Below are 115343 nucleotides of genomic sequence, written 5' to 3'. Positions count from 1 at the left end.
GTCTTGGACAGCACGCACAGAACGTTGGGGCTGATGCGCATCGCCTGGCGCAGGAACCGCATCTCCGGCTCAGTAAATTCCTGTGAAGCATCGGAGACGAACACCATGGCGTGCGCCGACGGCAAGGCGGTCAACGTAGTCAAGGTATGTGTGGACCCCAGGCCACCAACGCCTGGAGAGTCCACGATCGTCAGCCCGCTGCTCAGCAGTTTCCGGGGGAGGGAAACTTCGGCCGCGACGATGTTCTTCCTGTTGCCCGGATTGCCCTTTTCGGAGACGTATTCCGCGAGTTCATCCAGCCGCACCGGCTGCCGTTCCAGCCCGCTTTCGGGCCCGCCTGCGTCTCCTTCCGGTTCGATCCCGCGCTGACCGGGAACCAGGACAACGGCCGACGCCGGATCTCCCTGCCGTACGACGGTAGGGACGGAGGTGGCAATGTCATCATCAACCGGGCAGACGGGTGCGTTCACCAAGGCGTTGATCAGCTGGCTCTTGCCCTGTTTGAATTCGCCCACTACGATGACGCGGACGCTTGGATCGTGCAAACGGTTGAGGGTATTTTCCAGTCGGCGCCGGAGGTCGTTCCGGTCCCCAACCAGCGCCATGCCCTGCTCAACCAACGTGGTCATGTGTCCTGTGTCCGCCACCATTTGTCCTTTGCTCTGCCTGCCTCGCCGTTGAGGCCACGAAGTGCCCGGCAGACGTTTTTGCGTCTGCCGGGCACTGCTGGGGTGTTCGTAAACGTCGTGTCTTGGATCGTTACGACGTCTGGATTTTTTTGGTGCTAGTCGATTTCCACATCGTTCTTGGCCACGACGATCGAGTCGTCGATGTCGTTGTATTCGACGTCCACATCGAGCTCGTTGTCGGCGATGACCGTGTTGTCCTCCACGTTGGTGTATTCGACATCCACCTCGTTGTCCTGGATAACCGTGGAATCGTAATTGACCTGGACATCTTCGACGTCGATCTCCTTGGAGTTGTCGATCTCCAGCTCGTTGTCCTGGATAACCGTGGAATCGTAGTTGACCTGGACATCTTCCAGTTCCACGTTGGTGGAGTGGTCGTTGGTGTACTCCAGATCCACCTCGTTGTCCTTGATGATGGTGGAGTTCTCGATATTCGTGTACTCCACGTCCACGTCGCCGACTTCCAGTTCGGTCTCATTGTTGTAGGAGTCCTTGTTGAAGGAATCCGTGTTGTGGATGTTGGTGTGGGAATTGTCCACGGAGTTGTCCTCGTTGAAGGAATCCTCAAATTCCACGTCCACGTCTACATCGGTGTTGTAGGAGTCCTTGGTTACGGAGTGATCGTCGTTGAAGGAATCCTTGACCTCGATGTTCGTGTTGCCGATCTCAACGTCTCCTGGGCCCGATTCACTGATACTCACCGAGTTATCCGTCGAATGGTCGTCAGTGTTGGTGGTGTTTCCGGAGTCCTTCACGTCGTCGCCGGCAGCAATTGCTCCGTCACCCGAGGCAACCACAGCGTCCTGGTTGAAGAGCTGCGTGACATCGCCGTCCGCCCAGATGTTCTGGTTTACCGACTGGTCGGTAATCGTGTCGCGGTCGTCGATGGTGGTGGTGTAGGAGTAGTTGTTCACTACGTGGACCAGCTGCTGGACGGCATGTGCATGGTCGTCCCAGTCACCGCCGCCACCACCATGACCGCCACCACCATGACCATGATCGTCATCGTCGTGACCACCCCAGCCACCGCCGCCACCACCATGACCGCCACCACCATGACCATGATCGTCATCGTCGTGACCACCCCAGCCACCGCCGCCACCGCCATGACCGCCACCGCCATGTCCATGGTCGTCGTCGTCCCTGTCCGGGCGTCCGCCGCCACCGCCGCCACCGTGCGGGCGATCATCGTCGTCGCGGCCGCCCCAGCCGCCGCCCCCACCAGTGGAAGCGTTGTTGCCACCCGTGTTGTATTCGCGGTCGAACGACGAACGGGCGTTGATGGGTGCGTAGTCGAGGACCACCGGGCGGACAGCGTCGACGTCGGCCGACGAGACGTCGCGCAGGCCTGCTGCGGCGAGCGCTGCTTCGGGATCCCGTACGAATTCTTCAGCGGCATCAGGATCGTTGAACAGGCTCATCAGGAACTGCACGAGCTGTTGTGCGAGTGTAGGCATTGGAGTGCTCCCTCAAATTCTGTGATGGATAATGATTCGCCCGGCGCCTTTGCCGGGCTTGCATTCAACGTATTGCCCGGGCTGGTAACCGGGCATCGGGGGTGGTCCCCCTACCGGTTCCCCCATCGTTAGGGGATTGCCCGGTTTTCCGTTAGGGGGTGGAGGGTATTGCCGCTTACGGAGGTGGGTACCCCTCCCCCAGTGCCAACCGAAGCCGTACAAGGAGTTCAGAGCGGCTTTCGGCCCCCAAGCGTCGTCGCATGCGTGCCACGTGGTGCTCCGCCGTTCGGGGGGAGATGTAAATGGCTTCGCCGATTTCCCGGTAGGTCTTGCCTTCCAGGATGAGCCGAGCCACCTCACGTTCCCTGGCGCTGAGTCCGGAGGAGTCAGGAGCTCCAGGGCCGCCCCCGTTGTCCATGACAGGCTGAGCGGGAACAGCGGTGCGAGCATCTTCCTGCCGCTCCGACGGCGCGGCAGACGGGGCCGAACCTTGGGGGTGCAGGTCCCTGGCACATGCGAGCAGCTTCACCATGTCGCGGCGTTCTTCCGCATGCGCCGCCGCATGGCCCGCCAAGCGCGCACCCTCCCAAGGCATGCCGACGGCGGCCAGGCCGCGGGCCGCTGTTTCGACGTCGGACGCTTCAAAACGACCGGCTAGGACCGAGACCCAGGTCTTACCACCAGCCGCGAGCACGGACGCCAGATGACTGTGCTCCGATGCCCGCACCAGCGCTGCCGCATGCGGTGCCAGCCCGGCAGGGTCTTCGCTCAGCAACGCCGCCTGCACGGCCGCCCAATGCAAGGGCACCGCCCACAAGGGCGGGTTGCCCAGCCGCCCCAGCAAGTCCCAAGCGCCCTCGAGGTAATGCGCAACCCTCCTTGATTCCCGCAACCGCGCAGCAGTAATCATCAACTCGCCCCATGGCAACAGGCTGTAGAGGTCTACGGAAACGTGCATCATCGACTCGCGGGCCCTGTCCCAAGCCAGCACCAGCTCGTGCACGTCACTGCCCCGCCGCGCAAGGCCTACTTCCAAGGCCGCCAGCAGGAACTCATCCCGAGGCGCCAGGGCCCAGTGATTGGCTTTGACGGCCTCATTGATGGCCAAACGTGCGTCGTCGGCGTTGTCCTGTTGCATGGAGGACCACGCGCGCAACAAGAACAGTCGGGGACGGGCTGCGTTGCCACCCTGGCCTGCAGCCAACGCTGCCTTGAGCACGGTGTCCGCTACCGTCGGTTCCCCGCTGTGGAGGGCGCACAATGCAGCCAGAGCACCGGGGGTTTCCGGCAGGGGGATGGACGTTCCTGCCGCGTTCATCATGTCCGAGGCCCTGATGAGCTCGGGCAGCGCCAGTTCCGGTGCCGGCTCCAAGGTTTTCCGGAGCCCCTGCTGAGTCAGGGACATCGCAACCGCCAGGAGCGTAGGCGAACCGCTCTGAGGAACAGCTGACAGAAGCTCCTCCGCACCCAGCGGGTTTCCTGAACCGATCATGGCCACCGCAGCGAGAGGGGCCGAACCATCTATCGTGTCCGAACCCAGCCAGCTGTATGTATCGGCACTTCGGACGAGCATTCCACGCTGCGCCCAGACGGCGGCGGCCACGTCCACTCCGAGCCGAAGCTCGGGGGCCCCGGGCACCGCCAAGAGCCGGTCCACCATCCTGCCCGCGGAGTCCAAATCACCGGTAGCCGCTGTAGCCTGCGCATGTCTTGCCGCCTTGGCAACCTCGTCGCCTCCGGCCAGGAGGGCTTCGGCGTAGAGTTCGGCGGCCAATTGCGGGTCTGATTCCAAAGCGTCGTCAGCAGCCCGTTCCAGCTCAGCGACGACACGAGGATCATGAAACCCGTTCCTCGCCAGGTCACGGGCCAGATCCCCTAGTGCCTGGCCCTCCTGGAAAGTCTTATCCACCAATTCCCTTTGCAGCGCCCGGATACGGGAGGCAGGGGTTCCCTTCAGCAGGGCGTACCGTGCAGTGCCCACCACAGTCCCATCCGGCGAAAGCAACCCGGTTTCTTTGGCAGCGGCAATGATCGAGTCCAAGCCGTCAGGGTCGCCCAGGCCTTCAGCGTCACGCAGGCTGTCGGGAAGGGGCGACGGGATGGAGAATCCTACGGACAGGGCCAGAAGCAGCTCGCGGATAGCGGCAGTCGCATCCCCCAACACGGGACCCATGTTTGAGCCCGGGGTGTCTATTGCGTGGTTGAGGGGGTGATCGTCTGCCCCGGCCCGAAGGTGCCCGGGCTTATGGTCGTTTCCCGTCATGGGTTAGACCGCCGAGAGCAGCGCGGGATCCGGAGAAGGGCTGGTTTCTGTCGGTGAAGGCGCTGGATCAGGGACGGCCGGCGGGGTGGTCTCCTGCGAAACTATCGGTTCCGGCGACGCCGGCGGGTCCTGAACGGCCGTTGGCTCGGGCTGCGGGGCGGTTGGCTCCGGCTCCGGCGATGGCGACGGCGGTGGCGTCACCGGATCCACGGGAGTGGTGGGTGGTGTTGTTGGTTCGTTTGCCGGTGGGGTTGTTGGGTCCGTGGTTACCGGTGGTGGTGTTGTGGTTGTCGGCGGAGGCGTCGGTCCGCTTGCGGCACCTCCTGTCGGATCGGGCGCGGGGGTTGTTGGCGGCGTAGTAGCCGGAGGCGGCGTCTGAGTACCCGGAGTGGAAGTTCCCGTTCCGGGGGCAGTGGGTGTGGTGGTACCTCCCGTCCCGCCGGCTGCTGTATCAGAGGACGTGCCGCCGGAACCCGTCCCTGCCGTGCTGCCGGAACCATTGGCCGCGCTGCCTGTCCCCGCGTTAGTAGCCCCCGCGTTCGCACCCTGTTTGGCCGGCGCCGTTCCTTTGGATCCAGCCCTCGTCACCCCGGTCTTGACGCTCGCCTCAAGTCCCGCTGCCGGTCCTCCGACAACAGGGGCGGAAGCGGTGGCGCCTCCTGCCCCCGAAGCTTTGGCGCCGGAAGCTTGCGCACCGGTGTCGCGCATGACGTCGGCCGCCTGGTTTCCAAACACGGTAGTCAGCAGACCGGTGCCTTCAGGGCTTTGCGCTGCCGTGGCGGTCGCGATGGTCAGCGCGGTTGCTGCTACCGCGGCTGCCGCTGCCATCCTGACACGGGGCCGCGGGGCGTGGCGGCCTGACTTGTCCGAAGCAGCTTTGAGGCGCCCGAGTGCCGGAGCCCGGTTCGGGAGGTGCGGCCTCCCCAACGCAATGGCCACAGGTTCCTCAGACCCGGAAGCCGTAACTGACGCTGATGACGCGGCCGTAGCCGCATCCACTGCACCTGCCCCACTGGAGCGCAGGCCAGCCACGGCAGCGCCGAGGCAGATGGACGACTTGGGATCGGCGTCGACGGCGATCGGACGGTCCAGTTCCACGGAAATGAGCTCCGCCACGAGTGGAATCCGGGACGATCCTCCGATGAGCAGCACTGCGCTCAGGTCCTGCGCTTCAAGGTTGATACTCCGCAGGCTGCGTTCAAGGGCGTCCACAGTGTCCCTGACAGGGGCCTCGATCATCGCCTCGAATTCGGAACGGACCAACCGCACGGACAACTGAGATCCAGGCAGAGACACGGCGACGCTGGCTTCGCTGTCCAGCGAAAGTGCCTCCTTGGCTTCCCGGCACTCCCGCCTCAACCGTGAGAGAGCCGCCAAAGTCTCCGGAGAGCTCACATCCAAAGCCGCGCCCTCGCCAAGGTGACCCATCACGTGACGCAGGACGGCGGCGTCGAAATCGGCGCCGCCAAGGGTCTCAATGCCATCCGGACGGCCCAATAGCTCAAAGTTTCCCGCGCTCGCTTTGCGGAGGATAGCGGTGTCGAAAGTGCCGCCGCCGAGGTCGTACACCGCGACGACGCTGCCGTCTTCCACACGGGTCTGGGAGGCATAGTGCAGGGCTGCGGCTTCCGGCTCACTGATCAGGGTGATGTCCTCCAATCCGGCCACTTGGAGCGCTGCGAGGACAAGCGAGGTGCGGTGCTGGCCCCATGCCGCGGGGTGCGTCATAATGATCGACGACGGCGAGCTGCCTTCGCGCTCCTCAGCCCTGTCCACCACCCACCGTGCCATAGTGGCATATACGTCTTCGGGGGCCAGCCAGCTCTCTCCGACAGCGAGCGGAACCGAGTCACCTATCCTGCGCTTGAATTCCCGCACCATGCGCTGGGGGTCGTCCAGTCCGCGACGTTCGGCCGCTTCTCCTACCAAAACCCGGCCGTCTTCTGCATAGAACAACACCGACGGCACGGCGCTGCCATGCAGGCCCAACGGAAGGATCCCGGGTGCTGGAGTTGGGCCCTGGTCAGGTCTTACCAGGGCTGCGGCGGTAAAACTGGTCCCGACGTCAATGGCGAGAACATAGCTCATGGTTACCTCGAAAAGAACACGGCGCGTCGCTAGCGGACTGCATCACAAGCGGGTTCTGAACAAGCTAGCACCTGCCCCCAGCGGGTAAAAGCCTCAGGTGCTACACCAAATTGTCATTATTGCTACACCAAATTGTCATATTCCAAGACCACCATACGCACAGAGGAACGAAGCCCCTGCTCAGGCGGCCAAGGAGGCATTCCGAAGGCTAGAGTCCGGAGTAGGAATGCAGGCCGTTGAAAACCGTGTTCACGAGTGTGAAGTTGATGATGACGCAGGCGTAGCCAACGATCGATAACCACGCTGCACGGGTTCCGGTCCAACCACGGGTGGCCCGGGCGTGCAGGTAGCCCGCGTAGACCACCCAGATCACGAAGGTCCAGACCTCCTTGGGGTCCCAGCCCCAGAAGCGGCCCCAGGCCTTTTCAGCCCAGATCGCACCAAACATGAGGGTGAACGTCCAGCCGATGAAGGCGATGGCGTTGATGCGGTAGGAGAGGTTCTCCAAGCTCAGTGCATTCGGAACCAGGCGCATGAAGCCCAGGTTGTCTTTGCGGCCGGCAGCAAGGTTCTTCTGGCGGTACGACTGCAGCAACTGCAGCACAGACATGGCAAACGTCAGGGTGAACAATGCAGAGGAGAGCACCGCGATGGAAACGTGGATGATCAGCCAGTAGCTCTGCAGGGCCGGAACCAGGTGCCCCACCGGGGTCCAGAAGGCAGCCGAAGCTGCCACCAGCATGATGATGGCCAGCCCGATCACAAAGGTGCCCAGGAAGCGCAGGTCCCTGCGGATGAGAACTATCAGGAAAACAGCTACGGCCACGAAGGCACCCGTGGTGAGGAACTCGTACATGTTTCCCCACGGCACCCGGCCCGCGCCAAATGCACGGGTAATCACGCCGGCGCCGTGGATGAGCACACCCAGCACCGTCAACGCAACAGCCACGCGGGCAGGCGCACGGCGTTCGCCCGCGTACTTCATGTCGCCGGCGGCGGTGCCGCCCTCAACGGTGAGGCCCGACGTCGGACGCTCGGCGCGGCCCGCCGGCCCACCGGCGTCGGGCCCCCCCAAGCCTCCCGCGACGCGGCCTGCGGAAACCGTGACCTTCTTCTCGCCGACGGCGCTTGCCGCGGCCTTCAGGTCAACGGCGCGGAGCATCTTGCTGCTCTTCGCCAAGTCCCAGGCAAAGGCGATGAACGCCACGGTGTACGTTCCGGCGGCCAACAGCATGAACAGCTCGCTGTACTGGCCCAGGGTTTCGTTGATGACGGGCATTACTGGTCCTTCGAGGTTGAGGAAGATCCTGCTGTTGTTGTTGCGGTGTCCAGTGACTCCGGGACGTTCCATTCCCGGGCAAAGAGTTCACGGAGGGCTGCGGCTTCGCCGGCCAGGCGATGGTCTTCACCGCGTGCCAGCAGGCCGTACTCCACCATGGTGCGGCCGTCCTCGTGGGTTCCGGTGCGGACCCAGACACGGCGGCGGTTGATGTACAGCGACATGACCAGACCGGCGACCGCGAGGAAACCGAAGATCAACGCGTAGAGCTGGCCGGGGTTGTGGTGGATGTCCACTCCGATGTACTTCTTGACGCCATCGAACGTGATGCTGCCCTTGCCTTCGGGCAGGTCGACTGTGGCTCCCGGACCCAGGGTGATACCGCCGGCAGGGAGGTCACGGCCGTTGAGCTGTTGAAGGTCCTTGACGTCCAGCTCGAACACGTTCTGGGGCACGCCCTTGTCCAAGCCTAGGTCACCGTAGAACGAATTCAGGCTCAACTGCGGGTTGATAAGTTCCGGGGCGCCGCTGAAGGAAATTCCGTCCTCCGTGACGAACGCCGTGGGCAGGAAGAAGCCAACAAAGCCCAACTGTTCCGGCTTGGCGTCCGGGACCTTGATGACCACGGAGGAGTAGTAGTTGTCGCCCTGGACCTTGGCCGTTACCGGGCCTTGGAAAGCGACGTTGCCCTCCCCGTCCCGGACGGTGACCATGGGCGCGTAGCCGTTTCCAGTGAGGTAGAGGCTTGTATTCCCGAGGGAAACGGGGTCGTTGACCTTGAGGGTTTCCTTCTTGCCCGGCGCATCCGGGGTTTCCTTCGTTGTGACCTCAGCGGTGTAGTCGATGGGCTGGCCGGCCTTGCCGGGCGATTCGCGGTCGAACCTGGCCTCGAACTTGTCCAGCTGCATCGAGTAGGGCTGGAGCGAACTGCTCTGGAAGTTGGTGCCCGGCGTGAATTGGTCGTAGCCCACCAAGGTGTTGACGAATGTGTCGCCTTCCACCAAGATCCGCTGGCCGCTGTACCCGTAAAGCCCACCAATGGCCACGGACACCAGCACCCCGATCAAGGAAGTGTGGAACACCAGGTTGCCCACTTCCTTCAGGAAGCCGCGCTCGGCACCCAAGGACGGCAGGGCGCCGTCGACGTCCCTGACCTCGACGCGGTAGCCGCGCTTCTTCAGCAGCCCGGCGGCATCGTTGATGGCTTTCGACGCCGGGATCCCGGCGTCGGCGGCCACAGCCAAGGTACCGTACTCCGGCAGGCGCGACAGGCGCTTGGGGGTGCGCGGCGGCTGCGACTTCATGGCCTTGTAGTGGGCGATCGCGCGCGGAGTGACGCAGCCGATCAAGGAGATGAACAACAGGATGTAAATGGCCGAGAACCAAGCCGACGAGTAGACGTCGTACATCTGGAGGGCGTCGAGAAGCTCGCCGTAGGAAGGGTTGTCCTTGATGTACTGCGTGACCACTGACGGATTGGCGGGCCGCTGCGGGAACAGGGAACCCGGCACAGCGCCAACGGCAAGCAGGAGCAGCAGGAAGAGCGCCGTGCGCATGCTTGTCAGCTGCGTCCAGGACCACCGGAGCATGCCCTTGAAACCAAGCGCGGGCAGGGCTGCCTCGGACTTGGCCTGCTGGAGTTTTCCTTCGCCTGTTGTGCCTTCTGCGGAGGTGCTTTCAGCGGTAGGTGACTTCTTCTTGGCTTTCACGGACTCGCTCATCAGATTGGCAACTTCACGTCGTTTTGGAACCAGTACTGCAACTCGGTCACCCAGGTTCCCCATACGCCGGTGGCCATGAGGATTCCGAGCAAAATCAGGATGCCTCCGCCGATCCGCTGGATGGCCAGCCGATGCTCGCGGAAGAAGGACATCACTCCCATGCCCCGGCGAACGGCCAGCGCGATCAGAAGAAACGGAATGCCAAGGCCAAGGCTGTAAACGAACGCCAGGAGGGCTCCCTTGGCCGCCGACGAACCGCCGGACAAGCTCAGCAACTGTACCGCGGAGTACGTCGGACCAATACAGGGCGCCCAGCCCAGCCCGAACGTGAGTCCCAGCAGCGGTGCGCCCCACAGGCCGGCCGGGGGTTTGGCATGGATCTTCGCGTCACGCTGCAGCCAGCCGAAGCCGCCCATGAACACCACGCCCATGATGATCACCAGGAGGCCCAACAGTTGGGTGATCCAGGCGTTTTGGGGGCCGGTCAGCAAAGTCCCCAGCTGCCCGAACGCACCGCCCAGGAGAACGAAAATCACCGAAAAGCCCAGCACAAACAGGCCGATACCGGCCAGCATGCGGCCGCGCCTTTGCTTCTGGAGGTCGACGCCGGTCAGTCCCGTGACGTAGCCAAGGTAACCGGGGACCAGCGGCAGCACGCAGGGAGAAAGGAAGGAGACCAGCCCGGCCAGCAGTGCCACCGGCACAGCCAGCAGCAGTGATCCGTTGAGGATCGTCTCGGCAAAAGGACTGTTCATGGTTGCTACTCAGCCGCTGCGGAGGTGATGAGGGCCTTCAGGGTGCTCTTCTCGATCTCGCCGAGGACGCGTGAGGCAACCTTGCCTTCCTTGTCCAGGACCAAAGTGGTGGGAACTGCACCGGGAGGCACAATTCCTGACACGGACAGCAGAACTGCCCCATCCTTGTCATTGAAGCTCGGGTAGGTGATGTTGAAGGTCTTGTCGAAGGCCTCGGCGGTGGCTTGCTCGTCGCGCAGGTTAACGCCGAAGAACTGGACGCCTTGGTCCTTGAAGTCCAAGTGCAGTGCTTCAAGCTGGGGAGCTTCGATGCGGCACGGAGCGCACGCGGCAAACCAAAAGTTCAGGACGGTGACTTTGCCCAGAAGGTCCTCCGGCTTTACCGTCTGCCCGTTGAACAGGGTGCCTTTGAGCGCAACGGGTGCGGAGCGATCCGCCTTTGCGAACTCCGTCACCGAACCATCGCCTGCCACGTAGTTCTTGTTGTCGCCTGCCTTGGCCTGCTTGGCAAGGGAGTCTTCCTGGGCACACGCGGACAGGCCCATGGTCAGACCTGCGAGGAGGACACCACCGGCGGTCAGCACGCCGCGGCGCGAAAGATTGTTGTCCATGCTTCTACGCTCCCGGGGTGCTCGCCGCACCGGGAAGCAGGACGGCAGCAGGCTCGGTGTACTCAACGCGCACGATCTTGCCGTCGTCGTCGAGCGTTAGGGACGTCAGCGACGTGAGGGTGCACTCGCGTTTACGGGGATCGTGCGCAAGGCGGCGGCCCTCAGCAGTCAATCGGGTGGACCAAATGGGAAGTTGGTGGCTGACCAGAATGGCTTCGGCGCCGTCGCCGCCCAGTTCGATGGCCTTCACACGCGCGTCTTCAACCGCGGCCAGTACGCGGGCCGCTTGTTCCTTGTAGGGCTCGCCCCATGAGGGGCGCAACGGATTCCGAAAGTAGATCCAGTGCTTGGGCTTCAGGAACTCGCTCCTGGTGGGGTGGAGTCCCTCGAAGTGGTTCTCTGCTTCGATGATGCGCGGCTCGGTGGTGATCTCCAGCTTCAACGCCTCGGCCGTGGGCATGGCCGTTTCCTGGGCACGCGTGAGCGGCGAGGCTACCAGATGCACGATCTTGGCGCCCTCGTTGACGCGGGCCGTGAAGTGGTCCGCCAGCATCCGGGCCATCTCCCGGCCACGTTCGGAGAGGTGGAATTCCGGCAGCCGGCCGTAGAGGACGGCGTCGGGATTGTGGACCTCGCCATGGCGAAGCAGATGGACAGTTGCTTGGGGCATGTTTACCAGTTTCTCAAAGAAGCGGGGCGATCCGAAATCTTCTACCGCTAGTAGAACTCAAAGTTTTCCCGAAATGTTCCTCGGAGTTGGAATAAAAGATGCATATGCATGTTTATACTGGGTATGAAACTCGGTTGACGCTTCAAGCAATGAGCTCGACCAGGCAAGCAAGCAGTACCTACCACTCGATATAGGAGCAACACCATGATGACTCTCCCCGCTTCCGTCACCACCGGCACCTGGACCCTCGACGCATCCCACAGCGAGATCGGCTTCACCGTCCGGCACGCAGGCATCAGCAAGGTCCGCGGCCAGTTCAAGGATGCTGCTGCCACCCTGGAAGTTGGCGAAACGCTGACCGATTCCAAGGTCACCGCCACCATCCAGACCGCCAGCTTCGACTCCGGAGACGTCAACCGCGACGGCCACGTCAAGGGCGAAGACTTCTTCGATGTGGAGAAGTTCCCGGAAATCACCTTCGTATCCCGTCACGTCAAGGCCAACGGCAACAGCTTCGACCTCGTGGGCGATCTCACAATCAAGGGTGTGACCAAGGAAGTTTCCATCGAGACCGAATTCAACGGTGTGGCCGTGGATCCGTTCGGCAACACCCGAGCAGGCGTTTCCGGCGAAACCACCATCAGCCGCAAGGACTTCGGCCTCACGTGGAACGCAGTCCTCGAAGCCGGTGGCGTCCTGGTCAGCGACAAGGTGGTCATCAACCTTGAGCTCGCCTTCATCGCGCCGGCCGCCGCGTAGCCAGCACGCAACACCGAACGGCCCCGCACAGTTCACACTGTGCGGGGCCGTTTTCGGATATAGGGAAGTCACCCCGCAATAATTCGGCAAACAGCCTGCATTTAGCTGCGAGTTGGCTCCGAATTTCCTATGCATCCCTCAACCTGCGGTCTAAAGTGATGCCATGAGTACCCCAGACGAAACACCACAGCCACAGCAGCCCGGCTCCCAGCCTCCGCAGCCCGGCAATGTTCCTCCTGCGGGTCACCAGCCTCCGCAGGGCTACCAGCCGCCGCAGGGTTACCAACCGCCGCAGGGTTACCAACCGCCGTCGCAACCGGGCCAGTACTCACAGCCCGGACCGGCTCAGCCCGGATTCCACTTCGAAATGCCCACTGACGGACCGCGTAGTTTCAACGACGTCATGCCGCAAGGCGGCTTCTCGGGGATGTTCAAAACCCAAGGCCTGCCAACGGAGTTAAAGGTTTCCTACTTCATCTGGGTGATCTCCGGACTCCTGGGCCTGCTGTTTGGCCTCATCGCTTTCTTTGCCGTCATCGCTGCCTTCGCATTCGCTCCGGGATTCGCCGCCATCGCGCTGATCCTTCTCCTGATCACCTTGGCGGTAGCCGCCGCACAAGTGGTCCTGGCCATGAAGATGAAGGAAGGCAAAGAGTGGGCCCGGCTCGCGTTGACCATCCTGGCCGGTGTTTCCTTACTGCTGGCCATCTTCGGAGCGGCAAGTGGTGGCGGTTCCGGCATGGGCTTGGGCGGCAACTGGTTCGGCTTCCTGGTGAGCGCAGTTGCTGTTGTACTGATGTGGCTGCCCAATTCGCAGCTCTGGTTCAAGGCCGTGAAGGGCCACGCTTAGCAGTGACCCAACTGCCGCCGTCGTGCGTTACCGGCGGTAGAGCGAGACTGAAGGCCGCGGTCAGATCCTCTCGGATCTCGCGGCCTTCATCATGAAGGCGTAAGCCGAGATGATGATTTTTCCCGTGAGCTTGAAATACCTGCGTGTGATCATCTGCAGTGTCGGACGCTGGGGGTACGGTGGTACCAGAACCACGCTGGGGGCAGGGTCATTTTGCTGATCCCGGCGGCCGCACCAGCAGTCGAACAAGCAAAGGAATGCCATGAGCAACCCTCCGTACCCGCCCTCGAACCCGGGCGACGACAACAAGCCCGAGCAGCACGGCTCCCAGCCTTCCGCGCCGCAGCCTCCGGCACCCCAATATGGTCAGCAGTCCCCCGCCGCGCCGCAGTACGGACAGCAGTCCCCCGCCGCACCGCAGTACGGACAGCAGTCCCCCGCCGCACCGCAGTACGGACAGCAGCCTTCCCCGTATGGCCAAGCTCCCGGAGCTCCGCAGTATGGCCAGGGCAACAACTGGCCGAGCCAGCAGCCCGGCCCCACCACTATCCCTCCAATGGTTAATTACGCGTTCTGGATGATCATTGCCGCAGGTATCCTGTCTGCCATCAGCTCGCTGCTCTTGGCCACCACCGGAGCCGATGCCTTCATTAACGTGATGAACCAGCAGGCCGCACAGCAGGGCACTGAGTTCCCTGCGGAATCCATTGAGGGGATGCGCGGTGCCATCGCAGTGGGCGCCATAGTCGGTGCCATCTTCTCATTGGGCCTTTACGCGCTGGTCGCCTTCCCCGTCCGGAAGGGCAAGAACTGGGCCAGGATCCTGGGCACCGTGTTCGCTGCTATCTCTGTTCTGGGCCTCACCGGCTTGTTCCAGTTCGGCGCAACCTACGGCATGATGCAGCTCGTCGTGATCCTGCTGGGCGTTGCAGCGATAGTCATGCTGTACCTGCCGGCGTCGGCTCCGTATTTCCGTAAGGCCCAGCCTTTCGGGAACCCGTACCAGAACCCCTACGGCCGCTAAACCGTCACGCTTCCAAGTACTAAACGCGGGCGCGGACCCGGTAAAGGCTAAACAGCCTGGCCCGGTGTCTGCGCCCGTTGTGCGTGGTAGGCCAGGATCTGGAGCTCGGTTGCCATATCCACCTTGCGGAGGTTGACGTGAGGGGGGACCTGCAGCAGCACCGGTGCGAAGCTCAGGATGCTCCGGATTCCGGCGGCAATGACGCGGTCGCACACAGCTTGAGCCACGGTCGCAGGTAGCGCCAGCACCACCATGTTGGTATGGGTGCGTTCCAGGACGCGCTCCAGCTCGGCCGAATCACTCACCCGCAACCAGCCCACCTCGTTGCCGATCACCATGGGGTCCGCGTCAAAGATAGCCACAACGTCGAAGCCCCGGGACTCGAAGCCGCCGTACCGTGCGAGGGCTTTGCCGAGGTTACCGGCACCCACAATCGCGACCTTCCAGTCGTGCGTTAGGCCGAGTGCGGCGGCGATGTGCCGGCTCAGGTACTGGACTTCATAGCCAACGCCCCGGGTCCCGTAGGAACCGACGTAGGAGAGGTCTTTGCGTAGCGTGGAAGAACTGACGCCCGATGCCTCCGCCAAGGCTTCCGAGGAAACGCGTTCCACGCCTTCGGCCAAAAGTGAGTTGAGCGCGCGTAAATAGAGAGTCATCCGGGCCACAGCCGCGGGCGGGATCTGCTTGGTGGCAGGTTCGTTGTCCCCGGTTGTTGCGTCCGGGGACGGTTCCAGCGCAGTCACGGTATTCTCCATTGCGTCGCTTTGTTGTTCCACTCTATGACCCCCGGCCGGACTCAACAAAAGCCATTACTTACGGGTAACCCCACCTTCAGCCCTCCAGGACTTTCTTCAGAGTGCGGGTGAGCCGTTCCTCGTCGATCTTCCAGAAATCCCGCTGAATGCCGTCTACCAGCACCACAGGGATCTCCTCTCCAAAGCGCTCCTGCAGTTGTAAGTCGCCGTCGATCTTCTGCTCAGTCCACTGCATGCCAAGGCTTTTCGTGACGCGCTCGACGGCGGCACGCGCTTCCGTGCAGAGGTGGCAGTCAGCTTTGGTAAGGAGTACGACGTCGGGAATAGCCATGTCTCAAAGGTAACCGCCCCGACGCTCTCTCACATCCCGCGCCCTTCCCACCAACGCTCGCTCACATCCCGCGCCCTTCGGTGACACCGCCGTGCGTCCTCAACGCAGGCCCCGGCGATTGACTAGACTCAAGGCATGCCCGAGGAGAAGAACGCCGCCGTGGTCGCAGATGCCTTGGTGCAAAACACCGCGCAGAAAGACGCGGCGAAACAGGATCTCGTGCGCAAGCACGCTGGCGAAGCCGCCTTCTTCGACGTCGACAATACGTTGATGAAGGGTGCAAGCCTCTTCCACGTGGCGCGCAAAATGTACGAACGCAAAGCGTTCACACTTTCCCAGGCTGCCGGATTCGCTTGGAAGCAGTTCAAGTTCGTCATGCGCGGCGAAAACATGGAAGACGTCCACTCCGTTCGCGACTCCGCACTGACCCTTGCTGCCGGCATCACCGTGGATGACATCAGGGCCTTGGGCGAAGAGGTCTATGACGAGATGATCGAGTCGAGGATCTGGCCGGGAACCAAAGCGCTGGCAGAACAGCACCTTCGGGTCGGCCGGAAGGTGTGGCTCGTGACTGCTACGCCCATTGAGGTGGCCACCGTCATTTCCACCCGGCTCGGCCTGACCGGGGCTTTGGGCACCGTGGGCGAGGTGGACGAAGGCGTCTACACAGGGAAGTTGGTTGGCGACATCCTCCACGGACCTGCAAAGGCGATCGCGGTCCAACTCGTGGCCGACCGCGAGGGACTGGATCTGGACCACTGCTGGGCGTACAGCGACTCCGCCAACGACATCCCCTTGCTCACCATGGTGGGGCATCCCGTGGTCATCAACCCGGACGCGAAGCTGAGGCGGCACGCTCGTGAGAACAATTGGCCCGTGTACGACTTCCGCTCCGGACGCCGCGCGGCCACGCTCGGCCTCAAAGCCGCGACAGTCGGCGGAGCTGTGTACGGATTGTGGCGTGGCTTCTCAAAATTCCGCGGCCCCCGCGGCTAACGCTCTCGCACATCCCTCGGGCATAAACCTAACGCTCTCGCACATCCCTCGGGCATAAACCCAACGCTCTCGCACATCCCTCGGGCATAAACCCAACGCTCTCGCACATCCCTCGGGCACCTCGACTAGCCTGTGGATAACTTCCGACGACTCAAGGCTTTCTGGGCAAGAATGCCGGTATGCAGAATGCCACCCCGCTTCCTCCCCGACTCACCACTGCACCCTTCACTCGCGATGAAGCCGAAGCAGCAGGCCTTAAGCAGTGGCACCTATGGAATCGCGTCAAGATCGAAGGGGTTAGCCGTGGTCTTTACCGGCCTTCCGACTGGGATTTCGAGCTGTCGGCGGCTGCAAGATCGCTGTCGGCGGCAACTCCCGGTGCTTGGATCTCCCATGTAACCGCCGCCAGGTTACAGGGGACATGCCTCCCACCCTGGTTGTCAGATTCCAACGAATTGCACCTTAGCAAGCCCCGGCATCTCCCGTCAGTGCGGCGCAAAGGAGTGATCGGACACACGGTAGTAGCCGCTGAGGACGAGATTGAGCATGTCCAGGGCATCTGGATGAGCACTCGGGCGCGCACCTGGCTGGATCTCGCACGACGCCTGCCGGTCCGCGACCTCGTCTGCATGGGTGACGAGCTCATTCGCATACCCCGGCCGGACTTCGAAGGACGCGAGACACCGTTCACTACACTCGAAGCTCTCCGCAAATTGGTGGAGAGACACAAGAATCTGCAGGGGGTTGTTCGGGCAAGAGAAGCACTCGGCCTCATGCGCGTGGGCGCCGATTCCGCACCCGAGTCGCTGCTCCGCTTGGCGATGCTGGACGCAGGAATTCCCGAACCGGAACTGCAGGTGCAGCTCCGGCCGAACGATCCTTTTTCCCCGTCCGCGGACCTGGGCTTTCGTGTTCGGCGAGTAGCGCTACAGTACGACGGCGGCCATCACTTCGATCAGGAACAGATCTTTAGCGATCGGCGACGCGATAAGGCATTCGAAGCAGCGGGTTGGACGGTCCTCAAATTCGGCAAGAATGACTTGGCGGACAACTTCTCGTCAGCCACGCAGAAGATTAAAAGGGCTCTGCGATCAGCATGGCAGGACCCCGCGGTCAGTGCGGGCTTTTCCCGAGGGACGTGAGAGAGCATCCCCACCAAACCCGCGTGACGTGAGAGAGCGTGGGATGCAAAAATGCCCGCCGCCTCGAGAGGCAACGGGCATTCACGCTTGATGAAGTATCTCTACTTCTTATTGCGGCGCTGGTGGCGAGTCTTGCGAAGCAGCTTGCGGTGCTTCTTCTTGGCCATACGCTTGCGGCGCTTCTTAATAACTGAACCCACGAAAGTTCCTTACAAACTAGAAGTTCCTGTCTGTTGGAACAGATCCGCGGAAGCAGACAAGTACAACTGACAGATTCTTACATTGACGTAAAACGTTCCTTAACAGAGTACCGCTTCAAAGGGGCACCCCATGACCACGGTCCGCGGGACGGACCCCGGCAAGCCTCAGGCGGTCTCGGATTGACCGTCCACCACGGCACCTTTTAGGTACTGGGCAACAGCCTCTTCAGGAACCCGGAAGGAACGGCCGAACCTTACGGCGGGCATTTCCCCTGAGTGGACCAGACGATACACAGTCATTTTGGAAACACGCAGGACGTCGGCCACCTCGGCCACCGTCATGAAACGCGCATTCGAGAAGTTAGTCTCCGCGGACATTTCCCATATTCCTTTGCTCTCAGACAGTAGGACACCCCCAGTGGAACGGTGTGCCGATGCTGAGCCATCAAACAACCATGTGCTAGATACTCTAGAGGCTGATGGTGCCAATGTGAAAGAGCCCACGGCCCTGATTCGCCCATTTAGTGGGTTCCCTGCTGGCGATGCCGGGCGCACGGCATGTTTGGCAGGGAACCCACGAATCGGGCAACTGCCCCCTACGCCCCAACCACCGCGCGACGCTTCCGTGCCGACGCTGCGAGCTGTTCCAACACTGAGGCCGTAACATCCCATTCCATGCAGGCATCCGTGACGCTCTGCCCGTAAACAAGCTCCTGCTCCCCTGCAAGCTGCTTGGCCACATCCAGGTTCTGCACCCCTCCAACGAGGAAGCTTTCCAGCATGACGCCAGCGATCGGTGAGGTCTCCCCCGCTTCGAGCTGAGCACCGATTTCCAAGGCAACTTCCGCCTGACGGTGATGGCTCTTGCCGCTGTTGGCATGGCTGGCATCCACGATTAGGCGCGGATTAAGCCCCTTCGATGCGAGCTTGGATGACGCAGCTGCCACATCGGCAGCGGAGTAGTTGGGGCCTTTGCGTCCACCGCGAAGGATGACGTGGGTGTCCGGGTTTCCTGACGTCGCCACGAGAGCTGCCCGGCCGTCGTCGTCGATTCCCAGGAAGGCCTGCTCAGCGGCAGAGGCCCCGCAAGCGTCAATGGCTACCTGAAGATCGCCGTCGGTGCCGTTCTTGAAACCGATGGGCATGGACAGCCCAGAGGCGAGCTGGCGATGGATCTGGCTCTCGGTGGTGCGGGCGCCGATCGCGCCCCAGGACACGAGGTCCGCCATGTATTGCGGGCTGATGGGCTCCAGGAATTCGGTGGCAGTGGGCAGACCCAATGCGGTGACCTGCTTCAGGAATCCGCGGGCGGCCCGCAGTCCGGCAGCGATGTCGTGGCTGCCGTCCAGGTGGGGATCGTTGATGAGGCCCTTCCAACCAACAGTGGTGCGCGGCTTTTCGAAGTAGGTCCGCATGACGATCAGCAGGTCCTCTTTGTGCTTTTCGGCCTGGCTGACCAACCGGCGGGCGTATTCGAGACCGGCTTTGGGATCGTGGATGGAGCACGGGCCAACGATCACCAAGAGGCGATCGTCCACGCCGTCCATGATGGCCCGGACCTGATCGCGTCCACGGTCGACGACGGCGGCTGAGCGGCCGTCCAGCGGCAACTCGGCGATGAGGTCCTGCGGGGCCGGAAGCGGCTCGAATCGGGCAACCCGCAGGTTGGAGGTAGCGGGTTGAGCGGCGGCTCCGGATTCAGCGGAGTCGAGCGATTCGGTGGGTTCTGCGGCAATGCTGGTCATTTCTGGGTCCTGTTCCGGGATGCGGAGCGGGCCCCTTTTCAGAACCCGCCGGATATGGCGAAGGGCAGAGAATAATCTCTGCCCTGTTGGCTCTGAAGGAAAGTTGGATGCGTGTCAGTTAGACGCGGGCCCCTCCAGAGCCAACGAAAAATACGCATACCAACGCTTAGTCATAGCCACACCATAACCGCGGTTCTTCACAGCACGCAAATCGCGTCCATCAAGATGACAGCAGTTTGCGCAGGAACTGTAACTGCTTGATCCAGTGGTGCTCTTGGCCGCCTTCGTGGTTGTTGAAGCGGTACACCTCAATGTCCTTTTCAGGGGCACCGCCGTGGCCGCGAGAGCCGGTGCCGTAGTTGTTGAAGCTCGCGAACACAGTTGATGGCGGGCAGATATCGTCCATTTGCGCAGCTGAGAACAGCGCGGGGACCGTGGCCGCGCGGCCCAGGTGGACGCCGTCGAAGTAGTTCAGCACCGCCAGCATGGGCTCATACTTTTCGCGGTGCCGACCCAAAAATCCCGCGATCTCGGGGTACGGGCCTCGGGGCGTTATGTCGATCGCCCGGGGGAAGTCCTGCAGGAACGGGACGTCGGGTAGCGCGGCGATAACGCCGTCGAGCCTTCCAGCCGTCAGCCCTGCAGCAGCAACAGTGATGCCGCCACCCTGGCTAACGCCGGTCAGCACCACCTTGGAAGGGTCGACGGCGGGATGGCTTTGTGCCGCTTCTACCGCCCGGAAGGCGTCCACGTAGACCCTGCGGAAATAATAGTTGTCCTGGTGGTCAGCGCCTCGCGTCATGAGTCCCGCATAGTTCACCCCACCCGCAGACGCGTGCGGATCCGGGGTGTCGCCGGAAACGCCCCCGTAGCCCTGCCCGCGGGTGTCCATGATGAAGTGCGCGTAGCCTGCCTGCGCCCAGCGGGTGTTCTGATTGACCAGGCCCCTGCCACCGGAGTAGCCGATGTACTCCACAACCACGGGAAGCTGCTCCCCCGGCTCGAGCTGCGCGGGTACGTGTAGCCAGCCCTTGATGCGGTCTCCCCCGAAGCCGGAGAAAGTGACGTCGAAGGTGTTGATCACACTGAGGTAGTTGTCCACTGGCTCAAACACCGCATCAAGCGGGAGTGCGCGGGCATCTGCGATGGTGCGGTCCCAGAACTCCTCGAAGTCGGCTGGCGCCTCTGCTGTGGAGGAGTAGTCGCGGAGCTGGTCAAGGGGAAGGTCAAAGAGGGGCATGGTCCATTCCGGTTCAGGTGGGTCTGACTGGGCAAATTCAGGCTGGGGGCTGTTGCGTCCACCGAGGACATCCTACGTCACTCCGTGACTCCCGAATCAGCCCTCTTTGAATCGTTACATTTCTGCAGTGATCAAGTTAGACTGAACATAGCCCATCGTGGGAAAGCGCTTGCTGAGGTGTAGCCTAATCCCGCCCGAACACTTTTGTGAAGACCCAGACGACGGCGTCACGCGCCATCGTTGTCGCGCCAGCCTAGGAGAGTCATGGACACCCAGTCCGCCAGTAGTCCAGCACCCTTCGGGACTGCCGCTGCCACCGGGACCACCCCTGCCAGGATCGCCCTCGTGGGAGTTCACGGCTTCGGTACGCACCACCTGCGCAACCTCGAACGGCTCAGCAGCCAAGGCAAGGTGGACCTCGTTGCCGTGGCCGACCCGAATCCCCCGGCACCCGGAGACCTGCCCGCGACCACCGCCGTCCACGCGAACCTGGATGAGCTGCTGGCCGGCGAACATCGTCCGGATGTCATCATTGTGGCAACCCCCATTCAGACCCATGCTCCATTAGCCCTGTCCGTACTGGCTTCCGAGGCGGATCTGTATTTGGAGAAGCCCCCGGTTGCCTCTATGAGCGACTTCCTCCATCTCCAGGAAGCGGCGGAGGAAGCCGGTCGCCGGGTCCAAATCGGTTTCCAAAGCCTCGGATCCCATGCCCTGGCGGCCTTGGAACAGCTTGCGGGCGGGGAATCCTCGGAAGAGCTGCCAAGCATCGGCAACTTGAAGGGGATTTCTGCTACGGGCCGTTGGGTCCGGGATCGTGCCTACTACAAGCGCTCCCGCTGGGCAGGCAAACGCAGCCTCGACGGCGTGGATGTGGTTGATGGTGTTGCCACCAACCCGTTGGCCCATGCAATCGCCACGGCGCTCCGGATCGCCGGAGCGCGAGCAGCGGGAGACCTCGCGTCCGTGGAGACGGATCTTTACCGCGCGAACGATATCGAAGCGGACGACACGTCCGTGATCCGCTTGCGCACCATCAACGGTTTGCCCATCACGTGTGCCCTCACCCTCTGCGCCACTGAATCCGTGGAACCCTACGTCACACTCCACGGAACGGAAGGTACGGCGGTATTCCACTACACAGAAGACCGCGTAACTGTCCGCACTGAAGCAGGCGAAACCTCTCACACCTTCGGACGGGACGACCTCACGGAGAACCTTCTCCAGCACCTGTCCGAGGGCACGCCGCTGCTGAGCCCCCTCGATCACAGCGGCGCGTTCATGCGCGTTTTGGAAGCTATCCGCACAGCCGAGGCTCCCGCGCTAATTCCCGGGGAATGCGTCAGTTGGGTAGGAACGGGCGAGCAAGCCCACGCGGTGATCCCGAACATCGAGGACATTCTGGAACGCTCCACCCAAGCCCACGCCACTTTCTCCGAACTGGGACTTCCTTGGGCCCGGCCGGTCACGGCAGGCACCGAAGCACTCTTCTCCCCCGACGCCGACGCCGGCCCGCCCAACGCCCACTCAACGCCCACCGCGGTCCTCCGCTCTGGCAGCAACCTTGAGCCGGACCTCTCCCCGCGCCCCTACTTGCACCCGGTGTCCACACCATCCGGCATCTCGGTCACTGACCACCTGCCTTCAGACCACGCCTGGCACCTTGGCGCGGGCTTCGCACTGCAGGACGTCAACGGGAGCAACTTCTGGGGCGGTCGCAGCTACCGCAGGACGGCCGGAAAGTACGTGGATTTGAAGGACCACGGCAGGATCGAGACGGCGAATGTCGCCCGGGAAGAAGATGCCACCACGCTTGACCTCAACTGGCTCGCATCCGACGGCAGCCTCGTCCTCAACGAACGGCGCTCCCTGAGCCGCACGCTCCTGGATGAGCGCACATGGCGACTCGAGATCCAGACCCGGCTCACCGCCGTCGTGGACGTTTCCCTGGGCAGCCCCGGCTCCCACGGCGCTGCCGGCAGCGGCTACGGCGGCTTCTTCTGGCGCCTTCCTGTCAATGCTTCCTCGCGCGTCTTCTCCTCCACAGCCGAGGGCGAGCCGTCAGTTCACGGTTCCGTGGCGCCGTGGCTGGCTTGGACCGGAGAGTTCGACGGCGGCCCTGCCACTCTGGTGTTTGGCGCACCTTCAGAGTCGGCGGACCCTTGGTTCGTGCGGTGCAGCGACTACCCCGCAGTCGGTTCAGCATTGGCGTGGGATGCCGCGGTGGAACTTGCGGCAGGGGATTCCCTCACCCGTACCAACACTGTGTGGATCAGCGACGGAATCTTGGATGTAGCGGAGATCGAGGGCTTGGTTTCAGGCAGATGAGTGCTCGCTGACGCGTTGTGAGGCCCGCCCTGCATGGTATTTGCCATGAATAGCCTGTAGAACGGGCCCCGCAACGCGAAGGCACGGTGTTTGGCAATTACCGGCGGCCCGCTAGGCGCGGCGACGGGCCGAACAGCGCCAGAGCAGGAAGCCAATCACCGCCGCGGACATCATTCCCAGCGCTCCCGTGACCACAAGCCCTGTCCGGACGCCGAAGTCCTCCGTGAGCCACCCGGCCAGCAAGCCACCCAAGGCATGACCGCCCAGCAGAAGCGGGAAGTACAGCGCCAAGACCCTGCCGCGTACGCTCGCCCCGGCTTCAAGCTGCACTGCGGTGGCTGCGCTCGTGAGGAACACCAAGGTCATGAAACCCACCACAATGAGCATCGCCACGAACCACTCTTGTGTGGGCATCAAGGCAGCGAGCGCTTGCGTCAGACCGAAGAGTCCTGCACTGGCCACGATCCCCTTCCGTCCAAAACGCTTGATCCGTGTTGCCACCAACGCGCCAGCAAGAGCTCCCAAAGCGCTGACGGTGTTGAAGAGCCCAAAACCGGCTGGTCCACTATGCCACACTCCGTCCGCGAACGCTGCGAGAACTACGGGCCCGTTCATGCCGAAGGCACCTAACAAGCCCGCCAGCAGCATCGTTAAAAGCAGGGGTGGGCGTGCTCGGACGAAGCGGAAACCCGCGAGGATCTGGCCCCTCCGGGCAGTGGGATCCGGCACTTCCAGGGAATGATGCAGCTCACCTGGCCTAATGGAGGCAATCATCACCAGGACTGATACACCAATCAAGGCATTGGCAGCGAAGGCCGCCGCAGGACCAGCCTGGGCGATGATCACCCCGGCCAAGGCCGGGCCGGCCATGGCTCCCAACTGCCCTATTGCGCTGTTGAGGCCGATAGCGGCGGGCAATCCGGCGTCGCCCACTACCTCGTTGACGAACACCTGCCGCGCCGGTCCATCGATGGCACTGGTGATGCCCAGGGCAATACAGGATGCATAGACCACCCAGACATCGCTGCCACCCATGGCGTTCCAGACAGCCAAAACGGCGGCCAACAATGCGGCGACGGACTGGCAGACCAGAAGGATGCGTCGCTTGGGAAACAGGTCAACCAGTACCCCGCTGATGGGTCCTACTACCAGCATGGGCAGGAACTGGAGCGCAACTGCCAGGCCCACGGCGGCCGGACTGCCGGTGAGCTGAAGCACCAACCAATCCTGGGCCAGCCGTTGCATCCAGACACCGCCGCTCCCTACAAGGGAAAGGGTGATGAAGATCCGGTAGTTGTGGTGCCTCAGCGGGTAGTGCCAGCTTTCCGTGGAACGGGCACGCGGTGTGGTGGATTTGGGGCGCAGTGGGAACGGGCGCGGCGACACGGAGTGTTCTGCTCGATTCAGCGGGTTGGGTCGGATCTCAACGATGGGAACGGATTTTTATGGCAGCCGCGGCCAGGACCAGGGTCCCGGGAACGATGACGAACAATGCCTGCAGCATCCAAACGAAGACCACTGTCATGAAAACTGCAGCAAGCAACAGCAGCGAACCGGTCCAGTCGCGCAGTGCATCAGCTTTGGCCTGCGAGTAGGCGAACGCCCACCGCTGCGGACCGGGAACTTCGGCGGGTTGCTGGTCAGCATCGCCACTCCAGTTGACGCCACCGCTCCAGTTGGCGGCGACCCGCAGGAAGAGCACTGCGCCTGCTACAGCCAAAATCAGCGTAGCGGGCAGGATCACCGCCCGGCCGGGCAGTTGACCCACCATGGCGAGCAACAGGTTTAGGACAATCACGACGGCGGCTACCGCCGTCGTGATTCCCATCTTCCAGCTGCCGGGAAGCGCTTGGCGGAAATTCCCCCACAGGCTCCGGAGGGAATCGTCCCTCCCGCTGAGGTGCCTTTCCAGGTGCGCGACGCCGGCCGCATAGGCAGCCGGCGCCGTCACAAAGGGGACGGAGAGGAGGAGCACGATAACTCCCGCCAGGATGGTCTCGGCGAAGAGGGCAAAGCGGTTGACCGGGATCCCGGAAGACTTGCCTGTGGTGTTCATCGTGCTCATTCTCTGTTGTCCTTAGCCCTTGAGTCCCTGTGTCGAAACGCCTTCGACGATGTAGCGCTGGAAGACCAGGAAGAAGACCAGCACGGGCAGGAGTGCCAGGACGGACATGGCGATCATGGCGCCGTAGTCCGAGCTCTGGGTCTGGTCGACGAAGAGCCGCAACGCCAACGGGAGCGGGTATTTTTCGGGGGTGTTGAGGTAGAGCAGCGGACCCAGGAAATCGTTCCAGCTCCAGATGAAGGAGAAAATGGAGGTGGAGATCAGGGCCGGTTTCATGAGCGGGAGCATGATGGATCCGAAGATCCGGACGTGTCCTGCGCCGTCGATTCGGGCTGCTTCGTCGAGTTCGGCCGGGAGGCCGCGCATGAACTGGACCATGAGGAACACGAAGAACGCGTCCGCGGCGAGGAACTTGCCGATCAGCAGCGGCACGTAGGTATCCACCAGGCCAAGCTGCTGGAAGACGATGTACTGCGGGATGATCACCACGTGGAAGGGCAGGAGCAGGGTGGCGATCATCATGCCGAAGAACAGTCCGCGGCCGGGGAAGTTGATCCGGGCGAAGGCGTAGGCGGAGATGGACGCCGAGAGGACGGTTCCCACCACGGCGCCGACGGCCAGGATCAGGGAGTTGGTAAAGAACGTCAACGTGGAGACGCCGCCGATTCCTTCCATGGCCGTGATGAAGTTGTCGAAGCTGAAGTTGTTCGACCAGAGGGCGTTGTTGGCGCCGCCGATCTCGGAGTTCGGCTTGAAGGAGGCCGAAATCATCCAGATGGCCGGGTAGAGGACCATAGCCACCAGTGCCAAGGCAACAATGTGGAAGATGGTGCTCTTGACCCGTTTGGCCGTGGTGGATTCGGACTTCGGGTTGTAGGCAGGTGCCGTTGGGTTCTTCGTGGGTGCGGGCTGGGTGGGTGTTGCCATGGTTGTCATTTCGAATCACCGCTGTAGTGGACCCAGGACTTGGAGGTTTTGAAGAAGATCAGCGTGATGACGCCGACCACGATCACCAGGAGCCAGGCCATCGCCGAGGCGTAACCCATCCGGAAGTCGGAGAAGCCGCGCAAGTACAGGTAGAGGGTGTAGAAGAGGGTGGAACCTGCCGGGCCGCCTTCACCGTTGGAGATGATGTAGGCCGAGGCGAAGATCTGGAATGCGTGGATGGTTTCCATCAGGAGGTTGAAGAAGATCACCGGGGACAGCATGGGCCAGGTGATGTTCATGAACTTCCGCACCGGACCGGCGCCGTCCATCGAGGCTGCTTCATAGAGGTCCGCGGGGATCTGCTTGAGGCCGGCCAGGAAGATCACCATGGGGGCACCGAACTGCCACACGGTCAGCAGGATCATCATGCCCATGGTCATGTTCGGGTTGCCCACCCAGCCGCCCAGGTTGATCCCGAAGAACGACAAGCCCTGGTCCACCGGACCGGAATCGCCGAACATCGCCTTCCAGACGATCGCGATGGACACCGACGCGCCGATCAGGGAGGGTGCGTAGAACGCGGACCGGTAGAAACCCTGGCCCTTGCGCTTGCTGTTGAGCAGCATCGCGATCGCCAGCGCCGCAGCGAGTTTCAGCGGGGTACCGAAGATCACATACTGCATGGTCACGCCCACCGACTGCAGGAAACGCTCGTCCTGGAAGAGGGTGACGTAGTTATCCAGGCCAATCCACTTGGGAGCTTCGAAGAGGTTGTAGTTGGTGAAGGAGAGGTACAGCGAGGAAATCATCGGGCCTACAGTCAGAGCGATGAATCCGAGCAGCCAGGGCAGCAGGAAGGTGTAGCCGGCGCGGGCATCCGCGCCCCGCCGCCGCGACTTACGCGGCTGCGGGGAGGCGGACGACGATGAGCGCCTGCTCAGGGTTGGGCTTTGAGTCACGAGATCAGTCCGTCAGTTGGGAAGGCATGGATCAGACGCAGGGTCTGGTCAGGCGTTCTGCTTGATGAGGTCTTCGGCTTCCTTGAACCAGGAATCGGCTGCGCCGTCCAAGGTCAACTTGCCGTAGTTCAGTTCGGAGCTGACCCGCTTGAAGGAGGCTTCAAGCGTGCCGAAACCGACGATGGGAGGCTCGGGGGCGTCCTTGAGGTACTTCTCGATGGACTTCTCGTAATCCACAACCAACTTGTCCGTACCTTCGAACGTGGTGCCATCACGCTGGGTCTTCGACGCCGGGACGCCGCGGGAGGTCTTGAAGATCTGGCCAACCTCGGGATCGTTAACCATGAAATCGATGAAGCGGGCAGCAGCATCCTTGTACTTGGTCTTGGCGCTGGCCACCATGAGCATGGAGGGCTTGAGGAACAGGCCCAGGTTGTCCGGGTCATCCGAGGGCACCGGCACCAGCTTGAGTTCCTTGGCGCCGCTGTCGCCCAAGTAGCCGGCCATGAAGTTGTCCCACGTGACTTCACTGGCAGTGACGTTGGAGCCCATGGCGGACTTGGGGGCGAGCTGGGTGACCCGCTCTTCAGGAACCAGGGCGGGGGTCCCGCGAAGCTCGGCGGTGGTGTTCCACCACTTCTTGAGGTCGTCCTTGGTGAAGCCCAGCTTGCCGTCGTCTGTGAAGGCCTGGATGTTGTTCTGGCGCAGCCAGATGTTGAACATCCACCACACACCGGTGTAGTCGGTGCCGCCATATAACGCTCCGTTGCCCTTCTGTCCTACTTCGAGCATGAACTCGTTGAACTCTTTGTAGGTCCACTGTCCGTCCGGTTCGGCAACGCCCAGGCTCTGGAGCTTGGCGGGATCGTAGTACACCGCGAAGGCGTTGGTACTGGTAGGAATACCGTAGGTCTTGCCGCGGATCTGACCCGAGGGAAGGAGGGACTTGTCGAAGGCGTCCGTGTTGATTTTTACGGTGCCCAGGTCAAGGAGCTGGTTCCGCTGCCCGTAGTCCCGCAGGTAGGACAGATCCCACTGCATCACGTCCGGCAAGCCACCGCCGGCAGCTTCGGTGGCGCGCTTCTGCCAGTACCCGGCGAAGTCGGTGAAGTTGCCGTTCACCTTGATGTCCGGGTTCTTGGACTCGAACAGGGCAATCGCCTTGCGGGTACGCTCCGCCCGGTCATCGTTGCCCCACCAGGTGTAGTTGATGGTGACGGGATTCTCCGCGGAACCTGTCTGCCCGGCGGTTGAGGACTGGCCACAAGCGGAGAGGAACGCGGCAGATGCAGTGCCGAGAGCCACCGTGGTGAGGAATTTCCTTCTATCGATCATGAGAGCCTCCTTGCTCAGTTGGTGCAAGCTTCCGAGTTCTCTACAACGTGGCAGTGATCTCGCTTACACTCGTTCTGAATCGATACAATATCCCTAATTAAGAACCTGGGCAAGCGTTTTCCAAAGAACACGCTTTTACCGAAACGCTGCACCCATAACTCCGTACCATGAGTACCAGCACGGCCAACCTGACGAAGGAGTCCCCTTGACCTCCCCCGAAATCCCCCGCAGCCCATCCCTCTGGAAGAGCATCGACGGCCTCGCTTACGGCGGCGACTACAACCCTGAGCAGTGGCCGGAAGACATCCGTCTCGAAGACATCGAACTCATGAAGGAGGCCGGCGTTAACTTTCTCAGCGTCGGCATTTTCTCGTGGGGCCTCTTGGAGCCCACTGAAGGAAACTACGATTTCAGCTGGCTGGACGATGTCATGGACAACCTTCACCGAGCCGGGATCAAGGTGGCGCTGGCAACAGCCACGGCTTCTCCCCCTGCTTGGCTGGCACGCAAATACCCCGAGATTCTTCCCATCACAGCGGAAGGAATCAGGCTCGACCGGGGCTCACGACGCCACTACACGCCGTCGTCGTCCGTGTACCGCAGGTACGCCACCGCCATGACCCGCGTGCTCGCCGAACGATACAAAAACCACCCGGCCCTGGCGCTCTGGCACGTGGACAATGAGCTTGGCTGCCACGTTGGTGAGTTCCACGGCGAGGAGGATGCCGCCGCTTTCCGAGGATGGCTGGAGCGGCGATACGGCTCCATCGAAGCCCTCAACGAGTCATGGGGAACGGCGTTTTGGTCGCAGCACTACGCTTCCTTCGACGAGATCATCCCACCGGGGGCCGCGCCCACCACCCTCAATCCCGGGCAGCAATTGGACTTCGCGCGCTTCAACTCCTGGGCCTTCATCGACTACTACCGCGAATTGCTGGCCGTCATCCGCGAAGTCACCCCCAACATCCCGGCGACCACCAACTTCATGGTCTCCAGCGCCACCAAGGCCTTGGATTACTTCGATTGGTCCAAGGACATGGACGTGATCGCCAATGACCACTACCTCGTGGCCGCGGACCCGGAGCGGGAAATCGAACTCGCGTTCAGCGCCGACCTCACCCGAGGGGTGGCAGGCGGCGAGCCGTGGATCCTTATGGAACATTCAACGTCGGCGGTCAACTGGCAGCCGCACAACCAGCCCAAGATGCCCGGTGAAATGCTCCGCAACTCGCTAACTCACGTAGCGCGCGGCGCCGATGCCGCCATGTTCTTCCAGTGGCGGCAAAGCAAGGCTGGCTCTGAGAAGTTCCACTCGGCCATGGTTCCCCACGGCGGACGGGACACCCAGGTGTGGCGGAACGTGGTGGATCTCGGTGATGCTTTGTCCAAACTGGAACCCGTCAAGGGCTCCCGCGTGGAATCCCGCGTTGGGGTCGTGTTCGATTACGAAGCCTGGTGGGCTTCGGAGTTGGATTCGCACCCGAGCAATTCGCTGAGATACCTCGACACCATGCGCGCCTTCCACCGCTCCTTGTACCTGCGCGGTATCACTGCGGACTTCGTGCACCCGTCCTCGGAACTGTCCGGCTATGACCTCATTCTGGTGTGCACCTTGTACGCCGTAACGGACGCCACGGCTGCCTCGATTGCTGCCGCAGCTGAGGCCGGTGCCACGGTGCTCATCAGCTACTTCAGCGGCATTGTTGACGAACGGGACCATGTCCGACTCGGCGGCTACCCGGGTGGGTTCCGCGAACTGTTGGGGGTACGGAGCGAGGAATTCCACCCACTCTTCCCTGGCACATCGGTCACGTTGAGCGACGGAACAGTATTTGAACCCGGAACTGCGGGATCTGTGTGGAGCGAGCACGTACACGCTGGCCAGGACACTGAGGTGCTGGCAACCTTCACTGACTACCCGCTCGACTCCGTCCCTGCACTGACGCGGCGCACTGTCGGATCCGGTTCAGCCTGGTACCTGGCCACACTTCCCGACGCCAATGGCATCGACTCGCTCACCGCTCGACTCGTGCAGGAAGCAGGCGTGACGTCCGTGACCGAGGCGTCTTCCGGCGTCGAACTTGTCCGGCGGCGGGGCGCCAACGGCCGCAGCTTCCTTTTCGCCATCAACCACAGCCGGGAGGACGTTACCGTGAAGGCCGACGGCGGCGAACTGCTGAGCGGCTCCCGTTTCACTGGCGTCGTACCAGCCGGAGCCGTGGCCGTCATCGCGGAAGACCAACCCAAGTAAGTAGCAGATCAGGTCGTTCTCAGCGCTCATAACGACCTGATCTGCTACCCAGTTGGGTGGGAACACGAAGAACCGCGCCCGGGCAGATCACTAATGACCAACCCTGGGCGCGGTTCCCCTTCGAAAAAGCTAGGCTCCGATCGCGGACTTCATTTCATCCACGGCCTTCTTGCCTGCTTCTTCCTCCGAGAGCCTGTTGAACATGACCTCGGAGGTGTAGCGCTTGATGATTTCCTGGATGGCGCCGGCGCCCTTCGGCGGGGCTGCCGGAGCCTCCCCGAGTTCTTCCTTGATGGCGCCGATGAAGTCGACCACCTTCACGTCTGCCTTGGCCAGCTTGGGAGCAATTGCCTCGCGGACGTCAGAGTTCGGGTACACACCACGGTCAGCAAGCAGGATCTCGCCGGCCTTGACGTTGTTGGTGAGGAAGTCAATGAACTTGGCCGTCTCTTCAGGGTGCTTGGTCCGGGAGGAAGCGGACCAGAACTGCGATGCCTTGTACCAGAGCCCGGCATCTTCAGCCTTGCCGGTCTTTGAGGGGAAGCGGAGGATCTGCAACTCGCCACCAGCAGCCTTTTCGAGAGCCGGAAGTTGGTTGGACCACCAGAACGCCATGCCGTTCTTACCCGTGGCCAGTCCGCTCTGATCCAGCGGTGCAGCTTCAGCTTCAACGATCTCCGAGGCGGTGGGTACCGCCTTGTTTTCGCTCATCTGCTTAAGAAGTTCCCAGTAGCCCTTGATGTCCGCGGGCTCAAAACCAAGCTTGCCGTCCGCGGTGTAAAGCGACTTGCCGTTCTGTCGCAGCCACACACCAAGGGAAGCTTCGTCCGTGCCGTAGGCAGCCGCGCCATACGTTCCCTTCGGGGACTTGGCGGTTACCTCGGCCGCAATCCGTTCAAAGTCTTCCCAGGTCCATGTCTTGTCGTCAGGAAGCGGGACGCCAGCAGCTTGGAAGACCGCCGGGTTCGCGAGGATGGTGGCGGCATTGATGCCGGCGGCTATGCCGGTCAGTCCGTCTTCGCCCTTGCCTGCGTTCAACGCGGCCTCATCCAGCTTGGACGTATCGACGTCGTACTTGGAGAGGTCCAGCAGTGCGCCGCGGCTGGAGTATTCGGTGATGTACTTTTCATCCATCTGAATGATGTCCGGAGCATCGTTGGCCGCAACCTGGGTGGCCAACTTATCCCAGTAACCACTCCAGTCGCCGTATTCCGGCTTGATCTTGATGTTGGGATTCTCGGCCTCGAAGGCAGCTATTGCTTCCTGCGTCAGCTGGGCGCGTTTGTCTCCGCCCCACCATGAAAAGCGAAGCTCCACCTTGCCATCGGCACTCTTCGCTTCCGGTCCTCCGCCCCCACCGCAAGCCGTGAGCGCGAGGACTGCGGCAGCTGTTGCCGCAACGAGAGCTGAGGCACGAAGCCTGCGCTTGCCCTTCTGCGCTGAAGCACGGACTTTTGAGGCAGTTGCGGGGGCGACTGCTTCACCCTTTGGATTTACCGGCACTGTTGTCTCCGATCTTCTTTGATCTCGATGCAAACTGAGAAAGCGTTTTCTCGTTGCAATTATGATACAAGTCACAATCTTGTATTACAAGATACCGAACTTGTCGTACTTGCTCTATTTGATGCCGGTGGTTGCGATGCCCTTGATGAGGAACCGCTGGCCGAAGAGGAAGACCAGGAACACCGGTAGCAGGGACACAATAGACATCGCGAAGAGCGATCCCCAGCTGGTTGCCGACTGTGAGTCAACGAACGCCCGAAGGGCAACTGGAACCGTGAACATGTCCGGGTCCGTGAGATAGATCAGGGCGCCGAAGAAGTCGTTCCAGGTCCAGATGAACGTGAAGATGGTGGTGGTGGCCAGGGCCGGAACCATCAGGGGCAGTATGACGCGGAGGAAGATCCTGGGGTGGCCGGCACCGTCAATACGGGCTGCCTCATCAAGGTCTTTCGGAATGCCCCGAATGAACTGGACCATCAGGAACACGAAGAACGCGTCCGTCGCAAGGAGTTTGGGCACAATCAGCGGCCAGAACGTGTTCACCCAGCCGATCTGCGAGAACAGGATGTACTGCGGCACGATCACCACGTGGAACGGAAGCATGATGGTCAGCAGCATGATGCCAAAGAAGATCTTCTTACCGCTGAACTGCAGGCGGGCGAAGGCGTAGGCGGCCATGGAGCAGGAGATCAGGTTGCCAAGGATCGAGCCGAGAACCACCACTGCGGAGTTGATCATGTAGTGCCCGAACGGGTGTGTCAGGGCAGACCAACCATCGGTGTAGTTGCTCATCTCCAGGCTCTCCAGCCACAGGCCGGGTTCGCGGAAGATGAGGTCGTTGGGGCGCAGGGAGGAAACCACCATCCACAGCAGCGGGTAGATCATCACCCCGCCCACAATGATCAGGATGGCGTGCTTGACCAAGCCCTTGATGCGGGCGCTGCGGCTGAAGGCCAGGCTGCCCGGAGATTCACGGCGTCGCGGGCTTTTTCCGTCCTTCCCGGAGGAGGAATCGGAGGCGGCGGGGAGGGTCTGGAGCTTAGTCATCGTAGAACACCCAATACTTTGAAGCGATGAAGTTGATGGCGGTGAAGACGCCGATGATGACCAACAGGAACCAGGCCATCGCTGAGGCGTAGCCCATATCAAATTGACCGAAGCCCTTTTGGTACAGGTACAGGGTGAAGAACATGGTGGAGTCGGACGGGCCGCCGTTGCCGCCGGAGACGATGAACGCCTGCGTGAACGACTGGAACGAGCCGATGATCTGAAGCACCAGGTTGAAGAAGATGATGGGGCTCAGCATCGGGAGGGTGATCCGCCAGAACTGCTGCAGCGTGGTGGCGCCGTCAACTTTGGCGGCCTCGTAGTACATCACCGGGATTTGGCGAAGGCCGGCGAGGAAGATGATCATGGGGCTGCCGAACGTCCAGACATGCAGCAGGATGATGGAACCCAAGGCGGTATTAGGGTCCGAGATCCAACCCGGCCCCTCAATGCCTACCATCGCCAGGACCTGGTTGACCAGACCTGTGGTGCCGAAGATCTGCTTCCACAGGATGGCAACTGCAACCGATCCTCCCAGCAGGGACGGCAAGTAGAAAATGGAGCGGTAGAAAGGCAGTCCGCGCAAGCCCTTATCCAGGACCAGGGCAATCAGCAAGGCAACACCCAACTGGAGAGGCACACCCACCAACACGTACGTGAACGTGACGCGGAGCGAGTTGTGGAGGCGGGCATCGCCGAACATGCGGACGAAGTTATCCAGCCCCACCCATTCCGGCGGCTGCAGAAGGTTGTAGTCCGTGAAGGACAAATACAACGACATCAGCATGGGCCCCACGGTGATGGCGACCAGGCCAACCAGCCAAGGAAGGAGGAAAACGTAGGCGGCTTTGTTGTCGCGGCCGTTCGCCTTCTTCTCTTCTTTGGACATGGGACCCTTGCGCCGGGTCATCGTGGAGAGTTCGCCTATGGCACTCATTGCTTCCCCCTCACCGGAGCGCGAACGCCTTGCGGCGTCCCCGTGCGTAGTACAGCGGCCATGTGGTCTCCTTTGGTCATCGTGGCCATCCACGGAGTACAAGTGTGGTTGGTTCTTGCCGTCCAGGACGCGGCCAGTGCTATGGCGCAACCCCTCTAAAGCGCCAGGCTCAGGTCCCGGTGTTCAGCGGCTCCGTACCAAAGTAAACGTTTTCTTGACCCATGTACAGCCTTTTGCTAATTTTTGAGAAAGCGTTTTCTTACGGAACCGCTTCAGCTTGTTTTTCCACGCTGACCAAGTCCGGCGTGCGCTGCAGCACACCCTTCGCATCGATAAGGCAGGACACTAATGTTTCCCACTGACTCCGCCTGCCATGACCGCCGTTGACATGGCAGCATCCCCCACCCGCCCCAGCGCATTGCCTGGCTATGAGGATTGGCCCGCCTACGTCGCCCGGAACCCGCTCACCGCTGACTCCAATGAAGCCGCGCAGCTCGCTGGCGCGCTCGGTGTACCCGCTGTAACACCGGACCTCGCGTACGCGGTGCACTCCGAATCAGAGCACGACGGCGTCATCACCTCGCGTCTGCAGTGGCAGTTGGGTTTCGGGCCAAGGACGTCCGCTTGGTTCGTGCGGCCGGCCGGCGCCGCCGAGTCCCTGCCTGGATTGCTCGCTCTGCACTGCCACGGCGGGATCAAGGCGTACGGTGCTGCGCGACTCGTGTCCCTCCCGGCTGGTCTGAACGATTCCCACGGCATGAATAATCCCGACGGCGGCGCGCCCTCAGGCGGAAAGCCCGGCAGTGCCCCCGGTTCTGCGTCGCTTGCATTGCCGCCCCTCGATATCAGGGCAAAGCTCTATGGCGGCCGGGCACTCGCCACATGGTTGGCTCAACAGGGCTTCGCCGTCCTTGCCCACGACACTTTCATGTGGGGCAGTCGCCACTTCGAATTCGATCCCCTTCCTTGGCGGACTGCCAATGCTGTCAGCGGCCAGAACGCACTCTGGCGGGAGGCCGGCGTCGTACCTTCCGCAACGGAACAATACAACGCAGCTGCTGCCGCCCACGAGGAAACGGTGGCGAAAGCCGCAACACTGATCGGTACCAGTGTTGCCGGGACCGTTGCGCACGACGACCTCGCGGCATTGGGTATCCTCGCGTCACTGCCGGGCGTAGACATGGATCGGCTTGGCTGCCTGGGCTTCTCCGGCGGTGGCGGGCGGGCGATGGTGCTCGGTGCGCTGAGCCCGCTGATCCGCAGTTACGTGGTGACGTGCATGATGACCACGTTCGGCTCACTGCTGCCTTCCCACCTGGACGCACACTCATGGTTGCTGCACACTCCTGGGCTAGTAAAGCTCGGGGACTGGCCGGATCTGGCAGCGCGCTCCAATGCCACGATCCTGGTCCAGTACGGGCTGGCTGACCAGCTTTTCCCCGAACAGGGAATGCGCGATGCCCATCACCATCTCCTGGAGAACTTGCCGGCCCGGTACACGGGCAGCTTTTGGCAGGAACCCCATGTTTTCACCCCGGCCATGCAGGACGAGGCTGCGTCCTTCCTAGCCGCAGCCCTGCAGCCCGGCCAAACCACCAGTAAGCCCACACCTGATTCCACTAGGACAGACCAATGACACAACCCCTCACCGCCACCACAGCGGAGGGCGAAGCCCGCCTCCCTCGCATTGCACTCGTGGGCGTGCACGGCTTCGGCGAACGGCACCTCGAAAACCTTGCTCGCCTAAGTGCTGACCGTGCCCTCGAACTGGTGGCAGTCGCCGATCCGCAACCCCCGGAAGACGAAACGCTTGACCCCGACGTCGCGGTCTTCGCTTCCCTTGACGAGCTCCTGGCTGCGGGAACTGCCCCTGACGTCGTCATCGTCTCCACACCTATCCAGACTCACGCGCCGCTTGCTCTCGCTGCTCTCCGAGCCGGGGCCAACGTCTACTTGGAGAAGCCACCGGTGGCGTCCATGGCGCAATACGAAGTGCTCATGGCAGCGGCCGCGAGCGCGGGCAGCTTGGTACAGGTGGGTTTCCAGAGCCTGGGTTCAGAGGCCCTGCCTGCGATCGAAACTCTGGTGGAATCCGGTGAAATCGGGGAGGTCCGCGGCATCAGCGCCACGGGGCAGTGGCTGCGGAGCAAGGCGTACTTCAAGCGGTCCCGGTGGGCAGGAAAACGCAGCCTCAACGGGATCGATGTGGTGGACGGAGTGGCGACCAACGCCTTGGCCCACGCGGTGGCTACGGGGTTACGCCTGGCTGGCGCCCGGACTGTGGCGGACGTTGAATCCGTGGATACCGACCTCTACCGGGCAAACGACACCGAAAGCGACGACACCTCCGTGGTGAGGGTCCGAACGGCAGATGGGCCGGCAACCACGGGCGGTACTGTCCTGACCTGCGCCTTGACGCTCTGCGCTCCCGTGCAGTCCGCGCCGTCGGTCACCATTTACGGGACGCTGGGGCAGCTCACGCTCTTCTATACGGAGGACCGCCTGGAGGTCTCCTCTCCACAGGGTGTCAGGACCGAGACGTTCGGAAGGACCGACCTGCTGGAGAACCTGCTGGCTGCCCGCACAGACCAGGATCTCCTCAGCCCGCTGTCCGCATCCGGCGCTTATGTGTCAGTCCTGGAGGCCATCCGAACGGCCGATGAACCCCAGGAGATACCTTCGGACTTCATCACTTGGGAAGGCACCGGCGACGCCCACGCCGTAGTGCATGGCATCGAGTCGCTAATCCGCCGGGCAGCCTTAGGACAGGCCACGTTCGCTGAACTCGGCGCGCCTTGGACTATGTCCGGCCGACCAACCCTCGACGTTGACGGCACACCCGTCGCCACTTTGCAGGACGGCACCAACGTCCGGCCTACTTCGTCGCCGCGGCCCTACCTACATCCGGTGCGCACGCTCGCCGGGACTGTGGTCACCGATCACCTCCCCGAGGACCACGTGTGGCACCTCGGAGCAGGCGTCGCCCTCCAGGACGTTGACGGCATCAACTTCTGGGGCGGCCGCACTTACACCCGCGACGCCGGGGCCTACGTCTGGCGGAAAGACCACGGGCGGATCGTGGTTGAAGCCGCGGAGAACGCTGACGGAGAGCGGCGCGAACAGTTGAGCTGGCTCGGACCCGACGGATCGCCGGTACTCCGCGAACAGCGGGAGTGGCGGTGGGCCGCCGTCGGGAATTCAGCGTGGAAACTGACGTTGGACTTCGCGCTGGAGTCCGCCACGGGGCGTCCGGTGCTGCTGGGCAGCCCCGGCTCCAACGGGCGGCCGCAAGGCGGTTACGGCGGTTTCTTCTGGCGGCTGCCGAAGGTTGGCGACGCCACCATCTGGACTCCCGATTCGAGGGGGGAGGACGCCGTACACGGCAGCGTCGCACCGTGGCTGGCTTGGTCTGGGACGTTCGACGCCGGACACGCCGGGGCCTCCCACTACGTCGGCGATCCCGGGCTAGGCCACCCCGCCACGCTTGTGTTTCTCGCAGCACCCCAAGCCCCTGACCCTTGGTTCGTGCGGCACTCAGGCTATCCCGGTGTCGGGCTGTCCGTAGCGTGGGATGCGCCCGTATCCACAGAGCCAGGCCATCCGGTCCATCGAACAGTCACCGTGCTCATCGCGGACGGCTTTTTGGCAACACAAGACATCGAACAACTCATCACTACCTTGGGGGAATCGGCATGACCACGCCTACTCAAATAACGCCGGCCCAGACTGCCGTCACTGCGCCCGGCAACGTTGCCGACCGCGCAGTAAAGCGCCAGCGGGTGCTCGACATCCTGGACGCTGCGGGCTGCGACTCGCTATTACTCACGACCAACACGGCCCTTACTTGGTACCTGGACGGCAGCCGGGTCCATATCAGCCTGGCCGGCGACCCCATCGCGGCCCTTTTGGTGGACCGTTCCGGCGACCATTTGGTCACGTTCAACAATGAGGCCGGACGGATTGCTGCGGAGGAATTGCCGGGCGGCGTCAGCCTGGACACGGTTCCGTGGCACGGCCAGTTGCAGGCGGCCGCGGCAGACTTGGCTGTTGATGGCAACCCGCTGACGGAAGCGGCCGTCACGGCCGAACTTCGCGCAGCCCGGCAGCAGCTCCTGCCCGCGGAGACCGTCCGTTATGCCCGACTCTCCGCAGACGCCGCAGCCGCCATGACGGATGTCCTCACTGCTGTGACACCGGAAACCACGGAATTCCAGCTCGTCTCGGAGCTGGCAGCGCGGATTGTGGCGGTGGGTGCCGAGCCGCTTGTCCTACTTTGCAATGGTGCGTCCCGGAGCGACTTCCGGCACCCGCTTGCCACGCACTCCCCCATCGGACGCCGCGCCATGGCCGTGGTGTGCGCGCGCCGGAACGGCTTGGTTGCCAACGTCACCCGTTGGGTAGCGTTCGACGCCGGCACTCCCCGGGAGCTCGACGCCGAGGCACGCATCGCCGCTGTTGAGGCCGACATCTTCCGGGCCACAGTTCCGGGGGCCAAGCTCAACGAGATCTTCGCCGAGATCAAGCTGGCCTATGCGCGGCACGGCTTTGGCGAGGACCAGTGGACGCTTCACCACCAGGGCGGGCCCGCGGGCTATGCGGGCCGCGACCCCAGGGTCACCGCTGACGTCACGGACACGGTGGTGCTCAACCAGCCCTTCACGTGGAACCCGTCAGGGCCTGGCGTGAAGATCGAGGACACGGTGCTGCTCACGGATTCCGGCCTGCGTGTCCTGACCACTGACCAGCGTTGGCCGACCACCGAAGTGGACGGCCGCCGTCGTCCTCTGACGCTGCGCCCGTAACACCCGCACCCACCACGAAAGGGGCGGGGTCACCGCGATGGTGACCCCGCCCCTTTTCGCCTGCCCCAACCCAACTAGGTCGCAGTTCAGGCCGTTCTGAGAGTTCAGAACGGCCTGAACTGCGACCTACCTGGGTGATTGCGGGTACGTTAGCTGAGCGTTAGCACGCCGTCCACGCGCCTGGGGATGCCCAGCGGGTTGGCGTCGTGCAGCGCCGGGTGCAGGACAGTCTCCGGAGCATCCTGGTAAGCCACCGGACGCTGAAACCGGCGTACAGCAGTGGCGCCCACGGAAGTGAACAAGGACGTCGTGGCCGGGTAGGGGCCACCGTGCTGCTGAGCCCAATTCACGGCAACACCCGTGGGCCAGCCGTCGAAGAGGACCCTACCGGCGAGACAGCTGAGCTGCTCTACAAGAGCGGAAACGTCCTCACCCGGCTGTGCATGCACCGTGCCCGTCAGGCTGCCCGGGACCTTCGCCAGCGTCGCGGACAGTTCCTCCTGGTTGGCGTACTCGATGAGCAGCGTGGTGGGGCCGAAGCACTCTTCCAACAACTCCTCGGGCCGTTCCAGGACGTTCGCGGCGCTCGTGGAGAACACCACTGGCGCGGCGCCGTCGGCCAGGCTGTCTTGCTGCACCGTTCCACTGACGACGGCGACGCCAGGCTGGTCGGCTACGTTCCGCAGCCCGTCCGGGTAGGCCTCGGCGATGCGTTCGGTGAGCATGGCAGCGGTGGGCTTGTCTTTGCTGGCCTCCGCCAGGTGCGAGGCGAAGTCCGTGCCGGCCGGGATGAATACGAGCCCCGGCTTGGTGCAGAACTGTCCGGCGCCCATGGTGAATGAGCCCGCCAATCCGGCAGCGAGCTGCTGTCCACGTTCCGCGAGCGCGTCCGCCGTGATGACCACGGGGTTCAGGCTGCCGAGCTCCCCGTAAAACGGGATCGGTTCAGGACGGGAGGAAGCGAGATCGAACAACGCGCGTCCGCCGGGAATGGAGCCAGTGAACCCAACGGCTTTGATGGCGGAGTCTTGAACCAGGGCTGTGCCTGCTTCGCGCCCGCTGACGAGGGCGAAGATTCCTTCCGGCGCGCCAGACTTGAGCAAGGCTTCGCTGACGATCTCAGCTGTCCGCTCGGACAATCGGAGGTGTCCCGAGTGGGCTTTGACGATCACCGGGCAGCCCACTGCCAGCGCGGAGGCGGTGTCGCCACCTGCCACGGAGAAAGCGAACGGAAAGTTCGACGCCGAGAACACGGCTACCGGCCCGATCGGACGCAGGATGCGGCGCAAGTCAGGCTTGGGCGGGGTGGTGGTCGGGTCAGCGTGGTCAATGACCGCTTCCAGGTACGAGCCCTCGGTGATGACGTTGGCGAACAACCGGAGCTGACCGCTGGTCCGCGCTACCTCGCCCGTGAGCCGGACAGTGCCCAGGCTCGTCTCGGAATCGGCGATCGCCACCAGTTCAGTGACGTTGGCGTCCAGGGCGTCGGCGACGGCGTTCAGCCAGGCGGCGCGTTCGGCGTCGGAAGCTGCTGCGGTCACTTTTGCAGCCTCGGTGGCTGCGGCCGTAATGGCGGTCAGGTCAAGAGTTGCTGTACTCAATGCGGTTTCCTTTACTCTCAGGGGCGGCGGTCTCAGGGGTGGCGCCCTCAGTTGCGGGCAGCGGTGCGGGCTTTCCGTTGAATTCGAAGCCGAGCCCCGGACGGCCTGTGCTGCTGAGCCTGCTTCGGCCGTTGCTGTTGCTGATCCTTACCGGCGAGGGCCCGGCCAGGATGCCCAGCTGTTCGAAGGAGGCGTCTTCCACGTCCTCCACGCTCACGGCGTCGGCCAGAGTGAGCGCCAGCTGCCCGGAGAGCTCCGGGAGCAGGTGCGGCGCCACCCTGATGCTGTTGGCGCGGGCCAACTCAACGATCCTGCGGAAAGGGGTAATGCCCCCCACTCGGACAATGTTGGGCTGGATAATGTCCACCGCCTCGGCTTCAATGAAGTCGCGGAAACGGTAGATGGTGTGGACGTTCTCACCCAAGGCAATGGGCACCGGTGACTGCTTGCGCAAACGCCGGTAGGCCCAAAGGTCGTCAGCGCGGAGGGGCTCTTCCAACCATTCCAGTCCGTACTCCCCCAAAACATCCAAAGCACGGAAGGTGTGGGCGAGGTCCCATCGCTGGTTGGCGTCGATCATGAGAAGCCGGTCCGGTCCGATGACCTGCCTGACAGCGCCAACGCGCTCGGCGTCTTCCCGGAGCTCGGGCTTGCCTACCTTGATCTTCACGGCATTATGCCCGGCGGCCACCCATCGCTGTGCCTGCTCGATGAGCTGATCCAGTGTGTAGTGGAGATTCACTCCAGAGCCGTACACCTCCACGGACTCCTGGCGTTGGCCGAGAAGGCCCGTGACGGATGAGCCGGCCTGCCGTGCTTTCAAGTCCCAAAGTGCCAGGTCAACGCCAGCCATGGCAATGGTGGTGAGGCCGCCCCCACCGGCTTCGTGCAGCCGCTTCCAAACTTGGTCCCACACGATTTCCGGGTTGGCTTCCAAGCCCGGAATGAACGGGGCGATGTCGTGATCCAGGAGGGCCTTGACTGCCTGGGGACCAATGGTGGGTGTCCACGAGAATCCGTGGCCGGTGCCGCCGTCGTCGGTAGTTAGTTCGGTGACAATGATGTGGTTCTCTGGCGCCTCAGCACCCCAGCTGCGCAGCAGCGGGACCGTGATCAGCCGGGTTGTGAGGCCCGTAATGCGGGCCGGCATCAGCTGGCCAGCTCATGGCCCTTGGCCAGAATGGATTTGAGTTCCAGTAGTTGTTCCTCGGAGGGGTCCACCAAGGGCGGACGAACCGAGCCAACGGGAAGCCCGGCCAAGCGCAGCCCTGCCTTAATGAGCGAAACCCCGAAGCCGGGAGTCTGGTCGCGGAGCCGGACCAGCGGAGCATAGAAACCTTCCAGCAAGGCGTGGCGGCGATACTCGTCTCCGGACACGTACGCGTCGTAGTAGGCCTTGGCGATTTCCGGGGCCATGGCGAATGCGGCCGAGGAGTACAGGGGAATGCCGAGGCCGCGGTAAGCGCCTTGGGTCAGTTCGGCCGTCAGCAGGCCATTGAACAGGGCAAAGTCAGTGCGGCCGCTGGCGTTGATCGCAGAGACGATTTCCTGGGCAAGGCCGACGTCGCCGATTCCGTCCTTGAAACCAACCACCTTCGGGTTGGCCGTAAGTCGGGTGATGGCCTCTGCGGTGAACTTGGCCGTGCCGCGGTGGTACACAATGACGGGAAGGCTGCTAGCGGCGGCAATGGCTTCGACGTAGGCCACAACGCCGTCGGTGGGACCGGTGACCAGGTACGGCGGGAGCACCAGGAGGGCATCTGCGCCGGCTTCCTCGGCCACCTTCGCAGCAGCAATGGCGTGACCCAAAGGTCCGCCAGCACCGGAGACTACGGGGACGGCTCCCGCAACGGCCTCGACGGCGGCAGTCACCACGGTGCGGATCTCCTCAAGTGAGAGCGCATGGAATTCGCCCGTGCCGCACGCGGGAAACACACCGCCCGGGCCGAACGGAAGCCTGGAGGTGATGTGCTCCTTGAGCAGCACCACATCTACCGTGCCGTCTTCAGCGAAGGGAGTGACGGGGAAGAACAGTACGCCGTCGAAGTTCATGGTGTCTCCTTGGTTGCTCCCGCCGGAACCAGGCCGGCGGGGGTCTCGTCATCGAGTGCTGCTTGGTTGAGTGCTGCTGTGTCTTCGCCCTCGAACGGCGGCGAAAGTTCGGTGCGCCAGGTTCTCTTCGGCTCCCAGCCCAGGAGTTCCCGGGCCTTATCGATACAGAACGCCGGGCTGGTACCCCTCAAGTTTTCAGTCAGGGGTCCGCTACCAGGTAGGAATCGCGGGAACAGTCCAGCCAAAGGCGCTGTGGCCAAAGCGTCTTTCGCGCCAACGAAGAACACTTCGCCGTTAGGGATGGCGTCCATCTTGTCCAGCAGCACGTCCAGGAAGTCGGCCACGTCCCGTGCGTCTACATAGTTGAACAACGCGGGTGCGGACAGTGCCGGATCCTGAAGCCGCTCACGGACTGTGTGCCCTTGTTGGGTCAGCGCCCCTTCCCACTCCTCCGGGGAAATGACGTAGCACGGGCGGAATGCCGCATACCTGATCTTGTTGCCCTGGGCGGCAGCGAACATCTGCACGGTCTGCTCGGCAATCAGCTTGGACAGCGCGTACGCGTTCCACGGCTTGGGCGGCGTCTGCTCATTCAAAGGGAACGACGGCGGCAGCCACCCCGCCGGTGAGCCATAGCCCAGGGCAGTGGGGCTGCTTGCCGTCACGATCTTGGGGACACCGGCGTTTGTGGCCGCGCTGACTACTGCATAGGCGAGCCGGGTGTTCGTGCTGAAAATAACGTCCTCAGGCGCACTGAAAGGCACGGCAATAGCAGCGAGGTGAATGACGGCGTCGGGCGCTGTTTCGCGGATCAGCCGCTCCGCCTCCCCAGGCGCCAAGAGATCTGCCGTGTACTGCTCGGCCCCGGCCGGCAACTGCTCAGCCGGGATAGCGTCCTGGTCCACGGAAATCACCTTGTGTCCCGCGTCGGCGAGTCCGGCCACAACGCTGCGGCCCAGCCTGCCGGAACCGCCGGTGACGAAAATCCTGCTCATTGTCTTTTCCTTGCTTGGGTAGTGAACGGTCAGGCCTGGCCGCGGCTGAGATCGACGCCGAGGCCAAGTTCACTGATGCGGACGGGAAGATCGGAATCCAAGGACTTGTTACCGGCAATACCCACCGACACGGAGCGGAGGCCATCGATGTAGCCGGAAGGACGGCCCAGAGGATCGACGCCCGGTCCGTTGAAGAGGTCCGAGAGCAACAGATTGTCGCCGCCGCCATGGCCGCCTTCGCCGTTGACGATCGGAACTTCGTACGCCGCTTCCCAATGGCGTTGAACCACCAGGCGCTCGCCGTTCCGGCGCACTGCGTCATCTTCCTCGATGGGCGTGGCGCTCGGGTCCACTACGGTCTTCTTATCGGTGCTGGACTCGACGGCGGCGCGTTCCACCACTTCGAGTTCGGCCCGGCCCTCGGTGCCGTTGACGGTGACGCGGTAGCCTTCCCACGGGCTGTGGGCGTTCAGGGAGTAGCAAAGCGTGGGGCCTCCCTGATAGTCCACCACGAGGGCGAGGTTGTCCTCGATGGTGATGCCCTCGGTGAACACGTCCTGGTCGCGGATGTAGCCGTCAAACTTTTCATTGTCGTAGTACAGGGCCTTCAGGCGCTCATCCTCGCGCATGTCCAGGCGGAAGGGATCGTGGCCCAGGCCATCAACGGTTCCGCGCTCGGGGCGCTCTCCCAAACCTCGCTCGGCAGCATTCTTTTCACCGTAAAAGCGCAGGCCACCGGAAGCGAAAACTCGCTCCGGGACGTCGTTGATCCACCAGTTGACGAGGTCGAAGTGGTGGGACGCCTTGTGGATGAGCAGGCCACCGGAGTTCTTCTTTTCGCGGTGCCAGCGGCGGAAGTAGTCTGCTCCGTGCACGGTATCCAGCACCCAGCTGAAGTCGACGGACGTGACCTTGCCGATCACGCCGTTCTGGATGACTTCCTTCAAAGCCGTGTTGCGCGGCGAGTACCGGTAGTTGAAGGTCACCACCACGTTTTTGCCTGTCTTCGCCACGGCCTCGGTGATGCGGCGGCAGCCTTCCACATCGATGGTCAAAGGTTTTTCAACCACGACGTCGGCGCCAGCCTCGAGCGCTTCCACGATGTAGTCCGCGTGGGTGTAGTCGGGCGTCGTGACGATGACGCGCTCGATGCCGTTGGACTGGATGAAGTTGGCGAGCTCGCCAGGGGCAAAGGAAGCCACGGGCTCAGTTCCGCCGAGTTCCATGATCAGGTCCTGGTAGAAGTCCACGCGGCCCTGGTTGACGTCGGAGAGGGCAATGAGTTCGGCGACGTCCGCGTGCTGGCCGAAGATAGCCCGGATGTACATTTCCGAGCGCCCGCCGGTGCCGATGAGGGCGATGCGGGTCCGCTTGGGGGCTTGGGTAGTCGTTTCGGCAGATTGGGCCTGGGTTTCGGCTGAGTCGACGTTGACCATGTGGGGTGCCCCTTTCAGAAAGGCAGGAGTGAACCGCTTGACGGCCCGGCTTCGTGTGGGAAGAATCATGAGAAAGCGTTTTCTCAGAGCGTTATAAGCTTTGTATCAAGACTCTGGTGGTCACGTCAACCACTGCTCCAACGACGGAGCATGCGGGAGGCGAGCAATGGGAAGGGGCCACATGGCACGCAGGAACACCAACAGGCGCGTCGGCATCGCCGATGTCGCAGAGAAGGCGGGCGTCTCGCACGCCACCGTTTCACGCGTCATGAACGGTAATGCCGCCGTGGACCCCGGTATTGCCGCCCGGGTTCGCGCCGCCGCAGTTGAATTGAAATATCAACCCAACCCCGTGGGGCGCAGCCTGGCACTCGGTAAGACAGACACCATTGGAATCGTGGTTCCGGACCTGGCCAACCCCACCTTTCAGGCAATCCTCCGCGGGCTCAGCATCGCGGCCGCCCAGGACGGGTACCGCGTCCTCATAGCCGACTCCTCGGAAGTTACCAGCGAGGAAGCCATCCTTGCCGGCGAGGCACGCCGTCGCTGCGATGGCGTGGTGCTCTGCGCCCCCCGCATGAGCGATGCCGAGCTCGAGGAGTTGGCCCCCACCCTGCATCCGCTGGTGCTGATCAACCGCACCACCATCGCCACCAATACTCCAAGCCTGAGCGTGGACTACGGGCAGGGCATCCAGGAACTGGCGCAGCACCTGGTGACTTTGGGCCACCGCCGCTTGGTGTTCCTCTCCGGCCCGGAGCATAGTTCATCCAATCGCCAACGCTTGGTGGGCCTGGACCAATTCCGCAAGGAGCACCCGGAGATTGAATTGCAGATGCTCTATGGCGGCTCCAACTTCGACTCCGGCCATGACTCCACCGAGGCCATCGTTGCCAGTGGTGCCACCGGAATCCTGGCATTCAACGACCTCGTAGCCATGGGACTGCTCAGCGGCCTGCACGAGCGCGGAGTGCGCGTCCCGGAAGACATCTCAGTAACCGGATTCGATGACATCCCGTTCGCCAAATACACCACACCCCCGCTAACCACCGCGGCTGTGCCCATCAATGAGCTCGGAAGCCTGGCCTGGCGGAGGATGCGGGAACAGATCCAACAGGCCGGCGAAGCCACCACCCAGGCTCAGGACGAATTCTCCCCCAGGGTGGAGATCCGCAAGAGCACCGCGGCGCCGGCCCTCAAGCCCGCGAGTTGACAATTAATGCCAACGTTCGCCCGCCGAATAGTGGCATTAAGTGTCACTTCGGCGAAGGGTTTGAGCCCACGCCGGCCTCCTTGTAAAAGCCCTGGATGTGCGCGGCAACAAGCTCAGCTGCTTTGCCGCCGTCGTTATTGTTCACAGCGGCGAGGATGGCACGGTGCTCGGCCCGAAGCCTGCTGCACGTCGCGTTCCAATCGGGCAGATTTCCGGTCAGCTCACCTGCATAGTTCTCGATCGCACCCCGGAGCGATGCCATCATGGCGCTGACCACCGAGTTGCCCGCTGCCTGAGCGAGGGCCACATGAAAACGCGCGTCCAGAGCCAGGAAGGAGTCGATATCCGGGGCGGCATCCATTTGATCCAGCAGCTCCGCGGCCTCCGCCAGTGCCGGAACCCCCACGTGGGCCCGTTCCGCAGCCCACGATTCCAGCAGCACACGGGTCTCCACAATGTCCGCCACAGGGAGGTGGCGCGTGGCTACATGCAAGCGGAGCGTGGAGCCAAGGGCAGAACCAGGCTCGGCGATCACCACGGTCCCGGCATCTTTGCCCGAACCCACGCCGGCCCGGACCACACCCATCGCCTCGAGGATCCTGACAGCCTCGCGCACCGAGGTCCGGGAAACCTGTAATTGCTCAGCCATGGCGCGCTCCCCAGGGAGCCTGCCGCCCAAAGTGAGGTCTCCGTCAGACAGCTGCTTCTCGATCCATTGCAGGACCAACTCATGGGTACGCATAACGGAATACTAGTTGATGTGGTCCAACCACATGGATTACAGTGTGGTTAGACCACAGTGGTAGGACCACAGAATTCAAGGGAGAACCGCATGACCGAGACCCTCGACCCCAAAATCACCGCCGCCCCAGCCAATGCCGGCAGCGATCAAAACGTGGCCCGCACCACGCAGCCGCAATCCGCCGTCGTGCAATCATCTGCGCCTCAGCCACCTGCCCTGAAGCGCCGCGTGCCCAAGGTTTCCGACCTGGCGCCGCTAATGCAGTTCAAGAAGCCCGAGTTCAGCAAGACTGCCCGGCTCAAGCGCGCCAGCACCATCTGGGAACTGCGCGACATGGCCAAGCGCCGCACGCCGCAGGCACCCTTCGACTACACGGACGGCGCTGCCGAAGAAGAGATCACCCTCCGCCGCGCACGCCAGGCATTCCAGGACATAGAATTCCGTCCGGGCATCCTGCGAGACGTTTCGAGGATCGATCTCCGGACTGACATCCTGGGCAAGGAATCGCGGCTCCCGTTCGGTATTGCACCCACGGGTTTCACACGCATGATGCAGTCGGAGGGCGAATACGCCGGCTCACAAGCTGCAGAAGCTGCAGGCATTCCCTACACCCTGTCCACTATGGGCACAGCATCCATCGAAGACGTTGCCACCGCCGCCCCAAACGGCCGCAACTGGTTCCAGCTGTACCTGTGGACGGACCGCGACCGCTCGCTGGAGCTGATCGAGCGCGCCGCGAAGGCCGGCAATGACACCCTCATGGTCACCGTGGACACCGCAGTTGCGGGCGCCCGGCTCCGAGATGTCCGCAACGGCATGACCATTCCGCCGGCACTGACCATCAAGACCGTCCTGGACGCCTCATACCGCCCGGCCTGGTGGTTCAATTTCCTCACCCACGAGCCCCTGACGTTCGCCTCGCTCTCGCGCTACACCGGCACCGTGGCTGACCTCATCAACTCGATGTTCGACCCCACCCTGACCTACGAAGACCTCGATTGGCTCCGCGAAACCTGGAAGGGCAAGCTGGTGGTCAAGGGCATCCAGACCGTGGAAGATGCACGCAAGGTAGTGGACCACGGCGCCGACGGCATCATCCTGTCCAACCACGGCGGACGCCAGTTGGACCGAGCACCCATCCCGTTCCACCTGCTGCCGGAGGTCACAACGGCACTGAAGGCGGACAACAGCAAGGCTGCCGTCATGCTGGACACGGGCATCATGAGTGGCGCGGACATCGTGGCAGCCCTTGCTTTGGGCGCGGACTTTGCGTTGATCGGCCGCGCCTACCTCTACGGCCTGATGGCCGGCGGACGCGAAGGCGTGGACCGCACCATCCAGATCCTGGAGAAGGACATGACCCGCACCATGGCACTCCTGGGCGTCAGCAAGGTCGCCGACCTGAACCCGGACCACGTGCGGCTGCTCCAGCGCTAAAGCCACCCAAGTAAGTAGCAGTAGAGGCCGTTTTGAACGCTCAAAACGGCCTCTACTGCTACCCAGTTGGGCTAAGGGGTGTTAGATCAGGCCCTGGGCCAGCATTGCGTCGGCCACCTTGACGAAGCCGCCGATGTTGGCGCCCACTACGTAGTTTCCGGGCGCACCGTATTCGTCGGCAGTTTCGGCGCAGCGATCGTGGATTCCCACCATGATCTCGGTGAGGCGCTGTTCCGTGTGCTCGAAAGACCAGGAGTCACGGCTGGCGTTCTGCTGCATTTCCAGGGCGGAGGTAGCAACACCGCCGGCGTTCGCGGCCTTGCCCGGTCCGAACAGGATCCCGGCTTCCTGGAAGACCGACACAGCTGAACGGGTGGAGGGCATATTGGCACCTTCAGCCACTGCGACCAGGCCGTTGCTGACCAGCTTGGCCGCGGCCTCTCCGTTGAGCTCGTTCTGCGTTGCGCAAGGCAATGCCACGGTGCCATTGACGTCCCACACGGAACCGCCCGAAACGTGGTTTGCTCCCGGCCGACGTGCGGCGTACTCCGTCAGGCGCCCGCGCTCCACTTCCTTGATCCGCCGCAAGAGTTCGACGTCGACCCCGGCCTCATCCACGATGTAGCCTGCCGAATCCGAACAAGCCACAACGGTTGCGCCCAAGGCCTGGGCTTTGGCGATCGCGTGGATGGCGACGTTGCCTGAACCGGAGACCACAACACGCTGTCCATCGAAGGACTGCCCACGGGTCTTGAGCATCTCCTGGGCGAAGATGACCGTGCCGTAGCCGGTGGCCTCGGGACGAACCAAGGAGCCGCCCCACGAGATGCCCTTGCCTGTGAGGACGCCGGATTCATAGCGGTTGGTGATGCGCTTGTACTGGCCGAAGAGATAGCCGATTTCCCGGCCGCCCACGCCAATATCACCGGCCGGGACGTCGGTGTACTCGCCGATATGGCGGTACAGCTCAGTCATGAAGGACTGGCAGAAGCGCATGATTTCGGCGTCGGAACGCCCCCGGGGATCGAAGTCCGAGCCGCCCTTGCCGCCGCCAATGGGCATGCCTGTGAGCGCGTTCTTGAAGATCTGTTCGAAGCCGAGGAACTTCACGATTCCCAGATACACCGAGGGGTGGAATCGGAGTCCGCCCTTGTAAGGGCCGAGGGCGGAGTTGAACTCCACGCGGAAGCCACGGTTTACATGGACGCGGCCGGCGTCGTCGGTCCAGGGGACGCGGAAGATGATCTGTCGCTCGGGTTCGCACAGGCGTTCAAGAACAGCGCCCTCCAGGAACTCAGGGTGACGATCATGAACAGGGCCAAGGCTTTCGAAGACCTCAGTGACGGCCTGGTGGAATTCCTTCTCCCCCGGGTTCCGTGCCAACACGGTGTCGCGGACAGCTTCGAGCCTTGAATCCATGCGTGTTCCTATCCTCAGTGCGCCGACCCGCGGCGAGACGACTAGTCCCGCTCATGGTTGCACCGAGGGACATAGGATCTCCATCCGGATCCAATGTGACCCGCGCCAAGGAGTTAACACAAGTGTAGAAAATCGTTGAAAACTCAAGGAAACGCCGCGTTAACGAAAACTCACAATGTGATAAGGATCACGTTAAGTCGAGGCTGGCTATCGCTTTCGCCCGAACTTGGGAAGGTTGGGCAAGTTCGGCAGGTTCGCCAAAAGATCAGCGGCCTTAGTGGCGGCCCGCCCAACGGTACGGCCGATCTGCTGCGGTACGGTGTCGTCCGACGCAGGATCCAAAGTGACCGGGGTTCCGCTCGCATGGACCTTAACGGCCTGGCCGATGGCGTCCGTGCGGGTGGCCGGGACCTCCGGCGAGGAGACAACAACAGCGGCGGCAGCCGGCTCGGCAGGTGCAGTCTCGGATGGTGCGACGACGGCGGGCGCCGGAGTGCCGACGTCGAACGTCTCCAGCCAGCTGGCAACGCCGGCGAGGGGCTTGGGATTCAGCGCGTAGAAGCGCTTCTGGCCCTGGGCGCGCATGCTGACGAGGTCCGCCTCGCGGAGCACTTTCAAATGCTTGGAGATGGTGGGCTGGCTCGCAGCCAGTTCTTCCACCAGTTCGCCTACAGCTTTATCCCCAGAGCGGAGGGAGACCAGGATGTCGCGCCTGGTTGCCTCAGCTATGACGGCAAATACGTCGTCAGTCACCATGCCTCCCACCCTAGCGACATATACGCCGATTGGCATCCCTGTTTCGTGGCGCTACAGCGCCAACTGAACCGAACCGTCAGTCGAACCAAGGATCCAGTCCGTAAAGGGGGAAGATCTCTTTGCGCGTGGCAATGACAGTCCGGTCCACCTCGTCTGCGGGATCGTAACCGACCTCCCAGGAGCGCCACCAGACGTCCACGTCGTCGCCCATCGACTCCGGGGCCCACACGCCGTAGGTTTCCCTCACGTACGTCCGCCACGATCCAGGCACGGGCGTACTGAGCGGCACCGGACGTTGAGTCACCATCCCGATCAGGTGGCTCCAGGCGCGTGGCACAACACCGGTGACGTCGTAGCCGCCTCCCCCGGTAGCGATCCAGCGGTTATCGCAGTACCGGGCGGCAAGACCGGCGACGGCGGAAGCCGCCTCACGCTGACCGTCAACGCTGAGGTTGAGATGCGTCAAGGGATCGTCGCGATGCGAATCGCAGCCGTGCTGGCTGACAATGACTTCGGGCTGGAATGCACCTACAAGCTGCGGGACCACCGCATGGAAAGCCCGCAACCAGGCCGCGTCGCCCGTAAACGCAGGAAGTGCGACGTTAACCGCGGTCCCAGGGGCGTTTGGTCCGCCTGTTTCATTGGCAAAGCCGGTCCCGGGAAAGAGAGTGAGGCCCGTCTCGTGCAGGCTGATGGTCATGACACGGGGGTCGTTCCAGAAAATACTCTGAGTCCCGTCACCGTGGTGGGCGTCGACGTCGATGCTCATGACTCGTTGGACACCCCCGTCAAGCAGCCTCTGGATGGCAATCGCAACATCGTTATAAACGCAAAAGCCGCTGGCCCGGTCCCGTGCGGCATGGTGCATCCCGCCGCTGAAGTTCACAGCGCGAACGGCCTGGCCGGACAGGATTGTCTCTGCCGCCAGCAGCGAACCGCCGGCGAGGCGGGCGCTGGCCTCGTGCATTCCGGCGAACGCGGGATCGTCCTCGGTTCCCAGGCCGCGGTCCTCCTCGGGAGCCGAGGGGTTCACACTGACGCGGCGCACGGCCTCCACGTATTCGCGACTGTGCACAGTCAAAAGTTCGACGTCGGTGGCCACCGTGGGCGCTTCAACAGCCACATGTTCGTGGTCAAACAAGCCCAGGGATTCGGCCAGCCGCGCCGTCAGTTCCAGCCGCTGCGGGGCCATGGGATGGCCCGGGCCAAAGTTATAGGCAGTCATGGCTGGATCCCACACCACCGTCGTTGGCAGTGCGGACCGCGTAATGCTGGAAGCTGTTGTTCCAAGCCGTGAGTTCATCCAGAACAGGCTACCTGAGCCCGGAGGAGCCTACCGCCCGGTTACGCCGCGGGAATAGTGGTTTACTACTCAGGAAAGCTTGTTCAACCGAGGAAGAGCGCTATGTCTCAAAGCCAGTCGCGGTCCACGAGCCCGACCAACTGGCAACCCAACCAGCAGGAGCGGGAAGGTCTCTGGATCTTCACTCGCGTGCGCGACTTTATTGACAACATTGCCAACACCTCACCCGCCCGTTTGGCACTGACCGTCTTTGCCGTGGTGATCCTTGTTTTTACCGGCTTACTGTCCCTACCCGCCGCTTCTGCGGCGGGCACAGTTACACCCCTGCACCAGTCCATGTTTACGGCGGTCTCCGCTGTCTGCGTCACGGGCCTGACTGTGGTTTCGACCGCCACGCACTGGACCTTCTTTGGTCAGCTCGTTATTTTGGTGGGCATCTTCGTGGGCGGCCTCGGCACGCTGACCCTCGCCTCGCTGCTGGCCCTCATGGTCAGCAAGCGGCTGGGGGTGCGCGGCAAGCTCATCGCACAGGAAGCCATGAACAACGCGGGCAGGCTCGGTGAGGTTGGTACGTTGCTGCGCATCGTCATTGTCACGTCGGTAGTGATTGAGGCCGCTCTGGCCGTGGCCTTGGTCCCTCGCTTTTTGCTCCTGGGAGAACCTTTCTGGCAGGCCCTCTGGCATGGTGTTTTCTACGCGATCTCCTCCTTCAACAACGCCGGGTTCACGCCGCACTCGGATGGCATCGTCCCCTATGAAACTGACTTGTGGATCCTGGTACCTCTCATGTTGGGCGTTTTCCTCGGCAGCCTGGGCTTCCCCGTGGTGATGGTGCTGCAGCAGAACGGGCTCAACTGGAAGAAGTGGAACCTCCACACCAAGCTCACCATCCAGGTGTCATTCATCCTGCTCGCGGCAGGCACGGTCCTATGGGCTTTGATGGAGTGGGACAACGTGCGCACCATCGGCCACATGGACATGGGCGACAAAGTGATCCATTCATTGTTCGCCTCGGTCATGACGCGCTCGGGCGGCTTTAACCTGGTCGACCAAAACCAGATGGAATCCACTACCATGCTCCTCACTGACGCCCTGATGTTCGCCGGTGGCGGCTCCGCGTCCACCGCTGGCGGCATCAAGGTCACCACCATTGCGGTCATGTTCCTGGCCATCATGGCCGAAGCCCGCGGCGACGCCGACGTGAAGGTTTACGGCCGTACCATTCCGCAAGGCACCATGCGAGTGGCAATCTCCGTGATCGTGGCCGGAGCTACCTTGGTATCGGTGGCTGCCTTACTGCTCCTCTCCATCAGTGGCGAGTCGCTGGACCGTGTGCTCTTTGAATCCATCTCCGCCTTCGCCACCGTGGGACTGAGCACCAACCTCAGTGCCGAGCTGCCGCCGTCGGGCGTTTACGTCTTAACCGCGCTGATGTTCGCCGGCCGTGTCGGCACTGTAACCCTCGCGGCCGGCTTGGCCCTGCGCCAACGCAGCCAGCTGTACCACTACCCGGAAGAGAGGCCAATCATTGGCTAGTAGCACAGGGGCATCCAACCGCCCCGCCCACAACGCACCAGTGCTGGTGATTGGCCTTGGCCGGTTCGGTTCCGCGACGGCTGAGCAACTGGTCAAGCAGGGCCGTGAAGTCCTTGCTATCGAGCGCGACCGCTCCCTCGTCCAGAAGTGGGCTCCTGTGCTCACGCACGTAGTGGAAGCTGACGCCACCAACATTGACGCCCTGCGCCAGCTTGGTGCCCAGGAATTCAGCTCGGCAGTGGTGGGTGTCGGCACCTCCATTGAGTCCTCCGTGCTCATCACTGTGAACCTGGTGGACCTGGGCATCCAGCACCTCTGGGTCAAGGCCATCACCCCCTCGCACGGCAAGATCCTCACCCGGATCGGCGCCAACCACGTCATCTACCCGGAGGCCGACGCCGGCGTCCGCGCAGCCCACCTGGTGTCCGGCCGGATGCTCGACTTCATCGAGTTCGACGACGACTACGCGATCGTCAAAATGTACCCGCCTAAGGAAACAGTGGGCTTCACCCTGGATGAATCCAAGGTCCGCTCGAAGTATGGCGTGACGATCGTCGGCGTGAAAACCCCGGGCGAGGACTTCACGTATGCGCGGCCGGAAACCAAAGTGTCCGGCCACGACATGTTGATCGTGTCCGGACACGTGGACTTGCTGGAGCGCTTCGCGGCGCGGCCATAGCGGCAGCGGCCGTAGTGGCAAAGCCGTAGTGCCGCGGCCGTAGCGTTAGCCGAGCTGTTTGGTGATTTCTGCTGCCCGGGCGGCTGCCGCGCGGGCGCCGTCGGCGATGATCCTGGGGATCCCGCCGTCGTCGAAAGCCGCAATGGCGCGCTCGGTGGTGCCGTTGGGGCTGGTGACGGCGACGCGGAGGGCAGAGGGGTTCGCTCCCGGTTCGGCCAACATGAAACCGGCACCTGCCACGGTTTCGCGGGCAAGCATCACGGAGAGCTCCTCGTCCAAACCAAGCTCGACGCCAGCCGCAGCCATGGCTTCGGCTAGGTAGAACGCGTAGGCCGGGCCGGAACCGCTGATGGCGGACAGTGCGTCCACTTGTTCTTCCGGAATCTGGACTACCGTGCCGGCACCAGCAAGCGCCTTCTTGGCCTTTTCCAGCTGCTCAGGCGTGCAATGCGTCCCTGGGGAGACAGATATGACGCCGCGGCCCAGCCTTGCGGGCGTGTTCGGCATGGTGCGGATTACCGGCTGTCCTTCGGGCAACGCAGCCTCGAGCTGGGCGATGGATACTGCCGCCGCGACGCTGACAACGATCGTGTCCTTCCCCAGCGCGGGGCTGATCTCCCGGGCCAGGTCCAGGATTCCCACCGGCTTGACGCCCAGGATGACCATGCTGGAGCCTTTGGTAGCCAGCTTGTTGTTGTCCGGCTCTTCCTCGCCTGCGATGGCCATGACCCCGTGGCGCTGGGCGAGTTCGTCCGCCCGCTCGGCACGGCGGACCGTGGCGACGATGTCGGAAGGGTCCGTCCCTGCGGCAAGCAAGCCTCCCAGGATTGCCTCGTTCATGGATCCACAGCCAAGGAATGCGATTCGGTTGCTCATGGCTCCATCATTGCAGTTGGCCTTGGCCGGGGCCTAACGAAAACCGGATTCCCAGCTTGCTCCCAAGGTTATTGCAGGCAGCACTCATTCTTGGCCCGTAACTTAGTAGTTACCTCATTGAGGGTGCGAGTGATGAGGCGGGCATGGGGATGTCCGCCAGCAGCACCGGTGGCCGGGCGGGTTTTCCCCCATTTCCCGATTCGGCCGCCGGTGCTTTCGCATTTAAGCACTGCGGACTGCGCGAATCCCGCGCTGCGGTTAGTTATCTACGCTGCGCAGCAACGGAACGCTAAGGTGCTGCCGGGCAAACCGTAGGGTTTCTGCCAGCATCTCCTCCCGCTCGCCCGCTACCTTCGCCTTGCGGGTTGAAATCTCGGCCACTACGACGCCGTCGAAACCTGTGGCTGCCAAGTGTTGCAAGGCATCGGCACACTGTTGCGTTCCTGTGCCGGGCACCAGGTGCTCGTCCTTGCCCGAACCCGAACCGTCGGTGAGGTGGACGTGCCGGAGCTTGTTTCCTAGCGCTTTGATGGCCTCCAAGCTGTTGGCCCCCGCAGTGGCGGCGTGGGAGAAATCCCACGTGACGTCGTCGTAATCCTGGCCTAAAGGGTCCCAGTGCGGCAGGTAGGCCACAGCCTCGCGTCCACGGACGCGCCACGGGTACATGTTCTCCACGGCGATACGCACCCGGTACCTCGCCGCGATTTCGCGCACACCCTCCACGAAGTTCTCCGCGTAGTTTGACTGCCAGCGGAACGGCGGGTGGACCACCACGGTGTCGCATCCGACGTCCGCGGCCATTTGGCAGGACTTCTCAATCTTGTTCCACGCCGTACCCCACACCTGCTGAGTCAACAACAAGGTGGGGGCATGGATGGAGACGATCTCCTGGCGGTACCTGTGGCTTAGCTGGATCAAGGCATCCGGGTTCTGGCTCACCGCGTTGTTGGTAACCATCACCTCGACGCCTTCGTAACCCAGGTCCTGAGCCACCGCGAAGGCGTCGTGGACGCTCAAGGGGTACACCGATGCACTGGACAGCGCCACGGGAATTTTGCGGTCATTCACTTCAGGTTCGACGTCGTTGCTCATCTCAGGAGGCCAGCCCGCCTGCCACCGGGGCTGGGATGGGTGTTGGGGACGGTGTGTTTACAGGGACCGGAAATTCTTTTAGCCCAGGGTGGGGCTCTTCTTCTTCGGGGCGAGCCTTGCCGGCTTCCTTGGCTGCCTTTTTCTTGGCTTTGTCCTTCTTGCGCTTCCCCACATGGGGTGCCGGATCCAAGGCTTCTTCGAAGACCAACTGGTCCAGTCGGCGCAGGATCAAGCCTTCACGAAGGGCCCAGGGACAGATTTCCATCTTTGGGAATTCAAAAAGCTCGAGTGCCGCTTCGGCAACGAGCGCGCCTGCCAGCAGCTGGCGTGCCCGGGCGTCGGATACGCCAGGAAGGTACAACCTGTCCTCCACGGTCATGGCCGAAATCCGCTGTGCCCACAGCCCCAGGTCTGCTGCATGAAGCTCACGCTTCACGTAGGGTCCTGCAGCACTGGGGGCTGCACCGGCGATCCGTGCCAAGGAGCGGAACGTTTTGGAGGTTCCTGCCACCAGGTTCGCCCGACCCAACTCGTGGAAATCCCGGACCACTGGTTTCAGCGTGGATCGGATGTAGCGCCGCAGTTCCTTTACGCTCTTCGCGCTGGGCGGATCATCGTGGAGCCAGTCCCGCGTCAAACGGCTGGCACCCAGCGGAACGGAGGTGGCGTACTCAGGGAGTTCATCCGTCCCGTACGCCATTTCAAACGAGCCGCCCCCGATGTCCAGGTCCAAGATGGGACCTGCGCCCCATCCGTACCACCGGCGTACGGCGAAGAAAGTCATGGAGGCTTCTTCACTGCCCGTGAGTTCCTGGAGCGTCACCGTGGTTTCGTGCTTGACCCGGGCCAGAACCTCGGGGCCGTTGGTTGCCTCGCGAATGGCCGAGGTACAGAAGGCCAGGAGGTCTTCCGCTTTGTGGCTGGCCGCGAACTCCCAGGCTTCCAGGACGAACTCGATGAGCTCGTGCTGACCGGCGTCGTTGATGTTGCCGTCGCCGTCGAGGTACTGCACCAGCGAAAGGGGGCGCTTGTGGGAAGCGAAAGCCACCGGACGCGCGCCGGGGTGAGCGTCCACCAGTAGCAGGTGGACGGTGTTGGACCCGATGTCGAGAACGCCAAGACGCATTCTGCCATTATTCACCGATTCGAAGCCCGTGAAGCAACTTGGCGACGACGTTTCGCTGACCGGATGGTTGCCGGCAGCTTGGGCGACCGCTATTCGGCGGACTCCCCGGCTTCGTCGGCGCGCTTGAAGTCGCGGCGAATGTTCGCAATGCCTTCGGGGTCGATTTCGAAGCCGAATTCGCTTCCGGGGTTGATGACCATGCCGAGCTCGTCTCCGATGTTGCCGAGGATCGCTGAACCCATGGTGCCCAGCACGTGCGGGGCTGCTTCGAGGAAGCGCTCATCCACTCGGCTCGGGTGGCTGAATACTGCCAGAACGGGCTGGCCGTCGGCGTTGGAGAGCACCAGGGGCTCCACGGAAGAGTCCGGGCCGTCTACGGCTTCCGAACTGACGAGGTAGACCTCGTTGTTCAGGAAAGCGAGGATGACGTCCACCGGGTTCGCGTCCGGTTGTTCGGCCGAGGCGAGCTTCGCCTCGAGGTCGTTCAAGGGTTCGTTGTCCGGTGACACCGTCTGTTCAGTCATGGTTCTACTCGACCACGATGCCGGCCGGGACGCAATTCGCGAGTGCTGCCCCGGCCGTCATGGTGACTACTTTTTGGCTGTGGCCTTCTTGGCCGGTGCCTTGCGGGTGGTGGTCCGCTTGACCGGCCCCTTGGCACGCTTTTCTGCCAAAAGCTCGACGGCGCGTTCCCGGGTCAGCTCCTCAAGGGAGGTTGTGCGCGGGACGGTGATGTTGGTAACGCCGTCAGTGATGTATGGGCCGAAGCGGCCTTCCTTCACCACAATGTTCTTCTCGGAAACAGGATCCGGACCGAACTCAGCCAATGGCGGGACAGCGGCGCGTGCGCCACGCTGCTTGGGCTGCGAGTAGATCTCCAAAGCCTGTTCCAAGGTGATCGTGAAGATTTCCTCTTCCGAACCGATGGAGCGGGAGTCAGTGCCCTTCTTCAGATATGGCCCGAAGCGGCCGTTTTGCACCGTGATGGGGTTGCCTTCCGCATCCTCGCCAAGGACGCGGGGCAGGCTCATGAGCGCGAGGGCCTCATCCAAGGTGACTGTGTCCACGGTCATGGACTTGAACAGTGACCCGGTACGCGGCTTGGCCTTCACGGGCTTCTTGGGAGGCTTGGGCTTGCCGTTCTTGTAATACTCCACCGGCTGGTTGGCCAGCTGTTCCTCGGTCATCTCAGGGATGATCTCGGTGACGTAAGCGCCGTAGCGGCCATTCTTGGCCACGATGGTGTGACCCGTGTGAGGGTCGGTTCCCAGGACCCGTTCCTCGGGGGCTGCAGTCTCCATGAGCTCTTTGGCTTTGTCAGCCGTGAGTTCGTCCGGAGCGAGTTCCTCGGGGACGTTGGCCCTTGCCGACTCAACCACTTCACCGGTCTTCGCGTCCAAGGTGGGGATGGAGCTTTCCAAGTACGGACCGAATTTGCCCACACGAAGCGTGATGCCGTCGGCGATTGGCACTGAGTTGATCTCGCGGGCATCGATTTCGCCGAGGTTGTTCACGATGCTCAGCAGACCGGGATCCGCATCTTCACCGTAGTAGAAGTGCTTGAGCCAGGCAGCACCCACGGCTTGGCCGTTGGCGATCTTGTCCAAGTCGCCTTCCATGTCTGCCGTGAACTCATAGTCCACATAATCCGTAAAGTGCTGTTCCAGCAAGCGGATCACAGAGAATGCGATCCAACTGGGAACCAGGGCAGAACCCTGCTTACGAACGTAACCACGGTCCTGGATGGTGGAGATGGTGGAGGCGTAAGTGGACGGGCGGCCGATCCCCCGCTTTTCCAGCTCAGCGGTCAGCGATGCTTCCGTGTAACGCGGCGGCGGTGACGTTTCATGTCCGATAGCTACGATGTCCGAAGCCGTCAGGGAATCATCCTTGGCAACGTTCGGCAGGCGACGGGCTTCGTCTGATTCCTCGTCTCCACGGCTCTCGTCCTTGCCCTCTTCGTAGGCTGCGAGGAAGCCGGGGAAGGTGATCACCGTACCGGAGGCGGAAAATTCGGCGTCGCGACCGTCAGCGGCCACTGCACCGAGGCGGATGGTTGCCGTAGAACCCTTGGCATCGGCCATCTGCGAGGCGACCGTGCGCTTCCAAATGAGCTCGTACAGGCGGAACTCGTCACCGCTCAGCTGCTTGGCTACCTGCGCGGGAGTGCGGAAGGAGTCTCCTGCGGGACGGATGGCCTCGTGAGCTTCCTGGGCGTTGGCAGCTTTTTTGGCGTAAACGCGCGGGCTCTGGGGCACGTACTCGGGACCATAAAGCTCCGAAGCCTGACGGCGGGCAGCTGTCAGGGCTTCATCGCTCAAAGCTGACGAGTCCGTACGCATATAGGTGATGTAGCCGTTTTCATACAGGCGCTGGGCAACCTGCATGGTGCTCTTCGACGAGAAGCGGAGCTTACGGCCGGCTTCCTGCTGCAACGTGGAGGTGGTGAACGGTGCTGCAGGGCGGCGGGTATACGGCTTGGTATCCACGGAACGGACACGGAAGTCAGCGTTCTCCAGACCGGCAGCCAAGGACGTGGCGAGTTCCTCGTTGAGGTGCACCACGTTGGAGGAGGTGAGCTGCCCATTGTCGTTGAAGTCCCGGCCGCTGGCTACCTTGGAACCGTCCACGGCGGCAAGTTTGGCCTTGAATGAACCCGAATCTGAACCGAACTGACCCGTGAGGTCCCAGTAGGACGCGGCGCGGAATGCCATGCGTTCACGTTCCCGGTCAACCACCATGCGGGTCACTACGGACTGGACACGGCCGGCGGACAGTCCCCGGGCGACCTTGCGCCACAGCACGGGGGAAATCTCGTACCCATAGAGGCGGTCAAGAATACGACGTGTTTCCTGGGCATCCACCAACGCGGTGTCAACATCCCGGAGGTTGTCCATGGCGCGGTGGATGGCTTCCTTGGTGATTTCACCGAAGGTCATGCGGTAGACGGGAACCTTGGGCTTCAGGACCTCCAGGAGGTGCCACGCGATGGCTTCGCCTTCGCGGTCCCCATCAGTTGCGAGGTAGAGCGCGTCAGCGTCTTTCAGCTGGGCCTTGAGCTCGGCGACCTTTTTCTTCTTGTCCGGAGAAACAACGTAGTAGGGCTTGAAGTCGTTTTCGACGTCGACAGCGAACTTGCCCAACGAGGTCTTCTTCAGCTCGGCAGGGAGGTCCGACGGCTGCGGGAGGTCCCGGATGTGGCCGATCGAAGCCTCTACGACGAAGCCCTCGCCAAGGTACTTGGCGATGGTCTTGCTCTTGGCGGGAGACTCCACGATCACGAGTTTCTTGCCGGTTTTTGCCTTGCTGGGCACGGTGCTCCTACAGAAAAAATGTGTAATTGGGCTGGTGCCCATATTGGCCTAGTTCACCATAGTTTGCAGAATCCTGCGTTTTGGTGCCGGAACCAGGACGGACAATCAAGACCCGGCGGGGCTCTTACTGACCGGGTGCTACCCGATCATCCGGGATCATTGACCACAAGGTTGCCACACGTTCAGCACCTTCCGGTATCCGAGTGGGATCCTCGAGTTCGTACTCCCGCAGAACAGCTCGGATTCTGTCCAAAAGTTCCCTACGCTGCGGGTTGGTCAAGTACAGCAGGTTGCTGGAAAGGACTACTGCTGCCGGTTCTTCTCCCGTTTCTCCTCGTTGCCGGCGTTCCCCGCGAGCCTTGGCGAAGGCCGAAGCCCGGCGTCGGAAGGCATCAAGCTCCAGGTCAACCACGGCAATTTCAGGGCTGGCAACGCTCCCTCCCGAGATAGTGAAGTCCGTTCCGGCCGCTTTCCAGCGACGTTCGCGGGCATCACCGGCGTTTTCCGCAGGCGCCACAATCCCCCATTTCTGGAGCGCCCGAAGGTGGTAGCTCATTGCACTGGGCGTCAGACCGGTCCTGGCAGCTAGTTCTGTGGCTGTGTGGCTGACCTGTGTGGCGTAGAGCTCAGAGATGACCTCAATCCGAGCGGCGTGCGCCAATGCACGGATCGCCTTGGGATCAGTGATCTCAACCGTCTTCTCGGCACGCTTCCGCCGGGGAACGTCGCCTGACGCTTGGGATGGTTCGTTGTTCGCAGTCACTTCATCAGTGTAGTCAGGGTCACTTTCCGGAGGCCCGGTGTTTGATGAGCGGGGCGCCGCACCCCGGATCATGCGCTGACCTGCGCCGGGTCTGGAAGAAGGAACCCGTCCAAAACCAGGTTGGTGACCTCGCGGAAAAGCCCTTCCCGGAAGGCCTCTTCGTCGAAGTCCTCTCCCCCGCCCAGGAGCGATACCAAGGCCGAGACGATCTGCCGTACCGACAATTGGCCGTCGCAGGCGGAGACGAACCCGGCCAGTTCAGTACTGAGCAGATTGGTCCGGCGAAGGCCTGCCCCTTGCCTCAGGAGGATGACACCGGGATGAACAGCTCCGGGACGCTGGTGCCGTTCCTCGGTGACGTCATCGGCAACCACAAGGTGGGCCTCCGGGACCGAATGCGCAGCCACCCAATCTGCGCGTTCCACTGCAGCACCCACATGCGGTCCGATCGGCTGCTCTATTGGGTATGTGATTTCTTCGAAACGGCTGATGATGACCTCGAGCGGAGACGCCGGGCGGCGCAGCCAAATCATTCCGAAGCCGATACCTTCGACGTTCCTGGAAGCAAAGTCGTCCAGATAGGCGGCGTATGCTTCCTTGTATTGCTGTCCCTCTCGGTTCTGCGAGGCGTCTTGAAGCCACGTTTCCGCGTACTGCTCGGGACCCACCTGCTCCCGTTGGATGAACCAGACATCCAATACTGAGTCCTGGAGCCAGGCCTTGGGCCGGTCCTTCCAGTCCGTACCAGAGGTAACCTCCCAGTTGCCCAGCATTTGCGCTGTTCCACCTGGCTCGAGGACCTCAGAGAGGGACTGTACCAAGGACGCTACTATTTCGTCGCCGGGAAGCCCGCCATCGCGGTACGTGAACTGGTCCGACGACGACTCGCCGCCCGTTCGCGGAGTGATGACGAACGGTGGGTTTGATACCACCAAGCCGAACTGCTCCCCCGCTACCGGTTCCAGGAGCGATCCGAGCCGCAGGCTCACCCGACGCTCCAGGTTGTCCGGGTCCAGGTCCAGTTCTGCGGCGTTCAGCAGAAGGTTGAAGCGGGTGAACGCCAGCGCCCTCTCCGAGATGTCCGTGGCCGTGACGTGCTCGCAGTGATGGAGCAGGTGGAAGGTCTGGATACCGCAGCCGGTGCCCACGTCCAGCGCTCGTTTGCTGTGTTTCCTGAATGTGGTCTGGACCAGCGTTGTGGAGGCACGCCCGATCCCCAGGACGTGGTCGTGCCTCAGGACTCCGGGCTGCTGGTGGGCAGCAAGGTCGCTGGCAACCCAGAGTTCTGCACCGCCACTGCCATCCGTGTTGGCGTCCCAGCCGTAGGGGCGCAGGTCCGCCTTGGCATTAGCCATTCCTGAATCCACGGTGATCAGACCCAGTTCCTCAAGGCCTTTCGCACGGGTACCGGGGAGGGCGGAATCGATGTCCTCGACGGACTGCGGAACGGCCAGCAGCCAAAGACGAACAATTACTGCCTGTGATCTGAGGACTGGGTCCTTGGAGTCCATGAGTCTGTCACTGGCAAGGAGCGCGGGAATGAGCTGGTCCCTGCCGAGTGCTTCTGAAGCGGACGCTCCCAAGAGTTCAGCCACACCGTCCACTGTGTAGTTGAGGGCACGAAGGTCTGCGGCGAGCGCCAAAAGCAGTTCGGGGTGGTCGCTGCGCGGAGCGTCGTCAATGTTGCCGGCAGTAAAGAAAGAAGCTGTGTCAGTCACCTTGCAAGTGTAGGGGCGGGGCGCCCGGCCTTTGGATCATGGATCAGCCCTATGTGGACAAAGGCCCCCGCTGGAACCCGGTAGCGTTGGATTCATGCTCACCTTCTCTTCCACAAGGCGCCGTGGGGGCCTTGTTGCCATCACCGCTGCGGCTTTGTTTGGGGTCTCCGGCTGCCAGGCGCCGGCCAACATCGAAGATGCCGACGTTCCTGTTTGGAAGGAAAAGACCCTGCCCTCGGCAAGCGGTGCGGTGTTGGAGGACTCCGGCAAGATCCTCAACCGGGACCCCTTGGTCAAGGAATCCCCCAATGTTCCGGGTGGAAGCTACACGCTCACCATGGCGTGCGACGGGGGCGGCAAGGCGTACTTCGCTGTTTCCTCCAGCGGCGTCAAGATCGCGGACGCGGCTGCTGCATGCAATGGCAGCCTTGATGTGGTGAAAATCAAGGTGCCCGGCAGTGGCCCGCTCAGCATCTCGACAAGCAGCGTTGATGCTCCGCTGATCTTCGCCTATCACGTGGTTCCTGCGCCCGCCTGAAGTCTGGCGTGCCCCTCCGAGAGGCCTATGGCCTGCGGCTGTACGGGCGTAAAGTCAGTACATGGGCAGCAAGGCAGCTCGCTCGGTGATGCCACAGCGCCTGGCGAGGGCCGCCGTCGTCATCCTTATTGTGCTGGGCGGCAGCCTAACGGGGTGCGAATACACCTATGACGAGGGCGGAAGGCCGGATGCCAGCCCCTCCACAGCGGGAAATGTAGTCCTGCCGCCCGATCCGGCTCTGGAGGAGACCGTCACCGGCGAGGCACTCGAAGAGTGGGCAAAGTTGGCCTTGCCTGAGTCCCAGGGGCAGTCGTTCTACTCAAGCAGTGGGTACCTCAATCCCGATGAGTCCAAGACTGAGCAAACGGTGCAATTGCCGGGCGGGACGTACGCGGTGACGCTGGCCTGCCGTGGCACACGCCGCGTGACGTTCTCCGTCAAGGTGGGCGAAGTGGAACTCGTGAACCTGACGCTGGGATGCGCCAATGCACGAGTGAGCGTGGTCCAGCTGGAAAAGGACGCCATTCTGTCCATCACAGTGGGGACCAGGTCGGACGCCAACTTCACCTATCGGGTGAGCCGGCTCTGATTCGGATTGTCAGGCCGCTTCGCAGCCTCCGGGGCAGCGGAGCGTTTCCGGGCTCGAGGCGCATTCCTCGCAATACAGGGTCAAAGTACGGCAACTGAGGTTTGAGCAGTTTTCGAACTTGTTGGTGGGAGCAGAGCAGCGGACGCACTGGCCGATGGTCTTGGCTTCCTCGCTGAACTCGACGTGCATGCGCTTGTCGAAGACGTACAGCGAGCCCTCCCAGAGGCCTTTGTCCTTGAACGTCTCGCCATAGCGGACAATCCCGCCATCCAACTGGTAGACCTCTTTGAAACCCCTGTTGACCATCAGGCTGGAGAGTACTTCACAGCGGATGCCCCCGGTGCAGTAGGTGACTACCGGCTTGTCCTTGAGGTCGTCGTACTTGCCCGAGTCGAGTTCCTTGATGAAGTCGTGGGTGGTGTCCACGTCCGGAACGATCGCATCCTTGAACTTGCCGATCTGCGCTTCGAACGCGTTCCGGCCATCGAAGAAAACTACGTCTTCCCCACTGGACTTCTTGGCATCCACCAGCGCGTGAAGTTCCTCGGGTTGGAGGTGCTTCCCGCCACCCACCACACCGTTGGAATCCACTTTCAGTTCACCCGGCGCACCGAATGACACGATCTCGTCGCGTACCTTGACACTGAGGCGCGGGAAATCTGCGGCGCCTCCCTCCGACCACTTAAAGTCGATGTCGTGAAAACCCTTGTACTCGCGAGTGGTCTTCACGTACTGCTTCATGTTGTTGAGCTCGCCGCCTACCGTGGCGTTGATGCCGTCCTTGGATATGAGGATCCTGCCGGTGAGGCCCAGCTTTTCGCACAGGGCACGCTGCCACAGACGCACCGCGTCAGGGTCGGCGATCGGGGTAAAGCCATAGAAGAGCACAATTCGGTTCAAAGCCACTATTAAAGGGTACTTGGTGCAGTAAAATCCGCCCGTTCCGGTGGGTGCCGCGCGCGGCCCACGGGGTGGGTGCTGCCGGCCGGAAGTCACAATTCCATAAGCAACCAGCGCCGGGCTGACATGGCTCTGTTGCTTCATGGTGCGCTGGCATACTCTCTCTACATGAGTCCAGACGCCTTGGTTGAAGACATTGCGCACCTCTTGGAAGTCTGGGTAGCCGGCTGGTCCGGCTGCCGCGGCTACGAGTCACGCCTGGAGGGCCGTTTCCCTGCCGCACTTCGCGCCGACAAAACCGGTGACTGGGAGTATTTCGCCCATGATCCCTCGGACGAAGAGTTCGCCGCCCTTGCGGACAAGACCGCAGAATCCCCAGCCCGGATCCTGACGGTACTCACCAACGACGTACAACGGTACAAATACCTCGCTGAACAGCGCGGACTTACTGTGACGTCCGCATCCCAGACCATGATGATCGTGGACATGGAAACCCAGGATTCCGAGGATCCGTGGCTCCCTGACGACGACTTGGAGCTCGCTACCTCGGAATCGAACGGCGTTCATCACGCGGTGGTCCACTCGGGCGAACGGGTGGCCGCCAGCGGCCGGGTCTATGTCGTCAACGGCACGGCCGTCTTCGACAAAATCGTCACCGAACCTGATTTTCAGCGCCGTGGCTTGGGGAGCTTCATTATGAAGGCCCTCGCAGCCCAAGCTTTCGCGCACGATGTTGAAAACGGGCTTTTGTTGGCATCCTTGGACGGCCAAAAGCTTTACTCCCACCTTGGGTGGGACGCGGTTTGCCACGTCCTCATGATGTCCAGCGGTACCGAAGGATCGGACCTGTCAGGAGCCTAGAAACTCCCGCCTAACAGCCAAGCACGACGGCGTCCTCCGAACGTGCCGCCGTTGGCGTGCCAGCACAGTGACAGAATGATTCGGTGGCTGCAACCAATTCACTGATCTCCTTACTGGGCCGGACGCCGGACCCTGAGCAGTTGCGCCATGTCCACACCATCCCAGCCCGAAAAGCTGTCAACGAACCCTGGCCCGACTGGGTCCACCCGGATGTGGTGGCTGCCTACGGCACACTCGGCATCCATGAACCGTACCGTCACCAGATCCAGGCGGCAGACCTTGCCCATGCCGGCCAGCACGTTGTCATTGCCACCGGTACTGCTTCCGGTAAGTCGCTCGCATATCAGCTGCCAGCGTTGGATGCGATTCACCGTTCGGAGCTGCGAGTCCTGTCGGACCCGGGAAAGATCCACGACGACGGCGCAGTCACGCTCTACCTGTCCCCTACAAAGGCCTTGGCAGCAGACCAGCTCGCAGCGATCCGTTCGCTGAAACTGCCTACGGTCCGGGCAGAAACTTACGACGGCGATACTGACGTCTCGTCTCGACGTTGGATCCGTGACCACGCCAATTTCATCCTTGCCAACCCGGACATGCTGCACTTCGGGATCCTTCCCAACCACACGTGGTGGGCCCGGTTCTTCCGACGCCTGCGCTACGTCATTGTGGACGAAGCACATAGTTACCGCGGCGTGTTCGGCTCGCACGTGGCCAATTTGATGCGGCGTCTCCGCCGGATCTGCGCTTACTACGGTGCGGGGACCTCCTTCCCTGAACCGGTCTTCATCGCTGCTTCCGCCACGGCTTCCGACCCCGGGGTTTCCTTTGGACGGCTCATTGGCGCTCCCGTCCGGGAAGTTTCCGAGGACTGCTCTCCGCACGGTTCCACTACGGTGGCTTTCTGGGAACCTGCCCTGACCGATGTCAAAGGCGAGAACGGCGCTAAACAGCGGAGGACGGCTGTGGCTGAATCCGCGGACATCCTGGCCAACCTCGTCTCGTCACGCGTCAGGACCATCGCGTTCATCAAGTCACGTCGCGGCGCCGAGTCCATTGCGTCCATCGCCAAGAGACTGCTGGATGAGGTGGATCCCAGCCTCCCCGGGCGGGTAGCGGCCTACCGGTCCGGGTATTTGCCCGAAGAGCGGCGGGCTTTGGAGCAGGCTTTGAGGTCCGGCCAGTTGCTGGGGGTCTCCAGCACGTCCGCCTTGGAACTGGGCATCGACATTTCGGGGCTTGACGCCGTACTCGTGGCAGGCTGGCCTGGCACCAGGGCCTCGCTCTTTCAACAGATCGGCCGCGCAGGCCGAGCGGGGCAAGATGCAATTGCGGCCTTCGTGGCCAGCGACGATCCCTTGGATACGTATCTGGTGAACCACCCGGAGGCGATCTTTGACGTCTCCGTGGAGGCCACTGTCTTCGATCCCGGCAATCCCTACGTTCTTGGCCCACACTTGTGCGCGGCGGCGGCCGAGTTGCCAATCGGCCCGGCGGAGCTGGATCTCTTCGGACCCACTGCCGAGGGCCTCCTTGATCGCTTGGTGGTGCAGGGCTACCTTCGCAAGCGTCCCGCGGGTTGGTTCTGGACCCACCCGGAAAGCGCTGCCGGGATGGTAAACCTCCGAGCCGACGGTGGCGGGCCAGTCAGTATTGTCGACGCCGAGACCGGGTCCCTCCTGGGAACAATGGACTCGCCACAGACGCACTATCAGGCCCACACGGGTGCCATCTATGTCCACCAGGGTGAGAGCTACCTTGTGGAGGACCTCAACGAATCCGATCACTGCGTGATGGTCCGCCGGGTAAATCCGGACTTCTACACGACGGCACGGGATGTGACCCAGATCGAAGTCCTTGAAACCTCGCGTTCGGTCCAGTGGGGTGACATCACCATGCATTTTGGCGACGTCAAAGTAACCACCCAAGTGGTCTCCTTTCAGCGTAAAGCCTTGATTTCGAACGAAATCCTCGGTGAAGAACCCCTCGATCTGGGAGCCCGGGACCTGTTTACCAAGGCTGTCTGGTTTGTGGTGGACAACCGTTCGCTGCACGGAGCCGGTTTAGTGGAAGCGGAGTTCCCCGGGGCGCTGCATGCGGCTGAACATGCCGCCATTGGACTGCTCCCCCTGGTGGCATCGAGTGACCGCTGGGACATCGGCGGTGTCTCCACCGCCCTGCACGCCGACACCGGAGTGCCAACGATCTTCGTATACGACGGCCACCCGGGTGGTGCTGGATTCGCTGAGCGGGGCTTCGAAAAGGCCAAGATTTGGCTGACGGCCACCCGGGAGGCAATCAAGGCGTGCGAGTGTGATGCCGGCTGTCCGTCCTGTGTTCAGTCACCCAAATGCGGCAATAAGAACAACCCGTTGGACAAGGCAGCCGCCATCACGCTCCTGGACGTCTTGTTGAAGGACGCCAGCTAGCCAAGAGCGTCAGCTGAACACCGCAATGGGTCAGCCAAACGAGTCGTGACCAGCCCCCGCCCAGCAGGAACCGGTCCTGTTTGTGCCGCCTACGGAGGAGGTCCGGCCCGCGCACGGCCAGTGGCGACACCCCAGCGGAAGGGGTGTGCCAGCTCAGTACCGACCTCCACCACGTTCCCGGCGGCCACCGTGCAGGACGTGAGCTTCGCATCTTGCTTTGCAGACACGTCTGCTGCCACCGCACAAGGTTCCCCGGAAGCAAGACCCCGGGCAGCATCTGCTGCTGCAAGAGCCGCCAGGTCAGCTGCCGAGGCAGCCCGGGATGCCATCACCCCTGCCTGCGCGAGGAGAAGCAGTCCAAGAAGCAGCGCCATGACCACGGCACCCAGTCCCAACGCGAGCACAGTTCCGGCGCCGCACTCACTCTGGGTATTCACCAGCACTTTCTTCACGGGGTGCCCGTTTCTGCCCGCGCTGACGCAGAGGCCTTTAGCGTCCAAGGGATAAGCGGGCCCAAGGCTCCGCCTACTGGCGACGAAGCTGTCACGGTCAGCCACTCGCCGTCGTCGGTAAGTATCGCGCTGACGCCGTCCCCGGCAAGTCGCTTGACGACCCCTTCCACCGAGTCTGAAGTCTCACCCCGGGCCGATGCGCGCGCTCCCGCCCTGGCTGCTTCCTCCAGTCGAAGTTGGGTGATACCCGCGGCGCCGCCTGCCAGCAGGAATGCCAGGAGCAACACAACGGCCGGCAAGGCGACGGCGAACTCCGCAGTGACGGCACCCCGTTCCGTCTCTCCCCGGCACACTCTCCCGCGGGCAGGCAGCACATCCGTCATGGCAAGGACAGTGCCGTACGGATCAGGTTGAGCAGGAAGCCGCGGACCTCCTCGCTCCGAAGGATGACCACAAGGAGGCCTGCTAGCCCAACAGCAGCGAGGGTAGCTATGGCGTACTCGGCGGTGGCCATGCCCACTTCCGAACCCATCAGCCTTGTCCTTGCCCGGAAGCCATCGTCAGCAAGTTGCCTGTCCTCGAACTCCTCAGGATCGTCGAATCCCAGTTCGAACTGCCCGAGTTCGTCCTCGAGATCGAATCGCTCGAGGTCGTTGTGTTCAAGCTCGTACTCGGAGAGCTCGTACTGGTTTGTTGTGGCCGGTTCTCCGGAAGGAACCCCAGGGTCTTCAACGGGAGCCGTTCGATCGTGGGGCGTATCCCAGAGAATCTCAGGAAGCGTAGTGGACAGTGTTTTCACGGTGGGTTCCTTTCAAGAAGTGCCAGCGGGTCCGCCGACAGAATCGACTCTTCCGTGGCGTGGAGTAACCCGGAAGAAGTCGATTCCTGCAAGTGGATAACCACTCCTGACTGGCTGGATGTGGAGGAAAGGTTGAGGCTATTCCTCGAGCAGGCTTGTCTCCGCATTTCAGCCTGCGGGAAGCATGGCGATCAGGACCGGGACGATTCCAAGGCAGATGAAGGCAGGCAAGGAACAGAGACCCAAAGGAACCACCAGTTTTACGCCGAGGGCAGCTGCCCTCTTCTCCGCTTCCCGGAACTGCTCACGCCGTTCCCTCGCGGCCTGTGCGTAGAGGATGGAAGCAGACGGCGCACCAGTCAGTGCCGCGAAAGCCAACGCGTCCTTGAGACGCGCTACTTCGGGCACGTGCGTGGTGGGAGTCCGCCAGGCAGTCTCCCACTCGGCACCAAGAGCAAGTGCGGCAACAACTGGCCGGAGTGATCGTCTGATTGGTGGGGAGGCACACTTCGCGATGAGTTCCAGTGCCCGCCCTATTCCAGCTCCGGCGTCGAGCATCGAGGCCACCAATTCCAGCATCATTGCAGTGTCGCGAAGCCCGTCCGATGCCAGGTCAGCTTGGGTTGCCATATAAAAGTCCTGCGGCGACTCACTCTCCCTGCCCCGAGGACGTAACCGCCTCTTCAGGCGCGTGGGTCCGGCGAAGCTGATGAAGGAGGCCAGCGCCATGGCCGCGATCATTACCAACACCGGCGCTGCGGACATCAGCGACCGCCAGCCGCAGACGCGACCAATCGCGAGGACCAAACCCGCCCGGCCGTCGTCAGCAGGAGTCCAGCCGCAAACGTGGCAATACCCAGGAAGTTGTTCAGCAAGATCCCCAGCGGATCCACGCCCAATGACATCCCCAGGCCAAGCCCGAATATCGGGAGCCACGACAACAGGCGAACGGTAGCTTTGGGCCCTGCGAGCGCCGTCTGGCGGGCGGCTTCGGAGTCTTCCTCGGCTTCCAGCTGGGCTACGAATCGGGTGAGGAGGTCGGCTAGGGGACAGCCGCTGGTTTCGGCGATGTCCAGGCATGCTGCCAGTTCCATCCACACACGTCGTTCAGAACTTCCGCGTCGCGGATACGCCTTTGCGGCCGTGCCACGGATGGCTGCAGCAGGAGAATTTCCTACCGTTGACGCTGCCCGTGCCGCTGCCAATACTTTCAGCGACTCGTGCGACAGCCCGGCGTTGCCCTTCTGCGCTGCTGCGGCCGCGCCACCGTCCGTGTTTTGCCGTGAACCATGGACAACCCATAGCTCTTCCCACAACTTGGACGTTCCCCGCCCGCCGCGCAGGAGGGCTGCGAGCTGTTGCACCAGCACCACAAGCGGCAGTGGCTCAATCCGCTTTCGTCGTCGTGGGCGTCCGGGCAACACCCAAACACGAGCGTTGGGACTCCGATTCCGGCCTGTCGAATCCCCCAGGCTCGTCCGAATTCGTCTACTGCCGGCGCCATGGCCCTTGAGTTGCAGCCATGCCGCGAGTGCCGCAACAAGGACGAATGCCCCGATCATGGGCCGTCCCCGACATGAGGCAACAAATCATCATGTTGCGGATCATCGTCCACTTCAAGCGGTGCCAAGGAGAGCCGGGCGGCGAGTCCTGGCCACGCTTGTCCGTATGTCATTCCTGACCGGCTCCAGCTGAGGGCCGGCACCACTTTCTGGCCCGCACGTGTGTCGGCCACCACGCCAATGGATGCCACTTTCCGCCCCGACGAGGTTCTGTCTACGTGAATCACGACGTCCAGGGCACTGGAGACCTGCAATCGGACGGCTTCCGCGTTCAAACCAGCCAAGGCGCCGAGGGCTACCAATCGTGCTGGCACAGCCTCGGCAGTGTTGGCATGAATAGTGCCACCGCCGCCGGTGTGGCCGGTGTTGAGTGCGGTCAGCAGTTCGCGGACTTCAGCGCCTCGGCACTCACCTACGATCAGCCTGTCCGGCCGCATGCGCAGTGCTTGGCGGACCAACTCACCGAGCTCAAAGGCACCTCCTCCCTCGAGGTTTCCGTGGCGCGACTCGAGCGTCACTACATGTGGGTGGACAGGATTGAGTTCGGCGGCGTCCTCTATCAGCACCAATCGCTCCGCCGGATGGCTCAACCCGAGCATGGTGGAGAGCAGGGTTGTCTTTCCTGAGCCCGTGGCACCGCTGATGAGGAAACTCAGTTTGTGCCCCATGATGGCGCGGAGAACCGACTCGACGTGCTCCGAAAACATCCCGCGTTCCCTCAACTCGGTCAAGGTGAACACCTCTTCCCGGCGGATGCGGATGGACAGCAGGGTGCCTGCCGTTGATATCGGTGAGAGCACTGCGTGCACCCGGTAGCCGCCCTTGAGACGGACGTCCACGCAAGGGGAACCGTCGTCCAATCTCCTCCCCCCGGCTGAAACCAAGCGGGTGGCCAGCGATCTGATCTGCTGTTCAGTATCGAAGTGAACCAATGAACGTTCCAAGCCGTTACCGCGGTCCAACCAAACTGAATCGGGTCCGTTGACGAAGATGTCAGTGACAGAAGGATCCCGGGCGAGGTGTTGGAGGGGTCCCAACCCGTTCAGTTCCGCATTGATGGATTCCGCAGCTTCCAACGCCCCGGCAGTACCCAGTAGCCTGCCGCTCGCCTGCACAGCTGCCGCGACCGTAGACGGTGTTACGGGTCCGTTCCCTGCGAGCACGGATTCCCGCACCGTCTCAAGGAGGACAGCGTCCAGCCCACGGCCCTGCCGACGGCGGGCTCCCTCGGCGAAGCGGCTCATTGGTTGGCGCCCTTCAACTCCGGCACAGAGCTCAACTCCAGCACAGAGTCGGCAAAACGGCTGATCGGCTTTCGGCGCCCAAGTTCCAGCAACCGTCCAAGTTCGGTGCCAGCCTCCACGCCGCGCACCTCAGGAAGGATGCCCAACAGCGGCAATCCCAAAGACTCGGAAATCAGCGGGGCGTCCACGAACGCGGCGCCGGTTCCACGGACCAAAAGTCCGGCGTCGATGGGTGGAAGCTCGTTGAGAACGCGCGCGGCCGCTACCGCGCATTTGAGGTGCGCCTTGCTCAGCAACAAGATCCTGTCGCAGTCCCACGCAAGCGTCCCCAGTCCTTCCCCACTGCGCCCGATGTCCACGAGGACAAGTTCGAAGCTCCGGCGTGCGGCGTCAACCACGGCAGCTACAGCACCGGCCGTGGGGATATGGACCGGTTCCCGGTTCCCGGGCCATGAAAGGTAGGCGAACCCGCCAGCCACGGGCAGGGAGTCCCGGAACTGCGAGGGATCAATGCTTCCGCGGGTTTCGGCGAAGTCCGGCCACCGCAGGCCTGGGATCTCTTCAGCCGTCACCGCCAGTTCAAGGCCTCCACCCCAGCGGTCACCATCGATAAGCAACGTGCTGACACCATGCCCTGCCGCAGCTTGGGCCAGCCAGATCGCGGTGGTTGTAGCCCCCGCCCCTCCACTACCGCCGATGATTCCTATGACCGTGCCCCCGGGATCTGGAGAGCCGGACATGCTGAGATGTTCAGCCAGCCAAGCGGCAGCCTCGGGAAGGACAGCTACCCGCTCAGCCCCAAGGGCGGCAGCTAAACGCCATAGCCCGTCACCTTCAGACGCTTTGCCGAGCAACACTGTGGGTGCCCTTCGCCGTGGCGGCAGTTCGCGGATATCACTGCCCACCAAGACGACGTCGGCGTTATCCCAACCATGGACGGCTTCCGTCACGTCAACGGCCGTTCGCAGGCTTCCGCCTGCCGCTGCGACTATCCGTTTGGCCTCTTCCTGAAGGTAGGGGTCCCCGGAAACCAGCAGTATCCCGACGGCGTCGCGCGGCACCCAGGATCCATCCGCGTCCCCCTGCGCTGTGCGGCTGCTGCCTTGCCCGTGGGGCTTGCTGGTTTGCCTGTGCCGACGATCTCGCTTGCTCATGGCATCCACACTGGTTCAATTGGCCGGGACTATATAAGGTCTGCATGCCCTTATGTGCACAACCTGGGACGGCAGCAACTGTGGAGGAACAGTCGCGCCCCGCACCGGGACCGGGACCAGCACCCTGCGGCACAGGGCAGAATGGACACATGTATTTGCTGCTCGCCGCCCACCAGGAAGGCGCAGCCATACAAAGGATCTCCCCCACCGGAAAAGCAACTGCAGACGCGCGTGTGGTCACCCGTGGTGAGTTGCCCGGCGTCGTGCGTGAATTTGAAGCGCAACGGCCCCGTTGGGTATGGCATCGCGCCCAGGATTGGTATCCCGAACTGCTGACCCACGGCATGGAACTCGAGCGTTGCCACGACCTGGCGCTTTGCGGAGCCATTCTGGCCCACTCTGAATTCACGGCACACACGGACTACGCCATGCACGCGGTCAAGCTCACGCAGGATGACGACTCAACACCGCCACGGGCTCTGATGCCCCCGCCACCGCCCGCGGATCAGGGCGCGCTCTTCGAGGAGCTTTCGCCGACCAATTCCAAAGCGGGGCTGGCTGAACTCAGGGAGGAGTTCGCTGTCCAGCAGCACGCGATCTCTCAGGTCCCTGAGGATCACCAGCAGAAACAACGCCTACAGTTGCTGCTGGCCGCGGAGTCGGCATGCGCCATAATCGCCATCGAGATGCAGCACACCGGCGTCCCTTGGCGCGAAGAGCTCCACCAGCAGATCCTTGCCGACGTCCTTGGTCCGAGGCCGCCGCTTGGGCATCGTCCTCCGGCGCTTGAGGCTCTCTGCACCGAGCTCCGAAGTATCCTCAACTCCCCCAGCCTGAATCCGGACTCCCCGCAGGACCTCATGCGCGCCTTGCACCGGAACGGGATCGAGGTGAAAAGCACCCGTCAATGGGAGCTTCAGGAATCGAAACACCCTGCCATTCAGCCCCTGCTGGCCTATAAGAAACTTTCCCGCCTGCACACCGCCAACGGTTGGTCCTGGCTGGACGCATGGGTGCGTGACGGCCGGTTCCACCCGGAGTACGTTGTGGGTGGAGTTGTGTCCGGCCGCTGGGCTTCACGCGGTGGCGGTGCGCTTCAGATTCCGCGCAACATCCGGGCAGCGGTCCATGCGGACCCGGGCCACAAACTCATCGTCGCCGACGCCTCGCAATTGGAGCCGAGGGTCCTCGTGGCACTGGCGCAAGACACGAAAATGGCCGAGGCAGCCCGCGATAAGGACCTGTACGCGGGCATCGCAGCCCAAGGCTTTGGTGGTGACCGTGCCAAAGCAAAGATTGCTCTGCTGGGAGCCATCTATGGCGCCACAACGGGCGAGTCGGGCAGGCTCATGCCGCAGCTCACGCGTACCTATCCACGCGCCGTCGGGTTCGTGGAGCAGGCGGCTCGTGAGGGGGAAGCAGGCCGGACTGTCACCACGCGGCTGGGCAGGAGCAGCCCGCCGCCGTCGCCCGGTTGGTTGCGGAGCCAGCAGTCCACCACCGCTGAAGAACAGCGCCGCGCTGACAACCTGGCCCGGTCCAGGGGCCGTTTCACCCGCAACTTCGTGGTCCAGGGTTCGGCTGCTGAGTGGGCGGCCTGCTGGCTTGCGGAATTACGACGGCGGCTGCGGGCCTCGCGCGCCGAAGGCTCACCATCCGGGGAACTCGTCTTCTTCCTGCACGATGAAGTCATGGTTCATGCGCCCGACGACGCCGTGGACGCCTGTGTCCGGGCCATCGAAGAAGCGGCTATAGCGGCGAAGGAACTTATGTTCGGGCGGATCCCTGTGGAATTTCCGGTGAGTGTGGCGGTGGTCGATTCGTACGACAAGGCGAAGTAGCCGGACCATAGCCGGAAGCCGCGGGACTATCCAGTCACATCTCGTTGTATGAGCCGGGATGACCCGCCAGTCACGGGTACTGCAAAGTAACTTTAGTTCGTCCCCGGTTCTGGATAGTTTCACTATGTGGATAGTTTTGCTGGTCCACATCTTGTGCAAGGAAGCATCAAAAGGGGGAAGCATTTCGATGGCTGGCAGGTTTGAAATTCTCAAAGACAACGACGAAGGTTACCGGTTCCGCCTGACTGCGGCCGATGGAACCGTCGTGGCCGTATCACCCATGTTCACGCACCTCGAGGGCGTAGTTGCAGGCATCAACGCGGTGCGGGAAAATGCAGCCACGGGACTAATCGTGGACCGTTCGACGACGGCCCGCAAGGCTGCCTAAGAGCGCCAGCGCGCAGGACCAGTCAGGTAAGGACCCGTTAGAGGTCGATATCGTGCAATTTGTCCTTGTCCCAGGGAACGGTCCAGCCAAGTTCGTCAAAGAGGCCACTGAGGACCATCCCCGTGAAACCCCACACCAGCACGCCGTTCACGGTGAAACCAGGGCTGGTGTACGTACGGCCGAACCGGGAGATAGTGGCGGTGACGCGGTTAACAGGATCCAAAAGGTCGCGCACCGGCACCCTGAAGACCTGGGCGGACTCGGCGTAGTCCACTACGCGAACCGGCGATGGCGCATCCCACCATGCCAGGACGGGCGACACCCGGAAGTTGCTCCTGATAAGTCCCAGTTCCGGGATGACTCCAAGTACACGGACACCACTAGAGTCCAGGCCGGTTTCTTCCACAGCTTCACGAAGGGCTGCGGCCACTACCGACTCGTCTTCCGGGTCCACGCTGCCGCCCGGGAACGCCACTTGGCCCGGGTGGTCGTCAAGGGTGTGCGCCCGTTCGAGCAGGAGGACATCGAGGTCGGCCGGCGCTATGGGGCGTCCTGATTCGGCAGGAATGTTGTCCAGCACGCCGAAAAGCATGAGAACTGCCGCGGCCCGGTTCGTTTCCCGAGTGACGGGGAGCTTCTCCCACAGGGCCGAGTGCTGTTGCTTACCGTTTTCAAAGCGGGTGACCAGTGCGGATAGTTCCTCAAGCGCGGTCACCCGGGCCTCCTTTGCGATTCCATGCGGATCTCCGCGGCCCTATGCGTCTCGGCCAGGAGCTTCTCCAGCAAAGCTTCATTGCCCGGCGCAAGCTCGTACTTCAGCAGCTTGGCTGCCTTGACGGGGTCCGTTTCGCCCTCTCCGTAGCTCGGGCAGAGGCTGGCGACCGGGCAAGCACCACAGGCCGGCTTCCTGGAATGGCAGACCCTGCGCCCGTGGAACACCACCCGGTGAGAGAGCATGGTCCAGTCCCGGGGTTCAAACAATTCCGCGACATCGAACTCGATCTTCACAGGATCATCCGAGGCCGTCCACCCGAACCGACGGGCCAGCCGACCGAAGTGCGTATCCACCGTGATCCCGGGAATACCGAATGCATTGCCCAAAACGACGTTCGCGGTCTTGCGCCCTACGCCCGGGAACGTCACCAGATCTTCAAGACGTCCCGGGACCACGCCGTCGTACTCATCCACAAGCCGTGTGCTGAGCGCCAGGACGTTCCTCGCTTTGGCCCTGAAGAAGCCCGTCGGCTGAAGTATCGTCTCCAGCTCTACGGGGTCTGCTTCAGCCATGGCGCGGGCATCCGGATAACGGGCAAAGAGGATCTTGGTGACCTGGTTGACGGCCACATCCGTGGTTTGGGCCGAGAGGACCGTGGCCACCACCAGCTCAAAGGGGTTCCTGAAATCCAGCTCCGCATGGGCGTAGGGATACTTATCAGCGAGAACCCTGTTGATCTTGCGAGCCCGGCGTTTAAGCGCGAGCAGCGAACCAGCTTCAGCGATGGCCACGGGATCCCTGCTTAGCCGCGTTCGATGTTGCTGAGCTCCCGAAGAACCCCAACCTTGCCGTCGGTGTCCTGGACCAGGAATTCATGGCCCCGGTCCTCCAACGCCAGGACCCATCCGCCGGGTTCGATGGTGAAGGCCGGAGTGCCGGTGTGTTCGTCGTACGCAGTCCGGGGCTGGGCAACAGCGAACCAGAAGGCCTCATACTGGGGCGCATCGGATTCTTCCGGACGGCTTGCTGGGTCCACGGTTGCGCCGATCGAGTCGCTGACCCTGCGTGTGTCACCGGAGACGATGGGGGTGGCCATGGTGGCAGCCCACGGTTGCTGCGCTGCCGGCTGCGCAGCGTGCTGTGTGGTGGCTGGCTGCGCAGCGTGCTGTGTGGTGGCTGGCTGCGCAGCGTGCTGGGTAGTGGCAGATTGCGCAGCGTGCTGGGTGGTGGCTGGCTCAGACGCCGAAGCCGGGGCCGATATCGGAGCGTCCTTCGCGCCCGACGCTCCAGCAGGCTCTCCGCTCTCAGGCGAAGACGCGGCGGGAGAAGCACCTGCACCGGACGGCGTAGGAGCGGCGGGAGTAGTGGCAACGGCACCGACTGCAGGGCTGGTTATTGCAGGGCCAGTACCCTCTGCGGGCTTGGCGTCAGCGGCATGCACGACGGCGGGGGTTTCGGTTGCGGAGGACGGTGTTGTTCCGTAGCTGGCCGGCGGAGCAAAGGGGCTGGAGCCTGCCGCAGAACCGGCATGCGGAGCGCCCGCGCCAAGAGCGCCCGCTCCGGGAGCACCAGTGGAGGCTGCGGCGGCCGCTGTACCAGAAACGTGGGCTGCCGGAGCCTGGTAACCGGGCGTCGATCCTTGAAATCCCGTGGTTGAGCCGGTTGTGGTGGACGTCTTCGTCGCTTTGGGGGCCTTCGGCGCTTTCGGGGCGGACGGCTTGCGGCTGGGCAAAGCTGCCTCGCGTGCAACAACGTGCGCCGCCGTCTCAGCACGGCCCTTGAAATCAGCCGAAAGCCACGGAAGGTGTGGAGCCAGAACCGTTGCAGCCAGCAGGCCTACAGAACCGACCAAACCCAGCAGGACGCTGCCATTGAACGAGTTGGCAATAGTGAGGAAGAACAAAGGGAAGGCGAAGGAGGCCGTGACGGACGCGAACTGGTCGACGGACAGCGAGCCCACGCGGACGATTGTTCCCGGCTGCAGCCTGCGGGCCACGAAGAGCGCCACCACAACCAGCGGCAGGATGATGCCCAGCAACAGGAAGAACAGGTTTCCGAGGTTCCAGAGGTTATAGCGCGCCCCAAACATTGGCAGGAGCGACGCTACGAACATCAGGAGCGTGGAGCCGAAAACAGTCAGGTCCCGGATGGTGAATGGCCCGGCGACAGCGTCATACTTGGCAGCGTCGTTCTTAGCTGCAGCATTGCCACCTGCAGCGGTGGCCGTTCCAGCCGTGGTGTCCGGTCCCGTCGGCTGTGAGTCGTGCGGGCCTGGGCTCAGCTGGTTCATCTATTTCTCCTTCGTACGGCGGCGCCTTGGACAGTCCGGCCCGGCGAGTTCCTCGGGGATCCCGCGGAGAACCGGACACGCCAGAAGTGCGTCCCAAGACTCCTTCAGCCTATGCCACCCCACTGACAGGGTTCTAGCTGAAAACGGTCATCCAGCTTCGCCCACAGCAAACTCCAAGGTTCCTTACAGAGAGAAGCCAACACTTGCTGCGCCGGCAGCGGCGGGCGGGGTCGCCGTCGTCGTCATGTAAACGGTTCCCGACCACTCCACCAGCCATTCGTCGCTAAATTCGCGCCGCTCACTGCCGCATTTGTGACGACGCACACGCTGGACTTCTCAAAGCGATAGTGTTGATGCCGGACAGCACTCTGCGGACCCTTGAGGAACGCGCCTGACGCCGACGACGGCCCGGGCGGGAACCTCACGGCAGGATCCGCGCAGCAAAGATCGATGAATGATGAGGTTCACCATGTCCCAGGACACCACCGGATCCACGGCCACCGCTGCAGCTTCAACGGCTCAGAACGGCCCAGCCGCACACGTTGAGGCGCTTGAAAACCTCCTCCACGAGAACCGCAAGTTCGCGCCGTCGGCAGAGTTCGCCGCCAACGCCGTCACAAGCGCTGACGCCTACAAAGAAGCAGACGCGGACCGTCCCGCGTTCTGGGCCAAGCAGGCCCGCGAGCTGCTGACCTGGAACACGGACTTCACCGAGGCCTTGGATTGGTCCAACCCGCCGTTCGCCAAGTGGTTCGTCGGCGGTGAAGTCAACGCTGCCTATAACGCACTGGATCGCCATGTGGAAAACGGCCTTGGCGACCGTGTGGCCATCTACTTCGAAGGCGAGCCCGGCGACACCCGCACCTACACGTACGCGCAGCTGACCGAAGAGGTCAAGAAGGCCGCAAACGCCTTCGAGTCACTCGGCGTCGCCAAGGGTGACCGCGTGGCCGTCTACCTTCCCATGATCCCCGAGGCCGTCATCACGCTCCTTGCCTGTGCAAGGATCGGCGCCGTGCACTCCGTGGTGTTCGGCGGGTTCTCCGCAGACGCCCTCCGCTCCAGGATCGAGGACGCCGAAGCCAAACTCGTGGTCACCGCCGACGGCACCTACCGCCGCGGCAAGCCGAGCGCGCTGAAGCCGGCCGTGGACGAAGCCCTTTCCAAAGAGGGCCACACTGTCCAGAACGTTGTTGTGGTCAAGCGCAACGGCGAGGACGTCAACTGGGTGGAAGGCCGCGACCTCTGGTGGAGCGAGACGGTAGATAAGGCATCAACCGAGCACACCGCCGTCGGGCATGACTCCGAACACCCGCTGTTCATCCTCTACACCTCCGGCACCACCGGTAAGCCCAAGGGCATCCTGCACACCACCGGCGGCTACCTCACGCAGGCCGCGTACACGCACAAAGCCGTATTCGACCTCCACCCCGAAACGGACGTGTACTGGTGCACGGCCGACGTCGGATGGGTCACCGGCCACTCGTACGTCACCTACGCTCCGCTCATCAACGGCGCCACGCAGGTCATGTACGAAGGAACCCCGGACTCCCCGCACCAGGGCCGCTGGTGGGAAATCGTGGAGAAGTACAAAGTCTCCATCCTCTACACAGCTCCCACTGCCATCCGGACGTTCATGAAGTGGGGTCGGGACATCCCGGACAAGTACGACCTCTCCTCCATCCGTGTCCTGGGCTCCGTGGGCGAATCCATCAACCCCGAAGCGTGGATGTGGTACCGCGACGTCATCGGCGCCAACGCCGGCAAGAACGGCGAAAAGAAGGAACACCCCGCCCCGATCGTGGACACCTGGTGGCAGACCGAGACCGGCGCGCAGATGATCGCCCCGCTGCCCGGTGTGACCGCCACCAAGCCCGGCTCCGCGCAGGTTCCGCTGCCCGGCATCGCCGTGGACGTCGTGGACGAAAACGGTCAGTCGGTGGCCAACGGCGAAGGCGGGTACCTGGTGGTCCGCGAACCATGGCCCTCCATGCTCCGCGGCATCTGGGGCGATCCCGAGCGTTTCAAGGACACCTACTGGTCACGTTTCGAGGCCATGTACTTCGCTGGAGACGGCGCCAAGAAGGACGAAGACGGCGACGTCTGGCTCCTGGGCCGGGTTGACGACGTCATGAACGTCTCCGGCCACCGCCTCTCCACCACGGAGATCGAGTCCGCGTTGGTCTCGCACCCGTCCGTCGCTGAAGCGGCCGTGGTTGGGGCCGCTGACGAGACCACCGGACAGGCCGTGGTCGCGTTCGTCATCCTCCGCGGCGACGCCGTGAACAACGGCGACGAAACCGTCTTGGAGCTCCGTAACCACGTGGGCAAGGAAATCGGCCCGATCGCCAAGCCCAAGCAGCTGCTGATCGTTCCGGAACTGCCCAAGACGCGTTCCGGCAAGATCGTCCGCCGTCTCCTCAAGGACATCGCGGAAGGCCGCGACACCGGCGACGCCACCACCTTGGCAGACCCAGGCATCATGACCCAGATCGCGGAGTCCCTCCGTAAGTAAGTAGTTCACGACGGCGCCGCTCACCTCTTAAGGCGAGCAGCGCCGTCGTGCGTTAAGCCGTCCTCCGCAGCGGACTTACGTGACGTCGTGCGCTGGGCCTGCCGTGCTCTGGAAGCGTCCCGCCCTAGACTGGAGCCAGACTCAGCCCCATGTTCGACGAGGTTCCCCAGAAAGGCCCTGATGCTTCAGGCAGCACGCCACTCCGCTATTATCGACGCCGTCCAGCGGGAACGTGTGGTGCGGGTCTCGGACCTCGCGCAACTACTCGGGGTCTCCCCCATGACCGTGCGCCGCGACATCGAAGCCCTTGAGGAAGCCGGCCGCGTTGAGCGCATCCATGGCGGAGCCAAACTTCCAGGCGATGCGAGCACCCACGAGCCCGGCTTCGAACTCAAGTCCACGCAGCTGCCCGCGGAGAAACACGCCATCGCTGTGGAGGCCGCTTCCCTTGTCCAGGAAGGCATGGCCATCGGCCTCGGCGCCGGAACCACCACCTGGGCCTTGGCAAAGGAACTCGTCAACGGGCCCCGCATCACCGTGGTCACCAACTCCGTCCGCATCGCAGATCTGTTCCATCACGGCTCCTCATCCGGGCCGGCACGCTTCGGGTCCACAGTGATTTTGATCGGCGGCGAGCGGACGCCGTCGGACGCCCTGGTTGGGCCGATAGCAACATCCTCGCTGAAGCAGCTTCACCTGGACGTCCTGTTCCTTGGTGTCCACGGCATGGATGCCCAGGCCGGTTTCACAACGCCCAACCTCCTGGAAGCGGAAACCAACCGCGCCTTCATGGCGTCCGCCCGGAGCACCGTTGTTCTGGCCGATCACAGCAAGTGGGGCGTGGTGGGCATAGCCTCGATCGCCCAACTGGAGGAGGCTGACGAACTGATCACGGACTCACTGCTGGGTGAAGACGCCCGGCGCGTCCTGGCCGAGAATGTCGCGAAGCTCCGGATCGCCGAGGCCTAACCCATGTAGGTAGCAGTTGACGTCGTTCTGAGAGCTCAAAACGACGTCAACTGCTACCTAGTTGGGTCTCATACCTCGGGTGGAGGCCGGCCCGCAGAGTTCAGCCGCGGGACTGACGCCCCAGGATAGGGGCCGCAGGGATGCTGGTTATATGAACGCCATCCTCCACGCCCAGCAGCTCACCAAGCACTATCCCGGCAGCATCGCTTTGGACCACGTCGACTTCACAGCAAACTCCGGCGAGTCCATTGCGATCATTGGACCATCTGGTTCCGGTAAGACCACCCTTTTGCACTGCCTCGCCGGAATATTGGCGCCCGACGCCGGTGCCATCACCTTGAACACGCCGTCCTCACCCCTGCGGCTGGACACCTTGGGAGATGCTGCGCTGTCCCGACTGCGGCGCGAGGAGTTCGGCTTCGTCTTCCAGCAAGGCATGCTGCTGCCGGAGCTCACTGCCTTGGAAAACGTCGCCTTGGCCCTGATGCTCAACGGCACGGACCGCAGCACTTCGGAGTCCAGAGCCGCAGAATGGCTTGGGGCTTTGGGCCTTGCGGGGATGGAACAACGCCGTTTAGGCGAGCTTTCCGGTGGACAGGTGCAACGCGTTGCTATCGCCCGCGCCCAGGTCACGGGCGCCCGGGTTGTCTTCGCGGACGAGCCCACCGGCGCTTTGGATTCGGCAACGTCCAAGGAAGTCCTGGACGTGCTTCTCCATTCAGTAGCTGCCAATGGCCGGACGCTCCTGGTGGTCACCCACGATCCCACAGTTGCTGCCCGTTGTCAGCGGGTTGTGGAGTTGCGTGACGGCAGGATCGTGGCAGATAGCGGCAGCCCTTCACCGGCTCCCCCGCGGCTTGCGCCAGCCACCGCCAACTTCAAGGGTGCCTTCAATGTCTAGTCTGTCCATGGCCCTGCGCCTCACCCCGTATCTCGCCCGGAGCAACGGAAGCAGCTTCCGTGAAACCGGTCTTCGCGACGCTGGGCTTCCTATCCTGGCCTTCGGGACGGTCACCGCCCTGCTGCTCACCGTGGCCGGAGGTTCACAGGTCTTCTGGTCCTGGTCCGACGACATCGCAAGCACCTACCAAGCCTTGGCCGTCGTCGCCATGGTCTTGCTCATCATCCCGTTACTGACGCTCGGCGCCTCGGCCGCCCGACTCGCCGCCCGCCGTCGTGATGACCGATTGGCTTCCCTGCGGTTGCTCGGAGCCAACAGCGGGACAGTGGTGTGGATGACCGTCATAGAGTCCACCGTCCTCGCTGCCGTAGGAGCTTTGGCGGGTGCGGGGCTCTATGCCTGCACGGCGCCGTTCCTGGGGCTGATCCAGTTCCGCGGCCAAGCAATCGGGAGCCACGCCTGGCTGTCAGTGCCGTCCATCCTCGGCTGCGTTCTGGCCGTCTGTGTCCTTGCCGCGGCGAGCGCCGCATTGGGGCTCCGGAAGGTTATGGTGACACCGTTGGGTGTCCGGACCCGGCAAACGGCCGACGGCGCGCACTGGGTTCGCGGACTCATCGCGGCTGCGGTGGTGGTTGTGGGAGTGGTGGCGATGGGGATGCTCAGCAGCTTCGGTGCGTTCATTGTGATCGTTGCCGTGATGGGCGGTTGCTTCGGACTGGCGCTGCTGGCCTTGAACCTCATGGGACCGTGGATCCTGCGATTGCGGGCGTTGTCCCAGCTCAAGCACGCCAAACGACCCGAGCAACTGCTGGCCGCGCGGACGGTACTGGAAAGCCCCAAGGAATCGTGGCGACAAGTCGGGGGCGTGGCGATGACCAGTTTTGTGGGGGTATTCGTGGGTGTCGGCATGGCTGTGGCTGATTCCATGGGCACCAACGGTGACACTGAAGCCACGCTGCTTGTCCGGGACATCAACACCGGCGTGATGATCACGCTGCTGGGCTCGTTCCTGATGGTTGCCTGTTCTGCTGGGGTGAACCAGGCTGCTGCCGTACTGGACCGGGCTTCCACGCTGGTGGCACTGGACCGGGTTGGGATGCCACGGAAGCTCATGGTGGCAGCGCGGGTCAAAGCCGTGATGTCGCCGCTGTTCCTGGTGGCGGGCATTTCAGCTGCCGCAGCTGCCGTCCTGGTCCTGCCGCTCACGGGTGCTGCGCTGCTGACCCAGCCCGTGGTGATCCTGACCATCGGCGGGGTGTTCGCCGCCGGCTTCCTGCTGGTCCGGCTGGCCGTGGCCGCGGGAACGGCTCAGATCAGCCAGGTGTTGGCCCGCCCCGAACGCTACGCGAGCATGGACTCCTAAGCCGGCCAGCCGCCGTCGTAATCCCAGCCCCTCGAGGCGGCCTTTAATGACGATATTTCCCACAAACATTGGTATTACATGCCATCTCGGCGGGGCTATTTGCGGCCCGCGGGCTATTTGCAGCCGCAGGACTGCCGGATGATCAGCTCGGTGGGCAGGATCTGATGTTGCAGTTCATCTCCGCGGCCCTTTCCTACCAGTGCCTGTACGGCGGCTTCGGCCATCGCTTTGACAGGCTGGGCAACAGTCGTCAGTGCGGGCCAACTGTATTCGGCGTCCAGGGAGCCATCGAAGGACACCAGCGCAAGGTCCTCGGGCACCCGAACGCCGGCCTCATGCAGGGCCCGGAGGATGCCGATGGCCTGCATGTCGTTGCTGGCGAAGATCGCGCTTGGACGGTTGGACATCGAGAGGAAGCGCTTGCCTACCTCGTAGCCGCCCGGACGGCTAAAGGGACCGTGCAGCATGGGCCCTTCCGGCAGCCCGGCATCCCGCAAGCTGGCCAGCCACCCCACCTCGCGCCCATCCAGTTGATTGCCCGTATTAGTGCCGATTGCCAGGCCAATATTCGTATGCCCGTGACCAATGAGATGTTCCACGGCAGCACGCGCACCGGCTTGGAGGTCAACGCCCACGCTGCTAAGTCCCGGGGGCGACCCTGCATTGTTCAGGAGCACCGACGGAATCTCCGAAGCCTCCAGTTCGGTGACATCGGGGTCGAACACACAGCTGGCCAAAAATACACCGTCCACCTGGCGGGCGGCCAACGTGCGGATGTTCTTGCGTTCGCGCGTCAGGCTTCCGTCCGAGTTGGTGAGCACCATGCCGAAGCCAAGTTCCGCTGCGGCGTCTTCCACAGCGTGGGCCAGCTGCGTGAAAAACGGGTTGGTGTTATCCGGAACCACCACGCCAATGGTCTCGCTGGATCCCAGCTTCAGGGCCCGGGCGGCGGCGTTGGGCCGGTAACCGAGAACGCGGATGGCGTCGCGAACCTTGGCTTCCGTCGCCGGGGCAACGTTCTTGGGTCCACCGTTCACCACATAACTCACGACGGCGGTACTCACCCCGGCGTACCGGGCCACGTCTTTGCGTGTAACCGGGCCGCGCGAGGTTTGTACCGCCGAAGTTGTCATGAGGTAAATGCTAGCTACTCCACAGGAGCATCACCGAAGTCGCGGATGGGAAGGCGCTCCCCGCCACGAAGCGCAGACTCGTGGGCTACGATTCCCGGCAACGTGAACCGGGCCGCCACCCAGGCGTTTACCGGAGGAAGGCTGCGGTTATTCACGGCCGTGACGAAGTCGTCCACCGGGAACTGATGACTTCCTTCGTGCCCGTTTGGCGCTCCCAGGAACTCTTGGGGAAGCCTGGACTGGTCGTGTACTGGAGCCAGCCCCGAGATGAAGGCATCCCGCAGCTCAGGGGCCACGTCGGCCAGCGAGGGGTCATTCAAGGACATGGTTGGCTTGGTTTCCACCTGCCCGGACACGTCTTCCACGGTGGACTTGTCCTGCCACACGGTGGTGGTGGCAAGTTGCTCGAAGCTGGCATCGGTGCCAAAGAAACGGAACCGGGACTCGCGAATATGCGACGGGTACCCTACGCGGCGCATCTCATTGGTGCGCATCGCGCCGCCGTCGTTCATTTCAAAGAGCGCCGTGGCATTCGAGAAGTCGTTGGCGAACATGCTGACGTCCTTGTCGAAGACGCCATCGCCACGCTGGTCCTTCACGCCGATGCAGCTGACGCTGACCGCATGTCCGGGGACGGCGCCCAGGACGCCGCCGATCGCGTGGGTTGGGTAGAGCATGGGCGGGTAGCTGGCGGTTTCCTTCCACTGCTCTCCGCCGCTGTACTGATAAGCCTCATAGAACCCGAGATCCATGTCGTGGACGTAGTCGCCCTCGGTGTAGAAGATGCGGCCAAACTTGCCGGCCGCATGTTGCTGCCGGGCGAAGACCGTTGCGGGGTTGTAGTAGCTGGTCTCGCCCATCGCGTAGACCAACTTGGTCTCACGCACGGCCTCGATAATCCGTTCAATTTCGTCTTCAGAGATTGCCATGGGCACGGCTGAATATACGTGCTTTCCAGCACGCAGCGCGCGCTCGACCAGCGGCCCGTGCGTCCACCGCTGCGTGAAGATGGCGACAGCATCGACGTCGGACTTCAACAGCTCCTCAAAGCTGCCCATCACGCCATCCAGCCCCCAGCGTTCCTGCGCAGCAATAGCCCGCTCGGGAAGTTCGTCGATTGCATAGACCGCACTGACGCCGGGGTGGAGTTTGAACAAATGGGCGAATTGGCTGCCGAACTGCCCGGCACCCACAACACCGATCGAAAACGTCATTGTCTGCCTTCCCTGGGGCTGCCGAAGCAGCCGCCGCTGTGTCCTCATGTGGTTTCCCGTCGAGTCTTGCATCGGGATCTACTCGAGTCAACAGAAGCAACAAATTTGAACATTTACCACCAAAAAATTGCGAAAGCTCTTGCGTCGCCCGAATCTACTCGTGTAGATTCGCATCCAGTTGTTACTCACATCACAGCAAGGAAAGGGTCAACGATGACCACGCTAACCAAGCAACCGGATCCGGGGCTCTCCGCCAGGGCGCCGCGGAAGTCACGGAAGCGGGGAAAACCATCCGACGGGTTCCGCGGCATCGGGGACCTGAAGGTCGCTCTCTTCTTCATCGCTCCGGCGATGGTCGGTTTGATCCTCTTCTACCTCGTCCCGACCATCCGGGGCATCTATCTCAGCTTCACCGAGTACAGCATCCTGGGCGACCCTGAATGGATTGGCGCACAGAACTACGAACGCATCGCCAAGGACCCGCTGTTCTGGAACGCCTTGGGCGTCACCGCGGAATACGTGCTGATCAACATTGTCCTCCAGACTGCATTGGCCCTGGGCCTTGCAATCCTGATGCACCGCGTCGCAAAGTCGACCCTCATCCGCGGTGCGCTTCTGATGCCCTATCTGATGGCGAACGTCATCGCGGCTCTGCTGTGGTTCTGGATGCTTGACTACCAGATCGGCATTATCAACCAGATCATCGAATGGACCGGACTGCCCCGGGTAGCCTTCTTCGGCAGCGAGCAATGGGCCATCCCCACCCAGGCACTCATCAATACTTGGCGACACATGGGCTACACAGCGCTTCTGATCTTCGCCGGACTCCAGGCCATCCCGAATAGCGTCTACGAGGCCGCCAGCATCGACGGTTCCAAGGCCGTGAGCACTTTCTGGCGGATCACCCTGCCACTGCTGCGACCGGTCCTGGTACTGGTCCTCGTAGTGACCGTGATCGGTTCCTTCCAGGTCTTTGACACCGTTGCCGTCACCACCGCCGGCGGACCTGTCAACGCGACCCGTGTGCTGCAGTTCTACATTTACCAGCGCGCCTTCAACGAACAGGACTTCGGCTATGGATCCGCCCTGGCTGTCATCCTCTTCCTCATCCTCGCCATTGTCGCTTTCATCCAGATGAAATTCCTCCGCGGCAACCAGTCGGACCTGGACTAAGGACACGCCATGACCATTCTTACCTCGCCCAGGAACGCTGGCCGCCGTCGCCCACTGAGCCGTCCCTTCAACTGGCGCCGCGCCATCGCCCTGACCCTCCTCACCCTGGCCATCGCGGTGAGCATCCTGCCCTTCTACTGGGTGCTGCGCACAGCCCTGTCCTCCAACGGCTCCCTCGCCGCGAACTCCGCCAACCTGCTGCCGGCCGACTTTAACCTGGGCGCGTTCAAGCGTGTCTTCGGCCTCCAGAGTGCCTCCGAAGCCATCGCAGAAGGCGGCTCGGGCGCTTCGATCAACTTCTGGCAGTACCTCTGGAACTCGCTGCTCTTCTCCGGCATCACTACAGCCTGCGCGGTGTTCTTCAGCTCAATGGCCGCCTATGCGTTCTCCCGGCTGCGATGGAAAGGCCGCGACGCGGTCTTCTCCCTGTTCCTTGCCACCATGCTCGTGCCGCCGATCTTCACCGCCCTGCCCAATTTCCTGCTGATCAAGAACCTGGGCCTGCTGAATTCCATGCTCGGACTCGTGCTGCCTTACCTGTTCATGACCCCGTTCGCGATCTTCTTCATGCGCCAGTTCTTCCTGAATATGTCCAGGGAAGTTGAAGAAGCTGCAATGCTCGACGGCGCCAAGCACTGGCGGATCTTCTTCCAGATCATCATGCCCAACGCCGCTGCCCCGATCGCGACCTTGGCGTTACTGACCTTCATGGGTCAGTGGAACGAATACTTCTGGCCCCTGCTCGTAGGCACCTCCGAGGAATCCCGGGTACTCACGGTGGGACTGGGAGTCTTCAAATCCCAGTCCCCGCAAGGGGCACCGGACTGGTCCGGGCTCATGGCCGCAACGCTCGTGTCCGCCACGCCCGTGTTGATCCTCTTCGCCATCTTCGGCAAACGAATCGTCAACTCCATCGGCTTCAACGGCACCAAATAGCTTTCTTCACCTCCCTCCCGCGGAAACCGGCATGTGCCGGCACGCACCCCATCCCGTCCTGAAAGGACCAACCATGATGAACAAGAAGGCAATAGGCGCCGTCGCCGTCGCAGCAGCCGCTGTCCTCGCTCTGTCCGCCTGCTCTGGAGGCTCCTCCGAGGGGAGTGCCGGAGGAGACGCTGCCACGGGCGAGATCAGCTACTGGCTCTGGGACGCCAACCAGCTCCCCGCCTACCAGCAGTGCGCCACAGACTTCACCAAGGCCAACCCGGACATCACCGTCAAGATCACCCAGACCGGTTGGGACGACTACTGGTCCAAGCTCACCAACGGCATGGCCTCCGGCACCGCACCGGACGTCTTCACGGACCACCTGTCCAAGTACCCCGACTTCCTCAAGACCAAGCAGCTGGTGCCCCTTGACGACAGCATCACGGTTGACGTTTCCCAGTACAACGAAGGCCTCGCGGACCTCTGGGTGGGCCAGGATGGCAAGCGCTACGGCCTGCCCAAAGACTGGGACACCGTCGCACTGTTCTACAACCAGAAGATGGCCACCGACGCCGGCATCACCCCTGAACAAATGGGCTCCCTGACCTGGAACCCGCAGGACGGCGGAACGTACGAGAAGGCAATCGCCCGACTCACTGTGGACAAGAACGGCAAACGCGGCGACGAAGCAGGCTTCGACAAGAACAATGTTGCCGTCTACGGATTGGGACTGCCGGGCTCCGATGCTGAGAACGCCGGCCAGACGCAGTGGAGCTACCTGTCCGCCACCACTGGCTGGACCACCACAGACAAGAACCCCTGGGGCACCCACTTCAACTACGACGACAAGAAGCTCCAGGACACCATCGACTGGTGGGCCTCGCTCGCCGTGAAGGGCTACATGCCCAAACTCGAAACCACCGTTGGCGCCAACGCCGCCGACAACTTCGGCGCAGGCAAGGCCGCCATCAACAGCAATGGTTCCTGGATGATCGGCCAGTACACCGGCTACAAGGGCATCGACGTCGGCATCGCCCCCACACCCCAGGGGCCCGAAGGCAAGCGCGCCTCCATGTTCAATGGCCTGGCCGATTCAGTTTGGGCCGGCACCAAGAAGAAGGACGCCGCCATTAAGTGGGTCGAGTACCTCGGCTCCTCAGCCTGCCAGGACGTCGTGGCCTCCAAGGCCGTCGTGTTCCCGGCCATCACCACTTCCTCCGAGAAGGCCGCCGATGCCTTCAAGGCCAAGAATGTGGACGTCAGCGCCTTCACCCAGCACGTGACGGACAAGACCACCTTCATGCTGCCGATCACCGACAACGCTTCCAAGGTTGCTGGAATCATGAAGCCGGCAGTGGACGCGGTGATCGCCGGCAAGTCTCCGGCCAGTTCGCTGACAGCCGCCAACGAACAGGTCAACGCACTCTTCGCGAAGTAACAACCCTCCCGTAGCACCCCCACCCGTTGTGGGGCCCGCTCTGCGCGCCATTTCCTTCGCGAAGTGCGCTGAGCGGGCCCCACAACACCCCAGACCACCCCATCTGAAAGTGACTCAACACATGCAACCGCTCCACCTCCGTTCCGCAGGTACCAGCCTGGTGATCAGCACCCACCGTGGAGAGGCTGAGATAACCCACTGGGGAGCCGACTTGGGCGACACCCTGCCGGATCTGGCCATCCTCAACGAGCCCATCCCGCCGTCGTCCATTGACGCCAACGTACCTGCAGGGCTTCTCCCCCAGGCTTCGTCGTCGTGGCAGGGCAGGCCGGGACTTCGTGGGCACCGCTTCACGGATGGCGTTCCCGGCTTCGACTTCTCCGTCCGCCTCCGACTGGGGAGCGCGACGGCGGACGGCAACTCCGCGGTAATCGTCCAAGCGGATCCCGAGGCCGGCATCACCGTGACCAGCAATCTCACCCTGCACCCCGGCGGTCTTCTCGAACTGCGGCACTCGGTGACGAACGCCGGCACGTCGCCTTTCCAGGTGGATGAGTTGGCGACCGTGCTCCCGGTGGCGCCTGACGCCGTCGAACTTTTGGACCTGACGGGTCGCTGGTGCCGTGAGCGCCACCCCCAGCGCAGGCCCATCCAACAGGGAACCTGGGTCCGCACGGGTCGCCATGGACGGACCGGACACGACTCTTCGCTCCTGCTTGCGGCCGGAACAGCCGGTTTCGGCAACCGCCAGGGCAAAGTGTGGGCCACGCACCTGGCGTGGAGCGGCAACCATGAGCAGTTTGCAGACAGTGTTGCCGATGGCCGCACCATGGTGGGTGGCTCCGAGCTGTTGGGACCCGCAGAAGTGGTCCTGCAGCCAGGCGAAAGTTACACAACCCCCGCACTGTTTGCGGCGTACTCAGACCGGGGTCTGGACGGAATTTCCGAGGCTTTCTACTCCTGGTTCCGTTCACGTCCGCACCATGTGGGTGCAGCTTCCGGGAAAGTCCGCCCAGTTGTCCTCAACACGTGGGAAGCGGTGTATTTCGACCACAAACTGGACACCCTGATCGAACTGGCCGAGTCGGCTGCCGATCTTGGAGTTGAGCGTTTCGTGCTCGACGACGGCTGGTTCCGCGGGCGCCGCGGCGACCACGCCGGCTTGGGCGACTGGTACGTCGATGAGGCCCTCTGGCCAAGCGGCCTGACGCCGTTGATTGATGCCGTGACCAGCCGGGGCATGGAATTCGGTCTCTGGGTTGAGCCGGAAATGGTCAACCTGGATTCGGACGTTGCCAGGGCTCATCCCGAATGGATCGTGGGCCCCTCGGCAGTTTCCTACAAAGACGGCGGCCGCCTGCCCCTCGGGTGGCGGCAACAGCATGTGATCGACCTCGTGAACCCGGACGCATGGCAGTACATTTACGAGCGCATGGACAGCTTGCTGCGCGAGAACAACATCAGCTACCTCAAGTGGGACCAGAACCGTGACCTTCTAGAGCACGGGCATGCGGGCCGGGCTTCGGTGCACGAGCAAACCCTGGCCGCATACCGGCTGTTCGATGCGCTCCATGCAGCCCATCCAGAGGTTGAAATCGAAAGCTGCTCCTCCGGTGGCGCCCGTGTGGACCTTGGGATCCTGGAGCGGACCGACCGCATCTGGGCTTCGGACTGCAACGACGCCTTGGAACGGCAAACCATCCAACGATGGACCGGAATGGTGGTCCCGCCGGAACTGGTGGGCGGGCACATTGGCCCCACAACATCGCACACCACCGGGCGGACGCACGACCTCTCATTCCGCGCTATCACGGCGTTGTTTGGGCACTTCGGCATGGAGTGGGATGTCCGTTCCGTCACCGGGGCCGAGCGTGAGGAGCTCAAACGCTTCATCGGTCTCTACAAGGAGCACCGTGGCCTCCTCCACAGTGGCCGAATGGTGCGGGCCGATGTGCCGGACGAGTCGCTGATGGTGCACGGCGTGGTGGCTGAGGGTCCAACGTCCTACGCCACGGCGGCGCTTTTCGCCGTGGTGAAGACTCGAACAGGCTTTAGCGAACTGCCCGGTCGGGTGACCATTCCGGGGTTGGACCCGTCCCGGACCTACCGGGTGGAGGCGATCTTCCCTTCACCCGGGGATGCCGACTACGGGCACACGTTCACCGAGGCAAAGCCGGCGCCGTGGCTGGCGTCCGGCGCTGAAGCTTCGGGACGGTTCCTGGGCGAAGTGGGTCTTCCCATGCCGGTCCTGAACCCGGAGCATGCCATCCTGCTGCGGTTCACGGCCCTCTGACGCTCGCTCACATCCCAAGGGCTTGAGCCGAACGCTCGCCCACATCCCAAGGGCTTGAGCCGAACGCTCGCTCACTGTTGACACAAAGAAGCCGCCCTGGTTCACAACCAGGGCGGCTTTTTCGTTGCTGTTTAGCGTGAGCGCTGGCGAAGGCGCTGCATGTCCAGGATCACCACGGCACGGGCTTCCAGGCGGAGCCAGCCGCGCTGGACAAATTCGGCAAGTGCCTTGTTAACGGTTTCGCGGGAGGCGCCCACCAGCTGGGCAAGTTCTTCCTGCGTGAGCTCGTGCGCTACCAGCACGCCGTCAGTGGCGGGGCGGCCGAAGCGGTCTGCCAGATCGAGCAGTGCCTTGGCTACACGGCCCGGGACGTCTGAGAAGACGAGGTCAGAGAGGGAGTCGTTGGTCCGGCGAAGACGGCGGGCCAAGGCCTGCAGCAGCTGCGCGGAAACCTCAGGGCGCGTGCGGAGCAGTGCGTTGAGGCTCTCGTTCTTGAGGCCGGCCAGGCGGGTTTCCGAGACGGCGGTGGCCGTTGCGGTACGCGGGCTGGGGTCGAACAACGCCATTTCGCCGAAGAGTTCACCCGGGCCGAGGATGGCCAGGAGCGATTCGCGGCCATCGGGGGACGTGCGGCCGAGCTTTACCTTGCCGGAAACGATGAAGTAGAGCTGGTCACCCTGGTCGCCTTCGCGGAACACCGAAGCTCCACGTGAAAGGTCCACCTCGGTGAGTTCGTCCGTCAGCAAGCGGAATGCGTCGTCGTCAAGGGTGGCGAAGAGGGGTGCGCGGCGCAATACCTCGATGTCCATGAAATCTCCTGAATATAAGTTTCGGTCGTGGCGCTCAGGCCATTGTTTCAGAATTTTTAAGCTTCTGTGACGTACTTGGCACGTGAAACGCTGAAATGGCGCGGGTTTCGGGGCATCCAGCCCCTCCTGACGCCCTTCACAGGGGTATAAGGGGCCCATATCGTGACCTGACTAACGGTTTGTTGTCAGGGTGGCCACCTAGAATTGGCGCTACCCGGCTATGAGGAGCATTGGTGTTTGGCTTGACGATTTTGGATTTGGCATTGATCTTGATGCTGCTGTCCTACCTGATTTATGGCCTGCGCAACGGTTTTATGGTCACGCTGGGTGGAATCGCAGGATTCGTCGTCGGTGCCATTGCTGCCTTCATGGCCGTTCCGCTCGTCAGCGGCTGGGTAACCGACAGCGGTTGGAGGCTGACCGCCACGGTGGGTGCCGCCGTCGTGCTTATCGCATTGGGGCACGGGCTTGGCACCATGATCGGGCGAAAAGTCCGCCACGCTGTGCGGATCAAGCCGCTGCATGCCGTGGACCGATTGATCGGTGGCGTGGTGAGCGTTGTGGTGGCGGCGCTGGTGATGTCCATGCTTGCGTTCAGCATCAGTTCTCTCGGCGTGCCGTTCGTTTCGCAGCAATTGGCCGAGTCCCGCGTCATTCGCTACATCGACAAGCTGACTCCCACACCCGTCAAGAGCACCATGGCACAGCTGCGGTCCACGGTGATCGGTGATGGAATTCCCAAGCTCATTGAGGGCATCGGACCAGTAACGCCCGTGCCCGTCCCCAACGAGTCCACGGACACTCCAGCCCTCAACCAAGCCGCCGATTCCGTCCTCAAGATCGCCGGCACCGCATTCGAATGCGGGCAAAACCAGACCGGTTCCGGATTTGTTGTCTCGCCCGGGCGCGTCGTCACCAATGCGCATGTTGTTGCGGGCGTGTCGCAGCCGGTTGTGGAAGTTCCCGACGGCGGTGCGTTGCCGGGTCGGGTGGTGTACTTCGACTCCCAGCGGGACATCGCCGTCCTGGCTGTGGATGGTCTTCAGTCCAATCCACTGCCCTTGAGTGCCGATTTGGCGGCGGGCAGTCCTGCCGCTTTTGCTGGGTACCCGCACGGCGGTCCGTTCCAATCCAAGCCGGCCACTGTCCAAGGCATTTCAACCATTCTGGTTCCGGACATTTACGGCAACAATCCTTCGCCGGAGCTCGTCTACAAGCTGGCCGGCGACGTCCAGCCGGGTAACTCAGGTGGTCCCCTGCTGACTATGCAGGGCCAGGTGGCCGGGCTGATCTTCGCTAAGACAACTACAGATGCCGCCCTCGGCTTCGCCCTCACCATGCAGGACCTGGAACCGGTGGCCTCGCAGGCTCCCGGCCTCAGCGACCCCGTCTCGGCAGGTCAGTGCACTCGTAAGTAACGATTCCCGGACTCCTCCGGACCGCTATAGATTGGGAGCCATGACTGAAGCCACTCCTGCCACCGAGACCGGTCGCGGAACCATCCTTGTGATCAATGGCCCCAACCTGAACCTCCTGGGCACCCGCGAACCGGAGAAGTACGGCACGTCCACCCTGGCCGATGTGGAGCAACTGGCCATGACTGCGGCAGCCGCCCATGGCTTCACTGTTGATTGTGTTCAGTCCAACCATGAGGGCGACCTTCTGGACGCCATCCACGCTGCCCGAGGCAGCGCCGTCGGAATTGTGATCAACGCCGGCGCGTACACGCATACGTCCGTGGCCCTTCGTGATGCCCTGGCGGCTGTGCAGCTGCCCGCCGTCGAGGTCCACATCACCAACGTGCACCAGCGTGAAGAATTCCGCCACCACTCGTACCTGTCGGGCGTGTGCAACGCAATCGTTGTGGGCGCCGGTGTGCTCGGCTACAAGCTCGCGATCGAATACCTGGCAGACGCGGTCTAGCCCGAGGGACGTGAGCGAGCGTCCCGTTGAAACCCGAGGGATGTGAGCGAGCGTCCCGTTGAAACCCGAGGGACGTGAGCGAGCGTCGGGTTGAAGCCCGCGGGATGTGAGCGAGCGTCTTAACGCTCGCGCTGGGGCTCCCCTGCAACGGTGCGGGCGGCTTCGACCTCGAGCATCAGGATTCCGCCCTCGTCCACCAGCTTGGCCTGATACACGTGGGCTTTGCGTTTGTAGCTCAGGTAAGCGATGCAGCCGTTGGCGTTCGCCATCTTTTCGAGCATGATCTCGGAGCCGGGTACCAGGAGCTGACCGAGTTTGAGGCCAACGGTATTTTCCTGGCCAACTTCGTCACCGAGTGCTGAGGTGTCCCGCAAGGCGATGGCTTCGGCTGCGGTGACCCAACGGCCCCAAACCCCCTTACTGCCCAGGATGCTGGGTTGCTGGTTCACGGGCACTGTGGCAGCGAAGTACCGGGTGTTGAAACGCGCATGGGCGAAGTCCGGGCTGAGCCAGTTCACCAGGGGCTTCAGGAGGTCCGTGCGGAGGGACAGTCCACGTTTGGAGAGCATCTCCGTGAAGGACTTCTCCTGGGCGGCCACGGCTTCACGGGCACGCATCCAGTCGACGGTGGAGTTCGATTCAACAGTGGAGGACGCATCAGGTCCTGCGAGCAGGACCCCGGTTTCTTCGAAGAGTTCGCGGATGGCGCCCACCACGTGGCGGCGGGCGAGCCCGACGTCGTCCGTTCCCAGCTGCTCAGCCCAATGCTGGGGTGACGGGCCAAGCCAACCTACGGGGTCGTCGTCGGACGGGTCCAGCGAGCCGCCCGGGAACGCGACAACGCCCAACGGCGAGGAACCTGGCCTATATCCAAGCCAGGTTTCCAAGCCGGTGGGCGAGTCGCGCAACAGCACAACTGAGGAGGCGTAGCGGGCGGCCCTGGGGGTCCGTTCGCCAAGCTCAAGCCAGTTTCGTGCTGCCCCCTCAAGTTCCTGGGGCAGTACGAACAGACGGCGGGCAAGCTGCGGCAATTGGGTAAACCGGTTCCTTAGCTGAATTCAGCGATGAGCTCGACTTCAACGGGAGAGTCGAGCGGCAGGACAGAAACGCCGACGGCGGAACGTGCGTGCTTGCCGGCGTCGCCGAATACCTGTCCGAGGAGTTCGGACGCACCGTTGATCACGCCGGGCTGGCCGGTGAAGGTGGGTTCGGAGGATACGAAACCCACAACCTTGACGATGCGGGTGACGCGGTCAAGGTCGCCGATGACGCTCTTGACTGCAGCGAGGGCGTTGATGGCGCACAGTGCTGCGTAACGCTTGGCATCTTCCGGATCAACGGTGGGTTCGTCGGACGCGCCCAACTCGCCGAGGGAAACCTTGCCCGTAGCTTCGAGTTTGCCGTTAATAAAAGGCAGCTGTCCGGAGGTGTAAACGTAGTTGCCGGAGACGATGGCAGGTACGTAATCGGCGACGGGCGCGGCAACCTCGGGGAGGGTCAATCCGAGCTCGGCCAGACGCTGCTCAACAGCAGACGTGGGGGCGCCGGATTCCGCGGCAGACGTGGTTTCTGCGGGGGTGGTCATGATTACTGCTTCTCCCTCTTCAGGTATGCAACAAGGCCTTTGCCATCGGGTCCACCGACGACCTGGACGAGCTCCCAGCCGTCCTCGCCCCACTGGTCCAGGATCTGCTTCGTAGCGTGAATAATGAGCGGAATCGTGGCGTACTCCCATTTGGTCATGACAGAAAGCCTAGCCCTTGCCGGTAAAGTGGAAAACATGGTGACTCGCAAGAACCCACTATTCGACACTGCCACCACCCTCGGAAAGATTCTAGGCTTCCTTGGTGTGAGCGCGATTTGTGGCGTCCTGGTGGCGGGCCTTTTGGTCCCCGCAGCCGCCGTTTCGGGCAGTGCCGCAAGTGGTTCAATTCAGTTCTTTGACACTCTGCCGGCGGAACTTCAGGTGGATCCGCCCAGCCAGAACACCACGATCCTGGCGAAGGACGGTTCGCCGATCGCCTCGATCTACGCAGAGAACCGGACCAAGGTTCCGCTGGATCAAATGAGCCCCTTCATCAAGGACGCTGTCATCGCTATCGAGGACAGCCGTTTTTATGAGCACGGCGGCATTGACACCACCGGCATCATGCGAGCCATCGTCAGCACCGCCCGCGGCAACAAGCAGGGCGCGTCCACCATCACGCAGCAGTACGTGAACAACGTCATCAACGAATCCCTCGTCGCAGCTGACAGGGAAGAAGACGTCAAGCTCAACGGTGGCGGTAAGGGCGTGGGCGACAAGCTTCGGGAAATGAAGCTTGCCATCGCGCTGGAGAAGAAGTTCTCCAAGGAGCAGATCCTTGAGGGTTACCTCAACATCGTCTTCTTCAACCGCGACGCCTACGGCATTGAAGCCGCCTCTAAGTTCTTCTTCAGCACCTCTGCCAAGGACCTGACGCTTCCGCAGGCCGCCCTCCTGGCCGGCCTCGTGAACAGCCCGTCGGCCTTCGATCCCATCGCTAATCCGGAAAACGCCCAGAAGCGCCGGGACCTGGTGCTGGCCTCCATGGTGAACCAGGCCAAGATCACCCAGGCACAGTACGAAGAGGCTATTGCTACTCCGGTCACCACGCAGGTCACCCCGGCACGCCAGGGCTGCGCGTACGCCACCATGGCCCCGTACTTCTGTGACTACGTGCTCCACTTGCTCTTCAATAACCCGGCTTACGGTGACACCACGGAAGAGCGCATCAAGCGCGTCCAACGTGGTGGCCTCACCATCCAGACCACTCTCGATCCGACCGCCCAGAACGTCGCGCAGCAGCAGGTCGACGCCACGGCTGGTGCAAACCCGGACAAATGGGGCGCCTCGCTCGTTTCCGTCCAGCCAGGCACCGGCCAAATCGTGAGCATGGCCCAGAACACTGTTTGGCTGCCGCAAGAAGGCAAGTTCGATCAGACGCAGAACTTCAACGTGGACGTCCTGGACGCCAATGGCAACGACCTCAACGGCATTGGCGGGTTCCAGCCCGGTTCAACGATGAAGCCCTTTACGTTCGCCCAATGGCTGAACGAGGGCAAGTCGATGAACCAAAACGTCAACGCGGCCGTTCGCAAGTATCCGCAGAACTTCCCGTGGAAAAATACTTGTCCTACCCCGACTGATGGCTTCTATGATGCCAACGTGCAGGGAAGCTTCGACCTTCAAAATGCCGAACCGCAGTACTACCGGAACATGACGGTCCTCTGGGGTCTCAAGAACTCCATCAACACAGCCACGTTCGCTTCGGCGGCGCAGGTTGACCTCTGCGGCATTCAGGGCATCGTGGATGCCGCAGGCATCCACGGCGGCCTTCCGACACGCGACGACACGGGCAAGGTCACGGATCCCAACCCGCAGGTTCAGATGACCCGATTGTCCAACCTCATTGGCGCGACACAGACCGCTCCGCTGACAATGGCGGCATCCTTCGCGACCTTCGCCGCTGACGGCAAATACTGCGAGCCGATTGCCATCACTTCTGTGAAGGACCAATCCGGCGCTCAACTGCCCGCGCAGTCTTCCAGCTGCCGCGATGCTGTAAAGCCGGAAGTAGCCCGCGGCGTCGCTTACGCGATGGGTAAGGTGCTGGATGAAGGCTCAGGCTCGTTGATCCGTCCAGCCCTCAACTCCAAGAACTTCCCGGTAGCTGCCAAGACCGGCACCAACGACTCCAACGGTTCCACCTGGGTTGTCGGTTACACCAGCGGTTTGGCCACAGCCTCTTGGTTTGGTGACCCCTTGGGTGACCAGCTTCGTCCCGGCCGAAACCTAACCGTGAACGGTAAGTTCTACGACGCGATCGACGGTTACATGATCGCTGGCCCTCAGTTCACCAACTACATGCTTGCTGTTGCACCTGCCTACGGCACCAATCCCTTCCAGCAGCCGCCATCGAACTTGCTCGGTACTGCGACGCCTCAGCCGCGTAACAACACCCCGTCCAACAACACGCCGTCCACCGCGCCCAACCCGCCGTCGTCCGGGAACGGCAACAACGGGAACGGTAACAACGGCAACGGCAACAATGGCAACGGCAATAAGGACTAAGCATGTCCTTCAGTGATTCATTGGCTAACCGCGTCCGCACTGTCGGGCGCGGTTTCGCCGTCACTGCTGCCGTCGGGGCAGCAGCAGGCGCAGCGGCGGCCGCATACGGGTGGTGGGAGAAGGACCAGTTCGAGGTCCGCCACGAAACCCTGCCCATCCTCCCTGCTGGTTCATCGCCGCTCCGTGTCCTGCACCTGAGTGACATCCACTTCGTACCGGGCCAGGATAAGAAGACGCAGTGGCTGCAATCACTGGCAGATCTGAGGCCTGATCTCGTGGTCAACACGGGCGACAATCTCAGCCACACCAAGGCCGTCGATCCCTTGATCCAGGCTCTGCGACCCCTGCTGGAGTTCCCGGGCGTTTTCGTTCCGGGTTCCAATGACTACTACGCCCCGCGGGTCAAGAACCCGGTGGGCTACTTCCGTGGTCCTTCCCGGATGCGAACCGACCCGATTGCGTTGGACTGGCCGAAGCTTCGCTCGGCCTTCGGCATGGGAGGTTGGATCGACCTCACCAACCGCGCCCAGTCAGTGGTGCTGAACGGGCTGCGCTTCGACTTCTCCGGAGTCGATGACCCCCACCTGAACCGCGAACGCTATGCCGGTTGGCCTCGAGGGACGGTCAACCAGGATGCCCGCCCGCACCTGAAGGTGGCGGTCATTCACGCTCCGTACCAGCGAGTGCTGGACCACTTCACGGAGGCCAGTGCGGACCTGATCCTGGCTGGCCACACGCACGGCGGCCAAATCTGCATCCCCGGTTACGGTGCGCTCGTCGCCAACTGCGATCTTCCCAACTGGCGTGCCAAGGGCCTTCACGACTGGGAAAGCGATAGCTTCACGACGCCGGTGAACGTCTCCGGCGGCATCGGCACCTCGCGCTTCGCACCGGTACGCATCGCGTGCCGCCCTGAAGCAGTGCTGCTGACGCTCACGCCACGCGACTGAACTCCGGGCGAGCATTACGATCCTCAATAACTGGGTCAAACATTTCACCCTCGTTGCGTGGTCCTGTGAAACGAATCACGCCATGGCATAGGGTAGTTGCTACGGGAAACTACCTCCGCACCACCTGAAGATCCAGCTGTTGAGAAGCGGGCATGTCCAAGAAAACGTCATTCTTCACCTCCGTCGGCCGCCTGTACCCTCACGTGCGGCCCATCCTCCCCCGACTATTCATGGGCCTGGTCTGCGCCCTCCTGGCCAGCATCGTCGCGTTGACCATCCCCCAAGTGCTGCGGGTTCTTGTCAACAACTCTTTGCAGCCCGGCGGTTCCTCGGACGCGGTCTGGATTGCCGCCGTCGTGATTCTTGCCTTGGGTATTGCCGAAGCCGGGCTGGTGGCCTTGCGCCGGCAGTTCGTCATCAACCCGGCCACCACCGTTGAGACCAGGATGCGCGTGACCCTGTACGGCCACCTGCAACAACTGACGGTCGCCTTCCACGACCGCTGGGGTTCCGGCCAGCTACTCTCACGCGCCATGACGGACCTGAGTTTCCTGCGTCGCTGGATGGCTTTTGGCGCGATCATGCTGGTGGTCACCACGCTTACTGTGATCATCGGCGTCGGCGTCATGTTCTCCATGAGCTGGCAGTTGGCACTGATCTTCCTCGCAGCGGCCGTGCCGATCATGATCAACTCATTCCGCTTCCGCCGCCGCTTCAGTTTGGTCACCCGCCTCAGCCAGGACCAAGCCGGCGACCTCGCCACAACCGTGGAGGAATCAGTCCACGGCATCCGTGTCCTGAAGGCCTTCGGGCGTAGCCGTGAAGCACTGGAGAACTTCAACGGCCAGGCAGAGGAACTCCGCCAAACCGAGATCGCCAAGGCAAAGCAGCAGGCCGGCTTCACGCTTGTGGTGACGCTGCTGCCGGAGTTGGCGCTTGGCGTCGGTCTGGTGGTGGGCATCATGCTCGCCGCTAGTGGGGAACTCAGCATCGGCGCTTTGGTGGCGTTCTTCGCAACTGCGGCGGTGGTGGCCACGCCGGTGGAATTCTCCGGCATGCTCCTGGCCATGGCGCTCACCGCCAAGACAGCCCTGGACCGCCACTTCGAGGTCATGGATACGGAAAACACCATCACCTCGCCGGATCAAGCCGGCGTTCCGGAAACGGTGAAGGGCGCCTTGCGCTTTGAGCACGCAGGCTTCGGGTTCGACGACGGCGGCACCCTCCTGAACGACGTCACCTTGGATATCCGCCCCGGCGAAACAATGGCCCTTGTAGGCATTACAGGTAGCGGCAAGAGTGCCCTGCTCCAGCTGGTTCCCCGCCTCTATGACGTCACTGAGGGGGCCGTGACGATCGACGGCGTGGATGTCCGTGACTACGACCTCGACGAACTCCGAAAGATCATTGCCGTGGCGTTCGAGGACACCACGCTGTTCTCCAGTTCAGTCCGGGACAACGTCCTCCTCGGAGCCCCGGAGCCCAGCGACGCCGCCCTGGACGAGGCCCTGGATGTGGCACAGGCGCAGTTCGCCTACTCTTTGCCGGACGGCGTGGACACCCTGATTGGCGAGGAAGGACTGAGCCTATCCGGTGGCCAACGGCAACGTATTGCGCTGGCCCGTGCCATCGCCGCCAAACCCAAGGTTCTGGTCCTTGACGATCCCCTGTCTGCCTTGGACGTGAACACGGAGGAGCGTGTGGAAGCCCGTTTGCGGGAGGTCCTGCGCGAGACCACCACCTTGATCGTCGCGCACCGCCCTTCCACCGTGGCGTTGGCGGACCGGGTGGCCTTGCTCGAAAACGGGACCATCACCGCCGTCGGGACCCATACGGAACTGTTGGCCGGGAATGATCACTACCGCTACGTCATCGCCAGCCTCGACGCCGGTCCGAAGGACCTCGACACCGAACTGGATGAGCTCGAAGAAGCCGAGGAGGCCCGCAGGTGAGTGCCGCAACGTTTGGAACCGCCAACGAGGACAATACCCTCCTCACTAAGGCAGACAGCAAAGCCGTACGACGCCGGTCGCTCACCTTGCTTGCCTCCCTCATCCGCCCTGTGCGGCTGCGTTTCTGGCTGACGATCGTGATGGTGGTGGTCTCGCAGCTCACCCGTGTTGCGGGACCTGCGTTAATCGCTTTCGGCATCGACAACGCCCTTCCTGCGCTGCAGGCCGGCAACAATGGGCCCTTGGTACTGGCCGGTTCCCTGTACTTGGCGGCTGCGATCGCCACGGCTGGAATGACGGCGCTGTACGTGACCTCCACTGCCCGGCTCAGCCAGGCCATGCTGTTGGATCTGCGCCTTCGGGTCTTCCGGCACACCCAGCGGTTGAGCCTTGAGTTCCACGAGAAATACACTTCGGGCCGCATCATCGCCCGGCAGACCTCGGACCTCGAAGCCCTCCGCGAACTCTTGGATTCCGGGGTAAGTTCCCTGGCGTCGGGCATGCTGTTCATGGTGTTCACAGCTGTGACTGTTTTTGCCTTGGATTGGCGCAGCGGCCTGATCGTCCTTGCGGCCGGCGTGCCTATGTTCTTCCTTGCCCGTTGGTACCAGAAGCATTCACAGATCGCGTTCCGTGAGTCTCGCGTGGTGTCCGCCCGGTTGATCGTCCACTTCGTGGAAACGATGACCGGGATTCGTGCCGTGAAAGCGTTCCGCAAGGAGCACGAGAATGCCTCCCGGTACGGCGAGCTGGCCGAGGATTACCGCAAGAACACCGTCCGCTCCATCAACTTGAACGGCATCTTCCAGCCTGGTTTGGTGCTGATCGGCAACGTTTGCGTGGCCGTGGTCCTGCTGTTCGGCGGCTTCCGGGTTCTGAGTGGAGACCTGGCTGTCGGTGTCCTGCTGGCGCTCATCCTGTCTACGAAGCGCTTCTTCCAGCCTGTGGACCAGATGGCAATGTTCTACAACTCCTTCCAAAGTGCACAGGCTGCCTTGGAAAAGGTGTCCGGACTCCTTGAGGAGATTCCCACGGTCCGCCCGCCGAAGAACCCCGTGGCATTGAAGAGCTCACGCGGTGAGATCGACTTCAAGGGCGTGGAGTTCGGCTACAGCGACGGCAAGGTCGTCGTCCCAAAGCTTGACCTTCACATTCCGGCTGGCCAGACGGTTGCCCTGGTAGGCCAGACGGGTGCGGGAAAGTCGACGTTGGCCAAGCTCGTGGCACGCTTCTACGATGTCACGTCCGGGGCCATCACCCTGGATGGCGTCGATCTTCGTGCCCTGTCCACAACAGACCTCCGCCGCGCAGTGGTCATGGTGACGCAGGAGGCCTTCCTCTTCAGCGGTTCGGTTGCCGACAACATAGCTCTTGGCCGTCCGGAGGCTTCCCGTTCTGAGATCGAGTCCGCAGCTGCAGCGGTAGGTGCACACGAGTTCATCATGAGCCTCCCCGAGGGATACGACACGGACGTCAACAAGCGGGGTGGTCGGGTGTCATCCGGTCAACGCCAACTCATCGGCTTTGCCCGAGCGTTCCTTGCCGCACCTGCCGTACTGATACTGGATGAGGCAACGTCCTCCCTGGACATTCCTTCTGAGCGTATGGTCCAGGAAGGATTGTCCAAGCTGTTGGAGGGAGTAGCCGGCGGCCGGGGAGCCCGGACGGCAATCATCATCGCCCACCGCCTCTCAACTGTAGAGACGGCTGACAGGGTTCTGGTGGTCCACGACGGACGCATTGTGGAGGACGGGACGCCGGCCGAGTTGATCAGCGGTGGCGGTCGGTTTGCCCAGCTTCATGGGGCCTGGCGCGAGTCGTTGGTCTAGCCCTTCACCTCCGGCTGCTGTGAGGAGCGACACCCACTCTTCGATTTCGCATCGCGGGACGTTTCGGCTATTCTTGAACAGTTGCTTTCGCAGCGGATCGGGATGTAGCGCAGCTTGGTAGCGCGCTTCGTTCGGGACGAAGAGGTCGCAGGTTCAAATCCTGTCATCCCGACCAAACACGAGAATGGCGTCGAGAAATCGGCGCCATTTTTGTTTGCCCATCCATCCGCGCCACGCATCCCCGCCCGCGCCACGCGCATCCGGGTGACGTGAACCCGTTTCCGGCTCCTGAGCGAATTTGGGTGTCGCCGATGCAGTCCATAAAGGGGCACAAAGAAACCCCCGGAGCATCGCTCGTCACGCTCCGGGGGTTCTTTACTACAATTGTTTTACATAGGGTCGGGCCAGTTACCAATGGACATCGTGGTGACTGTAGCTTCAGCCTTGTCCTTCTTGGGTGTTGTGGTGGTGGACCGCATGGGGTCCGGCCAGTTACCGATGGCGCTTACTGTGCTGGTATCTGCTGCAGGAGCAGCGGAGACAACCCCGGGAGCCGCAACCGCAAACGTCAGTGCGCCCGCCACGGCCACTGAAGCGATGATTTTCTTGAACATGTTGTTGTACCCCAATGCGAGTCGGATTCGTTACGGAAATTGCACGGTCCCTGTTGACATACATTGTAAAATGTTTTCCACAGAGACTGTCAAGGTTTTGGTCAAAAGACACCTGTAGGAGGGACCCGTGGGAAACGGATTCGGCGAGAAGCTACGTGCCGAACGGCTCGAACGTGGGTTAACGCAGGCAGAGCTCGGCAAAAACCTGTATTCACCGAGCTACATTTCGCTGCTCGAGACAGGCCGCCGTGAGCCCACGGCCGAGGTCATCGAGGAACTGGCCCGCAGGCTTGAACTTGCACCCAAGGCCTTGGAAGCATGGAGCCAGCCGGTCTCCGTCAGTGATGCCGAGTATGTCCTCGCCGGACTGTATGCCCGGCAAGCCTGGGATCTTCGCGACTATCAACTCGCCGCCAGCCACGCTGCCACCGCCGCACAGATTGCCCTTGAGGCCAAGAACAACAGCGCTTGGTGGAACATGACGTACATGCAGGCCGAGTGCGTGATGAAGCAAGGCCAGTTGAAGGAATGCCAGCAGATCGTTGAGCACCTCCTGGAACACCCCATGGCCACCGAATCCGCAGGCCTGGGAGTGCGCGCCTGGCAGATGCTTGCCGCGGTGTGTCACGGACAAGGCCAGCTGGCCACCGCCGTCGAGCATGCCAAGCAAGCCGTAAAACTCAGCGAGCAGCTGCCCAAGGGATCCACACTCATCATCGGTGCGCACCGCGCGCTGATTGGTGCCCTGGCCGAGAGCGGCAAGCTGGACGAAGCCTGGCAGTACTGCCTGGCGATGATCGAGCACATGGACGAACACTCCATGTCGCAGCTGGCCGGCGAAGTCGCTTGGGTGGTTGGCAACGTCGCCTTCATGCGCCACGACTACATTGAGGGCATCAAGCACCACGAGCGTGCAGCAAAGCTCCTCTCCCCCGCCAACGACATTGAGCTGTGGGCCCGTTTCAACAAGGCGTCCGCAGCCGTTCGACTGTCCTCGGGGATTGTGGAACCGGAAACGTTGTCCGCCATTGAACGTGCAGAACTCGCGCTGTCCATTGTGGGCGGAAACAAAACAGACCAGCTTGAGGTCGCCTTCATCCGCGCCCGCTGGCTGTACCTGACCGGAGACATCCCTGCCGCCGTCGAGAAGCTCCGCGAAATCTACGCAGACCGCAAGGTATTGGCACGGCACACTGCGGGCGAAGTTTCGCTGCTGCTGGGCAAGTCCCTGAAAGCAGCCGGGGAAGCTGCCGAGGCGCTCCAGTTCCTGGAAGAGGCGCAGCACGACTTCAGCGCGGCAGGAGCTTCGGACCGGGTTCAGCAGGCCATGGACGCGGTGCTGGAAATCCGCCTCGCCGAACGCCGTGCCGCGAAGGAACATTCGGAAGCCTGATTACCCAAGTAAGTCGCAGTTCAGGTCGTTGTGAGAGCTCAGAACGACCTGAACTGCGACTCAGTTGGGTGCCTTAGGCGAAGGTGCGGCCCGTTAGCTTCTCGTAAGCCTCGACGTAGCGGGCGCGGGTGCGATCCACAACTTCGGCGGGCAGTGCCGGCGGCGGAGTGTCGGAGGACTTGTCCCAACCGGACTCAGCCGAAGTCAGCCAGTCACGGACGTACTGTTTGTCGTACGAAGGCTGCGACCGGCCCGGCGCGTAGGTGGATGCATCCCAGAACCGTGAGGAGTCCGGGGTGAGGACTTCGTCGCCCAACGTGATGATCCCAGTGGCCGCGTCGATGCCGAACTCCACCTTGGTGTCGGCCAGGATGATACCGCGTTCACGGGCGATCTCCTCGGCGCGCGTGTAGATCTTCAATGTGAGTTCGCTGAGGCGGGCAGCGATGTCGTCGCCCACCATGGCCACTACATCGTCGTACGTGATGTTGACGTCGTGCTCGCCAACTTCGGCTTTGGCAGAAGGCGTGAAGAGTGCCTTTTCCAAGCGGGAACCGTCAACCAGGCCCTCGGGCAGCGGAATGTCGCAAACCGTGCGGGATTCCTTATACTCAGCCAGGCCGGAGCCGGTGAGGTAGCCGCGCGCGATGCATTCCACCGGGAACATATCCAGCTTCTTGCAGATCATGGCACGGCCCTCGACGGCGGCAGGAACACCACCCTCAACCGTGGACGCCAGCACGTGGTGCTCAACATCCAACTGATCGAACCACCACAAGCTCAGCTGCGTCAGGACACGACCCTTGTCAGGGATTTCGCTGCTCAGCACGTGATCGTAGGCGCTGATGCGATCGCTGGCGACAACCAGCACACATTCCTGGCCGATCTTTTCCGTGATGGCTTCATCGTCCGGCACGTAGAGATCGCGTACCTTGCCGGAGTAGACGTGCGTCCAGCCCGGAAGTTCCAGCGTTTCGGTTTGGAAACCGCCCGTAGGGATGCCTTCAGTCATGCTCAGGCCTGCACTTTCGGGATGGTTCCTGTAGCCGTGTACGGGACGCGGATTTCGCCGCGGGCGGCTTTGCCTCCGATGTCCGTGCGGAACTGTGAGCCTTCAAGCTGAACCAGCTCAACGCCGTCGTACGCCTTTTCACGGGCCTCAACCAGATCCGAACCGAGCGCGACCACCGCGAGGACGCGGCCGCCGGCGGAGACCACTTTGCCTTCGTCGTCCAGCTTGGTGCCGGCGTGGACTACGTGGACACCGTCCAGTTCGTCCACCTTCTTCAGGCCACGGATGCGGTCGCCTGTGCGGGGTGCGTCAGGGTAGTTTTCGGCAGCAACGACGACGGCGACTGCCGTGTCCCTGGACCAGCGCAGCTCTTCTGCCGTGTCCAGTTCGCCCTTGGCAGCTGCCAGCAGCAGCGCGCCGAGAGGGGTCTTGAGGCGTGCCAGGACGGCCTGCGTCTCGGGGTCGCCGAAGCGGACATTGAACTCAATGACTCGCGTGCCGCGGGATGTCAGGGCAAGGCCGCAGTAGAGCACGCCGACGAAGGGGGTGCCACGACGGGCCATCTCGTCCACGGTGGGTTGGGCCACGCGGTCGATGACTTCCTGAACCAGGCCCTCGGGAGCCCACTCAAGCGGGGTGTACGCACCCATGCCGCCGGTGTTGGGACCTTCGTCGTTGTCGAAGATGCGCTTGAAGTCCTGCGCCGGGGACAACGGAACGGTGGTGCGGCCGTCGCACAGGACGAACAGGGAAACTTCGGGGCCGTCGAGGAATTCCTCGATGACCACGGTTCCACCAGCGTCGAAGCACGTCTGGGCATGCTCCAAGGCCTCTGCCCGGTCTTTGGTGACCACAACGCCCTTACCTGCGGCCAGGCCGTCGTCCTTGACTACATACGGGGCGCCGTAGGTGTCCAAGGCGTCGGCGGCTTCCTCGGCGTTGGCGGCAACGCGGGCCATGGCTGTGGGAACGTTGGCTTCAGCCATGATCTGCTTGGCGAAGGCCTTGGAAGCCTCCAACTGGGCTGCTTCCTTGCTGGGACCGAACACCGGAATGCCGGCTTCGCGGACGGCGTCGGACACACCGGCGGCCAGCGGCGCCTCGGGTCCTACGACAACCAGGTCCACGCCCAGCTTGGTGGCGAGGGCGGACACGGCTTCCGGGTTGTTCCCGTCAATCGCGTGGGTGGGAACGAGTTTGCTGATGCCTGCGTTGCCCGGGGCCGCGTGGACCTCGGAAACGTTCGGATCTTCAAGCAGAGAGCGGACAATGGCGTGTTCGCGGCCGCCTGGGCCAATGACGAGTACCTTCACAGTCCTCAAGGGTACTTTGTGAAGGGCGCGGGGCCTAAGCTGTGTCATCCACCGGGCCCGTGGAAACGGATCCCTGCAGGCTGCCCGTGCGCGGGATCACGCGCGCGGGCGCGCGTATGACGCGTATGACCGGGGAACCACCCTGCCGCGCCCCTAGACTTGCTTCATGCCCATAAGTTCGCATGAAACGTTCAACGTTGAGTCCGCGGTGGAACTGGCAGTGATCGAACGAAGTGGCTTTATTGAGTCCCGGCACATCGGCGCGGCCGTGGTTCTTGCCGGTGATGGCTCGGTGGTCACCCGCCTTGGTGACATCGACGCTCCCATCCTCGCCCGCTCCACCCTCAAGCCCTTCCAAGCCCTGGCGTCCATGCAGTCCGGCGTGCCCCTCCGCGGCGCGCAGGTTGCTGTCGCTTGTGGCAGCCACACCGGGTCCCTGGATCATATGGACGTTGTGGAGGGGATGCTCAAAGCAGCGGGTGTTAAAGAAGAAAACCTCCAGTGCCCCACCGCCTGGCCCCAAGACGAAACGGCCCGGAACTGGCTGGTCCGCTCCGAACGCGGACAATCCAAGCTGGCCTTCAATTGCTCCGGCAAGCATGCAGCATTCCTGTGGGCTTGCACAGAAAACGGCTGGGACCTGCGCAGCTACCTCGAACCAAACCACCCGCTGCAGCAGCGCGTTCGCTCGGTGATTGAGGAATACAGCGGCGAACCCATCTCCCACTTGGGCATCGACGGCTGTGGAGCACCTGTTGCCGCCATCTCGCTGACGGGCCTCGCCCGCGCCTACTCCCGCTTGGCCAAGTCCCCGGGCGACAAATCCTCCAACGCGCGGGCCGCCACCATCGCCACATCCATGCTCGATTACCCCTGGGCCGTCCAAGGCAAGGGCGAGTCCAACACGATCGTCATGGAAGAACTCGATGTCCTGGCCAAGATCGGGGCCGAGGGCGTTCTGGTCCTGTCGACTCCCACAGGTGCCACTGTGGCCGTGAAGATGCTGGACGGCAACCTTCGCGCTACGTCCTTGGTAGGACTGACTCTCCTGGCCGTGAGCGGTGCCGTGGACATCCCGGCAGTTTCCAGCGTTCTGGAGCGCGTGGTTGAGCCCGTGCTCGGCGGCGGCCACGAAGTGGGAAAGATCCGGCTGGGCCACGCTGTCTCTGCCCTGCTGGACTAGTACTTCTGAGGAGAACAACAAATGGCTGTTGCACGACGCCGCGTCAATATAGAGGAAGGCCGCGCCGCCCTGGCAGCCTGGCAGGCCGCCGTCGAGCCTTCCAGCAGTTCAGGTAAGCCAGGCAGCGTTGCCGGCCCGCCGCCGTCGCGCACTTTGATTGCGACGGCGGTACGGTACTCCCTGGAGGAAGTCACCGCCCGCGCTCCCGGCAACTCCGTGGAAGTCCGCGTGCCGCCCTTCGGTGTGACGCAGTGCGTGGAGGGGCCCCGCCACACGCGCGGGACTCCCCCGAATGTGGTCGAGTGCGACGCCGCCACCTGGCTTTCGATGGTGACTGGCAGGATTTCGTGGACTGACGCTGTTTCAGAACACAGGCTGACGGCGTCCGGTTTGCGGGCCGACCTCTCGGAACTGCTGCCCCTTTAGCGGGTTCTTACACAGCTGAGGCCCCTCAAGAATCCTCTTGAGGGGCCTCATGCTTTGGGCTGTACTAGTCCGGGCAGACCGGGGTGGTTGGTTGGCCCCGTTTGCTCATTTCGAACTGCGGGATATCCTCCGCGGCGGGGCCGCCACGGAACTTGGGCGAAGGCTCCTGGCCGCCACTGATGCGTTCGAGTTCCTGTTCCTCGAAGGCTTCTTCCTTGCCCAGCATGATGGCGGAATCGTGGTTGGTGATCTCGCCATTGAAGGCACGGAGCATGACGCTGCGGTCGAACTGGCCTTCCCATTTGGCCACAACGAACGTTGCCACGCAGTTGCCCAACAGGTTCACTACGACGCGCATGGAGTCCATGAGGCGGTCGGCTCCGAGGAGAAGCGCGACGCCGGCTACCGGGAAGATGCCCAGCGCAGCTGCCGTGGCGGAGAGCGCCAGGAAGGACGAACCCGGCACGCCGGCCATGCCCTTGGAGGTCAGGAGCAGGACGCCCAGTGCCGCCAGCTGCTGGCCAAGGTCCAGGTTGTGGCCGAAGGCCTGCGCCAGGAACAGCAGCGAAATGGACAGGTAGATCGCGGCGCCGTCCAGGTTGAAGGAGTAGCCCGTGGGAACCACAAGCCCGGTGGTGGCACGGGAGCAGCCGGCGTTGGTCAGCTTGGTCATGATGCGCGGCATCACTGCTTCAGTGGAGGCGGTGCCGAGTGCCAGCAGGAATTCTTCACGGGTGTACTTCAGGAACGCCCACAGGGGAACCCGGGCGAAGCCCCAGGCCACCAGGAACAGCAGGCCGATGAAGACAATGGCTGCACCGTAGCAGGCAGCTATAAGAAGGGCGTAGGTACTCAACGTCCCCAGTCCGTACTGGCCGATGATGAACGCCATGGCACCGAAGGCACCAATGGGAGCCACTTTCATGATCCAGGACATGATCTTGAAGATCAGCTCCAAGACGGTTTCCATGAGGCTGATGACCGGAAGGCAACGTTCGCGGCCGATGACCACGATGGCTGCGCCGAAGAACACGGAGAAGAATAGGACCTGAAGCAGGCTGTTGTTGGCAAAAGCACCGATCACGCTGACGGGAATGACATCCAGGATGAACGCTGCAGCGTCCTTGGGAGGCGCGCTGCCGGTCTTGGCGTTGAGCGCGTCCTGGGAGAGAGTAGCGGGGTCGATATTAAGGCCAGCACCAGGCTGAACGATATTTCCGACGATGAGCCCGAAGACGAGGGCGAAAAGAGTGGCGCCGGTGAAGTACAGGAGCGCTTTGACCCCGACCCGTCCGACCGCCTTGACGTCGCCCACTGCCGAGATGCCTGTGACGATCACAAGGAAAATCAGCGGGGCGATGATCATCTTAATGAGTTGAATGAATCCATCGCCCAGCGGCCGTAAGGCGGACCCAATGGTCGGCCAAAAATGGCCGATGAGTACACCTGCGACGACGGCGATCAGGATTTGAAAAAAGAGCGACTGGTACAGCCGCTTTTTCTTCTGCGGGGCCGAACTCGCCTTCAGCGCCGCGGAGTCTGGGATCTTCATTGATCTGAACCAATCAGTTGGGAACAGCCCCACGTTTTGAGGGGGTTTTCCAAATGTAAGCCCGCTCACACCATTCCGCAAGGGGAAATAAGATTTCCATAATACGGAAAGTCACATTTGGTTTGGAGCTTGGATGTTGGTGCGTCCACCACCTTCTTTGGCGTAGAAATGCCCGTGACACACCCTCCTACAGGCGTGTCACGGGCATTCAGGAAGCAAAGTGGGTGGTGGCGGCACGGGCTCACGGTTTGGGGCGGTGCTTTGAGGCTAGCCGCGGCCCACGAAGGGCATGCCGGCGGCCGTCACCACCAAGGATCCGACACTGGCCGACGACGGCATGTTGGCCATCATCAGGACGGCACGGGCTGCGTCATCCACAGGGAACATGGGCTCCACTTTGCGGCTGCCGTCAGCCTGCAGCGCCCCGGAGCCTACGCCGATGGTGTCCATGATTTCCGTGCGGGTATTACCGATGTCGATCTGCCCGCACGTAATGCCGAACTCCCGGCCGTCGAGCTCAATGCTCTTGGTCAGGCCCGTCATCGCGTGCTTGGTGACTGTGTAGGCCACGGATTTGGGCCTGGGCGAGTGCCCCGAAATGGAGCCGTTGTTGATGATCCGGCCACCTTGCGGCTCTTGCGCTTTCATGGTCCGCACTGCCTCCGCGGCACACAACATGGAGCCCGTGACGTTCACGCGAAGGGTTGCTTCCCACTCCTCCACACTGATGTCTCCCACGTCGCCCGCCGGTCCAAAAATGCCAGCGTTGTTGAACAGCACATCAACCCGCCCCCAGCGTTCGCGGACCTCCGCGAAAAGGCGAGCGACGTCGTCGGGCGCTGTTACATCGCACGGAACCGCCAGCGCATCCGGGTGCTCGCCCGCAGTTTCCAACAGGTGCGCCTCCCGGCGGCCGGCAAGCGCAACACGGTAACCCTCGGCGAGCATCAGCCTGGCGACTGCCCTTCCAATACCCGAACCGGCACCGGTCACGACGGCGACCCTTGGGTTTGGGGGAGGGCTGGAGTCAGTCATGTGGTTGCCTTTCGGGAAATTGCTCGTGGCAGCGTCAGCGTGCGGCTTCAGCTGGCTGGACTGCTGCTGCCGGCTGGGCGGCTGTTATCGGCCAGCCTATGACAGTCTTTGGGCGCGGAGTGGCATAGGTCCTGACCTTGGACGTGCACAGGCCGAGGCGGACCAGCGACTCGGCGATGGTGACCGCCGCCGCCACTCCATCCACCACAGGGACTCCGGTGCGCTGGCGGATTTGTTCGTCGAGTCCGGCCATGCCGCCGCAACCTAGAACAATAACCTCGGCCTTGTCGTCCTGAACCGCCTGTTCCGCCTGGCTCACAATCGCTTCGACAGCACGCTCTGGGTATTCCTCTAGTTCCAGCACGGCCATGCCGCTGGCCCTGACAGAGGCGCAACGTGCTTCCAAACCGGCGAGCTTCAGGCGATCCTCGATAAGGGGAACCGCGCGGTCCAGGGTAGTGACCACTGAATACTTGTGGCCCAGGAACATTGCGGTGCTGGCTGCTGCCTCAGTGATATCGACTACCGGGACGTCGAGGAGTTCCTGGAGACCTTCGCGTCCGTGCTCGCCGTAGCCGGCCTGGATGACGGCGTCGAAAGGTTCGGGATAGTTCACCACCGCATCCATGACGGCGATCGCAGCGAGATAGCTTTCGAAGTTTCCTTCGCAGGAGTCGGCGCCAAAGCGAGGCGTAATGCCGATGATGTCGGTGCCGGGAGCCGCTGCAGCACGAGCCTGCGCTGCGATGGAGTCCGTCATGGACTGGGTGGTGTTGACGTTTGCGACAAGGATGCGCATGGGTTTCCTCAGTGTCAGTGGGTGCTGGCGACGGCGATCGACTCGCCGGAGACGTCCTGGTGGACCTGCTTCTTGTCCGCGACAGCGAAGTACGTCAGCGCTGCGACGCCGGCTCCGATGAACCAAGCGAACGGAGCAGCCGCGGCCAGCGCAGGGATAAAGGCGATGGCAATGGCCAGGCCTGCGGCCGGGAGCATCGCGATGATGGCCTTCGGGTTCACGCCGCGCTTGTAGAAGTAGGCGCCCTTGGGATCCTCAGTGTAGAGCTCCGGGACATTGACCTTGCCGCGGCGGACCAGCCAGTAATCGGCCATGACCACACCGAACAGGGGCCCGAGCAAGGCACCAAGGCCACCCAGGAAATACACGATCACGATCGGGTTGTTGTAAAGGTTCCAGGGCAGGATGATCAAGCCGATGGTGCCGCTGACCCAGGCCGCCTTGCGGAAGTTCAGGTGTCGTGGGAAGAGGTTGGTCAGGGCGTAGACGGGAGCCACGAAGTTGGCCATCAGGTTTACCGCGATGGTCAGGATCAGCAGGGCCAGGCAGGCAAGCACCAACAGAAGCGTATTGGGGATGCTCTCCACAATGTCAGAGGGGCTCTCGATGACGGTGCCGTTGATCTTGTACTGACCGCCGGCCATGACCACCACGATTGCACCGAAGACGAGCATATTGATGGGGATGCCCCAGAAGTTGCCCTTGACGATGGACTTCTTGGAAGCCGAGGACCGGGTGAAGTCGCAGAAGTTCAGGACGAAGGTTCCGTAGATGGAGACCCACAGGGCACCGCCGGCGAAGATGGTGAGCCACATTTCGGTACCCTCGAGGCCCTTGATGCCGCTCCACTGGATGGCGCCGCCGGCTTCGATGAAGACCCACACGGCAATCGCTGCCATGGTCACCAGGATGATGGGTCCGGCGAAGGCCTCATACTTACGAATCATTTCCATGCCGAAGCTGACGATGACCAACTGGACGATCCAGAGGGCCACGAACGAGAGCCAGCCCAAGGTTGAAAGGCCAAGGATGGAGTTGCTGTCCAGGTCTTTCAAACCCGGTGCCATCGCCACCAGCATGACGCGGAGGACTACCGAAGCCAGATAGGTCTGGATGCCGAACCAAGCCACGGCAACTGCGCCACGAACCAGGCTGGCTATCTGCGCTCCCCTGATGCCAAAGCTGATACGGCTCATGACAGGGAAGGGGACGCCGGTCTTCTCACCCATGAACCCGGAGAAGTTCAAGAGGGCGAACAGGAGAATGGCGCCGATACCCAGGGCTACCAAGATCTGCCAGCCGCCCAAACCGAGGGAGAACAGGCCGATGGCGAAGGCATAATTACCCAGGCTGTGAACGTCGTTGGCCCAGAGGGTAAAGATGCTGTAGCTGGTCCACTTACGGCCCTTGGCCTTGGTGGGCGCGAGGTCGATGTTGTAAAGACTTGGGCTGATGGTACGGCCTGCGGCTTCAGAAGCAATGGCGCAAAGGTCAGTGTTGCCCACGACCGGGTGGTTGGGGCCACCTGCGTTCTTGTCTCCCGGAGTCTCAGTGACGCCGACTGATGAAGTCGTCTGCATCGTGGATCTCCACTTCGTACTGATTCCACAATGTGGAATCTAGTTATTGAATAGTGAAAGCACTCTATGACTCAGGTCACGTAACGTCAAGGTTTCTCGTGTATGCAGGGTCACATTCGGTTGCTTGACCGACGGATTCCCAGTTGACTGTTTTGGTTACGCAATCCGTGTTGACGCTGCCCAACCAGCAGACGTAATCTCGAATTGCAGAATTTTATTCTCACAATACGAAATTCCTTGAGCGCCCCCACAGAGCAAGCGCCCAGACATTCAATGAAGAGAGGTTGGACGTGGCTGCAGGAGAAGAGACCTCACACATCCTCAGCGGGTTGACTGCCCAGCTGCCTGATCGTGATCCGGAAGAGACCGCGGAGTGGATTGAGTCCCTTGATGCGTTGATCGCGGAGC

Annotated in this window: 100 protein-coding genes and 1 tRNA gene (1 of these 101 running past the window's edge); 38 read left to right on the top strand and 63 right to left on the bottom strand. The window is 62.5% G+C overall.

Annotation, left to right across the window (positions count from 1 at the left end; genetic code table 11):
* From RIF72_RS11045 to RIF72_RS11005, 9 genes are all read right to left on the bottom strand, one after another.
* Positions 1-629, bottom strand: the 5' portion of a protein-coding gene (locus RIF72_RS11045) for a dynamin family protein (protein WP_309074871.1). It extends 1246 nt beyond the left edge of the window; the window shows 629 of its 1875 coding nt (coding positions 1-629); the start codon lies at positions 627-629; its stop codon lies beyond the left edge, outside the window.
* A gap of 155 nt (positions 630-784) precedes the next feature.
* Positions 785-2146: an IniB N-terminal domain-containing protein gene (locus tag RIF72_RS11040; protein ID WP_309074869.1), complete on the bottom strand. Its 1362-nt coding sequence runs from the start codon at positions 2144-2146 to the stop codon at positions 785-787.
* 175 nt (positions 2147-2321) lie between these two features.
* Positions 2322-4409, bottom strand: coding sequence for a LuxR C-terminal-related transcriptional regulator (locus RIF72_RS11035; protein ID WP_309074867.1), 2088 nt, complete (start codon positions 4407-4409; stop codon positions 2322-2324).
* A gap of 3 nt (positions 4410-4412) precedes the next feature.
* Positions 4413-6497 carry an Hsp70 family protein gene (locus RIF72_RS11030; protein ID WP_309074866.1) on the bottom strand — a complete coding sequence of 695 codons (2085 nt, stop codon included), beginning with the start codon at positions 6495-6497 and terminating at the stop codon, positions 4413-4415.
* 208 nt (positions 6498-6705) lie between these two features.
* On the bottom strand, positions 6706-7776 hold the full coding sequence (ccsB, locus tag RIF72_RS11025; RefSeq protein WP_309074863.1) for a c-type cytochrome biogenesis protein CcsB: 1071 nt from the start codon (positions 7774-7776) through the stop codon (positions 6706-6708).
* Positions 7776-9497, bottom strand: a complete 1722-nt coding sequence (locus RIF72_RS11020) for a cytochrome c biogenesis protein ResB (protein WP_309074861.1) — start codon at positions 9495-9497, stop codon at positions 7776-7778. Before RIF72_RS11020 ends, ccsB begins: the two co-directional genes overlap by 1 nt.
* Entirely contained in the window at positions 9497-10252 is a 756-nt protein-coding gene (locus tag RIF72_RS11015) for a cytochrome c biogenesis protein CcdA (RefSeq protein ID WP_309074860.1), read from the bottom strand. Before RIF72_RS11015 ends, RIF72_RS11020 begins: the two co-directional genes overlap by 1 nt.
* Positions 10253-10257: 5 nt before the next feature.
* A complete protein-coding gene (locus RIF72_RS11010) occupies positions 10258-10863 on the bottom strand; it encodes a TlpA disulfide reductase family protein (protein ID WP_309074858.1) in 606 nt (201 codons plus the stop codon).
* Between the two features lie 4 nt (positions 10864-10867).
* Positions 10868-11533 (bottom strand): histidine phosphatase family protein, encoded by a 666-nt coding sequence (locus RIF72_RS11005; RefSeq protein WP_309074856.1) that lies wholly within the window; start codon positions 11531-11533, stop codon positions 10868-10870.
* A gap of 207 nt (positions 11534-11740) precedes the next feature.
* On the opposite strand from RIF72_RS11005, the gene RIF72_RS11000 reads away from it, so the two are divergent.
* The 3 genes from RIF72_RS11000 (at position 11741) to RIF72_RS10990 (ending at position 14166) form a co-directional block, all read left to right on the top strand.
* The gene (locus tag RIF72_RS11000; protein ID WP_026005548.1) at positions 11741-12292 is read left to right on the top strand and encodes a YceI family protein; all 552 of its coding nucleotides are present in this window, start codon (positions 11741-11743) and stop codon (positions 12290-12292) included.
* A 163-nt stretch (positions 12293-12455) separates the two neighbouring features.
* A complete protein-coding gene (locus RIF72_RS10995; RefSeq protein WP_309074854.1) occupies positions 12456-13142 on the top strand; it encodes a hypothetical protein in 687 nt (228 codons plus the stop codon).
* 262 nt (positions 13143-13404) lie between these two features.
* Positions 13405-14166, top strand: a complete 762-nt coding sequence (locus RIF72_RS10990) for a hypothetical protein (protein WP_309074852.1) — start codon at positions 13405-13407, stop codon at positions 14164-14166.
* A 47-nt stretch (positions 14167-14213) separates the two neighbouring features.
* Here RIF72_RS10990 and RIF72_RS10985 read toward each other — a convergent pair whose 3' ends face one another.
* Both RIF72_RS10985 and RIF72_RS10980 read right to left on the bottom strand, forming a co-directional pair.
* Positions 14214-14921, bottom strand: coding sequence for a redox-sensing transcriptional repressor Rex (locus tag RIF72_RS10985; protein ID WP_309074850.1), 708 nt, complete (start codon positions 14919-14921; stop codon positions 14214-14216).
* Between the two features lie 76 nt (positions 14922-14997).
* Complete coding sequence (locus RIF72_RS10980) at positions 14998-15252, bottom strand: glutaredoxin family protein (protein ID WP_309074849.1); 255 nt, start codon at positions 15250-15252, stop codon at positions 14998-15000.
* A 135-nt stretch (positions 15253-15387) separates the two neighbouring features.
* Between RIF72_RS10980 and RIF72_RS10975 the strand changes: the two genes are divergently transcribed.
* Complete coding sequence (locus RIF72_RS10975) at positions 15388-16248, top strand: HAD-IB family hydrolase (RefSeq protein ID WP_309074847.1); 861 nt, start codon at positions 15388-15390, stop codon at positions 16246-16248.
* A 179-nt stretch (positions 16249-16427) separates the two neighbouring features.
* Positions 16428-17390, top strand: a complete 963-nt coding sequence (locus RIF72_RS10970) for a DUF559 domain-containing protein (RefSeq protein WP_309074845.1) — start codon at positions 16428-16430, stop codon at positions 17388-17390.
* A gap of 101 nt (positions 17391-17491) precedes the next feature.
* Here RIF72_RS10970 and RIF72_RS10965 read toward each other — a convergent pair whose 3' ends face one another.
* From RIF72_RS10965 to RIF72_RS10950, 4 genes are all read right to left on the bottom strand, one after another.
* Positions 17492-17590, bottom strand: coding sequence for a 30S ribosomal protein bS22 (locus RIF72_RS10965; RefSeq protein WP_003792170.1), 99 nt, complete (start codon positions 17588-17590; stop codon positions 17492-17494).
* A 165-nt stretch (positions 17591-17755) separates the two neighbouring features.
* Entirely contained in the window at positions 17756-17968 is a 213-nt protein-coding gene (locus RIF72_RS10960; protein WP_017199160.1) for a helix-turn-helix domain-containing protein, read from the bottom strand.
* A gap of 218 nt (positions 17969-18186) precedes the next feature.
* Positions 18187-19335 (bottom strand): 3-deoxy-7-phosphoheptulonate synthase, encoded by a 1149-nt coding sequence (locus tag RIF72_RS10955; protein WP_309074842.1) that lies wholly within the window; start codon positions 19333-19335, stop codon positions 18187-18189.
* 220 nt (positions 19336-19555) lie between these two features.
* Positions 19556-20575: an acetylxylan esterase gene (locus RIF72_RS10950; protein ID WP_309074841.1), complete on the bottom strand. Its 1020-nt coding sequence runs from the start codon at positions 20573-20575 to the stop codon at positions 19556-19558.
* 264 nt (positions 20576-20839) lie between these two features.
* Here RIF72_RS10950 and RIF72_RS10945 point away from each other — a divergent pair, with 264 nt between their 5' ends.
* Entirely contained in the window at positions 20840-22903 is a 2064-nt protein-coding gene (locus tag RIF72_RS10945) for a DUF6807 family protein (RefSeq protein WP_309074839.1), read from the top strand.
* Between the two features lie 111 nt (positions 22904-23014).
* On the opposite strand, the gene RIF72_RS10940 is transcribed toward RIF72_RS10945, so the two are convergent.
* Genes RIF72_RS10940 through RIF72_RS10920 form a run of 5 tightly spaced genes read right to left on the bottom strand, consistent with a single transcriptional unit; the run spans position 23015 to position 28189 of the window.
* Entirely contained in the window at positions 23015-24289 is a 1275-nt protein-coding gene (locus RIF72_RS10940) for an MFS transporter (protein ID WP_309074838.1), read from the bottom strand.
* Positions 24290-24326: 37 nt separating this feature from the next.
* The gene (locus tag RIF72_RS10935; protein WP_375164215.1) at positions 24327-24968 is read right to left on the bottom strand and encodes a Poxvirus protein I5; all 642 of its coding nucleotides are present in this window, start codon (positions 24966-24968) and stop codon (positions 24327-24329) included.
* 12 nt (positions 24969-24980) lie between these two features.
* Positions 24981-25904 carry a carbohydrate ABC transporter permease gene (locus RIF72_RS10930; protein WP_309074836.1) on the bottom strand — a complete coding sequence of 308 codons (924 nt, stop codon included), beginning with the start codon at positions 25902-25904 and terminating at the stop codon, positions 24981-24983.
* Positions 25901-26854 (bottom strand): sugar ABC transporter permease, encoded by a 954-nt coding sequence (locus RIF72_RS10925; RefSeq protein WP_309074835.1) that lies wholly within the window; start codon positions 26852-26854, stop codon positions 25901-25903. The genes RIF72_RS10930 and RIF72_RS10925 overlap by 4 nt, the downstream gene beginning before the upstream one ends.
* Before the next feature lie 48 nt (positions 26855-26902).
* Complete coding sequence (locus tag RIF72_RS10920; RefSeq protein ID WP_309074833.1) at positions 26903-28189, bottom strand: ABC transporter substrate-binding protein; 1287 nt, start codon at positions 28187-28189, stop codon at positions 26903-26905.
* A 205-nt stretch (positions 28190-28394) separates the two neighbouring features.
* Here RIF72_RS10920 and RIF72_RS10915 point away from each other — a divergent pair, with 205 nt between their 5' ends.
* Positions 28395-30440, top strand: coding sequence for a beta-galactosidase (locus RIF72_RS10915; protein ID WP_309074831.1), 2046 nt, complete (start codon positions 28395-28397; stop codon positions 30438-30440).
* Between the two features lie 129 nt (positions 30441-30569).
* Here RIF72_RS10915 and RIF72_RS10910 read toward each other — a convergent pair whose 3' ends face one another.
* The 3 genes from RIF72_RS10910 to RIF72_RS10900 all read right to left on the bottom strand — a co-directional run bounded on the left by RIF72_RS10910 (position 30570) and on the right by RIF72_RS10900 (position 33927).
* Complete coding sequence (locus RIF72_RS10910; RefSeq protein WP_309074829.1) at positions 30570-31943, bottom strand: extracellular solute-binding protein; 1374 nt, start codon at positions 31941-31943, stop codon at positions 30570-30572.
* A gap of 114 nt (positions 31944-32057) precedes the next feature.
* On the bottom strand, positions 32058-32990 hold the full coding sequence (locus RIF72_RS10905) for a carbohydrate ABC transporter permease (RefSeq protein WP_309074828.1): 933 nt from the start codon (positions 32988-32990) through the stop codon (positions 32058-32060).
* Entirely contained in the window at positions 32983-33927 is a 945-nt protein-coding gene (locus RIF72_RS10900; RefSeq protein WP_309074827.1) for a sugar ABC transporter permease, read from the bottom strand. Before RIF72_RS10900 ends, RIF72_RS10905 begins: the two co-directional genes overlap by 8 nt.
* 373 nt (positions 33928-34300) lie before the next feature.
* Between RIF72_RS10900 and RIF72_RS10895 the strand changes: the two genes are divergently transcribed.
* The 3 genes from RIF72_RS10895 to RIF72_RS10885 are packed head-to-tail and all read left to right on the top strand — an operon-like array spanning position 34301 to position 38729.
* Positions 34301-35563, top strand: a complete 1263-nt coding sequence (locus tag RIF72_RS10895; RefSeq protein WP_309074826.1) for a dienelactone hydrolase family protein — start codon at positions 34301-34303, stop codon at positions 35561-35563.
* Positions 35560-37623 (top strand): DUF6807 family protein, encoded by a 2064-nt coding sequence (locus RIF72_RS10890; RefSeq protein WP_309074825.1) that lies wholly within the window; start codon positions 35560-35562, stop codon positions 37621-37623. Before RIF72_RS10895 ends, RIF72_RS10890 begins: the two co-directional genes overlap by 4 nt.
* The gene (locus RIF72_RS10885) at positions 37620-38729 is read left to right on the top strand and encodes a M24 family metallopeptidase (protein WP_309074824.1); all 1110 of its coding nucleotides are present in this window, start codon (positions 37620-37622) and stop codon (positions 38727-38729) included. Before RIF72_RS10890 ends, RIF72_RS10885 begins: the two co-directional genes overlap by 4 nt.
* Positions 38730-38878: 149 nt before the next feature.
* On the opposite strand, the gene RIF72_RS10880 is transcribed toward RIF72_RS10885, so the two are convergent.
* From RIF72_RS10880 to RIF72_RS10860, 5 genes are read right to left on the bottom strand one after another with little or no spacing between them, the layout of a single operon-like run.
* Positions 38879-40330 (bottom strand): aldehyde dehydrogenase (NADP(+)), encoded by a 1452-nt coding sequence (locus tag RIF72_RS10880; RefSeq protein WP_309074823.1) that lies wholly within the window; start codon positions 40328-40330, stop codon positions 38879-38881.
* On the bottom strand, positions 40311-41480 hold the full coding sequence (locus tag RIF72_RS10875) for a mandelate racemase/muconate lactonizing enzyme family protein (protein ID WP_309074822.1): 1170 nt from the start codon (positions 41478-41480) through the stop codon (positions 40311-40313). Before RIF72_RS10875 ends, RIF72_RS10880 begins: the two co-directional genes overlap by 20 nt.
* On the bottom strand, positions 41480-42382 hold the full coding sequence (locus tag RIF72_RS10870) for a 5-dehydro-4-deoxyglucarate dehydratase (protein WP_309074821.1): 903 nt from the start codon (positions 42380-42382) through the stop codon (positions 41480-41482). Before RIF72_RS10870 ends, RIF72_RS10875 begins: the two co-directional genes overlap by 1 nt.
* Positions 42379-43377, bottom strand: coding sequence for an NAD(P)-dependent oxidoreductase (locus RIF72_RS10865; RefSeq protein ID WP_309074820.1), 999 nt, complete (start codon positions 43375-43377; stop codon positions 42379-42381). Before RIF72_RS10865 ends, RIF72_RS10870 begins: the two co-directional genes overlap by 4 nt.
* A 29-nt stretch (positions 43378-43406) precedes the next feature.
* Positions 43407-44813 carry a Gfo/Idh/MocA family oxidoreductase gene (locus tag RIF72_RS10860; RefSeq protein WP_309074819.1) on the bottom strand — a complete coding sequence of 469 codons (1407 nt, stop codon included), beginning with the start codon at positions 44811-44813 and terminating at the stop codon, positions 43407-43409.
* A 181-nt stretch (positions 44814-44994) separates the two neighbouring features.
* Between RIF72_RS10860 and RIF72_RS10855 the strand changes: the two genes are divergently transcribed.
* Positions 44995-46026 carry a LacI family DNA-binding transcriptional regulator gene (locus tag RIF72_RS10855; protein WP_309074818.1) on the top strand — a complete coding sequence of 344 codons (1032 nt, stop codon included), beginning with the start codon at positions 44995-44997 and terminating at the stop codon, positions 46024-46026.
* Between the two features lie 43 nt (positions 46027-46069).
* Here RIF72_RS10855 and RIF72_RS10850 read toward each other — a convergent pair whose 3' ends face one another.
* A complete protein-coding gene (locus RIF72_RS10850; RefSeq protein ID WP_309074817.1) occupies positions 46070-46768 on the bottom strand; it encodes an FCD domain-containing protein in 699 nt (232 codons plus the stop codon).
* Positions 46769-46858: 90 nt separating this feature from the next.
* Between RIF72_RS10850 and RIF72_RS10845 the strand changes: the two genes are divergently transcribed.
* Positions 46859-48205, top strand: a complete 1347-nt coding sequence (locus RIF72_RS10845) for an alpha-hydroxy acid oxidase (RefSeq protein WP_309074816.1) — start codon at positions 46859-46861, stop codon at positions 48203-48205.
* A gap of 81 nt (positions 48206-48286) precedes the next feature.
* On the opposite strand, the gene gdhA is transcribed toward RIF72_RS10845, so the two are convergent.
* From gdhA to RIF72_RS10830, 3 genes are all read right to left on the bottom strand, one after another.
* A complete protein-coding gene (gene gdhA / locus RIF72_RS10840; RefSeq protein WP_309074815.1) occupies positions 48287-49624 on the bottom strand; it encodes an NADP-specific glutamate dehydrogenase in 1338 nt (445 codons plus the stop codon).
* A 207-nt stretch (positions 49625-49831) separates the two neighbouring features.
* Positions 49832-50380 carry a metalloregulator ArsR/SmtB family transcription factor gene (locus tag RIF72_RS10835; protein WP_309074814.1) on the bottom strand — a complete coding sequence of 183 codons (549 nt, stop codon included), beginning with the start codon at positions 50378-50380 and terminating at the stop codon, positions 49832-49834.
* Between the two features lie 76 nt (positions 50381-50456).
* Positions 50457-51683, bottom strand: a complete 1227-nt coding sequence (locus RIF72_RS10830) for an acetoin utilization protein AcuC (protein WP_309074813.1) — start codon at positions 51681-51683, stop codon at positions 50457-50459.
* Positions 51684-51785: 102 nt separating this feature from the next.
* Here RIF72_RS10830 and RIF72_RS10825 point away from each other — a divergent pair, with 102 nt between their 5' ends.
* Both RIF72_RS10825 and RIF72_RS10820 read left to right on the top strand, forming a co-directional pair.
* Positions 51786-53219 carry a potassium transporter TrkG gene (locus tag RIF72_RS10825; RefSeq protein ID WP_309074812.1) on the top strand — a complete coding sequence of 478 codons (1434 nt, stop codon included), beginning with the start codon at positions 51786-51788 and terminating at the stop codon, positions 53217-53219.
* Between the two features lie 40 nt (positions 53220-53259).
* Entirely contained in the window at positions 53260-53898 is a 639-nt protein-coding gene (locus tag RIF72_RS10820) for a potassium channel family protein (protein ID WP_375164218.1), read from the top strand.
* Positions 53899-53943: 45 nt separating this feature from the next.
* On the opposite strand, the gene proC is transcribed toward RIF72_RS10820, so the two are convergent.
* The 7 genes from proC to RIF72_RS10785 all read right to left on the bottom strand — a co-directional run bounded on the left by proC (position 53944) and on the right by RIF72_RS10785 (position 62787).
* Positions 53944-54774: a pyrroline-5-carboxylate reductase gene (gene proC, locus RIF72_RS10815; RefSeq protein WP_309074810.1), complete on the bottom strand. Its 831-nt coding sequence runs from the start codon at positions 54772-54774 to the stop codon at positions 53944-53946.
* A 258-nt stretch (positions 54775-55032) separates the two neighbouring features.
* Positions 55033-55866 carry a sugar phosphate isomerase/epimerase gene (locus tag RIF72_RS10810; RefSeq protein WP_309074809.1) on the bottom strand — a complete coding sequence of 278 codons (834 nt, stop codon included), beginning with the start codon at positions 55864-55866 and terminating at the stop codon, positions 55033-55035.
* 1 nt (position 55867) lies between these two features.
* Entirely contained in the window at positions 55868-56992 is a 1125-nt protein-coding gene (locus RIF72_RS10805; RefSeq protein WP_309074808.1) for a Ppx/GppA phosphatase family protein, read from the bottom strand.
* Positions 56993-57081: 89 nt separating this feature from the next.
* Complete coding sequence (locus RIF72_RS10800) at positions 57082-57516, bottom strand: SseB family protein (RefSeq protein WP_017199191.1); 435 nt, start codon at positions 57514-57516, stop codon at positions 57082-57084.
* A 66-nt stretch (positions 57517-57582) separates the two neighbouring features.
* Complete coding sequence (gene topA / locus RIF72_RS10795) at positions 57583-60306, bottom strand: type I DNA topoisomerase (RefSeq protein WP_309074807.1); 2724 nt, start codon at positions 60304-60306, stop codon at positions 57583-57585.
* Positions 60307-60430: 124 nt separating this feature from the next.
* Entirely contained in the window at positions 60431-61141 is a 711-nt protein-coding gene (locus RIF72_RS10790) for a helix-turn-helix domain-containing protein (protein ID WP_309074806.1), read from the bottom strand.
* Positions 61138-62787, bottom strand: a complete 1650-nt coding sequence (locus tag RIF72_RS10785) for a methyltransferase (RefSeq protein WP_309074805.1) — start codon at positions 62785-62787, stop codon at positions 61138-61140. Before RIF72_RS10785 ends, RIF72_RS10790 begins: the two co-directional genes overlap by 4 nt.
* Before the next feature lie 94 nt (positions 62788-62881).
* Here RIF72_RS10785 and RIF72_RS10780 point away from each other — a divergent pair, with 94 nt between their 5' ends.
* Both RIF72_RS10780 and RIF72_RS10775 read left to right on the top strand, forming a co-directional pair.
* Positions 62882-63325, top strand: a complete 444-nt coding sequence (locus tag RIF72_RS10780; protein ID WP_309074804.1) for a hypothetical protein — start codon at positions 62882-62884, stop codon at positions 63323-63325.
* 61 nt (positions 63326-63386) lie between these two features.
* Positions 63387-63914: a DUF6023 family protein gene (locus RIF72_RS10775; RefSeq protein ID WP_309074803.1), complete on the top strand. Its 528-nt coding sequence runs from the start codon at positions 63387-63389 to the stop codon at positions 63912-63914.
* A 9-nt stretch (positions 63915-63923) separates the two neighbouring features.
* On the opposite strand, the gene RIF72_RS10770 is transcribed toward RIF72_RS10775, so the two are convergent.
* The gene (locus RIF72_RS10770; protein ID WP_309074802.1) at positions 63924-64820 is read right to left on the bottom strand and encodes a rhodanese-related sulfurtransferase; all 897 of its coding nucleotides are present in this window, start codon (positions 64818-64820) and stop codon (positions 63924-63926) included.
* Between the two features lie 162 nt (positions 64821-64982).
* On the opposite strand from RIF72_RS10770, the gene RIF72_RS10765 reads away from it, so the two are divergent.
* Positions 64983-65675, top strand: coding sequence for a GNAT family N-acetyltransferase (locus RIF72_RS10765; RefSeq protein ID WP_309074801.1), 693 nt, complete (start codon positions 64983-64985; stop codon positions 65673-65675).
* A gap of 83 nt (positions 65676-65758) precedes the next feature.
* Positions 65759-68101, top strand: coding sequence for a DEAD/DEAH box helicase (locus tag RIF72_RS10760; protein ID WP_309074800.1), 2343 nt, complete (start codon positions 65759-65761; stop codon positions 68099-68101).
* 89 nt (positions 68102-68190) lie between these two features.
* Here RIF72_RS10760 and RIF72_RS10755 read toward each other — a convergent pair whose 3' ends face one another.
* The 7 genes from RIF72_RS10755 to ssd all read right to left on the bottom strand — a co-directional run bounded on the left by RIF72_RS10755 (position 68191) and on the right by ssd (position 73312).
* The gene (locus RIF72_RS10755; protein ID WP_375164217.1) at positions 68191-68541 is read right to left on the bottom strand and encodes an Rv3654c family TadE-like protein; all 351 of its coding nucleotides are present in this window, start codon (positions 68539-68541) and stop codon (positions 68191-68193) included.
* A gap of 8 nt (positions 68542-68549) precedes the next feature.
* On the bottom strand, positions 68550-68936 hold the full coding sequence (locus tag RIF72_RS10750) for a TadE family type IV pilus minor pilin (protein WP_309074798.1): 387 nt from the start codon (positions 68934-68936) through the stop codon (positions 68550-68552).
* The gene (locus RIF72_RS10745) at positions 68933-69352 is read right to left on the bottom strand and encodes a DUF4244 domain-containing protein (protein ID WP_309074797.1); all 420 of its coding nucleotides are present in this window, start codon (positions 69350-69352) and stop codon (positions 68933-68935) included. Before RIF72_RS10745 ends, RIF72_RS10750 begins: the two co-directional genes overlap by 4 nt.
* A gap of 168 nt (positions 69353-69520) precedes the next feature.
* The gene (locus RIF72_RS10740) at positions 69521-70117 is read right to left on the bottom strand and encodes a type II secretion system F family protein (RefSeq protein ID WP_309074796.1); all 597 of its coding nucleotides are present in this window, start codon (positions 70115-70117) and stop codon (positions 69521-69523) included.
* A complete protein-coding gene (locus RIF72_RS10735) occupies positions 70117-70914 on the bottom strand; it encodes a hypothetical protein (RefSeq protein WP_309074795.1) in 798 nt (265 codons plus the stop codon). Before RIF72_RS10735 ends, RIF72_RS10740 begins: the two co-directional genes overlap by 1 nt.
* Positions 70911-72158 (bottom strand): TadA family conjugal transfer-associated ATPase, encoded by a 1248-nt coding sequence (locus tag RIF72_RS10730; protein ID WP_309074794.1) that lies wholly within the window; start codon positions 72156-72158, stop codon positions 70911-70913. The genes RIF72_RS10735 and RIF72_RS10730 overlap by 4 nt, the downstream gene beginning before the upstream one ends.
* Complete coding sequence (gene ssd / locus RIF72_RS10725; RefSeq protein WP_309074793.1) at positions 72155-73312, bottom strand: septum site-determining protein Ssd; 1158 nt, start codon at positions 73310-73312, stop codon at positions 72155-72157. Before ssd ends, RIF72_RS10730 begins: the two co-directional genes overlap by 4 nt.
* A gap of 149 nt (positions 73313-73461) precedes the next feature.
* On the opposite strand from ssd, the gene RIF72_RS10720 reads away from it, so the two are divergent.
* Positions 73462-75153, top strand: coding sequence for a bifunctional 3'-5' exonuclease/DNA polymerase (locus RIF72_RS10720; RefSeq protein WP_309074792.1), 1692 nt, complete (start codon positions 73462-73464; stop codon positions 75151-75153).
* 187 nt (positions 75154-75340) lie between these two features.
* Entirely contained in the window at positions 75341-75541 is a 201-nt protein-coding gene (locus RIF72_RS10715; protein ID WP_309074791.1) for a DUF1508 domain-containing protein, read from the top strand.
* A gap of 37 nt (positions 75542-75578) precedes the next feature.
* Here RIF72_RS10715 and RIF72_RS10710 read toward each other — a convergent pair whose 3' ends face one another.
* From RIF72_RS10710 to RIF72_RS10700, 3 genes are read right to left on the bottom strand one after another with little or no spacing between them, the layout of a single operon-like run.
* Positions 75579-76256: a CoA pyrophosphatase gene (locus RIF72_RS10710; protein ID WP_309074790.1), complete on the bottom strand. Its 678-nt coding sequence runs from the start codon at positions 76254-76256 to the stop codon at positions 75579-75581.
* Positions 76253-77047: an endonuclease III gene (gene nth, locus RIF72_RS10705; protein ID WP_309074789.1), complete on the bottom strand. Its 795-nt coding sequence runs from the start codon at positions 77045-77047 to the stop codon at positions 76253-76255. The genes RIF72_RS10710 and nth overlap by 4 nt, the downstream gene beginning before the upstream one ends.
* An 11-nt stretch (positions 77048-77058) precedes the next feature.
* On the bottom strand, positions 77059-78546 hold the full coding sequence (locus tag RIF72_RS10700) for a hypothetical protein (RefSeq protein WP_309074788.1): 1488 nt from the start codon (positions 78544-78546) through the stop codon (positions 77059-77061).
* Between the two features lie 469 nt (positions 78547-79015).
* On the opposite strand from RIF72_RS10700, the gene acs reads away from it, so the two are divergent.
* The 4 genes from acs (at position 79016) to RIF72_RS10680 (ending at position 84294) form a co-directional block, all read left to right on the top strand.
* The gene (acs, locus tag RIF72_RS10695) at positions 79016-81061 is read left to right on the top strand and encodes an acetate--CoA ligase (protein WP_309074887.1); all 2046 of its coding nucleotides are present in this window, start codon (positions 79016-79018) and stop codon (positions 81059-81061) included.
* A gap of 180 nt (positions 81062-81241) precedes the next feature.
* Positions 81242-82030, top strand: a complete 789-nt coding sequence (locus tag RIF72_RS10690) for a DeoR/GlpR family DNA-binding transcription regulator (protein ID WP_309074787.1) — start codon at positions 81242-81244, stop codon at positions 82028-82030.
* A gap of 151 nt (positions 82031-82181) precedes the next feature.
* Positions 82182-82931, top strand: a complete 750-nt coding sequence (locus tag RIF72_RS10685; protein WP_309074786.1) for an ABC transporter ATP-binding protein — start codon at positions 82182-82184, stop codon at positions 82929-82931.
* Between the two features lie 7 nt (positions 82932-82938).
* On the top strand, positions 82939-84294 hold the full coding sequence (locus tag RIF72_RS10680) for an FtsX-like permease family protein (RefSeq protein ID WP_375164216.1): 1356 nt from the start codon (positions 82939-82941) through the stop codon (positions 84292-84294).
* A gap of 113 nt (positions 84295-84407) precedes the next feature.
* Here the strand turns inward: RIF72_RS10680 and RIF72_RS10675 are convergent, their stop codons facing one another.
* Positions 84408-85427 carry a LacI family DNA-binding transcriptional regulator gene (locus tag RIF72_RS10675; RefSeq protein ID WP_309074784.1) on the bottom strand — a complete coding sequence of 340 codons (1020 nt, stop codon included), beginning with the start codon at positions 85425-85427 and terminating at the stop codon, positions 84408-84410.
* 14 nt (positions 85428-85441) lie between these two features.
* Positions 85442-86641, bottom strand: coding sequence for a Gfo/Idh/MocA family oxidoreductase (locus tag RIF72_RS10670; RefSeq protein ID WP_309074783.1), 1200 nt, complete (start codon positions 86639-86641; stop codon positions 85442-85444).
* Between the two features lie 213 nt (positions 86642-86854).
* On the opposite strand from RIF72_RS10670, the gene RIF72_RS10665 reads away from it, so the two are divergent.
* The 4 genes from RIF72_RS10665 (at position 86855) to RIF72_RS10650 (ending at position 92472) form a co-directional block, all read left to right on the top strand.
* Positions 86855-87814, top strand: a complete 960-nt coding sequence (locus RIF72_RS10665) for a sugar ABC transporter permease (RefSeq protein ID WP_309074782.1) — start codon at positions 86855-86857, stop codon at positions 87812-87814.
* Positions 87815-87823: 9 nt separating this feature from the next.
* Positions 87824-88750, top strand: coding sequence for a carbohydrate ABC transporter permease (locus RIF72_RS10660; RefSeq protein ID WP_309074781.1), 927 nt, complete (start codon positions 87824-87826; stop codon positions 88748-88750).
* A gap of 73 nt (positions 88751-88823) precedes the next feature.
* Entirely contained in the window at positions 88824-90179 is a 1356-nt protein-coding gene (locus RIF72_RS10655; protein ID WP_309074780.1) for a sugar ABC transporter substrate-binding protein, read from the top strand.
* A 121-nt stretch (positions 90180-90300) separates the two neighbouring features.
* Positions 90301-92472, top strand: a complete 2172-nt coding sequence (locus RIF72_RS10650) for an alpha-galactosidase (RefSeq protein WP_309074779.1) — start codon at positions 90301-90303, stop codon at positions 92470-92472.
* A 131-nt stretch (positions 92473-92603) separates the two neighbouring features.
* Here the strand turns inward: RIF72_RS10650 and RIF72_RS10645 are convergent, their stop codons facing one another.
* A complete protein-coding gene (locus RIF72_RS10645; RefSeq protein WP_011775987.1) occupies positions 92604-93281 on the bottom strand; it encodes a Crp/Fnr family transcriptional regulator in 678 nt (225 codons plus the stop codon).
* 233 nt (positions 93282-93514) lie between these two features.
* Between RIF72_RS10645 and RIF72_RS10640 the strand changes: the two genes are divergently transcribed.
* Positions 93515-94699: a MarP family serine protease gene (locus RIF72_RS10640; RefSeq protein WP_309074778.1), complete on the top strand. Its 1185-nt coding sequence runs from the start codon at positions 93515-93517 to the stop codon at positions 94697-94699.
* Positions 94700-94739: 40 nt separating this feature from the next.
* On the top strand, positions 94740-95204 hold the full coding sequence (gene aroQ / locus RIF72_RS10635) for a type II 3-dehydroquinate dehydratase (RefSeq protein WP_309074777.1): 465 nt from the start codon (positions 94740-94742) through the stop codon (positions 95202-95204).
* 119 nt (positions 95205-95323) lie between these two features.
* On the opposite strand, the gene RIF72_RS10630 is transcribed toward aroQ, so the two are convergent.
* From RIF72_RS10630 to RIF72_RS10620, 3 genes are read right to left on the bottom strand one after another with little or no spacing between them, the layout of a single operon-like run.
* The gene (locus RIF72_RS10630; RefSeq protein WP_309074776.1) at positions 95324-96235 is read right to left on the bottom strand and encodes an NUDIX hydrolase; all 912 of its coding nucleotides are present in this window, start codon (positions 96233-96235) and stop codon (positions 95324-95326) included.
* A gap of 17 nt (positions 96236-96252) precedes the next feature.
* The gene (locus tag RIF72_RS10625; protein ID WP_091470391.1) at positions 96253-96789 is read right to left on the bottom strand and encodes a RidA family protein; all 537 of its coding nucleotides are present in this window, start codon (positions 96787-96789) and stop codon (positions 96253-96255) included.
* Positions 96790-96791: 2 nt separating this feature from the next.
* Complete coding sequence (locus tag RIF72_RS10620) at positions 96792-96947, bottom strand: DUF4177 domain-containing protein (RefSeq protein ID WP_011775990.1); 156 nt, start codon at positions 96945-96947, stop codon at positions 96792-96794.
* Here RIF72_RS10620 and RIF72_RS10615 point away from each other — a divergent pair.
* From RIF72_RS10615 to RIF72_RS10595, 5 genes are all read left to right on the top strand, one after another.
* Positions 96946-99297, top strand: a complete 2352-nt coding sequence (locus RIF72_RS10615; protein ID WP_309074775.1) for a transglycosylase domain-containing protein — start codon at positions 96946-96948, stop codon at positions 99295-99297. The two genes, RIF72_RS10620 and RIF72_RS10615, sit on opposite strands and share 2 nt — an antisense overlap.
* Positions 99298-99299: 2 nt before the next feature.
* On the top strand, positions 99300-100247 hold the full coding sequence (locus RIF72_RS10610) for a metallophosphoesterase (protein WP_309074774.1): 948 nt from the start codon (positions 99300-99302) through the stop codon (positions 100245-100247).
* A 152-nt stretch (positions 100248-100399) separates the two neighbouring features.
* A complete protein-coding gene (locus RIF72_RS10605) occupies positions 100400-102199 on the top strand; it encodes an ABC transporter ATP-binding protein (RefSeq protein WP_309074773.1) in 1800 nt (599 codons plus the stop codon).
* The gene (locus tag RIF72_RS10600) at positions 102196-104028 is read left to right on the top strand and encodes an ABC transporter ATP-binding protein (RefSeq protein WP_309074772.1); all 1833 of its coding nucleotides are present in this window, start codon (positions 102196-102198) and stop codon (positions 104026-104028) included. The genes RIF72_RS10605 and RIF72_RS10600 overlap by 4 nt, the downstream gene beginning before the upstream one ends.
* Before the next feature lie 98 nt (positions 104029-104126).
* Positions 104127-104203, top strand: a tRNA-Pro gene (locus tag RIF72_RS10595).
* A 214-nt stretch (positions 104204-104417) separates the two neighbouring features.
* Here RIF72_RS10595 and RIF72_RS10590 read toward each other — a convergent pair.
* Complete coding sequence (locus RIF72_RS10590) at positions 104418-104642, bottom strand: hypothetical protein (RefSeq protein ID WP_309074771.1); 225 nt, start codon at positions 104640-104642, stop codon at positions 104418-104420.
* Positions 104643-104769: 127 nt separating this feature from the next.
* Here RIF72_RS10590 and RIF72_RS10585 point away from each other — a divergent pair, with 127 nt between their 5' ends.
* The gene (locus RIF72_RS10585; RefSeq protein WP_309074770.1) at positions 104770-106035 is read left to right on the top strand and encodes a helix-turn-helix transcriptional regulator; all 1266 of its coding nucleotides are present in this window, start codon (positions 104770-104772) and stop codon (positions 106033-106035) included.
* A 73-nt stretch (positions 106036-106108) separates the two neighbouring features.
* Here the strand turns inward: RIF72_RS10585 and RIF72_RS10580 are convergent, their stop codons facing one another.
* Complete coding sequence (locus tag RIF72_RS10580) at positions 106109-107047, bottom strand: phosphoribosylaminoimidazolesuccinocarboxamide synthase (protein ID WP_309074769.1); 939 nt, start codon at positions 107045-107047, stop codon at positions 106109-106111.
* Positions 107048-107049: 2 nt separating this feature from the next.
* Positions 107050-108408, bottom strand: a complete 1359-nt coding sequence (purD, locus tag RIF72_RS10575) for a phosphoribosylamine--glycine ligase (RefSeq protein ID WP_309074768.1) — start codon at positions 108406-108408, stop codon at positions 107050-107052.
* A gap of 118 nt (positions 108409-108526) precedes the next feature.
* Between purD and RIF72_RS10570 the strand changes: the two genes are divergently transcribed.
* Together RIF72_RS10570 and RIF72_RS10565 are read left to right on the top strand one after the other, a co-directional pair.
* Positions 108527-109543: an asparaginase gene (locus tag RIF72_RS10570; RefSeq protein ID WP_309074767.1), complete on the top strand. Its 1017-nt coding sequence runs from the start codon at positions 108527-108529 to the stop codon at positions 109541-109543.
* Positions 109544-109564: 21 nt separating this feature from the next.
* Positions 109565-109969: a sterol carrier family protein gene (locus RIF72_RS10565; RefSeq protein WP_309074766.1), complete on the top strand. Its 405-nt coding sequence runs from the start codon at positions 109565-109567 to the stop codon at positions 109967-109969.
* A 64-nt stretch (positions 109970-110033) separates the two neighbouring features.
* Here RIF72_RS10565 and RIF72_RS10560 read toward each other — a convergent pair whose 3' ends face one another.
* The 4 genes from RIF72_RS10560 to RIF72_RS10545 all read right to left on the bottom strand — a co-directional run bounded on the left by RIF72_RS10560 (position 110034) and on the right by RIF72_RS10545 (position 114935).
* Entirely contained in the window at positions 110034-111521 is a 1488-nt protein-coding gene (locus tag RIF72_RS10560; RefSeq protein WP_309074765.1) for a cation:dicarboxylate symporter family transporter, read from the bottom strand.
* A 267-nt stretch (positions 111522-111788) separates the two neighbouring features.
* Positions 111789-112556 carry an SDR family oxidoreductase gene (locus RIF72_RS10555; RefSeq protein WP_309074764.1) on the bottom strand — a complete coding sequence of 256 codons (768 nt, stop codon included), beginning with the start codon at positions 112554-112556 and terminating at the stop codon, positions 111789-111791.
* Positions 112557-112590: 34 nt separating this feature from the next.
* Complete coding sequence (locus RIF72_RS10550) at positions 112591-113355, bottom strand: aspartate/glutamate racemase family protein (protein ID WP_309074763.1); 765 nt, start codon at positions 113353-113355, stop codon at positions 112591-112593.
* Between the two features lie 14 nt (positions 113356-113369).
* Entirely contained in the window at positions 113370-114935 is a 1566-nt protein-coding gene (locus RIF72_RS10545; protein WP_309074762.1) for an NCS1 family nucleobase:cation symporter-1, read from the bottom strand.
* Positions 114936-115343 lie beyond the last annotated feature (408 nt).

The sequence above is a fragment of the Paenarthrobacter sp. genome (assembly GCF_031180005.1).
Taxonomy (GTDB): Bacteria; Actinomycetota; Actinomycetes; order Actinomycetales; family Micrococcaceae; genus Arthrobacter.
The sequence above is the reverse complement of the archived record's forward strand: the minus strand, read 5'-3'. Positions and strand labels throughout refer to the sequence as shown.

Excerpts from the sequence above, each read along its gene's own strand:
- RIF72_RS10680 (WP_375164216.1), top strand. The coding sequence starts at position 82,939 with ATGGCCCTGCGCCTCACCCCGTATCTCGCCCGGAGCAACGGAAGCAGC.
- RIF72_RS11015 (WP_309074860.1), bottom strand. The coding sequence starts at position 10,252 with ATGAACAGTCCTTTTGCCGAGACGATCCTCAACGGATCACTGCTGCTG.
- RIF72_RS11030 (WP_309074866.1), bottom strand. The coding sequence starts at position 6,497 with ATGAGCTATGTTCTCGCCATTGACGTCGGGACCAGTTTTACCGCCGCA.
- RIF72_RS10885 (WP_309074824.1), top strand. The coding sequence starts at position 37,620 with ATGACCACGCCTACTCAAATAACGCCGGCCCAGACTGCCGTCACTGCG.
- RIF72_RS10930 (WP_309074836.1), bottom strand. The coding sequence starts at position 25,904 with ATGACAACCATGGCAACACCCACCCAGCCCGCACCCACGAAGAACCCA.
- RIF72_RS10625 (WP_091470391.1), bottom strand. The coding sequence starts at position 96,789 with ATGACCACCCCCGCAGAAACCACGTCTGCCGCGGAATCCGGCGCCCCC.
- RIF72_RS10995 (WP_309074854.1), top strand. The coding sequence starts at position 12,456 with ATGAGTACCCCAGACGAAACACCACAGCCACAGCAGCCCGGCTCCCAG.
- RIF72_RS11020 (WP_309074861.1), bottom strand. The coding sequence starts at position 9,497 with ATGAGCGAGTCCGTGAAAGCCAAGAAGAAGTCACCTACCGCTGAAAGC.
- RIF72_RS10620 (WP_011775990.1), bottom strand. The coding sequence starts at position 96,947 with ATGACCAAATGGGAGTACGCCACGATTCCGCTCATTATTCACGCTACG.
- RIF72_RS10670 (WP_309074783.1), bottom strand. The coding sequence starts at position 86,641 with ATGACGTTTTCGATCGGTGTTGTGGGTGCCGGGCAGTTCGGCAGCCAA.
- RIF72_RS10560 (WP_309074765.1), bottom strand. The coding sequence starts at position 111,521 with ATGAAGATCCCAGACTCCGCGGCGCTGAAGGCGAGTTCGGCCCCGCAG.
- RIF72_RS10855 (WP_309074818.1), top strand. The coding sequence starts at position 44,995 with ATGGCACGCAGGAACACCAACAGGCGCGTCGGCATCGCCGATGTCGCA.
- RIF72_RS10825 (WP_309074812.1), top strand. The coding sequence starts at position 51,786 with ATGTCTCAAAGCCAGTCGCGGTCCACGAGCCCGACCAACTGGCAACCC.
- purD (WP_309074768.1), bottom strand. The coding sequence starts at position 108,408 with ATGACACAGCTTAGGCCCCGCGCCCTTCACAAAGTACCCTTGAGGACT.
- RIF72_RS10720 (WP_309074792.1), top strand. The coding sequence starts at position 73,462 with ATGTATTTGCTGCTCGCCGCCCACCAGGAAGGCGCAGCCATACAAAGG.
- RIF72_RS10685 (WP_309074786.1), top strand. The coding sequence starts at position 82,182 with ATGAACGCCATCCTCCACGCCCAGCAGCTCACCAAGCACTATCCCGGC.
- RIF72_RS10565 (WP_309074766.1), top strand. The coding sequence starts at position 109,565 with ATGGCTGTTGCACGACGCCGCGTCAATATAGAGGAAGGCCGCGCCGCC.
- RIF72_RS10780 (WP_309074804.1), top strand. The coding sequence starts at position 62,882 with ATGCTCACCTTCTCTTCCACAAGGCGCCGTGGGGGCCTTGTTGCCATC.
- gdhA (WP_309074815.1), bottom strand. The coding sequence starts at position 49,624 with ATGGATTCAAGGCTCGAAGCTGTCCGCGACACCGTGTTGGCACGGAAC.
- RIF72_RS10865 (WP_309074820.1), bottom strand. The coding sequence starts at position 43,377 with ATGAGCAGGATTTTCGTCACCGGCGGTTCCGGCAGGCTGGGCCGCAGC.
- ccsB (WP_309074863.1), bottom strand. The coding sequence starts at position 7,776 with ATGCCCGTCATCAACGAAACCCTGGGCCAGTACAGCGAGCTGTTCATG.
- RIF72_RS10740 (WP_309074796.1), bottom strand. The coding sequence starts at position 70,117 with ATGTCCGCAGCGCCGGTGTTGGTAATGATCGCGGCCATGGCGCTGGCC.
- RIF72_RS11010 (WP_309074858.1), bottom strand. The coding sequence starts at position 10,863 with ATGGACAACAATCTTTCGCGCCGCGGCGTGCTGACCGCCGGTGGTGTC.
- RIF72_RS10735 (WP_309074795.1), bottom strand. The coding sequence starts at position 70,914 with ATGATCGGGGCATTCGTCCTTGTTGCGGCACTCGCGGCATGGCTGCAA.
- aroQ (WP_309074777.1), top strand. The coding sequence starts at position 94,740 with ATGACTGAAGCCACTCCTGCCACCGAGACCGGTCGCGGAACCATCCTT.
- RIF72_RS10650 (WP_309074779.1), top strand. The coding sequence starts at position 90,301 with ATGCAACCGCTCCACCTCCGTTCCGCAGGTACCAGCCTGGTGATCAGC.
- RIF72_RS10935 (WP_375164215.1), bottom strand. The coding sequence starts at position 24,968 with ATGAGCACGATGAACACCACAGGCAAGTCTTCCGGGATCCCGGTCAAC.
- RIF72_RS10605 (WP_309074773.1), top strand. The coding sequence starts at position 100,400 with ATGTCCAAGAAAACGTCATTCTTCACCTCCGTCGGCCGCCTGTACCCT.
- RIF72_RS10645 (WP_011775987.1), bottom strand. The coding sequence starts at position 93,281 with ATGGACATCGAGGTATTGCGCCGCGCACCCCTCTTCGCCACCCTTGAC.
- RIF72_RS10750 (WP_309074798.1), bottom strand. The coding sequence starts at position 68,936 with ATGACGGATGTGCTGCCTGCCCGCGGGAGAGTGTGCCGGGGAGAGACG.
- RIF72_RS10800 (WP_017199191.1), bottom strand. The coding sequence starts at position 57,516 with ATGACTGAACAGACGGTGTCACCGGACAACGAACCCTTGAACGACCTC.
- RIF72_RS10660 (WP_309074781.1), top strand. The coding sequence starts at position 87,824 with ATGACCATTCTTACCTCGCCCAGGAACGCTGGCCGCCGTCGCCCACTG.
- RIF72_RS11040 (WP_309074869.1), bottom strand. The coding sequence starts at position 2,146 with ATGCCTACACTCGCACAACAGCTCGTGCAGTTCCTGATGAGCCTGTTC.
- RIF72_RS10895 (WP_309074826.1), top strand. The coding sequence starts at position 34,301 with ATGACCGCCGTTGACATGGCAGCATCCCCCACCCGCCCCAGCGCATTG.
- RIF72_RS10870 (WP_309074821.1), bottom strand. The coding sequence starts at position 42,382 with ATGAACTTCGACGGCGTACTGTTCTTCCCCGTCACTCCCTTCGCTGAA.
- RIF72_RS10850 (WP_309074817.1), bottom strand. The coding sequence starts at position 46,768 with ATGCGTACCCATGAGTTGGTCCTGCAATGGATCGAGAAGCAGCTGTCT.
- RIF72_RS10675 (WP_309074784.1), bottom strand. The coding sequence starts at position 85,427 with ATGACAACTTCGGCGGTACAAACCTCGCGCGGCCCGGTTACACGCAAA.
- RIF72_RS10905 (WP_309074828.1), bottom strand. The coding sequence starts at position 32,990 with ATGACTAAGCTCCAGACCCTCCCCGCCGCCTCCGATTCCTCCTCCGGG.
- RIF72_RS10765 (WP_309074801.1), top strand. The coding sequence starts at position 64,983 with ATGAGTCCAGACGCCTTGGTTGAAGACATTGCGCACCTCTTGGAAGTC.
- RIF72_RS10980 (WP_309074849.1), bottom strand. The coding sequence starts at position 15,252 with ATGGCTATTCCCGACGTCGTACTCCTTACCAAAGCTGACTGCCACCTC.
- ssd (WP_309074793.1), bottom strand. The coding sequence starts at position 73,312 with ATGAGCAAGCGAGATCGTCGGCACAGGCAAACCAGCAAGCCCCACGGG.
- RIF72_RS10775 (WP_309074803.1), top strand. The coding sequence starts at position 63,387 with ATGGGCAGCAAGGCAGCTCGCTCGGTGATGCCACAGCGCCTGGCGAGG.
- RIF72_RS10590 (WP_309074771.1), bottom strand. The coding sequence starts at position 104,642 with ATGTTCAAGAAAATCATCGCTTCAGTGGCCGTGGCGGGCGCACTGACG.
- proC (WP_309074810.1), bottom strand. The coding sequence starts at position 54,774 with ATGAGCAACCGAATCGCATTCCTTGGCTGTGGATCCATGAACGAGGCA.
- RIF72_RS11005 (WP_309074856.1), bottom strand. The coding sequence starts at position 11,533 with ATGCCCCAAGCAACTGTCCATCTGCTTCGCCATGGCGAGGTCCACAAT.
- RIF72_RS11000 (WP_026005548.1), top strand. The coding sequence starts at position 11,741 with ATGACTCTCCCCGCTTCCGTCACCACCGGCACCTGGACCCTCGACGCA.
- RIF72_RS10990 (WP_309074852.1), top strand. The coding sequence starts at position 13,405 with ATGAGCAACCCTCCGTACCCGCCCTCGAACCCGGGCGACGACAACAAG.
- RIF72_RS10975 (WP_309074847.1), top strand. The coding sequence starts at position 15,388 with ATGCCCGAGGAGAAGAACGCCGCCGTGGTCGCAGATGCCTTGGTGCAA.
- RIF72_RS10950 (WP_309074841.1), bottom strand. The coding sequence starts at position 20,575 with ATGCCCCTCTTTGACCTTCCCCTTGACCAGCTCCGCGACTACTCCTCC.
- RIF72_RS10700 (WP_309074788.1), bottom strand. The coding sequence starts at position 78,546 with ATGAACCAGCTGAGCCCAGGCCCGCACGACTCACAGCCGACGGGACCG.
- RIF72_RS10920 (WP_309074833.1), bottom strand. The coding sequence starts at position 28,189 with ATGATCGATAGAAGGAAATTCCTCACCACGGTGGCTCTCGGCACTGCA.
- RIF72_RS10730 (WP_309074794.1), bottom strand. The coding sequence starts at position 72,158 with ATGAGCCGCTTCGCCGAGGGAGCCCGCCGTCGGCAGGGCCGTGGGCTG.
- RIF72_RS10835 (WP_309074814.1), bottom strand. The coding sequence starts at position 50,380 with ATGGTGACTGACGACGTATTTGCCGTCATAGCTGAGGCAACCAGGCGC.
- RIF72_RS10830 (WP_309074813.1), bottom strand. The coding sequence starts at position 51,683 with ATGAACTCACGGCTTGGAACAACAGCTTCCAGCATTACGCGGTCCGCA.
- RIF72_RS10845 (WP_309074816.1), top strand. The coding sequence starts at position 46,859 with ATGACCGAGACCCTCGACCCCAAAATCACCGCCGCCCCAGCCAATGCC.
- RIF72_RS10790 (WP_309074806.1), bottom strand. The coding sequence starts at position 61,141 with ATGATCCGGGGTGCGGCGCCCCGCTCATCAAACACCGGGCCTCCGGAA.
- RIF72_RS10715 (WP_309074791.1), top strand. The coding sequence starts at position 75,341 with ATGGCTGGCAGGTTTGAAATTCTCAAAGACAACGACGAAGGTTACCGG.
- RIF72_RS10960 (WP_017199160.1), bottom strand. The coding sequence starts at position 17,968 with ATGTCCGCGGAGACTAACTTCTCGAATGCGCGTTTCATGACGGTGGCC.
- RIF72_RS10805 (WP_309074808.1), bottom strand. The coding sequence starts at position 56,992 with ATGCGTCTTGGCGTTCTCGACATCGGGTCCAACACCGTCCACCTGCTA.
- acs (WP_309074887.1), top strand. The coding sequence starts at position 79,016 with ATGTCCCAGGACACCACCGGATCCACGGCCACCGCTGCAGCTTCAACG.
- RIF72_RS10890 (WP_309074825.1), top strand. The coding sequence starts at position 35,560 with ATGACACAACCCCTCACCGCCACCACAGCGGAGGGCGAAGCCCGCCTC.
- RIF72_RS10570 (WP_309074767.1), top strand. The coding sequence starts at position 108,527 with ATGCCCATAAGTTCGCATGAAACGTTCAACGTTGAGTCCGCGGTGGAA.
- RIF72_RS10945 (WP_309074839.1), top strand. The coding sequence starts at position 20,840 with ATGGACACCCAGTCCGCCAGTAGTCCAGCACCCTTCGGGACTGCCGCT.
- RIF72_RS10665 (WP_309074782.1), top strand. The coding sequence starts at position 86,855 with ATGACCACGCTAACCAAGCAACCGGATCCGGGGCTCTCCGCCAGGGCG.
- RIF72_RS10970 (WP_309074845.1), top strand. The coding sequence starts at position 16,428 with ATGCAGAATGCCACCCCGCTTCCTCCCCGACTCACCACTGCACCCTTC.
- RIF72_RS10985 (WP_309074850.1), bottom strand. The coding sequence starts at position 14,921 with ATGGAGAATACCGTGACTGCGCTGGAACCGTCCCCGGACGCAACAACC.
- RIF72_RS11035 (WP_309074867.1), bottom strand. The coding sequence starts at position 4,409 with ATGACGGGAAACGACCATAAGCCCGGGCACCTTCGGGCCGGGGCAGAC.
- RIF72_RS10555 (WP_309074764.1), bottom strand. The coding sequence starts at position 112,556 with ATGACTGACTCCAGCCCTCCCCCAAACCCAAGGGTCGCCGTCGTGACC.
- RIF72_RS10690 (WP_309074787.1), top strand. The coding sequence starts at position 81,242 with ATGCTTCAGGCAGCACGCCACTCCGCTATTATCGACGCCGTCCAGCGG.
- RIF72_RS10860 (WP_309074819.1), bottom strand. The coding sequence starts at position 44,813 with ATGGTCAACGTCGACTCAGCCGAAACCCAGGCCCAATCTGCCGAAACG.
- RIF72_RS10615 (WP_309074775.1), top strand. The coding sequence starts at position 96,946 with ATGACAGAAAGCCTAGCCCTTGCCGGTAAAGTGGAAAACATGGTGACT.
- RIF72_RS10610 (WP_309074774.1), top strand. The coding sequence starts at position 99,300 with ATGTCCTTCAGTGATTCATTGGCTAACCGCGTCCGCACTGTCGGGCGC.
- RIF72_RS10580 (WP_309074769.1), bottom strand. The coding sequence starts at position 107,047 with ATGACTGAAGGCATCCCTACGGGCGGTTTCCAAACCGAAACGCTGGAA.
- RIF72_RS10875 (WP_309074822.1), bottom strand. The coding sequence starts at position 41,480 with ATGCCGGCCCGCATTACGGGCCTCACAACCCGGCTGATCACGGTCCCG.
- RIF72_RS10955 (WP_309074842.1), bottom strand. The coding sequence starts at position 19,335 with ATGACCAGCATTGCCGCAGAACCCACCGAATCGCTCGACTCCGCTGAA.
- RIF72_RS10655 (WP_309074780.1), top strand. The coding sequence starts at position 88,824 with ATGATGAACAAGAAGGCAATAGGCGCCGTCGCCGTCGCAGCAGCCGCT.
- RIF72_RS10550 (WP_309074763.1), bottom strand. The coding sequence starts at position 113,355 with ATGCGCATCCTTGTCGCAAACGTCAACACCACCCAGTCCATGACGGAC.
- RIF72_RS10900 (WP_309074827.1), bottom strand. The coding sequence starts at position 33,927 with ATGAGTGCCATAGGCGAACTCTCCACGATGACCCGGCGCAAGGGTCCC.
- RIF72_RS10810 (WP_309074809.1), bottom strand. The coding sequence starts at position 55,866 with ATGAGCAACGACGTCGAACCTGAAGTGAATGACCGCAAAATTCCCGTG.
- RIF72_RS10545 (WP_309074762.1), bottom strand. The coding sequence starts at position 114,935 with ATGCAGACGACTTCATCAGTCGGCGTCACTGAGACTCCGGGAGACAAG.